Source organism: Psychrobacillus syltrankelensis (assembly GCF_055454035.1).
Genome location: NZ_CM144227.1, coordinates 2,980,629 through 3,095,971 on the forward strand (window position 1 = coordinate 2,980,629; position 115,343 = coordinate 3,095,971).

Consider the following 115,343-nt stretch of genomic DNA (forward strand, 5'->3'; position numbering starts at 1 on the left):
CACTCCTCGCTAGCAAAATAAATTTATCATTTATTCTATCACAAGTTAAACTAATATTGTGAAAAATAACAGATGCAATATATTAGATATTATGACTATTTTGTGAATAGTATATAACCCCAATAAATGCATATAATCCAGATGGAAATAATAATAGTGCCGGCTATCCAATTATTCTTTTTCAATTTCTCCGATTCTTCCGCTAATAAACGACACTCTAACAGTATATGGTCAGGTATCAGTTTTAAAATAATTGTAATAGCTAGAGGAATAAGAATAACATCATCTAAATAACCAAGAACAGGAATGAAATCAGGAATTAAGTCAATTGGACTGAATGCATATGCAACAACTAATATAGAAAGTAGTTTTATATAAAGAGGTAACATTGGATGTTTATATGCCTCAACTAATACAAAAACGTCTTGTTTTATCTTTTTTGCATGTGCTTTTATGTTTGCAATCACTTTATATTCTCCTTATATCATTATAAAAACAAGGTATCATATTGTTCGATTCTCATGCCATACTCCTTCTCAGAGAGCGACGGACAAACATATGCCTCAAGATAATCGAAAGAAAGAGGAGTTGCAAGTGATTCAATCACTCCCAACTCCTCAAAATAAGGCGATAATAGTGTAGTGGAGGTTTAGTACGAAACACTTAGGAAATGTGAAGGATTAAAGATTGTTTACTATTTTTCTTATTTGTTTCCTTTGATCGTATCGTATGCTTCCAATGCACGAAGTCTAGCCCGCGCGTGTTCAACTATTGGTAGTGGGTACTTTATCCCTAAACGTATATCCAATTTCTCTAACAGGCTATCAGGTGCTTCCCACGGTCGATGAATATAAGGTGCTGGAAAATTAGACAGTTCAGGAACCCAATGTCGAATATATCCTCCATTGGAGTCAAATTTTTCACTTTGAGTAATAGGATTAAATATACGAAAGTATGGAGCAGAATCAATTCCAGAGCCCGATACCCACTGCCACCCCATCGCATTATTCGCTACATCAAAATCAACGAGTGCTTTTTGAAACCACTCATATCCTTTTCTCCAGTCAATTAACAAATGTTTGCACAGAAAAGAGGCTGCCACCATACGAACTCGGTTATGCATATAACCAGTTTCCCAAAGTTCTCTCATCCCAGCGTCTACAAGAGGATAACCAGTAAGCCCTTTTGTCCACCGTTCAAAAGATTCGCAATCATTTTGCCAAGGAAATCGTTCAAAAATAGAACGGAGAGGTTTGTTAGCAAATGATGTAAAATGTATGAGTTGATGATAGGAGAACTCTCGCCATATGAGCTGTTTTCTAAAAGTGTGAATGCCTGGAATATCGTAATTCTCTAATGCATGAAAGATAGAACGAATACTAATATCCCCACACGCTAAATAGGGGGACATTGTAGAGGTAACCATTTTAATAGGAAAGTCTTTCATTTGATCGTAGTTAGATATATCTCCGCTAATAAATTGCTCCCACATTTTAATAGCTGTCAGTTCGCCTGGTTTCCAATATGATGTCAATTTATTATATCGAGGCATAGTATTAAGCAGACTTAGTTCTTCTACTTTTACTGTTTTTAAGGAATGATTATAAATTTCAAAATCATAAGGAGTGGGAGCGGGTAGATGAGCACTTACTTGCAAACTTTTTTTCCAAAAGGATGTGAATACTTTATATGGTTCCTGATTTTGATTGAGCATTTCCTTAGGAGAGTATAGTAGATGTCCGTTAAATGTGCGGACATGAATATTTTGGTCTTTCAATTTAGTTACAATTTCTTGATCTCTTCTCACTACAGAAGGCTCATATCGTTCATTAAAAAAAACAGCATCTGCCATGGTTTCATATATTAGACTTTGTATTATATCTAAAGTATTTCCTACACGAATTATGAGAGGAAACCGCTTTTGAAAGGAAATTAGCGAGTGATGGAGCCACCATAAAGAGGAATCACTCGCTTGATATTCTTTTTCTTCTTCTTTTGACCAAATGAAGACAGGGATAATAATTCCTTGTTGTGAAGCTTCCCATAGTGCAGGGTGATCATGTAAACGAAGGTCCTTTCTAAACCAAACGATAATTTTTTTCATATTAAAATGACTTCATCTCTTTCGTATTTTGAATGTCTTCTAATCTTAGGACACCATCGGTCATTTTATACACATTGTCACAATAATCGATTAGACGTATATCGTGCGTTACTACAATGGTAGTTGTATTATTATTTTTCGTTTCTTTTTTTAGAAGTTCCATTACTTCATATGCACGCTCTGAGTCTAAGGATGCAGTCGGTTCATCTGCAAGGATAATGGATGGCTTACTATACAAAGCTTTTGCAATTGCTACACGTTGACGTTCCCCACCTGAAAGATCCGCAGGATATTTATTGCGTAAGTCACTTATTCCTAGGTCTCCGTACAACCTTTCTAATTCTTTTTTATTCATATTATCTTTTTTGACATTGTCTAATAACCTCATATGTTTATCTACAGTTAGAAATGGGATTAAGTTGGAAGCTTGCAATATGAAGCCAATTTCTTTCAATCTAATTTTAGAGCGTTTTTTCTCATTTAATTCGGATAGGTTTTGTGCATTAATAATAATTTCTCCGTTGGATGGGTTTTGCAGTCCTCCTGCGATAGTTAGAAAAGTACTTTTACCTGAACCAGAGGGGCCAATTAAAGCATTATCTGAACGGGGATACTCGTTTAAACAAGCAGTTGCTCTCGTGAAAGAAGAAAAAGAAACATTAGAAAATCAGGATAAAGCAGTTTCACATGAACCATTTGAAGAGTTCAATGACTTTGTATTCCAGTTGCTTGAAAAAGGCGCCTATTGTGAGGAAATAGAACTGAATCTTATTTTACAACAAGGGTATCATCATTTTGGGTTGGATAAGTTTTTATCAGCAGTGGTAATACCATTTTTACATGAGGTAGGAAAACGATGGGAAAAAGGAGAATGGGACGAGTACCAAGAATCTGTCTCTAGTCAAGTAGTAAGGGATTTTTTAGTGCAAATTCGTCGTAATTATCAATATAGGGAAGAGGCACATTTAATTATGGGAGCCTGTCTCCCAGGTGAACATCATGAAATACCTATCCATATTTTATTACTACAGTTTATGATGAGGGGATGGAAAGGAATTCTAGTAGGAGCTTCTCCTGCTCCTGGTTCCATTGAAGCTTTGGTGAAAAAGATGCAACCTAAAATTGTATTATTGTCAGCTTCTACCACTTTACCTTTTGAAGCGGACCCAAATTTATTAATAAGGTTGGACCAGTTTGCGTCGGAAAACAGCGAGATAGATTTTTATATTGGTGGTGCTGGTTCACTTAAATACTTAAAAGGTAAAAGTTTAGAAGCAATCCATGTGGCCAATTCAATTAAGAAATATTAAATGAAAATAGAAAATAAAAAAACTACAGAACTGTGAGCATAATTTTTCAGCCCATTTCGTTTTTATTGAAAAATCAATGAGATTTGGTTAAAAATTGCAATGAATATGTATAATTTGTAATGAAGGAAGACAATAATATTACAAATGCTATCAACTCAACTATTGCATATTGCCATCGGATTATAATAAAAATAGGTATATGGAGGAATTATCCTGTCAAACATCGGAGTGCCAGGTTTAGTAGTTATTTTAGTTATCGCTTTAATTGTCTTTGGTCCTGCGAAACTACCTCAGTTAGGTAAAGCTGCCGGTGAAACTTTAAGAGAATTTAAAAAGTCAACTAAGGATATTGTGGAAGGTGTAACGGAAGAATTTAAAGCAGAAGATAAAGAAAATAAATAAAATAGCAACGATAAAAGTGGAATCCCTTAGCAATATAGAAACTTGCTAAGGGATTCTTATATTAAAAGGTTAATGGCAAGGCAGGTTGTGCACCCATTTGAGTAACAACAAATGCAGCTACTTCGGATGCATATAGGATACTCTCCTCCAAGGAATGTCCCTTACATACTCCTACAGCTAACGCCCCGTTAAATGCATCGCCAGCCCCAGTAGTATCTTTTACATCCACTCGATTTGGTTGTATACGGCCATGTTCATGCCTATTCATATAATACGCACCTTTTTCACCTAAAGTAACAACTACTGCTCCAACCCCTTTTTGTAGTAATAAGGAGCATGCTTGGTAAAGATCTGCATCGGTTTCGGTTTTCAGACTGGTTAATACTTCTAATTCTGTTTCATTTGGTGTTAATATGGAAACTTTATTTAATAAAGAATCGCTAATTTCTTGTGCAGGAGCAGGATTTAATATAATTGGTATACCTTTTTGTGAGGCAATATTAGCTGCAAGCTCTACGGCTGGCATAGGAATCTCCAGTTGTAAAAGTAAAGCATTACTCGCTTCTATTTTACCTCTCTCTGCTTGAATCTGTTCGGTTGTCACAAGAAAATTTGCTCCTGCAAATAGTACAATCGAATTTTCCCCTGAATCTGCTACTTGAATTATCGCTTGTCCAGTTAATCCAACTTTCTTGATAGCAACAGTATTAACTCCTTTACTTTGTAGGTTTTGCAAAACTTGTTCGCCGAAAGCATCTACTCCTACATTCCCTATAAAGTTAACCTCTGCACCTAATTGCCCTGCAGTTATTGCTTGATTTGCTCCTTTGCCCCCGAAAAACACCTCATGATTTATACTGTGTAATGTTTCCCCTGCTTTTACAATATGGGGAACTCGATACACAAGATCCATATTGATGCTTCCTACGACTGCTATAATCATGAATTGTTTTACTCCTTTCCATTACCTCTTGTTAAAAAAGCTTGGATTAATTGCCCTTTTGATAAAATACGAGACGGGAAATCAAGTAATTTTGCCATTTGAGCTATTAAAAGAGGACTAACCATACTTTTTTACCCGATTTGCTTGCTCATTATTTTAACGGCGTTCAGAAATTGCTCGAGGAACTTCTCTCTGTGAACCGTATGTAATACTTTCACATTTTGAGGAAGCCCAGTACGTTGAGAATAATCCACGACAGTTGTTCCAGCTGTAAGTCTTCCTTCTAGTTCTACTGCCACATAGCAGTCATCCCCTTCAAATAGCTCAGGTGTCAAAACGTAAGATACTGCGCATAAATCATGTAAACGAATCTGACCTTCAAAGTTAGGGGTATGGAAAGCTGTTTGCTTTGCTGTATGGATGTAAAAACGTAGCATTGTTGCAACCTTATGTGCAAATTCCGATCCTATTGCTTCAATTTCATCTAATTCTTCTATCGTAACGTAAGCTTTATGAGTGACATCAAGTCCACTCATTACTATAGGAATTCCGGAACGAAAGACAACATCTGCTGCATGAGGATCAACGTATACATTAAACTCTGCTGTTGGTGTCATATTTCCACCAACAGCGGCGCCGCCCATATAGGAAATGTACTTAATTTTCGATTTTACTTCTGGATGCGCTAATAGAAGTGCACCTACGTTTGTAAGTGGACCGGTTGCAATGAGAATTATTTGCTCATCACTAGATAATAGTGTTTCTTTCATCGCTTCAACTGCAGTTCGATTACTTAAATGGAGAGTAGGCTCAGGAAAGCGAACATTACCAAGTCCATTCTCACCGTGTACTTCATCTGCAATTTCGAGTTTGCGGAAAAATGGCTTATCTAAACCTCTAGCAACTTCGATATTTTTTTTCATATAACTAGTAAAAGCGAGCGCATTGTAAATCGTTTTTTCTTGCGTTTGGTTTCCTGGTTCTGTTGTGATTAACTTAATATCTAACTCTGGATGTGCAAAAGCAAGAGTTAGTGCCATTACGTCATCAATACCAGGATCACAATCAATAATTACAGGGATAGTCATTTCATTACACCTCATTTTATTTTTTTCGTACTTTCTCTAACGATTAAAGCAGGTTCAAAAACTACTCCTTCAGATGAATTGTTTTCGATTTCATTTAGGAGTATATCGATTGCTTTTCTTCCCATTTCATATGTATCTTGTCTAACAGTAGTTAGCTTTGGGATTAAAGCAGTTACTAAAGGAATATCATCAAAACCGACGATGGACAGTTGTTCAGGAATTTGGATTCCTAGTTCATGAGCAGCCTGATAAATACCACATGCCATTAGATCATTGCTGGCAAATATTGCAGTCACGGAGTTATGCTGTAGAAATTTCTTTGCTATTAGGTAAGCTTCCTCCATTTGAAAGTCACCAACTAAGATATATGACTTAGGAAGTTCTATAGAAGCTTCTGTTAAGGCCCGTTGAAATCCAGAAAGACGTTGTTGTGCATTTAAAATATCTAATGGTCCCGTCATACATGCAATTTTAGTGTGGCCTAAGTCAGTCAAATGCTTTCCAGCAATATACCCTCCTTTTTCGTTGTCTAAAAAAACACCGGAATTGTTACTTGCTTCCTCACCACGGTCAAATAATACATAGGGTATCTTTCCGCTGTCCAATTGATCTTTGCTAGTATGAGATAGCTGGTTCATACTTGAAAGTAAAATCCCATCAACTTGTTGTTCTTGCAACAATCGTAAATAGTTTTCTTCTTTTTTTGATTGATCATCTGAATTACAAATGATGAGGCTATAGTTCCTTTGATTTGCCTCATCTTCAGCACCTCTGCAAAGCTCTGGGAAAAAAGGATTGGAGATATTAGGGACGATTAACCCAAGCATATTGGAACGCTTTGTTACTAGACCACGTGCTAATTTATTGGGCTGGTAATTTAACTCTTCCATTACCTTTAACACTTTTTTACGTGTTTCTTTTGACATCCCTTCTGCTTTGTTATTGAATACCCTTGAAACAGTAGTAATTGAAACATCAGCTTCTCTCGCTATATCCTTAATCGTTATTTTCCCCATATATGTATCACCTATTCCTTTAGTTAGGAAAACGTTTTACGAAAACGTTTTCTCTAATTAGTACTTAGAATATTGTAGACTGTTTCCTTTGTCAATTAATTTTGCAAATGGAATAAAGTCTAATCAATTATTTAGCAAAAAAACACTATAATTAAAAGGGGAAATAAAACGAAAATAAGAGAGAGGATAGTGCAAAAGGAAGTAAATATGGTATGATTAAATTAGTAACTGGTACTAATAATAGGTATAGTATATCTCGAGAATAAATTGGAGGTTCATATGAAAGATTTAATTCAATTAAAAGATAAAAATATTGTCGTAATGGGTGTTGCAAATGAACGTAGCCTTGCATGGGGAGTGGCTAAATCACTGTTTGAAGTGGGAGCAAACGTCATTTTCACTTATCGTAAAGAACGTTCTTTAAGTAAAATTGAAAAAGCTTTAACTGATAATAACTTAGAGGCAAGATTAGTAGTTGAATGCGACGTTAATAGTGATGATAGTATCAAATCTGCATTTGAAACTATTGGAAAAGAAGTAGGGGCGATTCACGGAGTGGTTCACTCAGTTGCCTTTGCAAATGCAGAAGACTTAAAGAACGATTTTATTAATACTTCTAGAGAAGGCTATGCATTTGCTCAAGATACCAGTGCGTACTCACTTATTGCTGCAGCAAGAGAAGCAGCACCATTTATGACTGAAGGTGGCTCTATTGTTACAATGAGTTATTTAGGAGCGGAGCGCGTGTTGGAAGGATACAACGTAATGGGTATTGCAAAAGCATCATTAGAGGCTTCTGTTAAGTACTTAGCGTTAGACCTTGGGAAAAATAATATTCGTGTAAATGCTGTTTCTGCTGGAGCTGTTCGTACATTAGCGGCAAAAGGAATCTCTTCTTTTAACACTATTTTGCATAAGATTGAAGAAACATCTCCTTTAAAACGCAATGTTACAGCAGAAGAAGTTGGAGATATGACGGTTGCACTACTAAGTAATTTATCTAGAGGCGTAACAGGGGAAATCGTATACGTGGATTCTGGATATAATATTATGGGTTAACCTCAAAATGAGGAGAGTGCGTTATGACAACTAATAATGATTTTCAAAAAATACTTGCCAAGCCGGGACAACGCGCACTTGCAGCGGTAGGGATTGGGAACTTGGAACAATTGTCAAAGTTTACGGAAGCACAGATTATGGAGCTCCACGGTATTGGAAAAAACGGCATGAATCGGCTTCATATTGCTCTTGCAGAAAAAGGGTTGTCATTTGTGCATAAAAGTAAATAAATAAATGAGTTAATTTCATAAATAGCATTTAATTATTAAAACACGAACAATACTCAATTTATTGATTGGAGCGACAGGCGGCGACTCCAGCGGGATGAGTGAGACAGATGAGCCATTACAAACGACGCGGATGCGGCGGTAATGGCTCATCGCTCACCCCGCGGAAAGCGTCCGCCTATAGCGGAAATCATGCTGATTTATGAAGAGTATATTATACATATTCATACTTTTGACTTCAATATTGTTCGTTATTATGCTCTAAATTTGAATTATGAAATTGATTCTTATAAGTAAATAAATAAATAAATAAATAAACCGGATGAAGAGAGTGAATCTTCATCCGGTTTTTTCTATAGTCAGAAATGCTTTATTTTCATTTCAAAAGACTCAGCTAAATTGACAACTTTTTTAGAAACATCCGGAAGGCGTACGGATTTTATAGATAATAAAATTTCGGTGAATAGGGCTTTTAAAAAAATGTTTTTTCCTAGAGTCAAAGGGTATTAGTGAGTATAAGTTACGAATTTAGAGGAGGAGTAAGTTTGGATAATAAGGTGAATGAAAACAGTAAAAATAAACAATTGGAACAGTTTCGAGTAGATGACAAAGATAAAGCAATGACAACAAACCAAGGGCTAAAGGTTTCAGAAGATGAATTTTCCTTAAAGGCCGGTGAACGTGGTCCTACTTTATTAGAGGACTTTCATTTTCGTGAAAAAATGACTCATTTTGACCATGAACGAATTCCAGAGCGAATTGTACATGCAAGAGGGTATGGGGCGCATGGTGTTTTTGAATTATATGAATCAATGCAAGCCTATACTAAAGCTAAGTTCTTACAAACAGTGGGGTCGAAAACTCCTGTATTTGTAAGGTTTTCAACAGTAGCTGGTTCTCGAGGATCTGGAGAATTAGCTAGGGATGCTAGAGGTTTTGCGACTAAGTTCTATACAGAAGAAGGAAATTACGATTTAGTAGGAAATAATATTCCCGTTTTTTTCATTCAAGATGCTATAAAGTTTCCCGATTTAGTGCATGCCTTGAAACCTGAACCACATAATGAAATACCTCAAGCTGCAACAGCACATGATACTTTTTGGGATTTCATCGCAAACAATCAAGAAAGCGCACATATGATAATGTGGGCTATGTCCGACCGAGCAATCCCTCGAAGCTTTCGAATGATGGAAGGATTCGGAGTGCATACATTCCGATTTATTAATGAAGAAGGAAAATCTCATTTTGTAAAATTTCATTGGAAGCCGGTCTTGGGAGTGCATTCGGTCGTTTGGGATGAAGCGCAAAAATTAAACGGAAAGAATCCTGACTTCCATAGACAAGACCTTTATGAAGCCATTGAAAATGGGGATTATCCAGAGTTTGAATTAGGTGTTCAACTAATCGAGGAGAAAGATGAGTTTCAATTTGATTTTGACATTTTAGATCCAACGAAGTTATGGCCAGAGGAAGTAGTGCCGGTAAAAATTATCGGAAAAATGACATTGAACCGTAATGTAGATAATGTATTTGCGGAAACGGAACAAGTTGCTTTCCATCCAGGGCATGTTGTACCTGGAATCGACTTTACAAATGATCCTCTACTCCAAGGTAGACTGTTCTCCTATACAGACACACAATTAATCAGATTAGGAGGACCCAATTTTCATGAACTACCTATAAATAGACCTGTTTGTCCTTTCCATAACAATCAAAGAGATGGGTATGGTAGACAAACGATTAATGTAGGACAAGTAAGCTATCATAAAAACTCTCTTGCTGGTAATACTCCAACACCAGTAAGTGAGGCTGAAGGTGGTTATGCAAGCTACCAAGAAAAAATAGAAGGACGCAAAATTCGTGCTCGCAGTGAAAGTTTTAAAGATCATTTTTCTCAAGCAACATTATTTTGGAATAGTATGAGCGACCCCGAAAAAGAGCATATTGTGAATGCGTTCAGTTTCGAATTAGGAAAGTGCAAAGAAATATCTGTCCGCCAACAAGTATTAGAAATGTTTGCGAATGTTGACTTAGAATTAGCAAGCAGAGTAGCAGAAAACTTAGGTCTCGTAGTTCAGGGGAGTAACCAAACAACGAATACTAAATCCTCTCCAGCACTTAGTCAGCTTAATACAAACATGATGCATAATACACGTAAAATTGCAGTGTTGGTTGCTGATGGTTTTGACGGTGAACTTACAGCCATTTTAGATGATTTAAAAGCGAAAGGTACTCAGCCAGAAATTGTAAGTGATCATCAAGGAGTTATCGAAGGTGAGGATGGATCTAAGTTGCCGGTGGATCATACATTCTTAACTGCAGACTCAGTTTTATTTGATGCAGTATACATTGCAAGTGCTCAGGGTAATACACCCATGTACCAAAAAGAAGCATCCTACTTTATTAAAGAAGCATTTGCTCACTATAAACCAATTGCCTCTTCATTTAGCGGCGACCAATTAATAGGTGAACTCGGTCTAACTGAGAAAATTGGTGTTTTAACGGAGGAACCAGTAAACAGCTTTATTGATAGTTTTATTAAATTAATTGCTAAACACCGCTTCTGGGATCGTGTTATATAAACTGAAATGATTTCAAAAAGTTTTATTCATATAAATACACTTTACTAATTCTTTGGTATTTGCTATATTCTGATAAATGGATATTTTATAGGCTATGAAGAGGGAAGTAAAATAAGTTGTTTTTTTAAAAGAGAGCTTCGTTTGCTGAAAAGAAGCAAAAAACACTAGTTTAAAAATGGCCTCTGAGCTTCGTATTGAACGAATTATTTGACCAAAACCAAGTCGCCTATTACGATAAGTGGTGGCATCCGAATTTGGGTAGATGATCTCTAGTAAACTACGACAAGTATCGGCACTTGTTATAAACGCCGGAGTATTATGTTTTGATACTCACTAAGGTAAACAGCGAGAGTTGTTTATAAATTTAGGTGGTACCGCGAGTTTAACCTCGTCCTTTTTTAGGACGGGGTTTTTTGTTTTTTAACAAGGAATTAACCAATCTTTGAAGAAAAAAACCATAGACAAAAGGGGATGCTAAAAATGAGTATTTTTATTGGAGGGGCTTGGCCGTATGCGAATGGATCGTTACATTTAGGGCATATTGCTGCTTTATTGCCCGGTGATATATTGGCTCAATATTATCGTTTAAAAGGAGAAAAAGTGCTATACGTATCTGGAAGTGATTGCAACGGAACGCCTATATCTATTAGAGCAAACCAAGAAGGAGTCACAATTCGAGAAATCGCAAATCGTTACCATGAGGAATTTAAAGATTGTTTTACAAGACTTGGTTTCACTTTTAATTTATACACTCGAACTGATGGAGAATTTCATCATCATACTGTACAAAAAATATTCCTAACCTTGCTGGAGAATGGTCATATTTATAAAAAGGAAATTGATCAAATGTATTGCGAGTATGACAATCAATTTCTTCCGGATCGATACGTAGAGGGGACATGTCCGAATTGTCATCATCCTTCAAGAGGAGATCAGTGTGATAACTGTTCAACTATTCTAGATCCATTAGACTTAATTGAACCGAAATGCAAAATATGTGGAAATGAGCCAATAGTGAAAAAAACCGAGCATTTTTACTTTGCCCTAAGCGAATTTCAAAAGGAACTCGAATCTTATGTTAATAAAGCGAAAGTTGATCAAAACTGGAGAGAAAATGCACTGAATTTGTCTGAGAGGTATCTTCGTGAAGGTCTCATTGACCGTGCGGCATCAAGGGATTTGCCAAATGGCGTTAATATTCCTGTAAAAGGGTATGAAAACAAAAAGGTTTATGTTTGGATAGAAGCAGTTTCAGGCTATTATTCTGCAAGTAAGGAATGGGCAACAATTCACAATGAAAGTGAAGAAGAGTTTTGGAATGAAAATACGACTTCTTATTATGTGCATGGAAAAGATAATATTCCATTCCATACAATTATTTGGCCAGCAATTTTACTAGGGATTAAAAATCTATCGTTGCCTACACATATTGTTTCTAATGAGTATTTAACATTGGAGAAAAAGAAATTTTCTACGAGTAAAAATTGGGCAGTGTGGGTGCCGTACATTTTAGAGAAGTATCAACCAGACTCAATTAGATATTTTTTGACGACGAATGCACCGGAAAACCGGGATGCGGATTTTTCTTGGAGGGAATTTATTTTAAGTCATAATTCAGAGTTACTTGGAGCATATGGGAATTTCATTAATCGTACGTTAAAGTTTATTGAAAAGTATTATGGTGGAATTATTTCGAATGGAGTGATAAACAATGAAATAGAAGGAAAAGTGGAAAGTCTATATGACGTGGTTGGAGGACTAATTGAATCAGGACACTTTAAACAAGCGATAGATCAGGTCTTTGATTTTATACGATCTGCAAATAAATACTTTGATGCGGAGCAACCATGGAAACAAATTAACGAAGACAAAGATTCATGTGATAGTACTCTTCTTACATGTGTATTCATCATTGCAAATGTCTCCCAAATATTAGAACCGGTTCTTCCATTCTCAAGTGCAACAGTAAAAGAAATGTTAAATCTAGATGAATTTAGTTGGAAAGTAATCAAAAAGAAAAGCTACACATTGACGTTTGTCACCCCGTTATTTGAGCGGTTGGATACAAAAATGATTGTCGAGGAACTTACTTATTTAGAGAGTCAAGTGAATAATAATTAAGAGATCTTTTGTAAGCTTGAAGAATTTTTAAGTTCAAATTAAAAATGATGGGTATAGTAATGGTAATGTAGGGACTTATAGGGAGGGAGATCTATGGAGTACGTAATTATTGGTGGGGATGCAGCAGGAATGAGTGCAGCAATGGAAATTATTCGAAAGGATTCGACTGCAAAAATTACTACATTAGAAAAAGGGTATATATATTCTTACGGTCAATGTGGGTTACCGTATGTGGTGGGAAAGCACGTGCCGTCATCAACTGATGTTATTGCAAGAAGTGTTGAAATGTTTCGGAGTAAATATGGAATTAATGCAAAGACCGGATATGAGGTAACAAATATTGATGTAATAAATAAAACAGTTTCGGGAAACATTTTGCAAGAAGGAGATACATTTGAATTACAGTATAATCGACTGCTCATAGCTACGGGAGCTAGTCCAGTTATTCCTGACTGGGATGGAAGTAGGCTAACTGGAATTCATACAATCAAAACTATACCTAATACAGAAGCGATTATAGCTGACTTAGAGCATACACATCAGATAACGATCATTGGTGGAGGCTATATAGGTTTAGAAATGGCCGAGAACTTTGCAATCCTTGGAAAAAAAGTACGAATTATTCAGCGTGGAGATCAATTAGCAGGTATTTTTGATAAAGACATGGCGACTTTAATCTACAAAGAAGCTACCAACCATCATATAGAAGTAATTTTGAATGAAGAGGTAACATCGTTTTCAGGTGAGGATAGAGTAGAAGAAGTTCTAACGAACAAAGGGAGCTATCAAACGGATTTAGTGCTAATTGCAGTAGGTGTGAAACCAACGACAGAATTTTTAAAAGACACAGGAATTAGTACACTTCCAAATGGCGCAATTATTGTTAACACTCATTTAGAAACCAATGTGAAGGATGTTTATGCAGCAGGAGATTGTGCGACACACTTTCATCGAATCAAACAAAAAGATGATTACATTCCACTTGGTACTACGGCTAATAAGCAAGGACGATTGGCTGGATTCAATATGATGGGCATTGAGGAAGAATTCAAAGGGATTGTTGGGACTTCTATTATGAAATTTTTTAATTTAACCCTTGGAAAAACCGGACTTTCTGAAAAAGAACTAAATCAGTTAGGTATTCAGTACGAAACACATATACAACAGGCAACCGATATTGCGGGTTATTTCCCTGATAAGGAATTGATGCATATAAAATTACTCTATCGAAGAGATAATCAATTGCTGTTAGGAGGACAAATCATTGGAGGGAACGGAGTGGATAAACGAATAGATGTGTTAGCTACGGCACTTTTTCATCAAATGACCGTAACTGATCTCTTAGATTTAGATCTTGCCTATTCACCACCATACAATGGAGTTTGGGATCCTTTACAGCAATTGGCAAAACGAATGGGAAGAAAATAATCGAACAAATAGCTTGACGATTTTCTTTTTGTTGCATATACTAATCAAAAATCAGTAAGCGAAGAAAAGGATATGAATCATTTTATAATTTTCTTGTCAGAGAACAGGGTCAATGGCTGAGAGCCCTGAAGAAAAAGAGATGGTTTACCACCTTGGAGCTACTATGGGGAAAGCGTTGAATGTAATTATCCATAGTCGGGAAACCGTTATCTTGTATGAGCGCAATACATTTTTAGTATTGCAAAATTAGGGTGGAACCACGACCACACTCGTCCCTTTACCGGGATGGGTGTGGTCTTTTGTATTTAAAATAATATAGTTTAAGCGAAGAAAAGGATATGAATCATTTTCAATTTCTTGTCAGAGAACAGGGTCATTGGCTGGGAGCCCTGAAGAAAAACGAATGATTTACCACCTTGGAGCTATTATGGGGAAGGCGATACATGCTATTATCCATAGTCGGGAGAACCGTTATCTTGTATGAGCGCAACACACTTTTTGTGTTGCAAAATTAGGGTGGAACCACGACCACACTCGTCCCTTTACCAGGATGAGTGTGGTTTTTTGTATTAAAAATTAAATAATTTAAGCGAAGAAAAGGATATGAATCATTTTTTAATTTTCTTATCAGAGACCAGGGTCAATGGCTGAGAGCCCTGAAGAAAAAAAGATGATTTACCACCTTGGAGCTACTATGGGAAAAGCGATAAATGCAATTATCCATAGTCGGGAAACCGTTATCTTGTATGAGCGCAATACACTTTTTGTATTGTAAAATTAGGGTGGAACCACGACCACACTCGTCCCTTTACCGGGATGGGTGTGGTCTTTTTGTATTTAACAAAATTATAAACTGGAGGAATTACAATGTCACTTAAAGCAGAAGAAAGAGTAAGTCATCAGAAGTTAGGTCAGCAATTAGAATTATTTATGTCGATGGAAGAAGCGCCAGGAATGCCATTTTACTTGCCGAAAGGTATGGTGTTACGAAATGAGCTTGAAAATCTTTGGAGAATTAAGCATCAACGAGCAGGATATCAGGAAATTAAAACTCCGATCATGATGAGGCAAGAACTCTGGGAGAAGTCTGGACACTGGGATCATTACCATGAAAATATGTATTTTGCAGATGTGGATGAACAAAAATATGCGATTAAGCCGATGAATTGCCCGGGAGCAGTATTAATTTTTAACAGCAAAAGAAGAAGTTACAGAGAGTTACCTGTTCGATATGCGGAACTTGGTTTAGTTCATCGTCATGAATTATCGGGTTCATTAAATGGACTGTTACGGGTTCGAGCGTTTACTCAAGATGATGCACATCTATTTGTACGTGAGGAACAAATAGAAAGTGAAATAGACAAAGTGCTGGATCTAGTGGATGAATTTTATTCAGAATTTGGTTTTAGTTACAAAATAGAGCTATCTACTCGTCCTGAAGATTTTATGGGGGCAGTGGAAGTTTGGGACCAAGCAGAGCTAGCACTTGAATCATTATTAAAGAAAAAACAATTAGAATATCAAGTAAACGAAGGAGACGGGGCATTTTATGGTCCTAAAATTGATTTTCATATTTTAGATTCTCTTGGTCGAAGCTGGCAATGCGGAACAGTTCAGCTTGATTTTCAAATGCCTGAGAAGTTCCATTGTCAATACATTGACGAGGACAATCAACCCCGTCAACCAATTATGATTCACCGTGCAATTTATGGATCCATCGAACGTTTTATTGCTATTCTTTTGGAGCATTTCCAAGGAAGTTTTCCACTTTGGCTTGCACCTGTTCAAGTGAAGATCTTACCGATAGCGGACGCACATATTTCATATTGTGAAGAAGTGAAACGACGACTTGAACAAGAAGGGTACCGGGTTGAAATAGATGACCGAGTAGAGAAAATTGGTTTGAAAATACGCGAAGCAGCATTGCAAAAGCATCCGTATATGTTGATAATTGGGGACCAAGAAATGGAGCAAGGAATGGTCTCTGTGAGAAAGCATAAAGTAGGTAGCATTGGAGAAATGGATATCGATGAGTTGATTGGAAATTTAATAGGTGAGCAAAGAATTTAACGAATTACAAAGGAACCCTCTCCTACGAAGGAGTTTTCGTTATTCTTCACGAATAATACTGGTAGGAGGGATTTCATGAGGAAATGGTTTTTATTGATTTTAGGAGTTATTGTATTAGCCATTAATAGTTGGAGAATATATGATATGTTTCAACCGAAAGTGGGACCTATTGGGAATGGGAATATAGGTAATCATGTGTGGATATCCTTTATCACTGGTTTTATAGTTGGTTTTTGGGCAATTGCTCAATTTTTTATACTCCTTGTATATGAAAAGAAGAAAGAGAGTGTTAGGAATGATTACATTCAATAATTTTCCGCATATAGAGACAGAACGTTTTCTATTGCGTCCAATAGAAGTAAAAGATGCCGATGAGGTGTTCCATTACTTTTCGAAAGATGAAGTAACAAAATACTATGATTTGGATACATTTACTCATGTGGATGAAGCTATTCAATTAATTGAAAACTGGCAAAAGCGCTTTGCAAACAATGAAGGAATTCGCTGGGGAATTGCAACTAAGGATGAAAATAAAATAATCGGTAGCTGTGGTTATCACAATTGGGATAAGGAGCACTTCAAAGCAGAAATAGGATTTGAAGTAACACCAGAGTTTTGGCAACAAGGAGTTATGACCGAGGTTCTACCACATGTAATACAATATGGTTTTGAAGAAATAGGTCTCTTCCGAATTGAAGCACTTTATGACCCAGAAAACACAGCTTCTAAAAAGACGCTTGAAAAAGCTGGTTTTATCTATGAAGGTACTTTGAGGAAATCTTCCTTTGAAAAAGGACGTTTTTGTGACGCTGCGATCTGTTCTATTTTGAAAGATGAGTACAAAAAATATGAATGAACGTCTACCAAAGAGTGTTCATGCATTTACACAATTATTTGTAAAAGTGCTAAATAAACATTTACCTGAAAATATAATAGAAGGTATTTATATTTACGGATCGATTGCTTTAGGGGCTTTTAATGAACAGAAAAGCGACATCGACTTTATTGTTCTATTGAAGCGTGAACTCAGTGATCAAGAAGTGGTGGCTATTAAAGGAATCCATTCACAAATGAACAAGTATGAATTCGGAAATCGAATGGACGGAGTTTACGTTCAAGCAAGTCTAATAGGTAAAACAAATGAAGAGCAACCGATGTATCCATTTTGCTCAGATGGAAAAGTTAGTGTGGGGCATTGGGATGTGAATCATATTACATGGTGGGTTTTAAAACAGCATGGGATTAGGTTGCAAGGAACGACAATCGCAGAACTAAATATCACAACAAGTTGGGCAGATGTCTTGAAAACGTTGGAATATAATGTGAACAAATACTGGTTCCACAAGACTAAAAAAATGTATCTGTTTTTGTTCGATAGTATGATAGAATTCACAACTTGTACGATTAGTAGAATCATATGCTCGCTCGAACGACAAGATATATTTTCGAAAGATGAAGCAGTTAAGTTATGTTTGGGCACACTGCCAGAAAGATGGCATCTCCTCTTAAATGAAGGTGCACGAATTCGAATAGGAACAAATATGAAATCATTGTATAAAAGCAAAATAAAAAGAGCAAAAGATTGTAGAGATTTTATATTATTTACACATGAATTATATAAAGAAGACTTTTTAATGAGGAGTAAACTATGGAAATAAAATTATTAACGCCAGCCGACGCAAGTGCGTATTGGGAATTAAGATTAGAAGCACTACAGCTAAATCCAGAAGCATTTGGCTCAAGTTACGAGGAAGCAATACAAAGAACCAATCCCATTGAACAAGTGAAAAATAATTTTCTAACAGAAGGAAACTATACATTTGGAGCATTTGACCAACATAAGCTTATGGGAATGGTTACTTTAATCCAGGAGAGCTCCATAAAATTCAAGCACAGAGCGAATATTTATGCGATGTACGTAAGTCCAGAGATGCGAGGTAAAGGTGTTGGCAAAGCATTGATTACTGAAGCAATTAATAAAGCTGAAACAATAGAAGGAATTGAGAAACTTAATCTGACTGTTGTATCAACTAACGAACCAGCTAAGAAACTTTATACACAGTTAGGATTTAAAGTTTTTGGTGTGGAGGAAAAAGCATTAAAGGTGGAAGATACCTATTACGACGAGGATCTCATGGTGCTAATTTTTTAATGCAAAGGGAGGAAGATAGTGGAAGTAAAAAAGTCAGTTATTGGCTCGCATGCACATGACAAAAACGCAATTTATCATTCACCCATACGTTCAATACTCGATAAGTTCTCTCGTAATAAGGATGTTTCGCTGGTTTATGGAGAATCAATTGGGTTTGAAGATAAAAAAGTAATTCCGGTAGCTAAAATAAAATATTATGTTGGCGGTGGTGGAGGATATTCTGAGAGCAATGAGAAAGAATCAGCTGCCCAGGGAGAAGGAGCAGGAGGTTATTTTTCTGTTAAGCCAATTGGTGTTCTTGAAATTACGCCTGGAAAGGTTAAGTTTAAGCCTATTGTTCAATTGAATTTCCTTTTAACTCTTTTTACTATATTCACGTTTGGTCTTGTTTTACTATGGAAGAAAGTTCGCTAAAGAATTAATCCTTAGCGAATTTTCTTTGTTTTATAGTTTTAACAAACTTCCATAATAGAAGAGCACTAATGGCACCAACTGTATCAAGCATAACATCTTGAGCGGTAGCTGTACGCCCGCTTGTTAAGGATTGGTGAAATTCATCTGCAATAGCAAAGAGCATTGTTAGAATTGCTGCAGTTATAATCCGATATTTGAATCTAGGTAAAGCAGCATAAACTGCAAGAGCAATCACTCCAAAATATAAAAAATGCGTACCTTTTCGAATTAAAAACTCAACAAAGAGATAGTAACCACGCTCTTTAATAGATACTAGAATGCCCCAATATGGTATTTGAAGATAAGAAAGAAAAGATTCAAACGGCTTATTTGGCAACCACTTTTCCAATGTTGCTACAAGAGATTGCTGTTCCGCTGTTTGTCCTGATGATATGAATACAATTATAAGTAAAATTAGAAGAGGAATTATTTTTTTCATACCAAAACAGTATCATAAAAACAGGGAATTTTCATTCCTACAAACTAAATAAGGTTATGCTAAAATTAAATAAAAAGTAAGGGAGAAAAATACTATGCCTAAAATCAATACATTTCTAATGTTCGAAGGACAAGCTGAAGAAGCAATCAATTTTTACACATCGATTTTCAAGCATTCGGAGATTATTCGAATTGCACGCTATGGAGCTAGCGGCCCTGGAATTGAAGGGAAAGTATCACAAGCGGCATTCTCTATTAATGGACAAGAGTTTTTATGTACTGACAGTTTTGTCCAACATGCGTTCACATTCACACCTTCTATATCTTTATTTGTAGAATGTGATTCGGAAGAAGAAATTGATGACGCTTATGCAAAGCTATTAGAGGGCGGGCAGTCATTAATGCCAATTGACAAATATCCATTTAGCAAGAAATTTGGTTGGGTACAAGATAAGTTTGGTGTCTCATGGCAATTGAATCTTTCTAATTAATTGAAAATCGGATAATGAACGAGAAAAATCGAATGATGAATAACGCTGATTAGAACGCCAATAAAAAAAGTATCACCTAGGAGTAATTTTTAATACTCCTAAGTGATACTTTTTCGACTATTTAATAGGAATCCAAATTTCTGAATAATAATCTGGACTAGACGCGTTCCCATCGGAATACACTTCTAGCTCTGGTGTACCTGCATGCTCGTAAGGGTTAGATGGAAACCATTCAGAAAAAATTTGCTTCCAAGTGTTTTGCATGGCATCCGGCATTGGACCGTGCACTTCAAAAACTACCCATTTCGATGCTGGGATTTCCATTCCTGAAAAGTTTTCTGGTACATCACCATCATGAGCTGTTGCAATCCAATAATCAATCAAGCTGTTCTTTTGATAATTCTTGTCTGCAACACAAACTCCTAGCACACCTTTTACTCCACCATTGTTTAACTGAAACAGTGAATTATCCGTGCCGTCTGCATTTACTTCATCCCAAAATACAGGGATACCTTGCAAGTTCTCGCCTTTTTTACAGTCGTACGTTCTTTTTATTCCAACAACTTGAAAACTTTCCTCTTCTACAATTTTGTACTTCATCGGTTCGGCTCCTCTCAAGCTCACCTGGATCACCAGGCGGTTGTATGATTTTAATTTTCCTAATTTTTTTCGAGCTTCACTCGGCGTAATGCTATGTTGTTTTCGAAAAGCCTTTGTGAAAGCTTCGGGAGTATCGTAGCCATATTTATAGGAGAGATCGATTATTTTGTTGTCTGTATTCATTAATTCCTGTGCAGCTAAAGTTAATCGTCGTTGTCGGATATAATCTCCAACGGATATATTCGTTAAAATTGCAAACGTCCTTTGGAAATGAAATACTGAAGAATTTGCTTCTTTAGCAATTTGTTCCATTTTCAACTCATCAAGTAAATGAACTTCAATATAGTTAATTGCCTTCTGAATCGATTCCACCCATCCCATGGCCCTCACCCCTAATAAATATCATAAATTGTAACTAACAATGAATCCTGTCATTTTGTGCTAACTATGGACTGATTCAATTTTTAGTCGCAAGGTTTAAGAGAGAATTATATCCACAATTTCCCGAGGGCGAACTTCAAAAGAAAGAAGATCGTCAATATCCATCCATACTGGTTCGTATGTTCCGCGTTCGATTGAAGTGTGTGTATATTCTTCTCCAGTTCCTGTCCCAAAGTTTCCTCCTACAATATCTGCTAAGAAAAAATGTTGTGTACCATTTTGTTTTAATACTTTAAGCAGACGCTGAATTCGGACGATTACGCCGAGTTCTTCGTATGTTTCTCGTATAGCTGCTTGTTCCGGAGTTTCACCACTCTCTATGCCCCCACCCGGAAATACATAATAAGTCATATGTGGCTTGGTTCTTTTGATAAGCGCTACACGACCATTTTCAATTATGATAGTGGCTCCTCGGTTTCTCATGTTTAATTCCCCTCATATTTTCTTCTTTAATAGTAAAAGTATACCAAAAATTTATTATAAAGAGTGATTAAAATGTATGTTCTGATATTATTGTATAGTGATAAAAATTTCCAGTAGAAGATAAATAAAGGATATTTTCAGCGTTTGTCTAATACTATTAAAATAGAGATGTTGAAATGGGGGGTAAAATGGAAAAGAATGCAACTCTTGAAAATCGAATAGAGCACTTGGAAGAACGCGTTCGTTTGTTAGAAGAGCAATTATCCAAGAAGAACTCCATAGTTCAGAATCAAAAGCCAATTATACATTCGAAACAACAAGAGAAAACAACGATTGAATGGGATGTGCTCATCTTTCAGAAAATCCTGCCACCTTTATTTATAATTGTTTTTATTGTCGGTATCCTTTGGGCGTTCAAAGCTGCCTCTGATTACGGTATTTTAAATGCTCAAGTAAAAGTTGTACTTGGATATGTGGTAGGTTTTGCAATAATCGGATTAGGTTTATGGCAAATAAAACAAAGTCGAAAAAATTTAGGACAAATGCTATTAGGTGGCGCTATTCCTGTTTTTATGTTGACTACTTTTGCTATGCATCAGCTATATGCTATGGCTGGCCCTGAAATATCTTTTTTTCTAAACGTAGTTTGGATTTTATTAGGATTGTTTCTAACATATAAGTTCAAATCACAAGGGATTGGAATTGTTTCCACCGTTGGAGGAGTATTTGTCCCTTTTCTAATTAATAGTACTTCGCCAAATATTCCGTTGTTTTCACTTTATGAAGCATTACTATTCACTATTTTTTTGTTGATTGCACTTAAATATAGTTACAAAGCTTTATATTATGTCTCAGTTGTTTTCTTGCAAATAGCTATAGTAGTATTTGCTATTTTTACAAATGTGTCTGAAGCATTAAAGTGGCTAGTTGTATTACCGATATTAGTACAGCATTTAGCATTATTGGTTAGTTTTTTAAAGACAAAGCAGATGTTAAAAAATCAGGCATATATGCTTTTTTCTGTTATGATTTTTACTGCTATGTGGATTCGGATTGTTTTAACGGAAAACGAAGCATCCGTTTTAGTGGCAGCTATAGCGATTGTATATGGAGTATGCCTATATATGTACCGACAAGATTTGAAACGTGCGCCTATCTTTATAGCGAACGGATCATTAGCTTTGTTAATTCTAATGCAACTTCTCGTAGATGATTTATTATTTGAAGGAATAATTGGATTGAGTATAATATACTTGCTTGTATATAAAAAATTCACTCATAAGTTACACATAATTCTTTTTGGATTCACCTATTTTATTGGATTTTACTATGTGTTATTAATTTCCATTACAAGTTGGTTTTCATGGGAAATGTTGCACTGGATAGTGTTTATCGCTGCGACAGCATATGAGATTTATGTACTTAAGGCAATTAGTAAACAAAAAAAATATATTGTTTTTAATATTGGCGTCCCATATTTAGGAGTCTTATTATTATACTTTCTTCATATGATTGCGATTATTATATCTGGCGAATTAGGAAGTAATTTAGAACGTGTATTTACTAGTTCTTTATGGGTTGTTGTAGCCATTCTTTTTATGGTAGGGAGTAGACGATTATTATTGGAACAAGGTAAATATGTGGGAGTGGGTATTCTATTCTTCACATTAGCAAAGATAATATTGTTCGACATTCCATTTGTTTCAGTAGCCATTAAAGCGTTGTTATTCATTGTTCTTGGAATTGTAGGATTAATCGTGTCGCGTGCCTATTATAAAAAATAAAGACCTAATCTTAAGTAAATAAGCTAAAATAACGATAATGATGTTTATCATGATTCACCCGGCGGATTTCACGGATATTGTATTGTGATTACACAATTCGATATCAGGATCAATTACGCCGAGGCCTAATTGATTTTTGGAGGAGTTTGAATTGAAACAAGATATTTTTAAAGTAATTAGAACAATAGAAACTTTTACAAATGAAGCAATCATAAGATGGACAAAATCTTTTAATAAAAATATAGGATTGTCCCCAATACTTACTTTATCTGAACTTAAGAAAACAGGCCCTCAAAAATCTACAGTATTAGCAGCTAAATTAGGTTACACACCAGGTGCTATTACAAATATTTCAACTAAGCTTGTGAAAGAAAATTATGTAGAGCGAATATACAATGATGAGGATCGCCGTAATGTGTTACTTAAAATAACTCCAAAAGGAGAAGCACTACTGCAAGAGGCAATAGAAAAAGGTGATGAGCTTCACATTGAACTCTTTAGTGTATTAAGCGATGAAGAGTTGAATCAATTATTGTCCTTATATGAGAAAATACTTCAAAACCTAGAGGTAGAGGAGAAATAAAGGGTGCAATATGCCTGTCATACAACATAAAACCTATATGGAGGCACCAATTAATAAGTGTTTCAATCTTGCCAGAGATGTGGAAATTCATATTAAAACTTCAGAGAAAACAAACGAAAAAGCGGTTGCTGGTGTAGTAACAGGTCTTTTAAATTTATATGATACCATCACGTGGGAAGCAACTCATTTTGGTGTTAAACAAAGATTAACTGCGAAGATTACTGAAATGAATATACCATTTAGGTTTGTGGATGTGATGGTAAAGGGATCCTTTCATTCTTTTACGCATACACATGAATTTGTTGAATATGGGACTGGAACATTGATGATCGATAACTTTGAATATAAAGTTCCTTTTGCTCTTTTAGGTCGAATAGCGGATAAACTGTTTTTAGAAAAATATATGAGAAATTTTATCATTTTTAGAGCAAATGAGTTAAAAAGAATTGCAGAGCTAGGCAAATGAAGTTGAAAGGGGAACATCTACTTGCAGTTCATTTATTATTCAGGAAGACCAGATTCTAATATTCTTTCTGGAATTATGGAAATCCATAAGCATGTTTTTGAAGGGTCAGAACTAGTTTTAGAAGAATTAGATGAAAAGAAGAAATTACTCATCTTCGTAGCATTAGAAGAGGAGCGAGTTGTAGGTTTTAAAATTGGTCATGAATTTGCAGATGATACATTTTATAGCTGGCTTGGTGGCGTTCACTCTGATTTTCGCGGAAAAGGAATAGCTTCTGAGTTAATGAGACGACAGCATGCACTTGTGAAGTCATTTGGTTATAAGAAAATCCGTACAATTTCTAGAAATAATAGAAGGCAAATGCTCCTATTAAATATTAAATTTGGTTTTGATGTAATCGAAACATTCATAAGTACAAAAGGGACGCATAAGATTGTTTTGGAAAAAGAATTATAAATGAAAGAAGGGGCATTCCTGAAAATGGAATGCTCCTTTTAGTTATCGTCAACCATCATAGAGAAATAGAGGAATTACAGGACACTTATAGAAGATTATTAAGAGGATATAAAAAAACAAAATTCATAAGGGGGTCAATGAGTGGCTAAGTATGAGCAAAAGATGAAAGAGACGAATCAAGATGTAGTAGAATTTATCGAAAAAGTGGAAAGTCCTAAGAAACGAGAAGATGCTTACAAGCTTTTAGAGATTTTTGAAGAAACATCAGGTTATGAAGCGAAAATGTGGGGACCAAGTATCATTGGTTTTGGATCGTATCATTATAAATATGCGACCGGGCATGAAGGGGATGCACCTCTTGTCGGTTTCTCTCCAAGAAAAGCAAAGATTAGTCTTTATTTTGCACCTGGTGATACAGCACGTCAAGAAAGTCTAAAGCGATTTGGGAAGTATACTTCAGGGAAATCATGTATATACATTAATAAAATAGATGATATTGAAGTGGATATTTTGAAAGAAATGATTACACAATCTATTATGTTTTTACAAAATTTATATCCAGATAATTAAAACATTTTGGAAGTTAATGTATTTACTTTTGCTACTTAATATGAAATTAATGTATAATACTACAGTATAAATTAAAGTAGAAACTTTAACTGAAAGAGAGTGGGACTTTATGGGTCGTAAGTGGAATAATATTAAGGAAAAGAAAGCTTCCAAAGATGCAAATACTAGCCGTATATATGCAAAATTTGGACGTGAAATATATGTAGCTGCAAGACAAGGTGAACCGGATCCTACCTCTAACCAAGCTTTGAAGGTAGTATTAGAACGTGCGAAAACATACAGTGTGCCTAAGCATATTATTGATAAAGCAATTGAAAAAGCAAAAGGTGGATCGGAAGAAAGCTATGATGAGCTTCGTTATGAAGGTTTCGGTCCAAGTGGCTCTATGGTAATCGTGGACGCATTAACAAATAACGTAAACCGCACTGCATCTGACGTGCGTGCTGCATTTGGTAAAAATGGCGGCAACATGGGTGTTAGTGGTTCTGTTGCTTATATGTTCGATGCGACTGCTGTTATTGGTTTAGAAGGTAAAACGGCGGATGAAGTGTTAGAGATTCTTATGGAAGCGGATGTAGATGCTCGCGACATTTTAGAAGAAGAAGATTCCGTTATAGTGTACGCAGAACCAGATCAATTCCATGCAGTACAAGAGGCATTAAGAGCAGCTGGAGTTACAGAATTTACTGTAGCAGAGCTAACAATGCTTGCTCAAAATGACATTTCATTAGATGCGGATGCTCAAGCACAATTCGAAAAAATGATCGATGCGATTGAAGATTTAGAAGATGTTCAACAGGTCTACCACAACGTAGATTTAGGAGAATAATAGAAAAAAGGTTGTCTAATCAGTAGGAATTTTTACTGGGAGACAACCTTTTTTTATTTGTCCGTGATTTAAATTGAGGATTAGTTGAAAAAAATATTATATTACCAAAACCAATATAAGGGAAAAGTGGAACTGAAACCAATATAGAACGTCCAATTCGATAAAGGGGTGTGCATGGAATGAAAGATAAGTCTTTAATTTCTTATGTAATCATTTTTATGTTATGTGCATCGATTTTATTTCCAGTTAAAACACTAGCGTCATGGGCGTATGCATTTGTCGTTTGGGATGGTTATGTGTATGTCTTAACGGATGAAATTGTAAATGAGGTAGGAAAAGAAATTGGACATGTGACTAAGTATTCGGATTTGGAGGGGACTTATTCTGGTAACTTTTCAAATGTCTATCCGAAAGGAACAAAGTATTATTCAATAGTTGGAGTGAATACAGATGATGCAATTGCAATAAAAGATGAAACTGGTAAATATATTAAAGCAACAAGGAATGGAGAATACGCTAGTAATAAATACGACATTCTTCAAAACAGTACTACGATATTGTGGATTTTAATGATTATGTTGATTGCTATACTGGGAGTTTACTTCATTAATAAAAGGAGAAATTAATTTGGCAAACGAGTATCCGAAGCATTTTATTGCAGTTTCTGCTTTTATCACGAATGATAAAGGGGAAGTATTGTTAGTTAAAACACATTTGCGTTCCGATACATGGGAAGCACCAGGGGGACAGGTAGAAGTTGGTGAGCCTTTGGATAAAGCTGTGCGCCGGGAAATACTAGAGGAAACGGGAATTGTCATACGTCCACTAGGAATTACCGGTGTTTATTATAATGTAACGAAACATATTCTATCTGTTGTTTTCAAAGCAGAATACGTCAGCGGAGAATTGAATATTCAACCGGAAGAAATTAAAGAAGCTCAGTTTGTCAAAATGACGGAAGCCAATATTGAACAATTCATCACACGTCCACATATGAGATCACGTACATTAGATGCGATGAATTCAGTAAATTTTATACCTTATGAAACATGGGAAGTAAATCCATACAATTTACTTGGTAGATTGGAATGAAGGGATCTATATTAACTACAGCGCTTGTTACGATTACACATGATCCAATGGGGAAGAATATTAAACTTTTTAAAGAATTGCAACGAAGTTTTTTAGAAATATATGGAGATCTATTTATTACAATTAGTGAAGAATCATCTGAAGAACTAATAAATGAAGTCCGAAAAAGTAAATTTAAGTATAAAATAATTCCTAAAAATGGAGCAGCATATGCAAGAAGGGAAGCATTAAAATTCGCACTTACTGGGAAAAATCAACACTACCATTACTGTGACTTGGATAGGATATTAACTTGGGGGAAAAATTATATAACTGAGTTAGAAGAAGTAGTTGCAGATATACCAAATCATGATTATTTAATCATTGGTCGAACAGAAAGAGCGATGAATACTCACCCTATTGAATGGATTGAAACGGAAAAAATCACGAATAAAATTTTTTCATTAGAACTAGGAAAAGAAGTGGATGTAACTGCAGGTTCCTGTGCATTTTCGAGAGTGTGTGCTGAAGTTATTGACACGTTTTCTAAAGCAGAAATGACGGATGCTGAATGGGCAATGATTGCATATAGAATAGCAAAAAGACAAGTAACCTACAATGCTGTTGAAGGTTTAGAATATCAAGAAGAAATTAATGGGTTGAACCGAACAGTTAGTGAGACGGACAAGTGGTTTAGTAGACTGAAGCTTAGTTGTATTATAAGCGAAACTGCTATAAAGGTGGGGAAATGAAGACTTCGATCATTAATAATAAAACTGTGCCTTTTTTCATCCTTTTCATTCTGTTATTAACAGGATGTAGTGAACAGGAGAATAAGAATAAGAACAAGAACGATTTGACTAGAGTGGATGTTTATAAAGTAAATGCAGACGAAAAGTATGATGAAGAAGTGATTATCTCAGATAAATCAGCGGTGGATGTCTTAAGCAGGGTGTTTGAACAAATTGTTTGGGAACAAAATGTAAAAGCAGAAATGGCGAGAAGAGAAGACATAAAAGCAGTTTTGTTTATGGAAGTTGAAGAAAATATGACAAAACGAGTAGTGTACTATATATGGTTTGAACAAAATGGTACGGCGACAATAATTAATTACGATGAGAGTTCACTTGGAAAGCTAGATGAAAAGAATACTAACATATTAAAAAGTAAGCTCAACTTTGAATAGATAAATAGCAAGAAGCCTCGTCATTTTGCTGAGGAGGCTTCTTGTCTTAGTGTGCCGCTGATTTTTTTCTTCTATAGTTCCACTGTTTGTATTGGAAGCGCACAAAGCATCCGAAGCAAAACCCGAGAATTGCAATAAGTGCAGCTAGGCCAACCATAATTGTTGTGATATTAAATAGGAGAGGCCAATCTAATAAAAAACTAAAACTTGCAATGAATAAAAAGCCGACAGCTAGCCATTAATTGAATCTTAACTGAGCGTAATCTTCCTGGATATATTGATTTACAGGTTTAGAGAGGAATCGTTTTACTATAATTAAAATGGGATGAAACCCAGTTAATAAGCTTGAAAGATTTGCAATTAGTGGAATGAATAAAATCCACGCCGACTGTGTGCTTAAAGCAATAATTACAGACAATACAATGGCCCATTGATTTGCCATGACTAGAGGTTTTGGAATTGTTTTCATCTTAAAACCTACTTTTCTTATAGGATTAATAACATTGTATGCTTCTTTACCGAAATTGTAAATGGAAAAATAGCTTACTCCTCATATTTCCCGGGAAATTGACAAAAAAGGATAGAATATTACAAGTTTGATACTGGTGCCTGGCACCAGTAATATACTTGTAATAAAAGAAGCTATCCTAAAATGAAATAGGATAGCTTTTGGAGTTATTTCTTCTTTAAGTCGTTAATTTGTTTAGTAAGTGAGATAAATTTTTGGTCTAATTCAGTGTATTTAGGGTCATTTTTCTGAATGTAGCTGAGTAAACCTAAGACAGCTTGTTGTTCTGTTTCTAATTTCAGTAGATTTTTTTCTAGAGAAGATTCATCGTTTTTATGCATCCATTCTTTATAGCTCATTTCAACTTTTCGAATCGTTTTGTTTTCAAATATGAGTAGTTTATTTGTTAGTCTTTCTAAAAAGTAACGGTCGTGAGTGACTAGCAGGATGGTACCAGGATAGGTAGAGAGTGTTTTCTCTAATTGCTCTCTAGAAGTAAGATCCAAATGGTTTGTTGGCTCATCTAAAAGTAGAACATCCTTTTGATCAAGTATAAACTCCATTAGTTTTAATTTTACTCGTTCGCCCATACTCATTGTATGAATAGGACGAGACCAGTGATCCTTTGAGAAGCCTAGATTCATCATAAGTGTCTGAATTTGCCCTCGTGCTTCAAAATCAGAGGGTGCAAAAAACTCAAATGGGGTTTTCTCCTCTGGCAAATCGAATACCGTCTGACGTAGATAGCCAATATTCATGGCTTCCGATTTCCAAAGCTGTCCTTGTACAGTTTCTTCTCCTAATAACATGCGGAAAAATGTCGATTTACCACTTCCGTTAGAACCTATGATGCCAATCCGCTCTTGAGATTGTATTGTAAAGGTAGCGTTTTGAAATAAAAGTTTGTCCTCGAAGCTCTTGGAAATCTTTTTGGCTTCTAAAACACGCTTTCCCTTCTTCTTATTTCCTTCTATAGAAAAGATCACTTCTTTTTCTTCTTCAGGCTTATCTATTGTGTTTTTAGAAAGTTCCAGTTCTAATCGTTTCTTTTTGGAACGAATTTGAACATCCATTTTCTTTGCCTTGACACGGTAATACTCTTTATTAAATTCATGTTTAGTCGAATCTGCATGTGCTTTGGATGACCAGTTTTTAAGATCGGATATTTGTTTTTCTACTTGTTGTATTTTTGATTGTTGCCCGTCATAGAGTCTTTGTTGGGTTAATCTATTTTCTACCTTCCTTTGTCTGTAAGAAGTGTAATTGCCAGCATAGACCGTTAACTTTTTGTTTTCTAATTCCCAAATCCATTCAGCTACCTCATCTAAAAAATATCGGTCATGGGATACTAAAATAATTGTTCCTTGGTAGGAGTGTATTTGTTTTTTTAGGAAAGACAAGCTATCTTGATCTAAATGGTTAGTAGGTTCATCTAATAATAGAAGTTGAGCCTTTTCCGCAAATACACAAGACAATCTCCTCTTCATTTTCTCTCCACCACTTAATTGCGTATAATCTCGCCCTTGAGGAACAGACCATTTACTAAAGTACTTCCATTCATCGTCTGCATAATCAGTTTTATGAAATTGTTCATCTTCTTGTTTAAAGTAACTAATAGTCGGTTGAGCAAACCATTCAATTTGTCCCATCGTGGGGGCTTTCTCATTTGCAAGTATAGAAAGGAGGGAAGACTTACCTTCACCATTTCCTCCCACAAGACCAATAACTGCCCCGGTAACTATATCAGCTTTTATATTTTTTAAAATAACTTTGTCACCAAAAGTTATACAGATATCTACTAACTTTCCGTGTAGTGTCATAAAATCCTCTCCCTTTGGAGGAATAAAAAATCCCTCCGTTATTAAACGGAAGGATTAAATACTGACCATTAAATGAATACGCAAAAAACCACTACAAAGTGTATAAAATTGTAGGGAATAAAACATATTTAAATTGAAAAATGGGCAGACTAATCCTATTTCCGTATCGTAAAGTTTATTTTGTTACTGCGAAAATAGATCGCAGAAAAACTTTCACTGAAAAATAAGATTAAAACTTCATTGTCCACCCATCGTCCCTTCAAAATTGTTATCTGAATTATAACATATATTATTCTTTTTGTTACAAGTATATTACTGGTTCCTGGCACCAGTAATATACTTGTAACTTTCTTGTTAATACAAAGCCTGACTTACTGAGGAACTTTCCGTTTCATATATTTTCTCGTAAATAAAAAAAGGAGCTACCTTGTTTGGAAGGTAGCTCCTACTAAGCTTAGAATAATTTAGATTTAAGTCGTTACTTTTAAAACCGTTTTAATTTTTTGAATAACGCCACCTGAGCTGTATGTTAATACGCTGCGTTTATAGAAGGAAAGGCTGATTAAGAACATTAATACTACAGTTCCAACTAATATTAACATCGATAACATAGGTTCGAATGACGAAATGTCTGTTGCACCAATTCGAAGCGGCATTACCATCCCAGATGTGAATGGGATGTATGAGAATATTTTGATCAATATTGTATCAGGACTGTACATACCGGAAAGTAAAACATAAAATCCGAGAATTCCAAGCATCATCGCTGGCATCATTGCTTGGCTGGATTCTTCAACTTTCGAAACGAGTGAGCCAAGTAGTGCACCAATGATTAAGTAAAGCATAATGGTAAATAACAAAAACAAAACTACATATCCAATAAATCCATACGACAATTCATTGACAATATCCAAAACAGCATCCCATTTAGAGCCATTATTTATGGACATGAACAGTAAACTTTGAACAATCAAAAGTGTCGCAATTTGAGTCAATGCTAATAAAAATGTACCTGTCAGCTTTGCCAAGAAATGTGTAGAAGGTTTCACGCTTGCCAGTAATACTTCTAAAACACGAGATCCTTTTTCAGATGCAACATCCGTTGTAATCATGGATAAGAATGTCATAACAAACGAATAGATTAAAAATCCGACTAGGAAGGAAGCACCAATACCTGCAGCTTTTTCATCTTCACTTTTTCCACTTTCTGATTCCTTATTCAAGTTTTTCATGGAAATAACAGTCTGAGACTGAAGAATCTTCTCCGCTTGTTCAGCTGTTAAATTAAGTTGCTGAACTTCATAAAGCTTGCCAGCGTACTGAAGCTGTGATGATAAATTCTGTTGATCATTAAAAGTTAATGGCTTATAAGTAGCGATATCAGCTGCTAATGATTGATTTTCATCTCTCACAAAAATAGCTGCATCAAAATCACCGTCGATAACTTGTTTTTCTACTTCCGCAATCCCTTCAGAAGGGAAGGCAAACTCTATATCGCTACTCGATTTAAATAAGGCTTCGATATCTGCGTTCGTCTCGTTTAATAAAGCAATTTTCAATGGTTCATCTTGGAAAAATGCTTCTTTAATTTCAGTCCAAAACATTGCAACACTAATAACACCGACATATAAAATGATTGATATAATGAATGACTTTGCCTTGATTTTTTGTTTATATAATTGTTTGACGAGAAGCCAAAACTTAGACATTCGTACCACCAACCTTATCTTTGAAAATTTCATCTAGCGACAAATAATCTAAACTAAACTTCTCGATATACTTCCCATTTGCAACAAAGTCAAAAATAGATTGAGCATATGATTCATCCTTTAAAGTAAGGATATACTGATCTTTTCCAACGTGAATATCCTTTACTCCATCTAAATTTTGAAGCGTTTCTTTTGGGACATCAGTTCGAATGGTAAGTTTCGTTTTCCCATATTGTTTTTTCAAATCTAATAAACTACCAGAAAATAACGATACACCGCGTTTCAATAGGCAAAGATGGTCACAGAGCTCTTCTACATTATCCATTTGGTGGCTTGAGAATAAAATCGTTGTTCCCTTTTCCTTTAGCTCCAAAATAGCGTTTTTTAATAAATCCATATTTACAGGATCAAGCCCACTAAATGGTTCATCTAAAATAAGAAAATCCGGCTGGTGAATAAAACTTGCGATAAGTTGAACCTTTTGTTGATTACCTTTGGATAAAGTTTCCGCTTTCGATTTTCGCTTATCTTCTAATTCAAAACGATCAATCCAATAATCTACTTCTTTATGTAGATCCTTACGAAGTTTTCCTCTTAACTCTCCAAAAAAATAAAGTTGATCCTCCACTTTCATTGAGGGAAAAATACCACGTTCTTCTGGTAAATATCCTAAAATATTTCTATTAATAGAATTAATATTTTTCCCGTCCCATGTAATTGTGCCTGCAGTCGTTTCTTGAAGATCTAAAATCATACGAAACGTGGTGGTTTTACCTGCACCATTTTGCCCAATCAAACCGTAAATCTCACCTTTTTCAATTGTGACAGAGAGATTGTCAACGGCTACAAAATCTTGATATCTTTTTGTTACTTGATTAATAGATAACGTCATATGTAGACTCCATTCTTTTATTTTTTTATCTTCTAACTACTGTATACGTTTTTAGAGACAGAATGTTTCAGCTTTTTTTGTAACGTTTTCCATAATGAATCGTCAAATCCAATGAATGGGAAAAAAAGGAGCGAAAACAATGAAGAAAATTGGAATATTTACAGTAGCATTATTACTAATGGTAGGATTTGGTTTCTATCAGCCTTTTGCAAAAGCGCAAAGTGAGGAAGAAACAATGGTGATAGAAAAAGACACATCCAATTTTGTAAAAACTTCTGGAATAATAACTAATATTGTAAAGCAAGATGAAACAGTAACTCTTACAGTGGAGTCAGAAGATAAAGAACCACAGATCAGCATTTTAAAGCTGACGGATGAAACACTTGTTTTCAATAGCGGAACGTCAAAAGCATTAAAGAAAGAAACCTTTAAAAAAGGACAAAAAGTAGATGCGTATTACGGAAAGAATAAACCAATGATTATGATTTATCCGCCACAAATTTCACCAGAGTTAGTGATAGTAAATGACCCTGAAAAATTCGGTAACGTAAAAGTCAGCAAGTTCGATAATAAATTAGTTAGTTTGGATAATGAGTTAAAGCTAAACATCGGAAAAGAAACTACTATAGTAAATGAAAAAGGAGAGAAACTGGATCAAAAAGATATAACTGGCAAAGAGCTCGTTGTGTTTTATACATTTTCGACTAGAAGTATTCCAGCTCAAACGACACCAAGTAAAATTATAGCGATTGACTATTCTGATAGTGAAATGCAACAAGAAGACACAACAAATTACATGAAATTTTCAGGGATAATTAAAGAAATTGCAACAAAAGATGGAAAAGCCATCCTAACAGTAGATACAGAAGAAAAAGAGCCGCAAACTACCATCTTTACAATTACTGACGATACACTTCTATTCAATAGCGGGACGACAAAAACGGTGAAAAAAGACTCTTTCAAAAAAGGACAACGACTTGACGCATACTATGATAAAAACAAACCAATGATTTTAATCTACCCTGCGCAAATTACTCCAGAGTTGGTTGTTGTACAAGAGGAAGGAAAGTTAGGCTCTGTAAAAGTATCTAAGTTTGATGATGAATTTCTAAGTTTAGATAAAGAACTAAAGCTAAACATTGGCAAAGAAACACTTTTAGTAAATGAAAAAGGCGAGAAGATCAAACAAGAAGACTTAAATGGAAAAGAGCTAGTTGTATTTTATACAATAATGACTATGAGTATTCCAGCACAAACGCCACCAATAAAAATCGTAGCACTGAACTATCTTTCACCAGAAATGAAAGAAGTTTTAAATATTATTGAAAAGGATCATTTTATGCAGAATGGAACAAAAATGATTCCACTTCGTAAGGTTGCAGAACAACTAGGTTACGAAGTGAAGACAAATTCAAAACGATTTGGTACGACCCTATCGTTAGGAAATAGTACCATCAAAATTACACGCGGTAAAAAAACGTATAGTTACAATAAAAGCATACAACAATTTAAAGAAAAACCAGTACTAAAGAACAATAAACTCTATGTTTCAGAAGACATTTTAGAATTACTAAATCAACAATAAGAGAAAATCCCTTCCTTCTCACAAAAGAGAACGAAGGGATTTTTTTAGATTAGAGTTAATTAATAGCGTTTTAAAAAAAGTTAGAGCATAAAACACGAAAAACATTAAAGTAAAATAAGATGATTCCCGCTATCGGCGGACGCTTTCCGCGGGGTGAGCGATGAGCCATCACCGCCGCATTCGCGTCGTTTTGTGATGTCTCATCTGTCTCACTCATCCCGCCGGAGTCGCCGCCTGTCGCTCCAATCCATAAAATAACAAGCGCCATAAGATTACCGAAAAATAATACTCCGGTAATTATGTAATCAATGTTTCGTCCAAAGTGCATATCTTGAGGCACCTAAATGACACTTGCGCTTTTCTTAATATAAAAACCTCCATAAATAGAAAGTTGCATATGCTTCCCAACCTGACCAAGGTAAGGATAATTTTTGTATTTCATCCTTTGAAGGCTTTTTGTCAGAACCAGTCACGTACTTAATAGCATTATGCAGTCCTACGTCATCAATCGGAAATGCGGAAGGAAATCTTAAACAACGCATTAGCACATAATTGGCAGTCCAAGGACCAATGCCACGAATTTTCGTGAGCACTTTTTCTGCTTTTTTTGCATCATTCGTTTCAAGCAGCATTTCTTTTGTGAGTAATCCTATTTCAATTTGATTTGCGACATCTATTAAGTACTCACACTTCTTCACAGTCATTTTTAGGCCTACTAAATCCTCTACAGATAGCTTCGCGATTTCACTTGGTGTAGGGAACACCCAATACTGCTCACCCTCATACTCGATTGATCGGCCAAATGTTTCAACCAAACGTCTCTTCAACGTATACGCATACGTCAAATTGATTTGTTGACCAAGTATACCCCAAGCCATTGCTTCGAATAAATCTGGAATACCCATAATTCGTAGACCCTTAAAATTCAATACTGCTTGATGAAGGATGGCATCTTTTTTGGCCAGCTCATAAAAGTCTTTTATCTCTGTCTTCAAATCAAACCATTCGATAATGTATTGAACAACTTTTCCACGTGCTTGTTTACTTATAGGTTTTGTATTTCCTAAAAACTTAATACAGATCGATTGTTCGTCTTGCTCGAAAATCTCTACAAGAGCTGTATATTCATCCAGAGGAATCGCTTTTCTAACTTTATTCTCCTTAATATGAAAAAGACATTCATTCGTGGATCTGGACAAATATTGAAGGTTTTGGTTAAAACTAAACTCGGACGATGTATTTAGGATGATTTGCTCATCTTTTTCTTCCCATAACATACTGAGACACCTCTTTCTAAACCTATTATAATTGTAAAGAATTTCGTTATCTTGCTATTATGTCATGAAAATCAGCTTTTCTATCTAAATAAAAGTATACTAAAAAAGGAGGTGATTTCTTGAAAAATGAGAAAATATATGAGGGATATTGGCAAGCAATTATAGAAAATAACTCAGATTATGACAATGTATTTTATTATGCTGTAACATCAACTGGAATATTTTGTCGACCTTCTTGTAAATCTAGACCACCAAAAAAAGACAATGTTCGTATTTATATGGAAGCTAAAGTAGCTATAGAAAATGGATTTCGTCCATGCAAACGTTGTAAGCCAAATGGATTGCGCTTACCTGATGAGGAATGGGTCATCCAAATTACGGAGTATATAGAAGAACATTACGAGGATCAATTAACTCTAGATATCCTTGCAGACATTTGTCATGGAAGTCCATTCCACTTGCAAAGAACATTTAAAAAAATTACAGGTATTTCTCCAGTAGAATACATTCAAAAAATTAGAATAACAAAAGCGAAAGAATTGCTAGAAACAACAAGCAAATCAATTGTAGAGATAGGTTCTATGGTTGGAATAAATAATACTTCCTATTTCATCACGCTTTTTAAAAAGATAACAGGAGATACACCAAACCAATATAGAAAAAAGGAGATTTAAACGAATGAATAAAATATATTGGACGCATTTCATTCATAATGAATGGCTATTATATATGGCGGCAACAGCAAACGGGCTTTGTTATGTAGGTTCGCCTAATAAACCGTATGAAGAGATGGAAACTTGGCTGACGAAGCGTTTTCCAAAATACGAGTTAGAAGAAAATCCCAAAGCTTTAGAACTTTATACAATTGAAATAAAAGAGTATTTAGATGGTGAACGAAGTGAATTTACATTGCCTGTAGAATTAAAGGGAACCGCATTTCAATTAGCCATTTGGGATGCATTAACTAAAATTCCTTATGGTGAAAAGAAATCTTACTCTCAAATTGCTGAATTCATCAATAACCCTGCAGCCATTCGAGCGGTAGGAGCAGCAATAGGCGCAAATCCAGTACTCATTACAATCCCCTGTCACCGAGTAGTAGCAAAAAACGGTTCGTTAACAGGTTACCGTGGTGGATTAGAAATGAAAGAAAAACTACTCACATTGGAAATAGGAGAACAATAAATTGATAACTAGGCAAATAAACGAAGAATACCCTATGAACTTATTATTACTCGCTGATCCTTCCGAAAACATTGTGAAGGAGTATTTAAAACGTGGAGAGTGCCATATCTTTGAAAAAGATGATAAAACAATCGGAGTCTATGTCCTACTTCCGACTAGACCTGAAACTGTGGAACTCGTAAATATTGCGGTTGCAGAGCAGTATCAAGCAAAAGGAATTGGAAAGGCCCTCGTGTTGGATGCAATTGAGCAGGCAAAACGTCACGGATATAAAATTATCGAAGTAGGGACAGGCAATTCAAGCGTAGGACAGTTGGCTCTATATCAAAAATGCGGATTTCGTATTATTGGTGTGGATAAAGATTTTTTCAGCATTCATTATGAAGATAAAATTGTGGAAAATGGAATCGAGTGTGTGGATATGATACGACTTGCACAGCAATTATAGAAACGATGTTGCGTTTAAAGGCGTCGGGATCTTATTGAGGATTATTCTTTCAATATAAATGAGCTGCCAAATTAGGCAGCTCTGTTTTAGTTTGTATTTAATATTTCTAGCATTCTTCTAAGCTCAGTAGCTGGAATTTGTCCAGGAGCGGATGCTTCGATTCCAGAACCAAATGTTGCAGCAGAGCCAAAAACTTGTCCCGATACTCTACTAATTACCCCGGTGGCAGCCATCGACATCGTAATAATTGGTCGATCCGCATACAGTGAATTCATTGTATAAGTTGCATCTAATAACGTGAGCACATCAATGGGGGATTTAGGCATTACAGCTATTTTCGGTATATGCGCACCTAGTTCCTGCATTCTTCTGAGTCTCCAAATAATTTCCTCTTTTACTGGTGTTTTTTCGAAATCATGATTAGACATAATGATAAACACGTTATTAGCCAATGCTGCTTCTACAATTTCGTTCACATTTGAAGAAAATAACTCCACATCTATTAAGTCGATTTCGTTTGTTTTCACAACTTCTTCGAGAAGCTGCTTATAGAAAGCATCCGTGATTATTTTATTTCCACCTTCACGATGACTTCTAAAAGTAAACAATAGTGGGGTTGGAAATAATGCATTACGAATAACTGAAAGAGTATTTTTGACTGTCTCAATATTTTCAATTTCTTCTAGCAAATCTGCACGCCACTCGACAATATCTGGACTCACTTGCTTTATTGTTTTAATTTCTATTAGAAGTTGTTCTATGTTTTTCCCCATAATAGGGACAATGATCTTCGGTATGTCTTTACCGATATGAATATCACGAATAGAAACAATTTTCATAAAACTACTCCCATCCAACTGTGTTTTACGTTATATTAACATACAAAGATAAAAAGGAGTGAAATAATATGAATTTTCAGCGTTATGTAAATGCAGTAGACTTTGAGCAAGTAGCAAGACCTTTTTTAGAAAAAAACGAAGACAAATTTAGTTTGTTTTTAGGGGTACTTCAAGCTATTAAAGATGGGAAATACGAAAATCCACTTATGGCAACAATCGAAGAAAATGGTGAGTTGTTAGCCCTATTCCAAATGACTCCGCCTCATCCACTTAATATTATTTTTGTAAATGAAGAGAGAATGGCAGCAAGCATTGATTTGTGTATTACTGAGTTAATCAAACAGTCTATAAACATTGAATCTATCATCAGTGTAAAAGAATGGGCATATAAATTCGCGGAAAAATGGAAGGAGAAAACAGGGCAAGGTTTTTCCATATCAATGGATCAAGGTTTATACCGTTTAGATCAAGTGGAAGATTCTTTAGAAATGAGCCCTGGATCATGGCGTTACGCAACGGAAGAAGACGCATTGCTCATTGAAAAATGGTATAGCTTATTTGAAGAGGATACTGGACTTCCGAAAACAGCATCAGTTGAAATTAAAAAGAGAGTAAAAATGATGCTGGACGCAAAAGAAGCATTTCTATGGGAAAACGAAGGACAAATTGTATCCATGATGAAAAAATCAAGACCATCAGCAAATGGTGTTACTGTTTCACTTGTATTCACACCAAAGGAACAACGGAAAAAAGGATATGCCCGCACAATGGTAGCTGCAGGTAGTTTAGAACTCTTAAAGGAATTTCAATTTTGTGTCCTCTACACAGATATGCTAAATCCAACTTCTAACAAAATCTATCAAGAAATTGGCTATCATAAACTGATAGATTCCGTACATTTGAAAATTGAAAAATAAAATAATAAATAGGGGGAACTCTTTTGCAAATGTTGTTCCGTTATAACTGGATGGTTAGGGAAGATTGGTATCGATGGTGTGAAGAAGTAAGTGAAGAAGACCTTCTTTTAGATAGAACAGGTGGTGTAGGCGGGATATTGCATACTCTATTTCACATTGTGGATGTCGAGTGGAGTTGGATCCGGCTTCTTCAAGGGAAATCAGATTTTCAAGAGACCTTTAATGATTACAACAGTTTGGAAAAAGTGAGAGCGTTGGACACTAAATTTAAAATAGAAGTAGAGCAATTTGTTCATAATTGGGAAGAAAGTATGGATAATCTTATACTTCAAGATACAATGCCAGATGGAAGTATTGTAACAGACACATGGGGCGAGATTATGCGTCATGTGATTGCCCATGAAATCCATCATATTGGACAATTATCCATATGGGCTAGGGAAATAGGGCAAAGACCTGTCTCAGCAAATCTCATTGGTAGAGGTCTTGCTTCTAAGTAAATAATGAAAAAATTACTCTAAAAAATAATAGAAGCCTTACCAGCATGTTTGCTGGTAAGGTTTTTTGAATTTAATAAAAACGTAGTGCAAATGAATTTTTATAATGTTACATTAAATCTATCAGAGTATTTCGTTAGGCGAATAAAAAAAAAGTGGGGTAATATAATGAAATTTGAAATTATGCGTCATCGGTTATTAGATGGATTAAATGATGTAATGAAAGCGATTAGCTCGAAAACCACTATTCCAATTTTGACAGGAATTAAATTAGAAGTTACGGAAGATGGATTACGACTGACTGGAAGCGATTCAGATATTACTATTCAATCATTTATTAAGGCTGAAGAAGATGGCGATCAAGTGATTCGAGTTATTGAAGAAGGGTCAATTGTAGTTCCAGCGCGTATGTTTAATGAAATTGTACGTAAATTACCAACAAGTGATGTAGAGATAGAAGTAAAGCAGAATTATCATACATATATTCATTCTGGTAAGTCGGAGTTTCATATAATTGGTCTAGACCCTTCTGATTATCCAATGTTACCAGAGATTCAGGATGATCGTCAGTTTACTATGCCAGCGGATTTACTAAAATCTATTGTTCGTGAAACCGTATTTGCAGTTTCACCTTCTGAAAATCGTCCAGTATTAACAGGTGTCCATTGGCAAGTGAAAAATACCGAGCTAGTTTGTATAGCAACGGATAGTCACCGCCTTGCACGCCGTAAAGTAACTTTGGACCAACTATCAGAAGGAGAATATAATGTAGTTATACCTGGAAAGAGCCTTACCGAGTTAAGTAAAATCATTGGTGACACATCCGAGCTTGTTCATATCGCGATGACAAGTCAACAAGTGTTATTTAAAACAAGGAGTGTATTGTTATTCTCTCGTCTACTGGAAGGGAATTACCCAGATACATCTCGTTTAATACCAACTGAATTCAAAACGATTGTTACGATGAATGGTAAAGCTTTATTTCAAGCAATTGACCGAGCTTCTTTATTGGCACGGGAAGAGCGCAATAACATTGTTCGACTATCCACACTAGAAGGTAATATTGTAGAGATTTCATCAAGCTCACCTGAAATTGGGGAAGTAGAAGAAGAAATTCAATCAATTTCGGTTGAAGGCGAAGTGATAAAAATTTCGTTTAGTGCAAAATATATGATGGATGCATTAAAAGCATTAGAGGGACATGATGTAATCGTCCAATTTACAGGACCAATGCATCCATTTATAATAAATTCTATTCTTGATGACGCCATCTTGCAACTAATTGTACCGGTGCGCACTTATTAACTATTAAACCTTAAAAAGTCCCTTTGTTAAGACAGTTTTTTAACTTCTTTGCAAAGGGATTTTTCTGTTCTTTATTTTGAGAGAAAGGAATAAGGAGGAATATCAAGATTGAATGTTGAAAACGTGGGTAGCTGCAAATTTAAACTTGGAGAGGGAGTGTTCAATTGAATCTTCAAATTTACGTTGATTGGGGAGGACATAAAGTTAGTCTCATTTGGCATCCTTTCAAAAAGATAACCCAAAGTGAAATAGTAACCTCTGTTCATAGTTATTGTTTTTACCAAGATAAGGTTTTATTAGTTCAAGTAAAAGAAAGAGGATTTAACATTCCAGGTGGACATATTGAGGTAGGTGAGTCTCCAGAAGAGGCATTACATAGGGAGGTTTATGAAGAAGGATATGTAAAAGGGAAACTAAAATATATTGGTGCTATTGAAGTCAATCACAGTAATAATCCTTACTTCGTTCAAAACGGCCCGTATCCTTTGATAGGTTATCAATTATTTTATCGAATGGACATTGAAGAATGTCATCCGTTTCTTAGAGAAAATGAAACAGTATCACGCATTTGGGTCGAACCTGAAGAAGTTCCTTATGTGTTGAGTGATCATGAGCTATCTTTGCTCATTTTAGAAGTGGCTATAACGATGAAAGTAGAAGCTAAGTCTAAGATTTCACTGCATATACAAAAATAGTTTATAGATTACAAGATTCTAACATAACTTCAGAATTCCATGAGAAACTCGCCTAAAACAAAAATAACTCCACGTATAATTACGAGGAGTTATTTTAATTTAAGCCTTTTTTATAACAGTAATTTTCCCGTTGTCAGAAGAGAGTCGGATAGTGTTCGACCCGTTACCAAACACGGTACGAGAATTCTTTTCTCCAAATACACTTACTCTGCCATGATCAGTTTTAGTATGAATGGATACGTCTGTTGGATCGTTTTCTGTCTCTACTAAAATGCTGCCATTATCCGTTTCTAACTGGATCATGCGGTCGAGACTCGATGTTAGAAGCGAAATTCGCCCGTTATCGGTTTTCCCGATAATATCACCATTTACATTTTCCATCATAATACGTCCGTTATCCGTTTCTGTAATAATCTGCTCAGCATCCACATTACGCAATTCAATTCTGCCATTATCTGTCTGGGTGGAAAGTTTATCCGTTTGCACCTTATCAATTTCAATGCGTCCATTGTCTGTTTCTACTTCTAAAACAGTAGCTGCAAATTCCTTTAAGCCGATGCTTCCGTTATCGGAAGTGGCTTTAATTGCTTTACCAAGCATTTTTTCTGCACGAATGCGGCCATTATCGGTTTTCATGATGATTGTTGCATATAACTTTTTAGGAAGTGATACATTTACTCGGAGTTCTTTAATAAAGAACAAGAAATTAAATAACTGGAATTTCTTTGTTTTTAATTGAATCGATAATGTATCGTTGATAACATTAGCAGTGAAATCTAGTTTGTCGTGATCCCCAATTAATTCCACAGTCGTATCATCTGTTTCTGATGGGAAAACGTATAGTGAGCCGTGATCTATGTTCATTACTACATTGGAAAAAGTAGGGTTAGGAATTTTAATTACTTTATTATTTGTCATTATTTTCTCAGGAATATGATTTTCCAAAAGCTCTTGTGCGATTTCTTTCGGAGAACCAAGAGAAGCAGCAATATCGCTATCTGCTTTTCCATCCTCACGACCATTTGTAAAATACTCTTTTATGTCAGAAAGAATATCATTGCGTTCATCTGCAGGAAGACCAGCTAGCGCAAGCTCCAGTTCACTTATAAATTGTTGTTCAGTCATTTTTTACACCCTCTTCGATTAGATTATTCACACCGTTTGTGAATTTTTTCCATTCATTTAACTGTTCATGTAAATAAGTTCTGCCCAGTTCGGTAAGTTTGTAATATTTACGCGGGGGGCCTTCCGATGATTCTTGTAAATAGGTTGTAAAGTATCCTTCCTTAGTTAAGCGTCTCAATAATGGGTAAACAGATCCTTCTGAAATTGATATTTGGTCGGATATTTTTTGTACAAGCTCATAACCATAACGATCTTGTTTATCCAATAACACAAGTACGCAAAGATTCAATACGCCTTTCTTAAATTGAATGTTCAATTGTCTTTCACTCCTTCCACTACTATTTAATAACCAGTACCTTTGATAGTAATATATCATACGGTATTATTCTATGCAAGGTACTGAATAAAATATTCTAAATAAGTTATAATCGAAGTAACGAAAGGATGACGACGGATGAACCCTTTTACTGAAAAAACGATTGAAATAATAAAATCCATTCCTTCGGGAAAAGTCATGACATACGGGCAAATTGCAAAGGTTGCAGGTAGTCCAAGGGGCGCAAGACAAGTAGTACGCATCCTTCATACAATGAGTGCAAAACACAAGCTACCATGGCATCGTGTCATCAATATTAAAGGAGAGATCGCTATTCCAGATGAAGAATCTGCCTTTTCTCAAAGAGCTATGCTAGAAGCGGAAGGTGTATGTTTTCGTTCTAATGGCCTGGTGGATTTAAAAAAATCAAGATATGTAGCCGAAATTAATGATGTAGATATAATCTAATGAATGAAGTGAGGAAAAGAAAATGTTTAAATGGCAAGGTGCAGCAGGTATTAGTATAAATGAAAAACAAGAGGTGCTAATGGTTCTTCAAGCAGCTCCAGGAGAAGATAAGCAATGGACCGTTCCATCAGGGACAATGGAAGATGGGGAAACGTTTGAAGAATGCTGCGTAAGAGAATTTTGGGAAGAAACTGGCTACAAGGTTCGGATTATTGAAAAAGTACAAAGTAAGAGTGGAGTCATTAGTGAACATGGAATTTCTTATCATGTTGAATACTTTTTAGTTGAAATAGTGAGTGGGGAGATAACCATCCAAGATCCAGATCAGTTTATCCACGAAATCGCTTGGAAATCGTTAGAAGAAATTGCAAAGCTCCCTTTGGCTTATCCAGAAGATATCCACATAATCGAACAAGTTTTAAAAAACTAGAAGGGAGTTAATCCTTCTAGTTTTTTGTATAAATAAGAATTGCGTCTCTTAAAAACTCTGCTGCACCAGTTTGGATTTTGTCATAGTAAGCAGTAAAGCGTTCATCATCCACATACATTTGGGCAACTCCAGCATGGGCTTCCTTCGTATACTTTTCCCAATAAAAGCTTAACCATTGTCGGTGCAAATCTGCTGTTTTTTGTGCAAGTTCTCCAGCTGAATCGCCAATTGCCATTGCGGCTTTCAAATTCTCTGCAATTTTCTCAGCTAGGATCGAAAGTTCTTCGTGCTGGGCTTCGGTCATACCTTTTACTTTTGCATTCGATTTATTTACAACTTCCTCGCCATATTTTTCTCGAATTTCTTTCCCGTACTTTTTCTCATTTTCATCCACTAGCTTTTGTTTAAATCCTTCAAATTTCTCTTTATCCGACATTATAATCTTCCTTTCTGTTAGTTGAATGGATTTATCGACATTTTCGATCAACAAATCTAATTGTGCTCTCTTTTCAAGGAGTTTTTCTCGATGTTCCTTTAATGCAGTTGCACCGTCGAACGTTTCAGAAGTCATTATTTCTTTGATGCTATCCAAATTTACCCCAAGCTCACGGTAAAAAAGAATTTGCTGCAGTCGATCTACTTCTGTAGAACCATAAATGCGGTAGCCAGATGAATTGATGCGTAAAGGTTTAAGCAATCCAATTTCATCATAATACCGAAGTGTCCGTGTACTTATTCCCGCCAATTGACCAAGCTTTTGCACTGTATATTCCAAGAAATCACCTCCTAATAATTACAGTCTAGACCTTTACGCTACGTTAAGGTCAAGTGAATAATTAGAATTTGTTCAAATTGTTTTGTTTCATTATAATAAAAGAATAAGAAGTGAGTTTTATCCATAATAGTAAAAGAAATCATGCTACAGTTAGAGTAACTAGGCAAGGAAAAACGTAAAAGTTTCACTTCTTCATTCGCTCCAGAATGGATTGCCACCGTATTAGATAAGAATACGTAAAGGGGAGAATAACATGACAACTATTGGTTTTGTTAGACATGGTGTGACAGCTTGGAATAAAGAAGGAAGAGCGCAAGGGACAACAGATGTACCACTCGATGAGGAAGGTATCGAAATGGCAGAAAGGGTTGCCGATAGAATTGAACAGGAAGAATGGGACATCATTTATACTAGCCCTTTGATTCGTGCAAAGAGAACTGCAGAGATTATTGCTGAAAAACAACCTGAAATTGATTTTGTTGTAGACAAGCGCCTTGGGGAAATTGGTGGAGGTATAATTGAAGGTACTACAGAGGCAGAGCGAGTTGCAAAATGGGGTTTTGCTTGGAGAAAAATGGAGTTGGGATTTGAGCCGGAAGAGGTTATTATTGCTCGCGGCATGTCTTTCATAGAAGATGTAAAGCAGGCGCATCCCGGTAAACGAGTGTTAGTTGTTAGTCATGGAGGCTTTATTGGACGGATCATTAATGTCCTTGTACCAAATAGTGAGTTTGTATTTGATATAGGAAATACTTCACTGACAGTGATAGAATTACAAGACAATAAAAATATATGCCACTTATTCAACTGTATGAAGCATTTAGAAACGAGGGAAGTATAATGCAGAAAGATTCCAATTATTACATACATCATCTAGGTTTAGAAGCCCACCCAGAAGGTGGGTATTATAAAAGCACATATAATTCCGACCAATCAATGGCAGCACTTGGTACGACTCGAAAGCTATATACGAGTATTTATTTTCTATTAGGAGCAGGAGATGTATCGCACTTTCATCGACTAAAATCAGATGAATTGTGGTATTTTCACGGCGGAAGCTCTTTACTAGTACATATTATTGATGAAGAAGGAAATTATTTCGAACATAAACTAGGGCTTGATTTGGAGAATGGAGAAACACCTCAAGTATTGGTACCGAAAAACTCAATTTTTGGTTCATCTGTTATTAAAGATGGATTATTTTCACTTGTTGGTTGTATGGTAGCCCCAGGTTTTGATTTTGAAGACTTTGAACTGTTTACGCAAAGTGAGTTATTGGAAAAGTATCCTCAACATGAACAAATTATTCGTAAAATGGCGTATGAACAATTGCCAAAATAAAATTAGCGACCTTGGCTGGCTCAAGGTCGCTTTTAATATATAAAATGGATGAAGTTAAATTAAAGGGATAATGGTTACACTAATAGAAATACAAAAATAAAGCAACGTCATTTATTTGGAGGTTCTTTTATGATTAAAAAAGTGATTTTATTCCTTATGTTATTTTTAGCAATCGCAATTACTATGCTATTTATAGATAATAAAGAAAAGAAAGAAGAAATAAATAAGAGTCTAACGCCAACACTAAAGGAGCCTTCGGAAGTAGAATCTCTCGTTTCGCTCATTTTTGAGTCTTCGAAAATAGGGCAAGTAATGGATGTTCCATTTATTGTAGGTGAGACGGATGTTCAAGAAGTACATGAACAATGGGGAAGTCCGGAGGAAAAAAGCGTAATTTCCACAACTATTTATGAAGACTATTTATCCAAAAATGTGACTGTGGGTCATCGATCCAATACTGTTTTTGATATTCGCTCCTCCGCACCAGCTATCCAGCAAATACATTTAGAGGATATTGAAAGAATAAAGGGGGAAGCAGATGAGATTCGCAGTTATCAAGATGAAAAGGTGGACCAAACGATTCTGATTTATGAAGTTTCTCCCACTTATCAACTGAAATGGATTTTACCGAAAGCAACAGAAAGTGAACCGAACCCGACGGTTGATCATATATCGGTTTTTATGAATATTGAAGAAGAAACTCCGACTCTTTCAGACATGAGTTTAGAAGAAAAGATTGGGCAAATGATTTTTGCTGGAATAGACGGAACATCTTTAACGAAAGAGTCGAAGCAATTAATTTCAGTGAATAAAGTAGGTGGGCTCATTTTTTATCAAAATAACTTAAAAGATGAGAGGCAAACTGTTTCTTTATTAAACGCAATCAAAACCGAAAGTGAAAAGGAAAAACATCCACTATTTTTAGGGGTTGATCAAGAAGGTGGCAGAATATCAAGACTACCTGGATTAAATAAGTTACCTACAAACCAAGAAATTGGGAAACTAAATAATCCAACTCTTTCATATAGTATAGGTTCTCTTTTAGGAAAAGAGATGAATGCATTCGGTTTTAATCTCGACTTTGCTCCAGTACTTGATGTAAATAGCAATCCAAAAAATCCGGTTATTGGAGATCGTTCTTTTGGTAATAACGCAGAGATCGTAAGTAAGCTTGGTATTCAGACGATGAAAGGTATTCAAAGTGAGAGTGTTGTTTCCGTTGTGAAGCATTTTCCGGGCCATGGGGATACTTCCGTGGATTCTCATTTAGAACTTCCAATTATTCAAAAAAGTATCAAAGACTTAAATGCCCTGGAATTGATTCCATTTAAAAAAGCAATTAAGGATGGAGCAGATGTTGTCATGGTTGCTCATATTCTTTTACCAAAGATTGATCCAAAATTTCCATCTTCTATGTCTCATTCCATTATTACAGGGATATTGAGAGAACAACTTCAATTCGATGGGGTAGTGATGACAGACGATATGACCATGAATGCTATATTAGGTCATTATGAAATTGGGCAAGCTGCCGTGGATGCAGTGAAAGCTGGGAACGATATTGTGTTAGTGGCGCATGATTATCCAAAAGTGAAAAGAGCCATTGATGCGATTAAACAAGCAGTTCATAATGGAGAGATTTCTGAAGAAAGAATAAATACGAGTGTAAGCCGGATTCTAATGTTGAAAGAAAAATATAAGCTAAACAACGAACGTGTTCAAGCCCTAGACATTAAAGGGTTAAACCATTCGATAGAACAAATTATAGGGAAATAATATAAGAAAAGGACTTCCAGGTTTAATGGAAGTCCTTTTTTAAGAGAACATATATGAAGTTGACTGCTAGGTATACTATAGGTGTAGATGGACTTAAGATGATTTATTATACACAAATCCAGTAATAGGATGCCCCATGTTTCGTACAAAGCACCCTGTAAATAGTGAAGAACAGATGCAGTTAAAGTTCGCTTCCGGTTTTCTTAAGAGATAAGTATATGCATCATCGTCCTGGGAACCAGTATTCATAGTACTTTAAAGAATTAAATAATACCGCCGATTTCCGTTGCAGATGGACGCGTTCCGCGGGGTGAGCGATTAGCCATCACCGACGCTAACTCGTTCGTTTGTGATGGCTAATCTGTCTCACTCATCCCGCTAGAGTCCACCTTTCACTACAATCCATTAAGTGAGTATTGCCTAAGTTAGTGAAGCTTTTGCTTAAAGGACGCTTACGCTTTTCTTAAATACCATTTTTTCGTAAGCTAACATACAGAGATCCGTTCGTTTGAATCTGAGCGTAATAAACCTCATCCACCGAATCAACGCCTTGTTTCCGAAGTTTTTTCATCACCCACTCTTCAGTCAATTCTAGTTCTTCCAAGTTTTTGTAAACAATTACCCCATCTGAAATAATTTCAGAAGGCATATAGGTTGGAAGTGATACATCTGCTTTTACGTCTTGTTTGGTTGCTTCTTGTTGCGCTACTTTTTTAAAGACACTTAATTTCCCATTCGTTTCGAGCACTGCATAATGAACGTCTTGAATGGAGAAAATAGATTGTTCTCTAAGCATCAATAATACATCATCCATATGTAGGCGTGCTTTTTTTATGGATTTAACGGAGATTTCTCCATCCTTAATAACAATTGTAGGATTATCATCGACAAGAGTACGTGCTTTTGGCGATTTCAAAGTAATGTAACTCATAGCTAAAGTAAGGATTGCCCACCAGATTAGGGCAATATAACCGTCAATAAAAGGAGTTTCCTTTTGGGCTGCAATTTCGGAAGCAATTGAACCAATCGTAATACCTGTAATATAATGGAAAAAAGTTAATTGGCTAAGTTGTTTTTTCCCTAATATCCTAGCAAGTAAAAGTAGGGTTGTGAAAGAAACTGTTGTTCGAATAATCATTTCCCAAAAGTGAATATCAAATAAATCTTTCATTTATCTAAACTCCTTTTTATATTAAAGTTCTTCAATATAGTCTTTCCAAAAGAGTTCGAACTATCCTTTTTTACTTCCGGGTTATATTAACTTTTGCGTTATAATGAATCCATTAACAAAATTCAGCAATTGAAAGAGCGTGAAGAAAAAATATGTCAACATTGAATGATTCTCAGAAAATAGGCAATCCTGTTTACCCAATCATGTTTGCTATTGGCGTCTGCCATTTATTTAATGATTCATTGCAATCGGTGATTCCTGCAATGTTTCCTGTTTTGGAAAAAGAAATTGGATTAACATTTACCCAATTAGGATTAATTTCATTTATGTTAAATATTGTTGCATCAGTCTTACAACCAGTTGTTGGATTTATTAGTGATAAGAAACCTATGCCGTATGCACTTCCTCTTGGAATGATCAGTTCTTTTGTCGGAATGGCAGGACTCGCGTTTGCTCCCCAATATTGGATTATACTTGTGTCGGTTATATTCTTAGGATTTGGCTCAGCTATATTTCATCCGGAAGGCTCACGTGTTTCATATATGGCAGCAGGTTCTAAAAGAGGACTTTCACAATCTATCTACCAAGTAGGTGGGAATTCTGGACAAGCACTAGCTCCTCTGATTAGTGCATTTATTCTAGTTCCATTAGGTCAAAAAGGTGCAGCACTTTTTTTAATAGTAGCAGCTGCGGCAATATTTATACTATCTAAAATTTCGATATGGTATAAGAAACAATTGGAAGAAGAAAAGCTTACAAAAAAGAAAAAAACACTGTTTTCTTCTTTGCCACCTCTTTCTAAAAAGCAGGTGGGAGTTGCCTTAACACTTCTAATGATTATTATTTTCGCAAGATCCTTCTACGTAACGAATATGACTAACTTTTATATTTTTCACTTGATGAAACACTACAATTTAACAATTAAAGAAGGGCAGTTATTAATCTTTATTTTTCTAGCTTTGGGAGCAGTAGGTACTTTCTTTGGAGGACCGATGGCGGATCGTTTAGGTAGGAGAAATGTCATTTTACTATCCATGGCGGTACCAATTCCTTTATGTTTAATATTGCCGTATGTTCCAATATGGGCGGTTGTATTATTACTAGTTATGATCGGTTTCTTCCTCATGCTCAGTTTTTCGGTCACAGTTGTTTACGCCCAAGAGCTTGTACCGAGTAAAATTGGCACTATGGCAGGATTAACGGTAGGACTTGCATTCGGGATGGGAGCGATAGGAGCAGTTGTAATTGGAATTTTAATGGATCATGTTGGAGTTTATACGACGATGATTGTTGTTTCTACGCTGCCACTTATCGGACTAGTAGCAATTGCATTACCAAAGGATAGGAAAATTAGTGCTAATAATTAATAAAAGAAAGTGGCTGTTCACTTTTGTTAGATTTTAAGTTGCCTTCCACAATAAATGTGGAAAGCAACTTTTTTTAATGATAAGAAACTAAGAAAGTATATAAATTCGGTATCATGAACACAGTAATCATGGACCTTTGTACAAGGATTCCGCTCCAACCGAACGCATTCGGCTCCTAGGATACTGCGGGGTCTTCGATGAATAAGCTTATATACGAGTAGGGGAGTATTTTTTCTCTAATTAACCAAACCAAACGCATCATGTCCTCACAAATTCCAAGTGGGCGACGGACAAACCTTCGCCACAAGATGACCGAAAATAAGGAGTTGGAGGAGACGTAGTCACTTCCAATTCCTCAAAATCCACCGGTAATAGTGTAGCTAATATTTCGTCCAAAGCACTCAGGAATTAGTGATCACAAGATGCATGCACTTAAAAGGCGCTTGCGTTTTTCTTATTTACTGACACGTTATCATTCTATTCCAATTTTTTTGCACTTTACGAAAATCATTTTAAGCAAACATCATCATAATACTTGCTTTTCGAAGGAAATACGCAAAACATGAACAAAAGAATGGTAATACCCAACATTAGAAAAGAACCAATGATGACAACAAATTGAATGGAAATAAGTTGTGCCGATATGCCAAATATTATGGTAATACTAATGATTAAAAAAGCTTCAAATAATCCATATATACTTCCTATTCTCCCCATCAACTCAACTGGAAAATTGTTTTGATAGAACGTATGGAAACCTGTATTTGCAAAAGCAAGAGAAAAGGCAAGGATAAAAAATCCTATAGCGGCTATTGAAAATGTAGTTGAATAGGCGTAAATAATATAGCCAATAGAAACAAATAACGAGCCACCCCCAATTAGTAGGGAAGTTGCTAATTTGTTTACAATCATTGCATTCACAAGAGCCCCTACAATAATACCTGCCCCTGCTATACTTACAAGGAATCCATACTCTCCATCAGATAAAAAAAGCACTGCTTTAGCAAATGCAGCTTCTTGAGAATCGATAGCTGTTGCAATTACCATTGTGCAGCTAAATAAAACGTAAATGACCATAATATAAACGTGTTGACGACTAAAGTTTAAAACAACTCTCCAATCATTTTTGACTAAATTCCAAGAAATATAGGTAAAAGATGATTCGAGGATATTCCCCTTTTCAAGATTTGGCATAAACAAAGTTATTATTCCGGATAATAGTAGAGCTATTGCATTAATGTAAATTGCTAAGATTGGTGTACCTAATAAAAACAATATACCCGCTATTGCTGGACCAATTAGGAAAGCCCCAGAGTCTATTAAGCTTCGTAAGGAATTAAAACGTTTTCTTTGTTGAATTGGTATTAACTTTGTTATATAGACAATGGAAGCAGGTTCAAACATTGATCTCGCCATATTTATTATAAAAACGATTGCATATATAATCCAAATTGATGAAACAAATGGTAATACTGCTATAAAAGCCGCCCGAAAAAGGTCAAGGCCAACCATAAGGTTACGTTTATTTATGCGATCAATTACGCTGCCGGTCCATGTATTCGTAAATAATGTAGCTAAGGGTTTAACGATATAAAGCCCTGCGACTGCAAGTGGAGAATTGGTCATATCTAATACAATTAAATTGAGTGCTATTAAATATACCCATGCGCCAAAGTTGGAAAATCCTATGCCAAATAATAGAATTGATGGATACTTCCAGGATAATAATATTTTTTTCATTTTGTTCTCCTTTCTTTTTAAAAAAGTGCAAATAAAAAAATCTCACCCCCAAGACTATTGTCTTGGGGACGAGATTTAGAAAGTCGTCGTGGTACCACCCCAGTTTATTAATATGTCACCATATTAATCTCATTCGGTACAGCATCTTAATTTAATCTTCGGCGTAATTGTATGTTTGTACAATTAATTCCGTGTAAAAAGATATGCGAATACCTTAGCTCTATAACGGGAGCTCCCGTTACACTATCCCCTAAGGCTAGGTTCCAATGTAATGCTCAGAGGCTTGGTTCAATAAAAAATTCATGCTCCTTTTCACCAACTGGAGCTCTCTGCAATGGAATTTATGTATTTACTCTTCTCTTCATGGCATCTAAATTTTTCTAATAGTAGCATGTTTAGGGTGATTATGTAAATATTAAATTGAAATACAAAGTATATGAAATTACATCAATTTTCAATAAATTTCGTCTGATATATTGCATTCTGCTGCTATACATAGTATCATCAGTTCTGATATATTGCATGCTGAATAAATGACAGAAATCATTTGAAGCATTCATCTAAGAGGAAATATAGCAGAAATTAAAAATGATTGTTTATCATTATAGGAGGCAAAATAAATGGATTCAAAATTGTCATTCTCCAGTTATCTCGTTATTGGAGTAATGTTATTTGCATTGTTTTTTGGAGCAGGGAATCTAATTTTTCCGGCAAGCTTAGGGCAAAACGCAGGGACAAATGTATGGCCAGCAGTTATTGGGTTTTTGGCAACTGGAATAGGATTACCTTTCTTAGGTACACTAGCAATGGGCTTTTCAGGAAGTAAAAATTTACAAGAGTTATCTAGTAGAGTACATCCAATATTCGCTGTAATTTTTACTACTGTATTATACTTAACAATTGGACCGTTTTTTGCATTACCACGGACAGGTGCAGTTTCTTTTGAAGTGGGTATACTGCCATTTATGAGTCCCGATCATGCGAAGATTGGTTTACTTATTTTTACGATAATATTCTTTGGAGTTACACTTTTATTTTCACTTAATCCGTCAAAAATTGTGGATAATGTTGGGAAATATTTATCGCCTGGAATAATTATTGGGTTATTCATTTTATTATTATTTGTTTTCATTAAACCAATGGGTGGGTTTGAAGCACCTCATGGTAGTTATGTAGACAATGCATTTATGACTGGATTTACAGAAGGCTACAATACAATGGATGCTTTAGCCTCTTTAGTATTCGGAATAATCGTTATCACTGCGGTTCGTTCAATGGGAATCACCTCGACTAAAGGAATTATTGCCGCAACTGCGAAGTCTGGTGGGATTGCCATCTTCTTTTTAGGTGTTATTTATGCAGGTATTGCTTATTTAGGAGCAACAAGTACAGAACTTTTTGGGATATTTGCTAATGGAGGCCCTGTTCTGAGTAGTGCTTCTGAGCATTATTTTGGATCTTTCGGAGCTATACTTTTATCAATTATTATATTCTTAGCTTGTTTGACTACTAGTATTGGTTTGACGACGGCGTGTGGAGAGTATTTTCATACGTTAATGCCAAAAGTTAGTTATAAAGCTTTCGTCATTTTCTTTAGCATCTTTACTTGTATTATTGCTAACTTCGGTTTATCGAATATTATTAAGTATTCTATACCAATGTTAATGCTGCTTTATCCATTAGCGATTGTGTTAATCTTGCTGACGTTTCTTTCACCATTATTTAACCATGCTAGAATTGTATATGTCAGTGTAATGTTTGTCACATTTTTAATCAGTGTGATTGATGGTTTGAAAGCTTTATGTGGTTCTCTCAAAATCGACTATTTTGGATGGATGAATCCCGTTGTATCTCTTTATGAAAACTATTTACCATTTTACAGTGTCGGTCTTGGATGGTTAATTCCTTTCTTAGTTGTAATTCTAATTACAGGTGTTATTGGAAAAATGCAAAAAAGATAAAACAAGTGTTGATTAATTAGAAATATCCATAAAATACTAGGAGCTCAGTCGTTTTTTGGGTTGCTTCGGACTAAAACGATTACTGTTCACCATTACCGAGATTTGTGAACGCGGAGGGATGCGACTTTGTTGCATCTCTCCGCGTTTTTTAACAAAAAATAAGCCCTTGATTAATCGTCAAGGGCTCAGGTTGTAGACAAAGTCATTTTTGATTGGTATCTCTTCAGACTGTCTTGAAAGCGCTTGTCAGTCGAGGCGCGCCAGCACGAGGCGGAAGCGAATAGAACTAAAGTTCATGAGCTTACAACGAAGTGCCAAGCAAGCGTTTTTGTTTGCGACGAGCTGTGCGCAGGAGCAACGAAGAATGCGAGCGTTTGTCAACAGTCTGAGCCCTTGATTAATCGTCAAGGGCTTATTTTCATTAAAACTCTTCAATTGTATAAATCCAATTTGCTCGCATTGTTTCTGCTACTTTCTGAGAATCTTTTTCTCTTAAGAGTTGAATGATTTCTGCATGCTGCTTAATAGAGTATTCTCTTAAAACAATCTTTTCATAATAGAATAATCTTCGCACATGTGCTTGAAGCATCTCTACCATAGAAAGTATGTATGGATTATTTGCAATGTCCACAATAATTTGATGGAACTCTTCATCCACCTTTAATGCAGTGGTAAATTCCTTCGCATATAGTGCGTCTGCAAACTCTTTGTTTTTTTCTTCCAACAATTCAATTGTGGCGTCATCCATATTTTGAATAGATAGCTCCGCTGCAAGCGCTTGCAATACTGCTAACGGTGGAAGTAGATTGTTAATATCTTGTGTTTCTACAGCTGTCACTTGAGTGGCTCTTCCAGGTTGCATTGTTACAAAACCTTGCGACTCTAGAAGTTGCAATGACTCGCGAATTGGTGTTCTACTTACCCCTAGAGCCTGTGCAAGTTCTATATCGTTGAGTTTTTCTTCAGGTTGAAGTGTACCGTCGATTATCCACTGTTGTAACTGATTGAAAGCATGGAGTTTTGCGGTAGTTCGAACAGGTTTTGTATGGTTCACTGGTATAGGCATATGAATACCCTCCCTCAATTACTTAATAGTTTAATATTATTATACAATATACTGTATTTTTTAGTGTATAATTTTTTAATTTTCAAGAATTTTTGTTGTAATTGACCTTATATCTATTACAGATTCTTCCGCTATTATATCTTGAAGCATGACTTCTTTAAAATAAGAAACGCTTTTTTCAAGTGGAATACGAAGAATTTTCTTTAGTGCACTTTCATACATTTTTAAAAATTCTATATCCGTGTTTCCTCGTTGTAGCTCTGCAAAAGCCTCATATACTTGATCCAACTTGTCGGCAAGTTCTAACAACCTACCTTCAATAGTTTCATCTTTTCCTTCTTTCATTCGATCAAAAAAGATCGGTTGGAACTCTGTTGGAATTTCGTCTAAAATAAACTTTTCCATCATTTTTTCTTCCACATGTGAAAGCATTTGTTTCAATTCAGGGGAAGCGTGTTTCACTGGTGTTTTAATGTCACCGATGAATATCTCTGCAAAGTCATGGTTAATCGTTTTTTCGTAAAGAGACTTCCAGTCAACAGTTGCACCATTGCTCTCTTCGATTGTAGCAAAAAACATCGCATATTGCGAAACCTTCCAAGAATGAGCAGCTACATTATGCTCCTCGAATTTAAAACGTCCAGGACAACGTATGATTCTTTCTAAATCGTTCATGCTCATAAAAAACTTATGAATACCCATTAACAAACACTCCTTTGTATTTATAATACTTTAATTACAGGAAATAATGTAATAAAAGCATTACTGTATGTTGGCGAAAAAATAAGGTATTATGAATTAAAAATGAAGGTAGGAAAAAATGTGATGGACTTACATTCAATATTAAAGAAATTACAGTGGAAACAAATAGGAGAACCCGTATTAATATTAAATGCTCCAAAGTCTTATGAAGAAATTACTATTGCTTTCGGAGGAAGAGTTGACAGAGAAATTGTAGAGGGAAACTATAAATTTATTCAAGTATTTGGGACATCGATTTATGAAATTTCAACGCTTTCTAAATTAGTTATAAATACTTTAGAAGGAGATGGTCTTTTGTGGTTATGCTATCCAAAAAAATCATCAAAACTATACAAAGGGTCCGATTGCAGCAGAGACGAGGTTGCTAAAATACTTGCAAATGAAGGATTTGAACCTGTCCGAAATATCGCAATTGATGATGACTGGTCGGCATTGCGTTTTCGTAGAGTAGAAAATATTAAAAAGATGGTAAGAAAATTTGCGCATACAGAAGTAGGAAAAGAGCGAACAAATGATTAATGATGCATTAGAGCAATTACAATTCGTTTCAGATACAATTATAGAATTGTTTCAACAAGTAGAGGAAGAACTTTTACATAAACGTCCAATTGCGAACAAAATGAGTGTATGGGAGGTTTGTGTTCATCTCTCCCAAATACCAGGGGCAGATTTGCGTATTCAAAAAGAATATTCGAAAGAGCAAATGACGGAGTACTATCAAACGCATATGCCGGACACGATGGAGAATGTCCATGCACACTTCTTAGAAGGAATGCACGAACTTATCTTATACTATAATGACCTTTCTAAAGAAGAATTAGAACGACAATTTAAGACTTATTGGGGTAGTGAATATAGTGAGGCAGAATGGTTTGTTCAAATCGTCAATCACTTAGTACATCACCGTTCACAGCTATATCAGTATTTATTGTTCTTAAATCGAGACGTACAAATTGTTTTATTTCGTTGAATTCTGGGAATCCTTAAAATAACAAGGAGGAATTCAAATGGTGAAATATGATAAATTAAAAGATACATTACTAAAGCGTTTAGATGAACTAGAAATAAGTATGGAGAATGATGAGGAATTTGAAACAACAGAGTTGTCCAATTACGATAATCATCCTGCAGATAATGCAACCGACTTAATGGATAAACATACACGACTAGCATTACGAAAGCACTCCGAAGATGAGATACAAGATATAAAGGAAGCACTGTTAGCAATGAAGGAAGGAACATATGGTATATGCACCGAATGTTCAAAAGAAATTCCTTTAGAAAGATTAGAAGCTATTCCTTCTACAACTACTTGTGTCGAGCACGCACAACAAGAGGTAAATGAGGATATACGACCTGTTGAAGAATCACTGTTAAATTCTACGACTGATCAACCAGTGGAAAACGAAGACCCGAGAATTCGGGACTTTGAGAACAGTTTTGAAATTTTAGAAGAAGTCGGTTCTTCCGATACACCTTCTGATAAGCAGTAACTTGCATGCCCCCAATACAAGAGTTTGTATTGGGGCATATTCTTTTTCAGTGGCAACTGTTACACTGGGGAAAAGGGGGACTTCATATGACTGCTATTGTTTTGTTTGACGGGGAATGTAACTTTTGCGATGCAAGTGTTCAATTTATTATTGCAAGAGATCCAGCAGGGTACTTTCACTTTGCTGCGCTGCAAAGTGACATTGGGAAAGAACTCAAAAAAAATCACCGAATAAATGAAAAACTGGATGGTGTTATAGTAATTGAAAACAATACAGTATATGATTCCTCCGATGCTGCGCTTTTTATTTGTAAGCATTTAAAAGGAATGTGGAAAATTTTTTACATTTTTAAAATCATACCAAGGTCAATACGAGAAGTAATGTATAAAATATTCGCTAAAAATCGTTATAGATGGTTTGGAAAAAAAGATAGTTGTATGATTCCATCACCAGAAATCCGAAACCGATTTTTGTGAGATTGAAGCAATTTGTGGTACGTTTATGAATGAGAATTATTTTCATTCTAAGGAAAGCAATGAGGTGAAAGGTGTATGGAGAAGGAATTATACGATGTAATAATAATAGGCGGTGGTCCTACAGGATTATTTGCCTCTTTTTATGCGGGATTACGTGACTTAAAAGTGAAAATAATAGATAGTCTACCACAACTTGGTGGTCAGTTAATGGAGCTATATCCAGATAAATATATATATGACATTGGAGGCATTCCAAAGATTTTAGCTCGAGATTTGATAGCAAATTTGGAAGAGCAAGCCGCATATAGTAATCCGACAATTTGTTTAGAAGAGACAGCAAATACACTTGAAAAATCATCAGAGCATTTTACATTAACAACTGATAAAGGCGTTCATTATTCCAAAACAATTTTACTTACTTCAGGAATTGGTGCGTTTCAACCCCGCAAACTAAACGTTCCAGGATCAGCGGATTATGAAGGGAAAAACTTGCATTACAAAGTAAAGGACATAAACCATTTCAAAGATTCTAATGTGCTGGTCCTTGGTGGAGGTGACTCTGCACTGGATTGGTCCTTAATGTTAGAAGATGTTGCGGAAAACGTCACTATTTGTCACCGAAAAGAACAGTTTACAGCACATGAGATGACCGTCCAGCAACTTCGTAATTCGAATGTTCAAGTGAAAACTCCTTTCGGTATAAAGGAGTTAGTTGGAAACGGAGAAAGTGTTCATGAAGTAGTAATCGTAGCGAAAGATAAATCGGAACAAAGAATTCCGGTAGATCATGTCATCGTCAATTATGGAAATGTTGCGTCGCTCGGGCCTTTAAAAGATTGGGGGCTAGAAATGCAAAAAAATTCTGTTGTTGTCAATGAAAAAATGGAAACGAATATAGAAGGTATATATGCTGCAGGAGATGTATGCACACACGCTGGGAAAGTTAAGCTCATTGCCGTTGGATTTGGTGAAGTACCAATTGCGATTAGTCATATTAAGACATTCATTGATCCAAAATCACGGGTGCAACCACTCCATAGTACGAGTATTTTTGAATAATGAAAACTAAAAAATCCCATGTCACAATGAAGTGGCATGGGATTTAGTCTTATTTAAAGAACGCTTTGTCAATATTATATTTTGCTTTAAGAGTGTTAATTGCATAAGTTTCATAAATTTCACGATCCATTGCTTCTTCTACGATACTAACGCTAATTTTGTACACTTCTTCACGATGCTTAATCATTGGAGAAACATTGTCTTCAAAGTGTTTTTTAATACGTTGTCTGATTTTACGTGCTTTCCCTACGAATAATAGCTCATCATTTTTATTATAAAACATAAAGATGCCGCCTTTATCACGAGGAATTTGATGGAAATCGATAAATCCATAAATAGATGGAATTTCAATTTCTCCTTCTTTTAGTACTTGTTCGCGCTGGGTAATTGTTACGTTTGGTTTTGGTAATTCGATTTTAATCAATTCGCTCACGTCCTCTTATTGTCTATCCTTTAGTCTACCATAATCGGATAGTAATATCTATTCGCAAAGTAATTCATTGTAAGCAGGATTCCACAACTAAAGTATAGAAATATACTATATAACTTAACTGGAGGGATTTTCTTGATTAGAAAGCTAGAAGATTTTTTAACGAACTGGAAAAGCGAAAGTGATTCTACACTAAAGATCTTAAATACATTAACAGACGACTCTTTGCACCAAAAAGTATATGAAGAAGGTAGAACGCTAGGACAAATTGCGTGGCATATAGTTGTGACCATCGATGAAATGCTAGGAAAAACAGGTCTAAAATTCACTGCAACACCGCATGATGCAGCTCTACCTAAAACAGCAAAAGAAATTGCAGAAGCATATAAAAAATCTAGTGATGCTATGGTCCAAGCGATTAAAGACCAGTGGACAGATGAAACGCTACTAGAAGAAAAAGATATGTATGGGCAAATGTGGCCAATTGCATTAGTACTCCAAGTATTAACATTCCATCAGACACATCATAGAGGGCAGCTTACAATACTAATGCGCCAAGCGGGTCTTGAAGTTCCAGGTATGTATGGTCCATCTAAAGAAGAATGGTTAGCTTTTTCTGGGGAAGCACCTGAATAATTATCCATTGACTATTTAGAATTATGTATGTATTTTTATTAATAAAGTTATTTTGATGGAGGAAAAGACGAATGAGCAAAATTCGAATTGGTATTGTAGGATACGGAAATCTAGGGCGTGGTGTTCAATTTGCAATAAAGCAAAACCCAGATATGGAGCTAGTAGCAGTATTCACAAGACGTGACCCATCTACAGTTCAAGTAAATGATGCTTCGGTTGGTGTGTATTTAGTAGAAGATGCAAAAGATTTCAAAGATAAAGTAGATGTTATGATTTTATGTGGTGGTTCTGCAACAGATTTGCCAGAACAAACACCGCAACTTGCACAAGACTTCCATACAGTAGACAGCTTTGATACACATGCATTAATTCCAGAGTTCTTTGAAAAAGTAGACAAATCAGCGAAAGCTTCAGACAAAGTAAGTATTATTTCTGTTGGATGGGATCCAGGGTTATTTTCATTAAATAGATTGCTTGGGGAAGTTGTTCTTCCGGAAGGGAATACCTATACATTTTGGGGAGACGGCTTAAGCCAAGGACATTCAGATGCAATACGCCGAATTGAAGGTGTAAAAAATGCGGTTCAATATACACTTCCTGTAAAAGAAGCTGTAAACCGTGTGCGTAACGGCGAACAGCCTTCCCTTTCTACGAGAGAAAAGCATACGAGAGATTGCTATGTTGTACTAGAGGCTGGCACGAACAAAGAGCAAGTAGAACAACAAATCGTTTCAATGCCTAATTACTTTGCTGACTACGATACGACTGTGCATTTTATTTCGGAAGATGAACTGAAAAAAGACCATAGTGGAATGCCTCATGGTGGTTTTGTCATTCGAAGTGGAGTAAGTGGTGCGAATGAACAACAATTAATGGAATTTTCATTAAAACTTGATAGCAATCCAAACTTCACTTCAAGTGTATTAGTTGCATATGCAAGAGCAGCTTACAAACTTGGCCAATCTGGTCAAAGTGGTGCAAAAACAGTTTATGATATTCCTTTAGGTTTATTATCACCTAAATCAGAAGCACAACTAAGAGCAGAATTACTATAAAAATAAAACCGGTGCCTCTTTTATCAGAGTACCGGTTTTTGTATAGGGGAGAAGAATGTGAAGATATACGATTTGCATTGTGATGTGCTGTATAAACTAGCAATGTCCGAAAACCCAATTCCTTTTGAAGATTCTCCTTTGCTACAGGCAAACAAAAAAGCATTAGAAGCTGGTGAAGTAGCTCTTCAGGTATTTGCGGTGTTTGTTTCAGAAGGGTTTCCAAAAGAGAAACAATTTATGGAGGCAATCCGTCAAATTGAATTTTTTCATACAGAGATTGTTGGAAAAAATGATAATGTAGTTGCAATTTACAAGTGGGAGCAACTACAACTGCTACAAGAAGGACAAATTGGAGCAGTGTTATCCCTAGAAGGTCTTGACATGATTGACGGAGATATACAAAAGTTAAAGTTATTATTGTCCCACGGAGTAAAATTAGTTGGACTTACATGGAATGGTGCGAACGAGGTTGCGGATGGTGCATTTGAGAATTCGGGAACAGGATTAACCTCCTTTGGAGAAGAGGTTATAGCTTTATTAAACGAACAAAATATTATTATCGACGTATCGCATTTGAGTGAAAAATCATTTTGGGATGTATTACCGAAAGCAAAGTGGCTCATGGCAAGTCACTCAAATGCTCGAGCAATATGTGATTCGGCAAGAAATTTAACGGATAATCAATTAAAAGCATTAGTTAATAGAAACTCACCAATTCATGTTGTATACTATCCACAGTTTATTAACAATTCTAAAAAACCAGTAGAAATGCAAGACTTAGTGGAGCATGTGGATCATATTGCTTCTCTTGGAGGTAAACATTTGGTAGGATTGGGTTCAGACTTCGATGGAATAGGCGAATTTGTTTTTGGGCTTGAAGATGCTTCCAAAACTCAAAATTTAGTAAAGCAGTTATTAAAAAGTTATTCTACTAAAGAAGTAGAAGGATTTACATCCAAAAACTTTGGGAGATTTGTCAATCAGATTAGCAAGGAGGAATAATATTGAGTAGTTTGCCCGACTGGTTTTTTGCAGTAGCGATTGCAGTAGTCATTTGTTTCATCCTTGTTGCAGAGTGGTTGACGCGAAGAGGGTAAAGAGTATGGTATACTAGACAAATGAAAAACCAAGAGAAAGAGGAATTACATGTTAACATTTGAAGAAAAAGAAGCCATTATCCAAGAATTTGCGGAACTAACTCGAAGAGAAGTATCGATGAAACGAGTAAATTACCATTATGAAGATAGCTTATACGAAAAAACAACGGTCATTTATCATCTTCATCCAAATGGGAATGGGTTTGTATATGTAGGAGATCTTCCACAATATGAAGCAGCCGATGATAAAGGACTATTGAATATTCGTGAAGCTTCGGCAGAAGAATTAAGAACAATAATTAAAGACTCTATTGCTTATTTATCTACTGAGGAAGAAAAGTTATTAGATGAAGAAGTAGAAGAAGAATGGAAAAACAAAGAAGATTCCAAGCTAACGTTATTACAAGAAGATACACTTTGGAATATTTATCATGGCTATAACTTGGAAGAAAGTTTTGGTTCTTATGACGAAGCAAAATCTTATCTTTTAGAAGAAGGCTTCCGCCTAGTTGGGAAGAAGTAAGGAGGTCTTCATATGAAAGGGAAGTATACTGTTTTCATCATTCTAGCGATTATTTTCGTCGCAATTGGAGCTACCTTTTATTTAGTTATGCAATTTTTTGAAGACAACCCGACCCAACCTCAACCGATTGGTTATAGTACAGGCATAATTGTTGAAATGAATGACAGCAGTATTTTAGTTGTCAGTGATTTATCGGGAGAGGAAGCGAGAAAGCTTACTGTCGAAGAAGCAACGAATACTGGTAAAGATGCGACATGGTTTTCATTGACGATGGATCAGCGAAATCAGTTAAAGTTGTATGATAAAGTGAAAGTTGGGTATGAAGCACTGAATGAATCATTTCCAGCGCAAGGATCTGCCAAAACAGTTGAGAAGTTAAATGAATAATAAGATGACCGATGTAACGCGAGGATATATTCTCCGTACATCGGTTTTTTTATATTCAAGGTGCACGAGATTTGTTAATTGTTGCACTGTTGATAAGAGTAGAAAAGCATGTTACTCTTTTGCAGTGTGTAGTTTTTTGGATGAAAGTAGGTTTGTAATGACAAAAGATCAACGAAAGAAATTATTTGTATTAATGATAAATATGTTTATTGCAGTAGCAAGCTTTGGGATTATCATTCCCATACTGCCCTCTTATTTAAAATCGATTGGACAGGGTGGAACTGCTGCCGGACTTATGATTGCCATTTTTGCAGGTGCACAACTTTTTATGTCTCCAATCGCGGGAAAATGGGCAGATCAATATGGAAGAAGAATTATGATCATTGCAGGTTTAAGTGGTTTAGCATTATCTATGTTTGTTTTTTATCTGTCGGATTCGGTCGGTATTTTGTATGTATCACGTGTTATCGGTGGAGTAGGAGCAGCGTTATTAATCCCAGCAATTTTTGCATATGTTGCGGATATTACAACGATGGATCAACGTGCAAAAGGGAATAGCTTCATTTCAGCTTCTATGTCACTCGGTATTGTAATTGGTCCTGGGATTGGTGGATTCTTGGCAGATTTCGGTTTGAAAATGCCGCTCCTTATCTCAGCAATTGTCGGTGTTGCAGCAGTTATATTTTCTTTGTTTGTTCTGAAGGAAAGCAAACCTGAAATTGGTGCAGCTGAAAACAAACCAGAGCCTATGGTGAAAGAGATTGTTCAATCGTTTAAAAAGCCCTATTTTATCCCACTTGTCATAACACTTGTGATGAGTTTTGGTTTAATGGCATATGAATCGGTTCTTGGACTTTTTGTAGACAACGAGTTTGGTGCTTCTCCTCGAGACATTGCATGGATGGTAACCGCGACTGGCATTGTCAGTGTAATTGTTCAGTTGTTTGCTGTCGATAAGATCGTACGCCGCTTTGGCGAGGCAAACGTATTGAAAATATTCTTAGGTATCACTGCTTTAGGATTTTTTCTGTCCATCGTGGCCTCAAGTTATGCGTTTTTCTTCGTAATCACAATGATTATTTTCCTTTCTACTTCTATTTTACGTCCAGTCCTAACCACGTTAATCTCGAAGTTAGCAGGTCAAGAGCAAGGCTTTGCAATGGGTATGAATAATGCGTATATGAGTATTGGAAATGTATTGGGTCCATTACTTGCAGGGTTATTATACGATGTGCATATTATTTATCCATTTGTATTAGGATTGATTGTGTTACTTATAACGATGATTGGATCGATTTTATGGAAGGGTACAAAGAAGTTAGTAGTCTAATAAATGCTGTTCCGTAGAGTTAATTGCGGAGCAGTTTTTTTAGTAACAAGATTGCTCCCGATGGAACTAAAAAGTATAACGGAATTTGCGATTCGTGTGGATGAGTCGGAAAAGTTGAAAGCACTTTTCGGTAAGTTGGAATATTAGTTATTTTAGTTGGAAACCTCTTTATTTGACCTAGAAATTGATTCAAGTTATAATTATCTCAAATTCGAGATAATTATAAAAGGAGTTTTAATATGAAGCATGTTTTTTATAAAGGGACAGATTCGACGCGACCAACATTATTGCTTTTACACGGTACAGGTGGAAATGAGCATGATTTAGTAGGTTTGGGTAAAGAAATAGACGACTCGGCAAATATTTTAAGTGTTCGTGGAAATGTATTAGAAAATGGAATGCCTCGTTTTTTTAAACGCTTAGCTGAAGGTGTATTTGATATGGAGGATTTGATGTTCCGAACAGAGGAATTAAAAAAATTCATTGATGAAGCAGCTAAAAACTATGAGTTTGAGCGTGATAATGTTGTGGCTGTTGGATATTCAAATGGTGCCAATATCGCGGCAAATCTATTGTTTGAATATGAAAGTGTATTAAAAGGTGCAATTTTACACCATCCAATGGTACCAAGACGTGGTGTGGAATTACCTTCGCTTTTAGGAACTCCTGTATTCATAGGAGCGGGAAAAAACGATTTTATGTGCCCGGCTAAGGAATCCGAGGATTTACGTGACATGCTACAAGGTGCAGGAGCAGAAGTAGAGTTGTTTTGGCATGCCTATGGTCACCAGTTAACGCAAGATGAGGTGCAAGCAGCGAAGGACTGGTACCAAACTAAATTTTAATCGCAAAAATAGGAGAATCGGTCGAATAGGACAAATAATCGGTCGAATATAGCTCAAAATCGGTTGAATCAAACAAATAATCGGTCGAATGAAAGATAACAGCCAAGCAGAAAATCTTTTCTGCTTGGCTGTTATCTTTCTTAATGCCATTTACTCGCTTTATATGTGCCTTTTCTAAAGGGCATCCACCAATTCCATTTACCAAGAAGCTTCATTAAGCTTGGTACCAACAATAAACGAATAATCGATGCATCGATGGCAATAGCAATTGCTATGCCGACCCCAATTTGCTTAACTGGCATCACGTCCGTAAATGCAAAGGCACCTGTGATAACAATCATAATGAGTGCTGCGGAAGTAATAATTTTACTAGTGGATGTAAGTCCATCAATCGTAGCAGTTGTGTTATCAAGACTTTTCGAATACTCTTCTTGAATACGAGAAATTAAAAACACTTCGTAGTCCATACTTAATCCGAACACTAAACTAAATACAATTACCGGAATTATTAGTGCAATCGATGTTGCCTCTATTCCAAGATGTCCGTATTGGAAAATGTAAACAAGTATTCCAAAAGTGGAGGAGAGCCCGATTACATTCATAATAATCGCCTTTAAAGGGATTAAAATGGAACGGAAAGCAACCATTAAAATGACAAAAGTAGATCCTAAAATGATCGCTAGCAGTACTCCTACTTTATTAAATATTTCATCGAAAATTTCTTGATTAAATTTTGGACGACCACCTAGCATTGTATCTACGCCTAAATCTTTTTCAGACCATTCGCGAGCCCAATCTTGTGCCTCGGTAGAAGAGCCGTTCAATTTAAGAGTTACTGGGATTAATAATTTATCTTTTTGAACAAATGTATCGAGCAAAGGAGTTAACTTCCCTTTTATTTCTGGAATTTGCATGCTTTGCTCCCATTGTTCTACAGTGGGAATTTTACTTGCAGTATAGATGGAATTAATGGAATCTACATCTTTATCAGCCAGCAGTTGTTCTTCTAATTTCTTCATTTCTTTCAGACCTTCTGTATTCTCCCAACCATCTTTACGTTCTGCAATCATATAGATAGTTGACTTCTCACCTAAACCAAACTCCTTATCTATTAATTCAAAAGCTTGTCGAGAATCAAAAGATAGTGGCAATGAATTGGCGCTTGGAATAGCTAATTTCATATCTTTGACTGGAATAATACCAACCCCCAATACAATTAGCGCGACAAGTATTAAAGGTACAGGGTGTTTCATTACATATGAAGCAAAGCTCCGCCATCTAGAAGAAGCTCCTGGTTTCACACGTATTAATGTCCATTTATTAATACGATCTTTAAGTAAAAGTAGTATCGCTGGTAGCAATGTGATAGATGCTAAAACAGCCATCAATACGACAAGCATACCGCCTAGTGCAATGTTTTGGAATATTTCTACTTTCATTACAAGCATCGCACCTAATCCAATAAATACACAAACCGCTGAGAAAATAATGGAGCGACCGGCAGTCAAAATCGCTGTTTGTACCGCCTCTTGCGCCGAATTGTTTATTCGCTCCTCTTTGTATCGATTGATTAGTAATAAGGCAAAATCGATGCTGAGTGCTAACCCTAACATTGGAATAATATTCATGACGAATATGGATAAATCCATCGTACCACTAAACAAAGTCATCATTCCAAAAGTGGTTACAACTGTAATAACACCAACTACAAGCGGTATAAACGCAGCAACTACACTTCCAAATGCGAGTAAGAGTACAATGATAGCAATTGGTAAACCGATTGCCTCTGCGTTTACCAAGTCTTTTTGGCTAGCACTATTAATATCTTTATTAATCGCAGCTCCGCCTGTTAATGTAACTCCTTTTTCGCCACTGATTGCCTCTCGTAAAGTATCCACTACTCTTGGTAAATCATTTGTATCGCTATTAAAATGGAGCATAGCATAAGCGACATGATCCTTGTAAAGAGAGGAGTCATCCAAGGGGGATTTAATGGATTCTGCAATATGTAGTCCTTCAATATTTGCTAAAGTCTTTTTTATTGTTTCATCGGTTGTGTGATCGAACACTACAAACATTGTCTCGGCAGGTAGGTCAAACGTATCTGTCAATTCCTCCATGACTTGCTGATGTTCTCCGTCTGTTTTAAATCCATCACCTTGTAATAAACCAGGCAACCGAATTGCAAAAATATCTAAAATAATAAATAGTATTAACCAAGCAATCAGTATTGCTTTATAGTAACGTGTTACTATATTAGATAAAAAAAGCATACATTTCCTCCTAACACATATCTATCACTTATTGTACTGGAAAGAAGGGAGAACATGCTAATATAATGTTAAAATGATAGAATCCATAAAAGGGAGGAATAAAAAATGAAAATTGCTCCACCGAAATTACCTAATTCTCTAACGGATTTAAATATAGGTGATGCGCTTCTAGAAGATAATTATATTTCAGGAGGAATTGTGACATCTTTCAATTTAGACGAAGTGCTAGAGGATAAAATTATTTTTGATCAAATTCACTTTCAACATATTTCGATGGAAGGCACTCAATTTCACCAAGTAGAATTTATTGATTGTTTATTTGAAAAATGTGATTTATCTAATGTCGACTTTGGGGACGCCGTGTTCCACCGGGTTGAAATAAGAAACTCAAAATTATTAGGTTCAAATATTTCACAATGTAGACTTACTGAGGTAAAAATTGAAGACTCAGTTGCAAATTACACGAGTATTAGTTTTTCTAAACTCAAAAAAGTCGCTTTTAAACGAACTACGCTAAATCGTGCTGATTTTATTGAAGCGTCATTTGATAAAGTAAGTTTTGAAAAATGTGAATTGGATGGAGCTAATTTTACGGAGACATCTTTAGAAAATATTGATTTAAGCTCTAATACATATGAGCAACTTACGGTTTCCATGGAGAAGCTTACAGATTGTACAGTATCTACCGAACAAGCAATTGGGTTTGCAAAATCATTAGGACTAATCGTAAAATAATAAAACCCCTTGTCCAAAAGACAAGGGGATCTCTTTTAAAAAATTAAACTAAGAACTCTGTAAATGACAGCTGCCAACATTGCAGAAATCGGTAGTGTTATGACCCAAGTAAGGACAATTTTTTTTGCTACTCCCCATTTTACACCTTTCACACGTTGAGCTGCTCCAACTCCCATAATAGCAGAAGAGATAACATGTGTTGTGGAAACTGGTAAATGAATCGTAGTTGCCCCGAAAATAATCATAGCAGATGATAAATCAGCTGCTGCTCCGTTGATTGGACGAATTTTCATGATTTTTCCACCAACAGTTTTAATGATTTTATAACCACCAATAGAAGTTCCTAGCCCCATTGCAGTTGCGGCTGCTAGACGCACCCACATCTGAATATCATCAGATGTTTGTAATTCTGCAGCAATTAAAGCCATAGTGATAATTCCCATTGCTTTTTGAGCATCATTTGTACCATGTGTAAAAGATTGTAGTGCTGCTGTTCCAATTTGGACCGTGCGGAATCCTTTATTGGTTCCATATAAGCTCCTGTTTTTAAAGATTACTTTAAATAAAGACATCATTAGAAACCCAACTACAATCGCAATAAATGGAGAAACAATTAACGCTTCTAAAATTTTAACAAATCCAGTGTAGTTTAGTATCGCAAAACCAGCTGCAGAAATCGCAGCACCGGCAATAGAGCCAATTAGTGCATGAGATGAACTAGATGGAATTCCGTAATACCACGTAACTAAGTTCCAGATAATAGCTGAAAGAAGCGCAGCAAGTATAACTAGTGATCCGTTTTGTAAAGCAAATGGATCTACAATATCTTTCGTTATCGTTTTGGCAACCCCTGTAAAAGTAAGGGCTCCAATAAAGTTCATCGTTGCAGCCATCAGAATAGCTACTCTTGGCTTTAAAGCTCTCGTTGAAACAGATGTTGCAATTGCGTTAGCTGTATCATGAAATCCATTGATAAAGTCAAAACCTAATGCGCAAATAACAACAAGAATGGTGAGAAAGAGTACATAATCCATATAAACGCTCTCCTACGCATTACGCATGATAATTGTTTCAAGCGTATTAGCTACGTTTTGACAAAAATCTGCGATATCTTCTAATTGTTCATATATATCTTTAAATTGGATAATTCGAATAGGATCTTTTTCTTTTAAGAATAATTGTTTAATCGATGAGCGTAATACTTCGTCACATTTTCGTTCGTAATCTTTAATAAGAATAGAATGTTCATGCATTTGAAGTAATTTTTTATGAGCAAGGAGCTCCATAGCTTTTACGATTTCATCTGTACTTTTAACAATGTAACCTAAAAAAGTACGCATAGAATCATCGATTTCAATAAGAGAGAACATTTCTAAATGGGCAGTGAAGTTATCAATTCCATCTAAAATATCGTCCATTGTAATAGCTAATTGCAAAATGTCCTCACGTTCAATTGGAGTCATAAAGGATTTATTAAGCATAACAATTAAATCATGAATTAAAGTATCTCCCGCTGTCTCGTAATTTTTTAAATGTACACTAATTTCCTTTAAGTCTGAAAAAGTGTTAATACGAAAATCGTCTGCATAATGAGCAGCTTCTTGTACATTTTTGGCAATTTTTAATAACGAGGAAAAAAATGGATCTGGTTTTCTTGAACTAATCATAAAAGCCTCCTGGACTTTAAGAATTTTTTGTAGTCGTTTAATCTCAAATATCATAACAAAAAAATTGCAAAATCTACACACTTTTTACTTAAAGATTGCGAAATTTACAATCCTGTAACATTACTCCCTAAAATAAGGTTACAATTATGTCATGAAAACGTTTTTATTTCTCATTATTCTTTTTATTAAAATAATTGTCGAATATAAAAGAATACAATTTAGAAGTAATAAATATTTTTTAGTAAAAAAGTAAAAATATGAAACTTTCTGAAATTGCTATCGTATATATTATTTAGATGGATAGTAACCAAGAAAGGAGTGGTAAAAATCGAACAATTCTTTTTATACGGTTTAATAATTGTAGGACTTATCACGATTTTATATGTATTATTTGCGGATGCAATTGATGGGATGGATGCAGGCGTTTTTAACCCAACGGTGATTTTATCATTTATTTTATTCGTATGTGCAACAGGTTTTATATTATTAAAACTTACCGAGTGGAGTAATACGGTTATTATCGTCACTGCATTTATTGTTTCTTGTATTTTATCGTTCTTGTTATACTTTTTTGTTTTGTTACCGTTGTCATCTGCAGAAGTTTCAACTGCATATACAGACCAATCTTTGCAAGGTTCGGTGGGGAAAGTTATTGTTCCAATTCCTAAAGATGGATTTGGAGAAATTGTTATTGAAACGGTGAACGGGTTGATATCAAAACGAGCTGCTGAATATGACAATGAAGAAATTGATTATGGTAAAAAAGTGTTAGTCATTGATGTAGCAGGTGGAACATTTCTTGTAAAAGAATATGAACCATTGAAATAATAATTAGGGGGAATTAGGTTGATGGAAAATTTAAGTCTTTTAATCGTTATTGGAATTGTTGTGTTCGTAATAGTAATAATGCTTGCAGTGTACGTTACAAAGTATCGAACAGTTGGACCAGATGAAGCGTTGATTGTAACAGGAAGTTATTTAGGGTCGAAAAATGTACATACAGACGACTCTGGAAATCGCATTAAAATAATTCGTGGTGGAGGTACATTTGTATACCCAGTATTTCAACAAGCGCAACCACTTAGCTTATTATCTAGTAAATTAGAAGTTACAACGCCAGAAGTATACACGGAGCAAGGAGTTCCAGTTATGGCTGATGGTACGGCGATTATTAAAATAGGCGGTTCTATTTCTGAAATTGCAACAGCCGCTGAACAATTTTTAGGGAAAACAAAAGCGGATCGTGAAAATGAAGCAAAGGAAGTACTAGAAGGTCACTTGCGTTCCATATTAGGATCTATGACAGTAGAAGAAATTTATAAAAATCGTGACAAGTTTTCTCAAGAAGTACAACGTGTTGCTTCACAAGACTTAGCAAAAATGGGACTAATCATCGTTTCTTTTACAATTAAAGATGTTCGAGATAAAAATGGCTATTTAGACTCTTTAGGGAAACCAAGAATTGCTCAAGTGAAACGAGACGCAGACATTGCGACGGCTGAAGCAGAAAAAGAAACACGTATTAAACGTGCGGAAGCCTCAAAGGATGCGCAACGAGCTGAGATAGAACGAGCTACAGAAATTGCGGAAGCGGAAAAAGAAAATCAATTAAAAGTAGCAGAATATCGTCGTGAACAAGATATGGCAAAAGCTCGTGCCGACCAAGCATATGAGTTAGAAACTGCACGATCGAAACAAGAAGTAACAGAACAAGAAATGCAAATTCAAATCATTGAACGTCAGAAACAAATTGAATTGGAAGAAAAAGAGATATTGCGTCGTGAAAAACAATATGATTCCGAAGTAAAGAAAAAAGCAGATGCTGATCGGTATGCGATTGAACAAAATGCAGCAGCAGCAAAGTCTCGTGAAATTGCAGAAGCGGATGCAGAAAAATATCGAATCGAAGCAAAAGCAAAAGCAGATGCTGAAAAAGTACGTTTAGACGGACTTGCAAAAGCTGATTCCCAACGAGCACAAGGGGAATCAGAAGCAGATGTTATTCGCTTAAAAGGTCTTGCGGAAGCAGAAGCAAAACGTAAAATTGCAGAGGCATTTGAAATGTACGGTCAAGCAGCAGTGCTAGACATGATTGTTCACATGCTACCTGAATATGCGAAGCAAATCGCAAGTCCGCTTTCAAACATCGACAAAATTACAGTAGTAGATACAGGAAGTGGAGAAGGTGGAGGAGCAAACAAGATTACCTCTTATGCAACTAACTTAATGTCTACTCTTCAAGAAACATTAAAAGCATCTTCCGGAATTGACGTAAAGGAAATGCTGGAGAACTATGCTGGAAAAGGAAATATTCGTCCGAGCATTGAACAACTAACGCAAGAAGTAAAGAGTGCGAACCTTAAACAACCAACAGAACAATTGGATAACAGTAAAGCAGAAGAAGTGAAAGTATAATAATAGGTTAGAATAGAGTCGAAACGCTGCATTATGCGTTTCGGCTCTATTTTTTAAATTAAAGATTAGAAAGTATATGGTCAAATATAAAAAAGCGGCTCCAGCGCAAGCTGAACCTAAAAAAATGATAGAATCCATTACTAAAGAAGGCTGAAGCGGACTATACTGCATCTTCGACCGTTTTTAAAATAATAGGAAGGCATTATACTCTCATTATCCAAACCTTCAACATATTTTTAAGAGCGAGACGGACAAACATCCGCCACAACATTACTGAAAAAAGTGAATCGTGAAGTGACTGTTTTTCACGATCCACAAAAATTCCAAAGGTAAAAGTGTAGTTGATGTTAAGTACTTTAGAAATAGTAAGGAAAAGATGCACTTAAAGGTCGCGGCGTTTTTCTTATAAGAATTTATTATCCATTTCCTATGTATTGTACTAGTGTAAAAATTCCGACTACTTGTTATAATAAAATATACTGCTAATTCGTCATTTTTCTACAAAATATTCCAATGGAGGTATAGTATGAGTGAACTAGAATCTCAATCTTACAGTAATTATGATCAAAATGGTTATCCTGTGCTTCGTTTAGGATATGCAGACGTTGTTTTGCTTGGGAGATGGGATGGTTTGTCGAATGCCCTTTTTACATTGTATAAAAACAGAACTTTTTGGGTGAAATACGATATGGGAGATAATAATGAAACGATTGAAGCCTATACACTTCTTAACGGAATAGTAGAAATGGAATATGAGGGAAACAGACGTGTAATAGAAATTGGTGAAACAATCGATGCGTCCCAATATGAAAATATCATTTCGTTTTATGGTGAAACAGAAGCCGATATCCTTATAAAAATGAACTCTGAAAAGTTTGAACAGGGTTTTTTCGAAACAAAACTTCTTCAAAAAGAAGCGGATGCAATTGAAGCAATTGATGGCTATACATATATGCATTGCAACCGTATTAAAGATTATTCCTTAGAAGTTTGGAACTATCTAAAGTTACCAGTAGAAAGTCTGAGTAGACTTAGATGGGGTGCTTATTTTCATGATATAGGAAAGCGGGACATACCAATTGAAATATTAAATAAGTCCGGGAAGTTAACTACAGAGGAATGGGAAATCATGAAATCCCATACGACGTTAGGTGCCGATATTATGCGAAAGCATTCTATAAAATGGTTGAAAGATAGTGCCTTTATTGTGGAACAACATCATGAAAGGCATGACGGTAAGGGATATCCTTATGGGCTTAAAGGGGATGAAATCACATTAGAAGCTTCCATCGTTTCAGTTGTGGACGCTTTTGATGCAATGACAACCGATAGAGTATATAAGAAGGCATTATCTATAAAAGAAGCTGTAAAAGAAATTGAACTAGGGAAAGGTACTCAGTTTAATCCTATCGTTGTAGATGCTTTTATCGAAATATTAAAGCATAAACAAAATGAATGGAAATAATCGTTGGAATTTTCTCTTGAGTTTACAAAATATGAATGGAAAATCGTCAAGAGCCATAAAATATGAAGGCAGTAATAAATTCAAACCATAAGAAAGATTTTATAAAGTCGCTTTAATTGTAGAACTACATCACGGACGATATGATAGAAAAGAATATCCACATGGTTTAGTGGGGAAGAAATACATTAAAAGTTGGTATGTTGTTTAATCCAGCTAGGGTAGTTTTGAAAAAGTTGAACGAAAGAAACAACGAGTGGAAATAAAAAGGAGTGGAGAAAAATGTCTTTTCGTATTGAGCATGATTCTATGGGGGAAATTAAAGTTCCGCAGGATAGCCTTTGGGGAGCACAAACACAAAGATCGAAAGAAAACTTTAAAATCGGTAATGAAAAAATGCCGATTGGTGTAGTTTATGGATTGGCCCTTTTAAAAAAATCAGCAGCAATAGTAAGTCATTCTCTTGGCAACTTATCCGAAGGAAAAAAAGATGCAATCGCCGCAGCGGCTGACGAAATTCTAACTGGTAAATTAGATGAACATTTTCCGTTAGTTGTATGGCAAACGGGTAGTGGTACACAATCGAATATGAATGTGAATGAAGTTATCGCCCATCGTGGTAACCAACTCCTTGAAGAAAAAGGCATTGAAGAACGACTTCATCCGAATGATGATGTAAATAAATCACAAAGCTCGAATGATACATTCCCAACAGCGTTACATATAGCAGGAGTACTTGCGGTAGAACAAAAACTTATACCCGCAATTGATGTTTTGAAAGAAACGCTTGGGAAGAAATCAGAGCAATTCATGGATATCGTGAAAATTGGTCGTACACACTTACAAGATGCAACACCTCTTTCACTTGGACAAGAATTCAGTGGATGGCATAGAATGCTAGAAAAGTCATCGAAAATGATTTTGCAAAGTGTGCAAGATATGAAAGAGTTAGCTATTGGGGGAACCGCAGTGGGGACAGGTCTAAACGCCCCAAATGGTTTCGGCGATTTAGTTGCAGCTGAAATTTCCAAAGCTTTAGGAATAGAATTCACTTCTGCAAAAAATAAGTTCCATTCCTTAACAAGCTATGATGATGTTGTATATGTGCATGGTGCTGTGAAGGCGCTTGCGGCAGATTTAATGAAAATCGCAAATGATGTTCGCATGCTTGCAAGTGGACCACGTTCAGGTATTGGTGAAATTTCTATTCCTGAAAATGAACCAGGAAGTTCCATTATGCCTGGTAAAGTAAACCCAACACAAAGCGAAGCAATGACAATGGTTGTTGCACAAGTAATGGGGAATGACACTACCATTAGTTTTGCAGCAAGCCAAGGGAATTACCAACTGAATGTTTTCAAACCGGTAATCATTCATAATTTCCTCCAGTCTGTCGGATTAATTAGTGATGCAATTATTAGCTTTAACAATAACTGTGCGATTGGAATTGAGCCTAATTTGGAAACAATTCAACATCATGTGAACAATTCACTTATGCTGGTAACCGCATTAAATCCTTATATTGGTTATGAAAATGCAGCGAAAATTGCAAAATATGCACATAAAAATGGTTCAACATTAAAAGAAGCAGCGATAGAACTTAATTTACTAACAGCTGAAAAATTTGATGAAATCGTAAGACCTGAAAAAATGATCTAATCTGAAGAGGAAGTTTATAAAATGAAAAAGTTTTTATTTCTATTGTTTAGTGCTTTATTAGTGCTTTCTGCTTGTGGTCAAAAAGGTTCTCAAGAAAAACAAGAAGACCACGAAAATCATAGCGCTCATTTAGCTAATGGTGATTTACAAGAAACAACTGCATCCGCTGACGTTTTGCCTGCATTTTTAGACAATCAATCCGAAGATATGAAAATTGTTTACCAAGCAGCGGCAAAAGCAAATGTTGTGTTAAAATGGATGCCTTGCTACTGTGGTTGTGGAGATAGTGCAGGTCATGTGAGCAACTTTAACTGCTTCGTGCATGAGATAAAAGAAGGCGGAGAAGTTGTTTGGGATGATCACGGAACTCGCTGCACTACATGTTTAGAGACTGCTGTAATGTCTATTCAAATGATACAAGAAGGAAAATCATTAATAGAAATTCGTAATGCTATCGATGAAGCTTATAGTGATGGCTATGCTAATCCAACTGATACACCAATGCCTGCATAAAAATTAAAAAAAGTTCCTTTTCATTTTAAAATGAAAAGGAGCTTTTTTTACAAAGCAAGGAAAAACATTTTCCGAAAGATTACCGCTACTTAAAGAATTAACTTTACGTCCCAGTAATGCAGTCCAAAGCACACCGAGAATAGAGAAAAGGATGCTTCCCAGGGATCAAGTGTTAAGCCGCTTCCATCCGTCCAGAGTATTAATTAGCTTGCTAATCCCCTTGGAATTTCTGCCTTCCGCTTCAATTAACTAAAGGTAAACTTTTATGTATGGATATGCCGGTGAAAAATAGGAGGCTTACATCAAATAAAGAATTGAAATAACTCCCGAAATTGTATCTTCGGGAGTTTCTTGTATGAGTAAGAAAGCATCTTTTCTTTCATTATCCAAAAAAGATTTTAAACCTCTTCCTAAAGTTGTAGGAGAGCGACGGACAGACGAAATCCATAAGATTACCGAAAAGAGAGGCAGGTCGTGACATCAGTCACGACCTGCCTCTTTCATAGGCTTTCGGTAATGATATAGTTCAAGTCTATCCAAAGCCCTCCGGAAACGATTGAAAATAGGTTTAAAGGACGCTTGTGCTTTTCTTATGGTTAGATTCCTCTGTAATTTGTAGAAGTGCTTGGATTAAATACTCGATGTCCTCCTCCGTTGTACTTGGTCCAAAAGAAATACGGAAGAACTGTCTTGCTTCATCTATATCATATCCCATTGCCAAAATTGCTTTAGTACCAGATGCACTATTTACGTCACAAGCGCTCCCGGTGGAAATATAAATTCCTAATTCGTTTAGCTTCAGCATAACAAGCTGACCTTCCATTCCTAAAATACGCATTCCGCAAACGCTGGGGAATTGAAGTTGCGATGGTGCCTCGACAAATGTGCAATTTGTTCCTCTAAATGCTTCTTGCATACGTTTACGAAATGTCCAATGACGATCAGTTATTTGTTCTCCTTGGGATTGTTGTAGAGCAACTGCAAAAGCTGCTAGTGCTGGTGTATCAATAGTTCCACCTCTTAAGCTTTTCTCATGAGTCAGACCAGGAAATAGCGGTTGAACGGGGCAACGAGGATTTATATAAATGGCCCCACATCCCTTAGGTCCTCCAATTTTATGTGCAGAAAAAGTCATTGCATCTACAATGTTTGAAAAGGTATCTAAAGGTAATTTACCAAAAGATTGGACGCAGTCGACATGTAAACGGATTCCTTTCTGCTTAGCAAACTGGGCAATTTCTTCAATCGGTTGTATGGACCCAATTTCAGAATTAACATGCTGTATCGAAAATAAAATAGTATCCTCTGATATGGCTTCTTTTAGTGCTGTTAATGAAACAATTCCTTCTTCGGTAAGTGGTAGTTTTGTGACTTTGAATCCTTCTATTTCCAGACTATTGATTGCAGCATGAACAGATGTATGCTCAGCCATCGTTGTAATAATATGTTTACCTTTGCCACGACTAGCTAATGCTCTTGCGATGCTCATAATAGCAATTATATTGCCTTCAGTTCCGCTCCCGGTAAAATACACGCCATCTGGATTAATATTTACATATTGGGCAATCTTTTGACGTGATTGTTCTACTAATAAAGCCGCCTTGTTTCCTGCGTCATGTGGACTAGAAGGATTAGCTGCAAAATCGGTAGCGACCTTTATATAAGTAGCAAGAGCTTTTTCTGTCATAGGCATAGAAGCGGCATAGTCTAAATATTTCATTCCACGTTCCCCCATTTTATTTTACTTTTTTACATTAGTGGTTTTATTACTATAAATCTCTTGTCATAAGTATAGTTTTGTGTAAAGATAGGTGTCAAGACAACTGTAAAGAAGGCGGAAGGATGAAAGTTACCACGGACGTTATCATAATTGGTAGCGGAGTCGCGGCTTTACAAGCTGCAAAGTTTATTGGCAGACAAATGACTGTTCATATTCTTACTAAAACTGAAATTACAAGTAGTAGCTCCTATTATGCGCAAGGCGGTATCGCGGTAGTTATGGATGAGAATGATCATATTGAAACACATATTCAAGACACATTGGATGCTGGTGTACACCATCATTACCAAGAAGTAGTTGATTCTCTTGTAAAAGATGGCAAGGAAAGCGTTCATGCATTGATAAAAGAAGGACTTCCAATTGATCGAAACATAGACGGTACTATTAAACTTGGTATGGAGGGTGCCCATAGCAATCATCGAATCGTTCATAGTGGAGGAGATGCAAGTGGGAGGGTATTAGTGAATCATTTGCTATTACAGCTTCCTTCAAAAGTAACTATACACGAATATGAACTGGCATATGATTTAATTGTCAACATAGAAGGTCGCTGTATAGGGGTAAAAACAAAAGGCATAAATGGACAAATAAAAACTTATTTTGCTTCACATATTGTTATCGCTTCTGGTGGAGCTGGTGCTTTGTATCCAATTACCTCCAACAGACCGAGCAATTTCGGAGATGGGATAGCACTTGCATATCGTGCAGGAGCTGCAGTTGCGGATATGGAATTTTTACAATTTCACCCTAGTCTATTATTTGTTAACGGGGAAGCGAAAGGGCTAGTTTCTGAAGCTGTTAGAGGAGAAGGAGGGATATTTGTCGATGAACAACATCATCCGATTATGCACGGTCTACATCCTTTAGCAGATTTAGCTCCACGACATATAACAGCTTACGAAATGTATAAAAGACGAGCGATGGGAAAACAGGTATTCCTTGATATTTCATCAATCGATCATTTTGAGTTAAAGTTTCCTACGATAACAGCTTTATGCCGTGAACATAGTATTTCACTTCACAAAGGCTATATTCCAATTGCACCAGGAAGTCACTTTTTAATGGGTGGAGTCGTGGCGGATAGTTACGGAAGAACTTCTATCCCAGGGCTATATGCAGTAGGAGAAGTAGCATGTACCGGTGTCCACGGAGCAAATAGGCTAGCAAGTAATTCATTATTAGAATGTATTACTTTTGGTAAAAACATGGCATCTTACATTTGTGAACAAGGTCCAATAAAGTATTCAGCAAAAGTATTAACCAATACAGAACTACTTGCTAATAAATTGCCTTATGCAAAAAAGCAGCAATTGCAAGAAGATATGATGGCTTATGCAGGAATAGTAAGAGATGGAGAGACTTTGAGTTTGCTAGCACAGAAGCTTACATTTGTGGATCAGACACTACATCAAAGCTTAGATTCAATGACAATAGATGAAACAGAATTATACTTTATGCATATTGTTGCTTCACTTATTGCTCGTTCTGCATCCATGAGGACAGAGTCTAGAGGAGCACATATAAGAACAGATTTTAAAGAAACAAAGCAGGAATGGGCAAACCGTTGGATATTGATACAGCGGGGAAAAGTATATATAAGGGGCGAGCTACATGAACCACATCAAACTGGAGTCTATGCTTAAGCAATTTTATATAGAAGATATTGGAGATGGAGATCTTTCTAGTGAAAGAATATTTCCGCATGAAGAGAAAGGGACATTTACCTTTTACGCAAAAGAAGAAGGCATCTTTTGTGGTGAGGACGTTATTAAATATGGTTTTAAAGTATTGGATGAAAAGACGAATGTTACATTATTGAAAAAAGACGGTGAAATAGTAAAAAAAGGAGAATCATTAGCGAAAATAGAAGGACGTTTGCATACTCTACTTTCAGGAGAGCGAGTTATTCTCAATTTAATACAACGCATGAGCGGTATTGCTACGGCAGCAGCTAATGCAGTAAAAGAAACTCTAGGAACATCTGCACGCATTTGTGATACACGTAAAACAACTCCAGGACTTCGTATGCTTGAAAAATATGCAGTTCGAACTGGCGGTGCCTTTAATCATCGAAATGGGTTATATGACGCAATTATGTTAAAAGATAATCATATCTCCTTTGCAGGTAGCATTAAAGAAGCGGTTGCAAAAGCTCGTGCTTCGATTGGTCATACTGTGAAAATTGAAGTAGAAATTGAATCGAAGGAACAGTTAATCGAAGCGATTGAGTCTGGAGCAGATATTGTTATGTTTGATAACCGTACACCAGAAGAAATTAAAGAATGGCTTTCTCTCGTACCTTCCCATATTGCAACGGAAGCATCTGGAGGGATTACACTTACTAATATTCGGGCATATGCGGAAACGGGAGTTCAATGGATTTCACTTGGGGCATTAACACATACCGTAAAAGCGTTGGATATTAGTGCGCTTGTTGAATTGAAAGGAGTAGATTGAAATGATAACTGATTTATTTCAAACAAATTCGATGCTTCCAGATGAATATCGCCATTTATTGCGTGAAGAGATGGAGCAGCGAGTATATGATATAAAGCGTAGTCTAGGTTCTAAGCTATTTATTCCTGGTCATCATTATCAAAAGGATGAAGTTATTCAATTTGCTGATGTTACCGGAGATTCTTTGCAGCTTGCTCAAATTGCAGCTGCTAATCGTAAAGCAGAGCACATCGTTTTTTGTGGCGTGCATTTCATGGCTGAAACTGCGGATATGCTGACAACTACGGAACAAAAGGTTTATTTACCAGATATGCGAGCGGGTTGTTCAATGGCTGACATGGCAAATATTTATCAAACCGAAGAAGCTTGGGCTGAACTTCAAGCGATTTTTGGTGACACAATTATTCCATTGACGTATGTAAATTCCACAGCTGCAATTAAAGCTTTTACAGGGCACTACGGCGGTGCGTGTGTGACCTCTTCCAACGCTAAACAAATGGTGAAATGGGCATTTACACAAAAGGAACGATTATTATTTTTACCTGACCAACATTTAGGACGTAACACTGCCTATGATCTCGGTGTTCCTTTAGAGCAAATGGCTGTATGGAATCCCATTAAGAATGAACTAGAATATAAAGGGAACCTATCAGAAGTAAAGGTTATTTTATGGAAAGGCCATTGTTCAGTCCATGAAGGCTTTACAGTAGAAAATGTTCGTCAAATTCGAGAGACAAAGCCGCATATGAATATTATTGTTCATCCAGAATGTAGTCGTGAAGTGGTAGCTGCATCGGATGATAGTGGATCGACGAAATATATTATTGATGTTATTCAAAATGCTCCAGCCGGCTCTGCTTGGGCAATTGGAACAGAGATGAATTTAGTTAAGCGAATTATTGCTAAGCATCCAGATAAAGAAATTATTTCAGTAAATCCGAATATGTGCCCGTGTATGACCATGAATCGAATCGACTTACCACATCTATTATGGGCATTGGATATGATCGTTCAAGGTGAGCGTGGTAACATTATTAAGGTTGAAGAACAAACTGCTATAGAAGCTCGTTTATCCCTTCAACGAATGCTTGACCGAGCATAACAAAAAAATGACCTCGAATGTCGAGGTCATTTTATATATGCATTACTAACTAACAAATCTTGAATAACATCTGTTGGAATTTCAAACGTAAGAACGCCCATATATCCTGGAGCCACTTCATATTTATCGAAAGAAATAGTTAGTTTATGATCGGCTGTAATGGAGAAGGTTTGATCAGGACGAATTGCCTCAAATGATTCAAATTCAGCTTCACTCCCAACCCAGTAGATAATATTTTCATCTGCCTTCATTTGCTTAATCATTTCTCCTTTGATATAGGTAGAAATGGCTTCTATATATTGATCATTTTTAAATAAACTTGGTAACGTAATTAGAATTTCATTTTTCTTATCAATCGTATCGGTACGCATCGTGGTTGAAGATGAGCCTACCGTGTTCACATTATAACGGCTAATTGATAGAATATCATCTGTATCTGTCACTATTTCATACGTAGAAGCTACTCCTAGATGGCCTCCACCTTCTGCCTCTAAATCTTTCATATCTTTTTGAAAGCTTTCATACAGAGCTTCGTTTTCTGCAATGTATTTTTCATTTAACGTTTTTTCTAGTTCTTTATTTTCGAGTCCAGTTACACCTGGTGTTTTTAACTCTGCATTATAAGTGTCTTTAGCAACTTTAATTTCTTGTAAAGTTACAACCTGAACAATCGAACCAAGGACTGGGACAGTGGAAAGGGATTGGGCTAATGCAGGACTTATGTTCACGCTTGTAATAAATAACGATGCCGCTGCTACTAAGCCAATTCCCCATTGTTTGTATGGATTAGTCTTCTGTTGCATTTTTTTTGCTTTTCTAATGGAGTCATGTACTACTTGTGACAACTCTTCTGGAATTTGAATTTCATCATATTGTTTTTTAGAATCATCTAACTTACTCATAATTTCACCTTCTCTTCCATATTTGATCGTAATTTTCTTAGTGCAGCGTATAGTCTTGTTTTAATCGTATTCGTGTTTTCACCAAGGGTTGTTGCGATGACCTCAATTTTCATATCTTCAAAAAAACGAAGTATAATAATCGTTTTATAAACTGCAGGTAACTGGTCAATTGCTTCATACAAATCGATATCAGGAATTTCATTTTCATGCGCTGGGAGATGAAAATCCAAAACATTATCTTCTACAACAATTACTCGTTTATTTTTATGAATAAAGTCAATCGACGTGTTAATTAGAATTCGGTAAAACCATGTTTTTAAATAGTGAATTTCCTCAAGTGAATCAATGGAGCGCAGGGCCTTCATAATACTTTCCTGAATAATATCTAGTGCAGAATCCTTGTTCTTTACATAGCTAAATGCTAAGCGGTAATGTGCATGTTGATTTTCTACTATATAGTTTTCAACTAGTTGAAATTTTTCTTTTTTCGTCATGACATAGTTATACTCCTTTTTTCCGTATCGCGATTACGTATCAATCATTAGACGGGCGACTGTTGCAGAAAGTTTGATTAAATTGAAAAACTTTTTTTCTTAAAGATTAAGAAAGTATATGGATTTTCCTCCTATGAACCCAGTGTTCATAGTACTTTAAAGAATAAAATAATGCCGTGGATTTCCGTTTCAGGTGGACGTTTTACGTGGGGTGAGCGTTATTCCATCACCGCCGCTACGCGTTCGTTGTGATGGATTATCTGTCTTCGAGGAACGAAGACTAAGAGCGCCACATCGTGTGGCAACGCCTTCGTGACCAACATCCTGTTGGCCTCCGTCTGGAGTCGCCACCTTTCACTTCAATCCATTATGTGAATATTACCTAAGTAAGAGATATTTTTGCTCTTTAAAAAGTTGGTAATAGATTAAATGTATATATTTAATTATGCAATTATCCTATACATACTAGTTGATTGGAGCGTAGCGAAAACAAGATTTTGCACCATGCAAATAAGAAAGACGCGTCGCATAGTTTGGTACTTTCATTTGCTAATTCATATGGCAAGCGGAACTAGAGAAAAAATAGATAGTATCTAAAGGGAAAAAAGTGAAGTGCTTCCGAAATAGTATCTTCGGAAGCTTTTAAACGAGTAGGAAAGTATTTTTTCTCTAATTATCCAAACGAAACGCATTATGTCCGCACATATTACAAGAGGGCGACGGACAAACATCGGCCACAAGATTACCGAAAAAAGTGGATGGCGAAGTGATGCAGTTACTTCTCCATCCACAAAAATTCAAACGGTAATAGTGTAGGCAATGTTACGTCCAAAGCACTCTAGAAATAGTGAAGCCATGATACACTAAAAGGAACCTTGCAATTTTCTTAAGAAAATCTTCATTATTATCCTTCCTAAATGTTAAGAAACAATCGGTACACTGTGTAAAGAGCAATACGGAAGGAGAAAATAAATGATACAAGTACAAAACGTCAATCATACATTTCTAATAGGGAAAAAAGGGAAGGAAAAGAAAGTTCCTGTATTAAAAGGCTTGTCTTTTGAAGTAGAGAAAGGTGAAATCGTTGCGATTGTAGGGAAAAGTGGCTCTGGTAAATCTACTTTACTACATACAATAGCGGGTTTTATGAGCCCGGAAAATGGCTCCATCACTGTTAATGGACAGGAAACAGCCACCTTGAATGAAACAGAGAGAGCACATTTTAGATTAAACAATTTCGGCTTCATCTTTCAAAACTTCCAATTGATGCCTGGATTAACTGCATTCGAAAACGTGGAATTACCATTGAAATTAAAAGGAATGGCTTCTAAAAAAAGAAAATTGAGTGTAAAGCAACTAATGAAAAAAGTAGGACTAGAGGAAGTATCCGACCATTATCCGAATGAGCTATCAGGTGGACAACAACAGCGAGTTAGTATTGCTCGTGCGCTTATTACGAATCCTCCAATCTTATTTGCAGATGAACCCACTGGGAGCTTAGATTCAGAAACGGAACAAGATATTTTATTACTAATCCAAGACCTTAATCAAACACTAGGTGTCACATTTGTTATGATTACCCACGATGAGGAAGTGGCTAGCATTGCACATCGCAAATTTAGAATGCGTGATGGCGAACTAGTGAAGGGGGATACAACATATGTTATTTAAAGATCAAGTCGACTTTGTACGTCAACATATTAAGAAGAATAGACTACGTGTATTTATGACGGTTCTTGCTGCAACAATGGGTTGCGCATTTTTAATCGTACTTGCGTCCATTGGGTTTGGTATACAAGATACAATGCGAAAAGAAATATTAGAGGATCAAGCGATTACAGAAGTAGAAGTATATCAAAATGAAGGTGAATCACTCGATATTCCTAAAATTAGAGCAATAGATCATGTGCATGCAATCGTACAAAGAACTCGTATGGATGCACTTGCAATTTCTCAAATAAAAGATCGTACCATAGAAACAAATATGCAACTCACGAATTTTGAGGAAGAAAAAAAGTCCAATCTTAAATTATCAGAAGGAAGAATGCCTACTAAAGCAAATGAAATAGTTGTAGGGTATCAGTTTGCGCAGAATTTATTAACAGATGCTGAGCGTAAAGAAATGGAGCAAAGCCAAAGTACGGAAGAAACATCCGTGCCAAAGGGAGGCTTCAAGGATTCCTTAATCGGTAAAATAATTACAATGGCAATTAAGCCATATGATGCAGAAGAAGCGTTTCCGGAGAAATGGAATTTTACAATTGTAGGGATAACTGAAAAACCGGCAAAGGATTGGATAGTCGATACAAATGTTTTATTGGATGAATCTTGGAGAGATCAGTTTCAAGATGTGTATGTATCTAATATAGGAGCAGAAAACACGGATTTATTTTATACGCAAACAAAGATTTATACGTCTAGCTTAGAGCACGTGAAATCAGTGACAGAAGAGTTAAAGAATATGGGCTATAGCGTCTATTCTGTTTCAGAACAATTAGAGCAACTAGATGTCTTTTTTATGGCATTTAAAATTGGGTTAATATTTGTAGGAACAATCGCTGTTTTAATTTCATCGATTGGTATATTTAATACAATGACGATGGCTGTAACTGAACGTACAAGAGAAATAGGTGTTATGAAAGCAATAGGGGCTAGTCCTAAACTGATTCAGCGCTTATTCTTAATGGAAAGCGCATGGATCGGTATTATTGGTACCGTGCTTGCAGTTATCATTTCATATGCTGTAAGTTTACTAGCGAACTGGATATTACCGATGGTTGTTGGAGCAGCGCTAGGTGAGGACAAGTTCCAAGATTTATCTATAAAATTCTCTTTAATACCTTGGCAGCTTGTAGCAATCGCATCTGTCATTAGTATCGGAGTGGCAATGGTGTCTGGATGGAGACCAGCACGAAAAGCAACGAAAATCGATGTCATTCAAGCATTGAGACAAGAACTATAAGACAAAGGTCGTCCCGCAATTGGAGACGGCCTTTTATTTTGCAATTGTATAGTAAGCAATGAAGAGAACAAATACGACTACTGCGTTTAAGAGATTATATTTCGTTTTTGAAATTTTTTGATCGAATTTGTCGTATTTATTTATGACAGAAATTCCTAAGTAGGTTATAAAAATTGCTAGAATTATTGCGAAAATCGGAGGCATTGCGTATAATCTGGCATTGATAAAATGAACTAAGATAATAGCGATAGCCATCGCTGCACCATATGCTACTTTTTTCAATGTTGGTTGTTTCAATATGTTCATCTCCTGTCATTGTTATTTAGATGAGACCCACCTGATAAAAAATGCTTGTTTCTCACATGAACAATATTGCAAGAAACAGGCACTTGTGTCATCATAAATATTCTTTTAGTTCATTCTCCAAAAATGGATTTGCGTTTAGCATCTGCTTAAACTGTTTATAGCTTTCCAGTTGTTCAGCACTCGCCTTTTTCCCGTTCTTGTAAGCACGTATCAAAATGTTCTTCGGCGTATTTTCCATGTCGATAAACTCCACTAGCTGTGCTTCGTAACCGACCATATTTAGAATTTCAGCTCGAATAGAATCAGTTGCAAGTGCTGCAAAACGTTCTTTAATAAGTCCATGCTTCAACATGATGTCAAGCCCAGGTGCGTTTAGTTGGGTATTTAGTTCGTGCTGACAGCAAGGAACGCTTAATATTACACTTGCTCCCCATTTGACGGCGCGTGCAAGAGCCATATCTGTCGCCACGTCGCAAGCGTGAAGCGTAACAACCATGTCCACCGCTGTTTCTTCGTTGTAATCATTAATATCTCCTACTAAAAATTCAAGCTTATCATAGCCTAAATCTTTTGCAATCACCGCACATTCCTCTATAACTTCTTTTTTCAAATCAAGGCCGGTTACACGAATATCGAATCCCTTTTCGATTTTTAAATAATGATAAAGTGCAAATGTTAAATATGATTTCCCAGACCCGAAATCGAGGATTCGAACAGGTTTACCTTTTGGTAAGTGAGCAAGTGCATCGTCAATAAACTCCACAAAACGATTGATTTGCTTAAATTTATCATACTTTTGCTTTTTAACTTTACCTTCTGCTGTTTGTACACCTAAACGAATAAGAAAGGGATAGGGTGTGTCCTCGTCTAAAAGATAGTTCTTTTTCCGATTATGAGATAAATTCACTGTTTTCGAAGAAGCAGTTTTCTCCGATTTCCACATAACTTTGTTTTTCTTGGAAAGCTGGACTTGTACTTTTTCTGTTATGAAATCTGCATGTATTTGACGGAATTGTTCGAAGAGGTTTTCCAATGACTCTGCAAAGTTTTCTATTGGGATATTTTCATGTTTTAAAATACGTTCGTATTGATATTCTATTTGGATATGATACATATTTTTTATTTCAATCGGTTTTAGTTTTACTCGCTTTATTTCATTAGATTTTGCACGTGGTTGACTAATGGTTGCAGCAATCAACTGCTTATTTAAAGTTTGTTCGATCATATATTCTTTCATTTCTTGAAATTCCATTAAAATTCGCCTTCTTTTTCGTAAGATACATGGGATTAGTGTATCACAACAACAAGATTCTAGGTTAGTTGGAAAAACGCAAAATTTTAGTTGGGAAATACAATAAATGGAGTCTATTTCCCCTCAACATAAGTTAATGTTTTTCTTGCCCAACCAAATAATATTGTAAGTATCGGACAAAGTAAGCAGAAAAAGGCGAATGGCAAATAGTCAATCGTTGATACTGCAAGTATTTTCGTGATAAATATTCCGCAGACACTCCATGGTACTAAGGGATTGACGACTGTACCAGCATCTTCCATCACGCGCGCTAAGTTTTTGTTTGTTAACCCAACTTTTTGAAATTGTGCTTGAAATGTTTCCCCAGTCAATAAAATCGATAAATACTGTTCGCCTATTAATGTGTTCACGCCTATTGCAGTAAATGCGGCTGCAGTAATGACAGACCCTACACTTTTTAACAAGCTCTCCACTTTCAACAGAAGACTTTGCACGATACCAAGTGTGAATAAAAGTCCACCCATGCTTAAAGCAAGTATTACAAGTGATATGGTGAACATCATGCTATTCATACCACCACGTGTAAGCAGCGAATCAACTACTTCAATTCCTGTATGAGATGTATAACCGCTAAATAATATGTTTAACACTTCTCCCAAGGAAAAATGGTGATGGAAATAAGAAACGATTATACCGGCAATTGAAGTTAAAGCAAGAGCAATAATAGCGGGTACTTTTTTAAATGAAAGTAAGACAAGTAAAGCAAGTGGTAGTAAGGCGTACCAATGGATCAACCCGGTTTTCAGGAGTCCTTCTTGAAAGGTATTTATTTGGTCAATATTTTGTATTTCATTATTTGGTGACAAAATACCGTATCCAACAAGCGAAATGAAGAATGCGGGGATTGTAGTCCAACCCATATTACGAATGTGTTCAAATAAATCTACATGTACGATAGCTGATGCAAGGTTTGTCGTATCCGATAATGGTGACATTTTATCGCCGAAAAAAGCACCTGAAACAATAGCTCCAGCAGTAATAGCTAAAGAAACATCCATAGCGCTTGCCATGCCAACAAATGCAACCCCAACTGTTGCGACCGTTGTTAAGGAACTTCCGATTGATAAACCAATAATACATGTCACAACAAATGCTATAGCATAGAAAAAGTGAGGAGAGATAAACTGGAACCCTAAGTATATAAGCGTTGGAATTGTTCCACTCATCATCCAGCTACTAATTAAAATTCCAATAAAGAAAAAAATGAAAATTGCTCCAAGCCCAGCACTCGAGCCTTCAACCAGACCTTCTTCTAATTTTTTGTAAGGTACTTTTTTACATAGACCATACGTGATAAGTAGTAAGATTGCTAGCAAAATAGGCATATGTGGAACAGCATCAAATTTGATAATACAAACTGCCATTATGGTAATAATCGATATAATTAGCAATACTGCCTCCATAAATGAAGGAGTTATCGTCGATCGAATTCGAAACATAGTATATCCTCCTAGGTTATTATTAAACTTTCACTTTCGTAATTCAACGCTTCGAAGCACTAAAGTAATTAGGATTTTACCATGTACCAGAGATCTGTCAATTGGTAGAGGAAAAGTCTATTTCATCTGAATTTTGTGATAGAATAAAAGGAAATGTACTACATTCAAAAGGCGGAGCTTGTTTGTGTCGAAACAAAAAACAGAAGGATGATATGCAATCGACACATTTCCCGGGAAATTGTCAAAAAAGAGGTGGCAGTTCTTCATCGTCACCTCTTTTTGTTTCAGGAAAGATCCTACATAATATGAAAAGAGGTAAATCATGTATTTAGATCATATTGTTCATCATGTAACTAAAACACCAAAAGAGGTAGCGGGGGATTGGTGTGAAAAAAGATTCCACGCAGTAGTTGGAGGTCAGCATACTCACTGGGGTACATATAATGCTCTTCTATATACAAAAAATAGCTATATTGAATGGTTGGCATTAGAGCATGAAGAAGTTGCAGCCAAATCCAATCACCCATTAATCGATTTATTCCTACATGATTTGAAAACAGGGCCGGGTTTTGGGACAATATGTATCAGGACTTCATCAATTGACGAACTATGCTTGAAACTCGAAGAAAAAGGTATAGAAACATCGGGAATTTTACATGCTGAAAGAAAATTGACAAGTGGCTTAGTGCGTAAGTGGAAAATGCTTTTTGTAAAAGAGGTAGTAAGTGAAGCACTTCCAACTCCATTCTTTATAGAGTGGGAAGAAAGTGATAAAGAGCGCTATAATTTACTTCAAAAAGAGGGTACTATCGATGAGAGTAATCTGAAATTGTCCATAAATGCTTGTGAGTTTCATGTAGTAAATCCAAGGGAAGTAATGGACAAGTGGAAAAATATCTTTGATTTAAATGAACAGGATAATCAGACATTACTTTTATCTAATACGAAATTAGTATTCAAAAAGTTAGAAAACGGTACGAAAGAACGGCTTGGAAGTATTCATATTAGTGGATCTGATATTAAAGAAGCTATTATATATGAACAAGCAACTTATCGTTTTTGTTAAGAGGGGGAAGCATTTTGGATGAATTAATAGAAAAGGCAATCGTTGTAGCGGTCAATTTGCAGCATGATGAGCATTTTGACTATGGATTAGAGGAATTACACAATTTAGCAGAAGCTTTAAATGTAGAAGTTGTTGGGGAAGTTACCCAAAATTTAAATAGAGTCACCTCATCCCATTATGTGGGAACTGGGAAAGTTGAAGAAATTAAAAACTTCTATGAGGAAGCAGGTGCAAACCTCATCATATTTAATGACGAGTTATCTCCATCTCAAATTCGAAATTTAGAAAGAGATTTGGATTGCAAGGTAATTGACCGAACGATGCTAATTTTAGATATTTTCGCACGACGAGCTAAATCGAACGAAGCCCAAATGCAAGTAGAGCTAGCACAACTTCAATACATGTTGCCTAGATTAGTCGGTCTTCGTGCTTCACTGGGTCGACAAGGAGGAGGAACAGGTGGAGGATTCAAAAACCGTGGTGCTGGTGAAACAAAATTAGAGCTAGATAGACGTAAAATTGAAGACCAAATTGCAAAACTAAAACGTGAACTCGAACATGTAAAAGATCAACGAGAAACACAACGAAAGCAACGGAAGAAAAATGCTATTCCGGTAGTTTCTTTGGTCGGATATACGAACGCTGGTAAGTCAACCATTATGAATCAGTTTCTCAATAAAGTAGGGCAATTAGAATCGAAGCAAGTATTTGAAAAGGACATGCTTTTCGCAACACTTGAAACTTCTGTTAGACAAATAAAATTATCCGATCAAAAAGAGTTTTTATTAACTGACACGGTTGGATTCGTTAGCAAACTTCCACATCATCTAGTAAAAGCTTTCCGCTCAACTTTAGAAGAAGCACGTGATGCAAATTTACTTCTACATGTTGTGGATGTATCGAACGACGAACATCGCTACATGATGGACATAACAAATGAAACACTACTCGCTGTTGGAGTAGAAGATGTTCCTACTGTTTTTGTATACAATAAATCAGATCTTGCAGAAATGAAGTATCCACATGTTGCAGGAAAAAATATTTGGATTTCTGCGAAAGAAGGTACAGGACTAGATGAACTACTAGAAATCATTAAAAAGCATATTTTTTCCGATTACTTACAATGCTCCATGCTCGTACCTTTTGGTAGAGGCGATATAGTGTCCTATTTAAATGAGTACGCTTCAGTGAAATCAACTTCGTATGAAGAAGAGGGTACGCTTGTTAAAGTAGAATTGAAAAAGGCTGATTATGATCGATTTCAAGAATTTATATTTGTTCAATAACTAATAATGGCTATTCAAACAGTAGGATGAGTACTTCCGACTATTTGGATAGTCTTTTATTAATTGTGGAGCTTTAATCGTTAAATGAAGACTAAGCATCGAGCGAGAGCGTTTAGCTGATATACGAGAGCACTCAGTAGTCGAACGAGAGCGTGTAGCCGATATACGAGAGCACAGTCGCTGAACGAGAGAGTTTAGACGTAATACGAGAGCAGCATGTCGTCAAAAGAGAGCAACAAGTAGTCGGGCGAGAGCACGTAACCCTAAAGCGAGAGTATACAAATTTAAAACAAAGTAAAAGCTGCTTCACACAATATGCGGAGCAGCTTTTACTCGTTAAACTTCCTGAAACTGTATATTATGCAATCTAGCGAAAATGCCATCTTGCGCAACTAATTCATTATAAGTTCCGTCTTCTGCGATTCCATCTTCTGTGACTACTATTACACGATCTGCATCACGTATAGTTGCTAAACGGTGAGCTATAATAAGTGTTGTCCGATTTTCTGCAAGCTCCATTAAGGATTGTTGAATGATCTTTTCTGTTTCGGTATCGAGAGCTGAAGTAGCCTCGTCCAAAATTAATATCGGTGGATTTTTCAAGAACATGCGAGCGATTGCTAAACGCTGCTTTTGTCCGCCAGATAATTTAAGTCCGCGTTCACCAATTTGAGTATCGTATCCATCTGGAAGTGATGCTATAAAACCTTCTAAGTGCGCTTTTTTCGCTGCATCTTGAATTTCTTCTTCGGAAGCATCCTTTTTACCATATGCAATATTCTCACGAACAGTACCTGTAAATAAAAACACATCTTGCTGCACTATCCCAATTTGAGAAAGTAATGACTCCATTGTCACATCTCTTATATTTAATCCGTCAATCGTTATAGCACCTGTATTTACATCATAAAAACGAGGGATGAGTGAGCAGATAGTCGTTTTCCCGGCTCCTGATGGACCTACAAATGCAACTGTTTCACCAGCTTTTACTAATAAGTTAATATCCTCTAAGACAGACTTGTGATTATCATATCTAAAGCTAACATTCTCGAATTCAATATTTCCATTTAAGTGAGATACATTTAGAGCATTTGGGCTATCTTGTATCTCAGGATCCTGCTCCATGAGTTCCAAAAATCGTTTAAATCCTGCCATCCCTTTAGGATATAACTCAAGAAGTGCTGTTATTTTATCAACCGGCTTTATTAACACATTAACATAGAGAATAAAACTCACAAGCTCTCCTGTTGATAGTTTTCCTTTAACTGTAAACCATGCTCCCACTACAAGTACGACCAATGTCACAAGGCGAGTCATCATATAAATGCTCGAATGTGTTCCTGCCATTACCTTATAAGCTACTAGCTTGGCAATACGGAATTGTCCATTATCTTTTTGAAAGCGAGCAATTTCAAATTTTTCGTTTGTAAATGATTGCACAACGCGTACTCCAGAAACACTATCTTCGACTCGGGCATTAACGTCTGCAATTTTACCATACATGTTTTTCCATGCTTTATTCATCATAATGTTTCCATATGTTGCAACAAACGCTAAGAACGGCACCATTATAATTGCAATAAGTGCGAGCTCCGGATTGATATGGAACATAATAGCAAAAGCACCGATGAGTGTCATAATGGCGATGAATAAATCCTCTGGACCATGGTGAGCAAGTTCGCCAATATCAAATAAGTCATTCGTAATTCTACTCATAATATGACCGGTTTTCGTATTATCAAAAAACCGAAACGATTGTCGTTGTACATGATTGAATAATTGCTGCCTCATGTCTGTTTCGATATTAATGCCTAGTTTATGACCTAAATAACTTACAACATAGTTGAGAAAAGTACTTAACATATAAATTAGCAATAGCAAAATACTTATCTTTACAATCATATTCCAATCACCAGTAGGTAATAATTTATCGATAAACCATTGAACTGCAACAGGAAACGCAAGCTCTAAAATAGCAACGAATACAGCACTACTAAAATCGATGATGAATAATCGTTTATGTGGAATATAAAATGAAAAAAACTTTTTTAACACAAAATCTACTCCTTTCCTGTGTCATAACGACTATTATACCGAAAAACTTCAAAAGTCGAAATATATCAAATTTTTTTCCTTGGTGAATATTTCGAAATAGAATGTTTTTTGACTTTGGAAAAAGGGAAAGATATAATATGTTACATTTAGAAAAGAGGTAGGATCATGGCTACAAAAAAAGAAATAGTCCAATCGGTGCCGCAAAAAGGATTCTTCGGACACCCGAAAGGCTTAATGTCTCTATTTTTCACTGAGTTTTGGGAGCGTTTTTCTTATTATGGAATGCGCGCAATTCTTATTTATTATATGTACTATGAAGTGACACAAGGTGGATTAGGTATTGATAAAACCACTGCCAATTCAATCATGGCTGTATATGGATCACTTGTTTATATGTCTGGAATAATTGGTGGCTGGATAGCAGATAGATTGTTCGGAACTACTAAAACAGTATTTTTCGGTGGTCTCCTAATAATGTTTGGACATATCGTTTTGTCATTTCCTGGTGGGATGACTCCGTTATTTATTTCGATGGCTTTAATCATTATTGGATCTGGACTGTTAAAACCTAATATTTCAAGTATTATTGGAGATTTGTATTCGGAAAACGATGTTCGTCGTGATTCTGGTTTTAGTATTTTTTATATGGGTATTAATGCTGGGGCTTTTATTGCTCCTTTAATCGTAGGAACGATTGGTCTCGAGTACAATTTCCATTTAGGATTTGGGATTGCTGCTGTTGGTATGGCTATTGGATTAATTGTCTTCTTACTAACGAAGAAAAAGTATCTTGGTTTAGCAGGATCGTATGTACCAAACCCAATGTCGAAAGAAGAACGAAAAAAAGTGCTTACACGAATTGGTGCAACAATCATTTTGGTACTAATAGTTGGATTCATTTTAGTTCAACAAGGTATTATGGACATTGATGTTTTTACAATGACGGTTTCTATTTTAGGTATTGTTATTCCAACGCTCTATTTTATCGTCATGTATAGAAGTGGCAAAACTTCTGCAGATGAAAAGTCAAGATTACTTGCTTATATCCCTTTGTTTGTTGCGGCAATGATGTTTTGGGCTATTCAAGAGCAAGGATCCAATATTTTAGCTTTATATGCAGATGAACGAGTGAACTTAATGATTGGTTCATTTAAAATTTCACCTGCTTGGTTTCAATCGTTGAATCCTTTATTTATTATTGCATTAGCTCCAGTCTTTGCATGGTTATGGATAAAGCTGGGGAATAGACAACCCTCGACGCCTAGAAAATTTGCTTATGGATTATTCTTTGCAGGTTTGTCATTTATCGTCATGATTATTCCTGCATATTTAAATGGAACTGAAACGCTTGTTAATCCGTTTTGGCTTGTGTTGAGTTTCTTCTTAGTTGTTCTTGGTGAATTACTTCTTTCACCAGTTGGCTTATCAGCAACAACTAAGCTTGCTCCTGGCGCTTTCGCGGCACAGACTATGAGTTTATGGTTCTTAACGAATGCATCTGCCCAAGCGATTAATGCTCAAGTGGTAAAACTATATACGCCTGAAAATGAGATTGTGTATTTCGGAGTAATCGGTGCTATAGCGATTGTTCTAGGATTATTATTGTACTTTCTAACTCCGCTTATCCAAAAATACATGCGTGGAGTACGTTAATAGATTATAAATGAAACTTTTCTCAAACCTTCCTCGTAAAGTTATTATCTGATAAGAAGGGATGATAAACGAGATGAAGAAATGGAACACACTATTAGCTGTTGCAACATTAGCATTAGGTTTAGCAGCTTGTAATGAGGCTGCTGATCCGGTAAAAAATACAAATGTAACCGAGACAAGTAAGTTAACACTTAAAGAAGTATACGATAAGTCACTAAAAGCATCGGAAGAACTAAAGAGTGTGAAGGCAAAAATAGATATGAATCAAACGATGCAATTGCCTGCTCAAGATATGAATATTAATGTTAGTTCAATTATGGACATGGATTATAGATTGGATCCTATGCAAATTCACCAAACAGGAACTACCAGCATGCAATCGGATGACAAAAGCTTGGAAGCCCAAGATATTGAGATAGAAAGCTATATCACGAAAGATGCTTTCTACATGTATGAAGCCCAATCGGGTCAATGGATGAAGTTTCCTAAAGAAATGATGGATCAAATGATGAAAACTACTGATCAATCTAATCCAACGAAACAATTGCAAATAATTAAAAGCTATTTAGATGATTTTACATTCGAACAAGACAAGGATAATTATATTCTTACATTACAAGCCTCTGGAGAAAAATTTACAGAGCTAGTAAAAAAAGAAATGGAAGAAGCTCTTAAAAGTATCGACGAAGAAGTAAATATGGATATGACCATTAACTCAATAAATTACTTAATTCACATCGATAAAAATTCATTCCAAACAAATAAAGTGGATGTATTTTTTGATATGGATATGACCATTAATGGAGAAAAAAGAAATATTAAACAAAACGTTAAATCCGATTTCTCCAACTTTAATGAAGTGAATGAAATTGTTATTCCGAAAGAAGTTATTGATAGTGCAGTAGCAATTTAAATAAAAAGACTGCTTGCACTTGTTGTTTCCAACAAGCGCAAGCAGTTTTTTGTTTGGAAAATGCTAATCGGTCAGAAATGAGGTTTATCCAGACAGAAAACTGCTGACCGGTCAGAAAAAAATTATCCGGACAGAAAATCTGCTATCCGGTCACAAATAAATTTATCTGGTCAGAAAATCTGCCATCCGGTCACAAATAAGTTTATCCGGACAGAAAAGCTGTTATCCGGTCTCAAATAAAATTATCCGGACAGAAAATCTGCTATCCGGTCACAAATAAATTTATCCGGACAAAAAAGCTGTTATCCGGTCAAGAATAACTTGATCTGGTTAAAATAAGTCATACTCACTATTCGGTCAGAGTATGTATGTAGTTTGTTTCAGAAGCATATATATCATCAATTGAAAATCATTTTCATTTAACCGTTGACTTGTGTACCCTAGATGCTATAATAAAACTTGTGAGTAAATGATAATGATTTTCACTATCATTATTTTACCAATAGAATGATGAGGATAGTTATGAAAAAAAGATATCTTGTAATTGCACTAGTAGCACTTTCTTTCTTATCTCTTTTTGTTGGTGTTACGAGAATTTCACCAATGGATTTGTTAGATTTTACTTCGCAAAAGACGCAAATATTTTTGATTAGCCGTGTACCGAGACTAATTGCCATAATACTTGCAGGAGCAGGGATGAGTATTGCAGGTTTAATCATGCAGAGTCTCAGTAGAAATAAATTTGTATCTCCAACCACAGCAGGTACGCTTGATGCTACAAGGTTGGGAATTTTAATCTCGATGATCGTATTTACAAATGCGACATATATGCAGAAGCTTACTTTTGCTTTCATTTTTGCTTTAGCAGGTACACTGCTATTTATGCAAATACTTAATCGAATAAAATTTAAAGATGCTATCTTTATTCCACTTGTTGGTCTAATGTTCGGAAATATATTGTCTTCTATTACAACGTTTTTTGCATACAAATCAAACATTATACAAAATATTACTGTCTGGCTCCAAGGGGACTTTTCCTTGATCCTAAAAGGTAGATATGAACTTCTTTACATAAGTGTACCTGTACTAATTATTGCCTACTTTTATGCTAATCGTTTTACTGTTGCAGGGATGGGCGAGGATTTTGCGAAAAACCTCGGTTTATCTTACAACAGAGTGCTAAATTTAGGGTTAGTATTAGTTGCTTTAATCTCGACTACTGTTGTTTTAACAGTGGGAATGATCCCTTTCTTAGGTTTAATCATCCCAAATATTGTTTCTATATTTAAAGGGGATCATCTAGAAAAAACACTTCCACATACTGCATTGCTCGGAGTCATTTTCTTGCTAATATGTGACATTTTAGGTAGGGTAATAATTTTTCCTTATGAAATTCCGATTAGCATGACAGTTGGTGTGATCGGAAGCGCAATCTTCCTATTCTTACTGTTTAGGGGGAAAGCATATGCGAAATAGAACGAAGATGATTTTATTACTAGTAGTGGCAGCAATCTTCATAGCACTTTATTTATTTCAAGGACTAAATGGAAGTTATGATTATGCATTGCCACGGCGTGCAATAAAAGTATTAGCGATGTCACTTACTGGTGTAGCGATTGCCTATTCGACAGTGATTTTTCAAACAATTACACATAATCGTATTTTGACGCCAAGTGTTATGGGACTCGATTCGCTATATATGTTGGTACAAACATTTATTTATTATTTTTTTGGTTCCATGTCGATTTTAGTCATTAACAAAAATTATAATTTCTTCATTTCTGTTATTGCGATGATTATATTTGCACTATTGCTTTATCGTTTTCTGTTTAATGCCGGTAAACGACCTATTTATTTCTTGCTTCTTGTAGGGATTATTATTGGTACATTTTTGGGAAGTATTACAACTTTTCTTCAAGTACTTATTGATCCAAATGAGTTTACGAGTTTACAAAATAAAATGTTTGCAAGCTTTAACAATGTAAATGCGGATTTAGTATGGCTTGCGATGGTCATTATTGTTCTATCCATCCTATATGGCTGGCGCAGCATTCGAGAATTAGATGTGCTGTCATTAGGACGAGATAACGCCCTTAACCTCGGTGTGGATTACGATAAAATAGTCAAAAATATGCTTGTATTGTCAGCAGTTTTAATCGCTACTTCGACAGCACTGGTTGGGCCAATCACATTCTTTGGTTTAATTGTTGCAAACTTATCTTATCAATTCTTTAACACATACAAGCATTCGGTGCTAATCACCGGTGCTAGTTTAATGAGTTTAGTTGCATTAATTGGTGGACAGTGGATTGTTGAGAGGATATTTACGTTCGATACAACTTTGAGCGTAATAATTAACTTTCTCGGTGGGATTTACTTCATCTATTTATTATTAAAGGAGAGTCGAGCTACGTCATGATCCAAGTAAAAGAGGTAACTAAGTATTTTGCTAAAAAGCCAGTTGTGGACAATGTTAGTGTAAATATTCAGTCCGGAAAAATAACTTCGTTTATAGGACCAAATGGTGCTGGGAAATCTACACTATTGTCGATGGTGAGTCGTTTATTGGATGCAGACACGGGTGAGGTTTTACTAGATAAATCAGATGTACGAAGATGGAATTCCAACGACTTTTCAAAACGCGTTTCCATCCTGAAACAATCTAATTATATGAATGTACGTTTAACTATTCGTGAGTTAGTATCGTTTGGGCGTTTTCCTTATTCCAAAGGACGATTAAATGCAGACGATATTAAAATGGTTGACCAAGCAATTGAGTATATGAATTTAGCCGATTTAGAAGATAACTATTTAGATGAGCTTTCTGGTGGTCAACGTCAACGTGCTTTCATCGCAATGGTTATTGCCCAAGACACGGAATTTATTTTATTAGACGAACCATTAAATAACTTAGACATGAAGCACTCGGTTCAAATTATGAAAATTCTTCGCAAGCTTGTAAAAGATCTTGGTAAAACAGTTGTAATTGTATTGCATGATATTAACTTTGCATCTGTATACTCGGATTATATCGTTGCCTTGAAAGACGGACGGGTGATCAAAGATGGTCCAACACATGAAATCATAAATTCAGATGCGTTAAAAGAGATTTATGATATGGATATACCAATCCAAGAAATGAATAGCTGCCGTATTTGTGTATATTTTAATTCATAAGGAAAAAGGAGAATTTATTCAATGAAAAACTGGAAATTATTAGCCGTAATTAGTGCATTGCTAGTATTATTAGCTGCATGTGGTTCAAAAAATGAAGCAACAGAAGATAACTCAAAAGCAAACGAGGAATCTAAAACAGAAGAAGCATCTATTTTTCCGTTAACTATTGCACAACCAGAAGGATATAAAGAAGTAACGCTTGATGCACAACCTAAAACAGTTGTTGTATTTGACTATGGATTTCTAGATACATTAGATGCACTAGGAGTGGACGTAGCTTCAGTATCACAAAGTAGCCTACCGAAATACTTAAGTAAATATGCTGATGAAACTACTTACAAAAACGCTGGTGCTCTAAAAGAGCCAGATTTTGAAGCAATCAGTGCGATGAAACCGGATGTGATTTTCATTTCTGGACGTCAAGCAGACGCATATGAAGAATTAAGTAAAATTGCTCCAACTGTTTTTGTTGGTTTAAACACTGCTGACTATGTAAATTCATTTAAAACAAACACAGAATTGGCTGGTAAAATATTCGGTAAAGAAGCAGAAGCAACTGCCGCTTTAGAAAAAATTGATGCAAAACTTATGGAAGTAAAAGATAAAACATCTAATTTAGATGAAAAAGCTTTAGTTGTCCTTGCATCAGAAGGCGAATTAAGTGCTTATGGCCCTGGCTCACGTTTCGGTGTAATCCATGATGCATACGGTGTCAAAGCGGTTGATGAAAATCTAGAAGTTTCTACACATGGTCAAAGCGTTTCATATGAATACGTTTTGGAGAAAAACCCAGACATTCTTTTTGTAGTTGACCGCGATGCAGTAGTAACTGAAGGTGAATCGGCTACAAAAGCAGCAATTGAAAATGATATTGTTGGTAAAACAAACGCTGCTAAAAACGGCAAAATTTATTACTTAGATCCAGAAGTTTGGTACTTGTCAGGTGGCGGTATTGAATCTGAGAATGCAAAAATTGATGCTGTACTAGAAGCTTTAAAATAATGATGAAATGAAAATCCAGGAGGAGCAAATTCTCGTGGATTTTTGCTTTATTGGGGGAATTGATCAATCTTTTGCTTTAATCGATCAATCGAGCAGCAACATCGATCAATCAGATGGACATCCTTTTTCATTGTACATAATGCATATCTAGCTTATACTTTTTGTAAGAAAAGGAGGGGATTATATGAAAAAATGGTTTTATCCACTAGGATTTGTGACGTTATTAGGTTTTACTGCGTTCTTTTTAACGTTTACTAAGGATGAGGTAGTTTCATTTGATCATAAAATGTCTGAATTACTAATAGGCAATCGATTTATCATTCCATTTCATTATTTAGGGGAAACCGCATTTGTAATTATTATAATGCTAATATTATTTGCATATTTATGGATCCGCTCGAAAAACTACCGTGGCATGCTGTTTGGTTTGTTTACGGTTGGTGTAGGAAATGTTCTCAATCAATTATTAAAAAAATGGGTACACCGAGCTCGACCAGATGTTCCTCATCAATTAGAGAGCTTTAGTTTCCCATCTGGACATGCGATGGTCGGACTATTATATGTATTCACCGTTGCGTATTTCCTAACAGAATATCAATCAGATAAAAAAACCCGTATACTTATTTGGATTGGGGCTATACTCCTTACAATGATGATTGGTTTATCTCGAATTGCTGAATCCCGCCATTTTGCATCAGATGTGTTTGCCGGATGGATGGTAGGGTATACATGGTTCGTAATTGTTGCATTATGGTATGAATACCGTAAAAAGAGCGTTCCAAAGATTAATTTGTAAAATCCTTTCCTTTTCAGGAGGGGATTTTTTAAAGGGGTGATATTCTCAATGTTCGAGTTACCAGATCAGTTAGTGAAAATTGGCATGAGAAGAATAGAAGGGTTTCCTGTAGAAGGTTTCGTCAAAGGAAAAGGCCCCAAGAATCCTGCAATTATGTTAATAGGAGAAGCTCCGGGAGAAAATGAGGCTATACAAGGAATACCTTTCATCGGCAGAGCAGGAGATGAGTTAGAAAAATCACTTAAAAGTGTTAATCTTACAAGAGATGACGTTTATATGACGAGTGCTGTGAGAAGTAGACCATACATGTGGAAAGAGAAAAAAATGAGAAATGGTGAGGTTATAGAAAGAAAGTATAATCGACCACCAACACAGCAAGAAATCATTGCACATGCGCCATTACTAGATTATGAAATCAAAAATATTGCACCACTAGTCATTGTGACATTAGGAAATGTTGGATTACAGCGTTTACTTGGCAAAGAAGCGAAAGTATCTAATTTGCATGGACAAGTCCTTGAACACGCTGTAAGACATTTAAGTTCACTTGAGGGTAATGAGTATATATGGTCGGATGAAAAGTATATTATCATTCCGACCTATCACCCAGCTGCAGTTTTTTATCGTCCTTCCAACAGAGATTTTATAGAGGATGATTGGAGCGAAATTGGTAAGTACATCAGTTCAATGAAATACTAGAAATAAAACACATCCCTTACTAGAGGAATGGATGAAGAGAAATGAATGGAAAGCACCTAGCCGTAATTAGCGAGTTGGATATGTATTGTTACAATATTAATAGTCAGTAAGCAAAATAATAAAGAAAAGACAGTCAGCTAGTTAACTGCACTGCCTTCTTTATATTGAGAAATAATAGTCCCAGCTATATTCATCCCAACAGGGACGAGTTCAAAATTTGGGAAATTCCCAAATAGATTAGTGATAAATGCTTCTTCCGTTCCTTTTTGAACTAAAGACAGGAGAGTAGGGCCAGCTCCGCTTATGCAAGTTCCAAATGCTCCAGCTTTTTTAGCTGCGCTTATGATTTCCCTGCTTTCTGGAATTAGGTCTAGACGATATGGTTCATGAAATAAATCCTGCTCCATATAAGTTCCCACTTGTTTGAATGATTGAGTAAGAAATGCTGCCGTTAATAAGTTTGCCGTAGCGCTTGCCTGTGCAGCTATCTTACGCGTATAGCTATCGGGTAGAGCGCTTCTAGCTTTTTCTGTTTTTAATTCAAAGTTTGGTATGAACAATACAAAAGCTGCGTCAATATTAGAAGTATGAAATACGTGGATCTCACCATTTTCTGCACTAGATGAAATAGTAAATCCTCCGAAAATTGAAGCAGCAGCATTGTCAGGATGTCCCTCCATTACAGTCGCAACTTTCAATTTATCATGTGATGTGAGCTGAAGATCAAGTACCTGGTTAGCAACTTCTATTCCTGCAACAATAGCAGATGCACTACTTCCCATTCCGCGAGCGAGTGGAATTTCACTTTTCACTTTTAAATGGCAAGAGGGTAATACTAGGGCGTGAATTTGGGCTGTTTTTTGGGCAGCTTGGACAATTAAATGCTCTTCTGGATTTTGAATTACAGGTAAATTATCTGATAAATTATCGATTTTCCACTCCGTAGCAATCTCCACTTCGACATCTAAATATTTATCCAAAGCGATTCCGATTGAGTCAAAACCAGGGCCTAAGTTAGCGGTACTTGCTGGTATGGAAATTGTCCATTTTTTACTCATAGTAATCCCTCGATATATCGACGAATTTCTTCCTCATCATTTTTTAAAGATATTAAATCTACAGTTGAAACTTGCATAGCGGTATCTGGATCTTTTAAGCCGTTGCCAGTGAAGATTGTTACTACTTTGCTTCCTGCAGGAATTTTTCCGTTTTTTACAGATTTAATAACTCCTGCAAGTGATGCTGCGGAACCAGGTTCAACAAACACGCCTTCACGACTAGCGATTAGCTGATATGCGTTTAATATTTCTTCGTCTGTAACAGAGTCAATAATTCCACTAGATTCGTCACGAGCAGCTTCTGCTAGAGACCAACTTGCTGGATTTCCAATTCGAATTGCTGTTGCAATTGTTTCTGGACTTGCAATCGGTGTACCTTGTACGATGGCCGCCGAACCTTCAGCTTCAAACCCAAACATTTTCGGTAGACCTGATTTTTTTACTTCATTATATTCTTTGAATCCTTTCCAATAAGCACTAATATTTCCTGCGTTACCGACTGGAATACATAAAATATCAGGAGAAGAACCTAGAGCATCTACAATTTCAAATGCAGCTGTTTTTTGCCCTTCTAAACGGTATGGATTGACCGAGTTAACTAATGCAACAGGTGTTATTTCACTGATTTTCCGAACGATTTGCAGAGCATCGTCAAAGTTTCCATCAATCTCAATGATTTTAGATCCGTACATGCATGCTTGTGCTAATTTACCAAGAGCAACTTTTCCTTTTGGTATTACTACGATGGATTTTATGCCTGCTCGAGCAGCGTAAGCCGCAGCAGCAGCTGATGTGTTTCCTGTAGAAGCACAAATAACACATTCGCTTCCTTCCTCGATTGCTTTAGCTACAGCAAATACCATCCCACGATCTTTAAATGAGCCTGTCGGATTTGCCCCTTCCACTTTTCCATAAAGTTCGATTCCTAGTTCTTTTGACAAGTTATCTAGTTTAATAAGAGGCGTATTTCCCTCGAGTAATGATAATTTAGGTGTTTTATCTGTTACAGGTAAAAATTCTTTATATTCTTCAATTAAACCTTGCCAAGCCATGATGTTATTCCGCCTCTCTGTTCTTCTTAAATAAACATATGTATTTCTATAAAGGACATTCTACCTTAATAAAATATAAAAAACAAGATTAAGTTTCTTATTGATAGTTTACTATTCGATGGGTATACTAATCATGTAAAGATATAACATTACAGATGTAAAGACAGGAGAAATATATGAGTAAAAAGAGCTCTTTATCAAAGAATAAATTATTAGGAATTGCAGGACTTGCATGGATGTTTGATGCAATGGACGTAGGAATCCTATCTTTCGTTATTGCAGCACTGGCTGCAGAATGGGGTCTGACTCCTGGACAAATGGGATGGATCGGAAGCGTTAACTCTATTGGGATGGCAGTAGGTGCATTAGTTTTTGGTGTTTTTGCCGATAAAGTAGGTCGTAAAAAGATTTTTATGATGACCTTATTGCTGTTTTCTATTGCAGGAGGATTATCAGCTCTAACAACTACATTGGCAGCATTTTTAATTTTACGATTCTTCGTTGGAATGGGACTTGGTGGGGAGCTACCTGTCGCGTCTACACTTGTATCTGAAAGTGTCGAAGCAAAAGAAAGAGGCAGAGTAGTTGTATTATTAGAAAGCTTTTGGGCTGCAGGCTGGCTAGTATCAGCACTAATTGCTTACTTTATTATTCCAGGCTACGGTTGGAGAATTGCTTTACTAATTACTGCATTACCAGCATTCTACGCTATCTATTTACGTCTTAAGCTACCAGATTCTCCTCGTTTTAGGGAGAAGAAAACAGACTCTAGAACGATTATGCAAAACATGAAAGAAGTTTGGTCTAAGAAATATGCGAAACGGACTTTAATGCTTTGGATTGTTTGGTTTACTGTCGTGTTTTCTTATTATGGTATGTTTTTGTGGCTTCCGAGTGTGATGGTGATGAAAGGATTTACACTGATTAAGAGTTTTGAATACGTATTAATCATGACACTTGCTCAATTGCCTGGTTATTTCTCTGCTGCATGGTTAATAGAGAAAATGGGCCGCAAGTTTGTATTGGTTACTTATTTACTTGGAACTGCAGCTAGTGCGTTTGTATTTGGTTCTGCTGAAACTACTGCTGCATTAATTGTTTCAGGTATGTTCCTGTCATTCTTTAACCTGGGGGCTTGGGGAGCTTTATATGCGTATTCCCCGGAACAGTATCCAACAGTCATCCGTGCAACAGGCTCTGGAATGGCTGCTTCAATTGGCCGTGTAGGAGGAATTTTAGGACCTCTATTAGTTGGCTCACTTGTAACATCCGGATATGAGATCAGTTGGATTTTCGGTATATTCTGTATAGCAATAGTAATTGGAGTACTATCCGTTCTATTCCTTGGCACTGAAACAAAACAAGTTGAATTAGAATAGTTTATAAACCCGTTCTCTATTAGAGCGGGTTTTATTTTGTTTGGAAGTTAAAACATAGTAAAATGAAGAAATAGTAACGCAAGGGGAGTGGGGAGTTGGGGGAATTAAGACATAAAAGAATTCTAATCATTGGGTCGAGTGGTGCAGGGAAATCAACATTATCAACAAAGCTAGCAGAAAAGTGGAAATTACCGCTAGTCCATTTAGATGCACTATTTTGGAACGCTGGTTGGGTTCCAACTCCGAAGCCAGAATTTAGAAAAAAAGTTCAAGAGGAATTAGAAGAAGACGAATGGATTATTGATGGTAATTTTGACTCTACTTTAGAATTAAGAGCGAAGTATGCAGATTTAATCATCTTCTTAGATTTTCCAAGAATTCTATGTACGTATCGAGTATTAAAAAGAGCGTGGATTTATCGGGGAACAACTCGTCCTGATATGGCTCCAGGGTGTGAAGAAAAAATAGACATAGAATTTGCCCAATGGGTTTGGCGTTTTCCAAGGGATGTGCGTCCTAGTATTTTAAATGTATTGAGAGATGCAAATAATGTGGATATATGTATATTACGTAATCCAAAAGGCGTAAAAGCCTTTCTAGAAACTGCCCCATCTAAATAAGTATTTCTCGCAAAATGGGCAGGCAAACTTTGAAGCGAAGAAAATGAGGTTTTTAAATGAAATCAATAGATCCAACATTTTTTCATCAACCAACATTAGAGTTAGCAAGTAATTTAATAGGGAAATATATCGTTCATGAGCATGATAGAGGGCTTCTAATAGGGAAAATTGTAGAAACAGAAGCATATATGGGTGCGGAAGACAGAGCTGCGCATAGCTTCGGAAACAGAAGAACGAAACGAACCGAAGTAATGTTTGGAGAACCTGGACTTATCTATACCTATCAAATGCATACACATACACTTATAAACGTAGTGGCAGGAGTGGAAGGTATTCCTAATGCCATATTAATACGAGCAGTAGAGCCAATGGAAGGCTTAGACCTAATGAAAGAATTCCGTAACAATTTACCAATGAAGCAATGGACAAACGGACCAGGTAAGTTAACAAAAGCGCTAGGAATTACGATGGAGTACTACGGGAAGAAGTGGACGGAAAAGCCTCTGTATATAACAGAAGGAGAAGAAGTTGGTTTTATTTCTACAGGACCTAGAATAGGTATAGAAAATAGTGGAGAAGCAGTGCACTACCCGTATAGATTTTGGGAAACGGACAATCCATTTGTCTCAAAAATGAGATAGGACAGCGTATAATGCTATGGGTAAAGTTAGCGAAATTCACAAAAAAAACGACCGGCCAAACTATATTGGTCGGTCGTTACTATTATATTATATTAATTTCCCCATATAAAACTCATCCACAAATTGACCATTAATGATTAGAGCATTTTTTCGGTCTCCTTCAATATCGAAACCAAGCTTTTTATAAAGCTTTTGTGCATTAGTATTTTCTTTAATGACAGAAAGCTCAAGTTTTGATATTCCTACTTCTTTTGCCCATTTTTCACCTTGCAACATAAGAGAAGAAGCAATCCCTTTTTGAGCGAACTCTTGTTTTACACCAATGACTACAGAGGCTCGGTGTAAAGCACGTGGAGCAGGACCACCAGTAAATAATACATAGCCAGCAAACTGACCATTCATAATGGCGAAAAGTAAAATTGAATTAGACGTATTTTTCCAATTGGTCATATCTTTACGCATACTTTGAACAGTCATTTGTATGTCTGATTTTCCATACAACATAAAGTCTGTTTCTGAGAAGATGGATTCCTGTAAGCGAATGAATGAACGTGCATCTTCTAATTCTGCTTCTCGAATAATAAGGATATCCTGTTGGTTGTTTTCGTCCATTAGTCTTTCTTCTGTCTCTAAAACGTTACTATGAAAAAGAACGGACTTCCCTATTTCTACAGATTTTACGGAATATCCATTATCTGTCCATGCAAAATAATGTAATGCAGGTGGCTTTGTTTTTTTCCACCAACTGCTACTTAAATAAGCTGCATTCGGCAGTATTTGGCCAATGATTGCCTCAATTTCATTATATGTTAATGTAATTTCTTTTTTTGTTGATTGTTTGAAAAAGTTGGCAAGTGGTATATATTTGCTCTCAAAAAGTTTGGCCATAATTTCACTCTTTTCTTTATTTACAAAGATTATAGTATAATTATAGCATCAAGTACTAAAAGATTGCACTACTAAAAGCTTATTTTTACGTTAAATAATTCCTATACTTATAAAGTATTACTTCAAAGGAAGAAAGAGATTAACATTAAGCTTCCACTAATTCTAATTTTAAAGCAGGTCCGAAAAATTCATAATGAATTTGTTCATTTGCAAAACCGAGTTCAAGTAAATGATTGATCATTGCTTCCATAAACCCAACTGGTCCACATACGTAAACATCGCCATCTTTACGTGTATGCTCTTTTAGTAAATCTTTTGTAATAAACCCATCACCACTATCGGAGTAAAGCGCCACATACTTGGCATCATCCATTGTTTCCATTAAAGCTTTAATATCTTTATCAAACGGATGAAGGTTTTCATTGCGGGCACTATAGATAAAAGATACTGGACGATTTGGTTGGTTTTTCGCAATTGTTTCGAACATGCTCATCATAGGTGTAATACCGACTCCACCACTAACAAAAGTTACAGATGTTGTTTTTTCAGAGTCTAAAACGAATTCACCGGCTGGAGCAGTTAATTCAACTATGTCCCCAATGTTTACGTTATTGTGTAAGTGAACGGAAACTTTTCCTTCTGGATTATTTTCGTCTTCTTTTTTCACGGAAATGCGGAATGTTTCAGAATCTGCCGCTTGTGATAAGCTATATTGTCTGTTCATCAAATACTTTTCACCAGGTATGTTTACACGGATAGTAATGAATTGGCCAGGTTCATAAGTAGGTAATACTTTTCCATCTTTAGGTTTTAAGTAGAATGAAGTAATATTGTCACTTTCTTTTACTTTATCTACTACAATAAAGTCTTTAAAAAATCTCCAACCGCCTTCTTTCGATTCAGTTGCTACATACATTTCTTCCTCGATGCCGATAAACGCATCCGCGATTACTCCATATGCTTCTGCCCACGCATTAATAATGTCGTCTGTTGCTGCATCCCCTAATACTTCTTTGATTGCGCCAAGTAGATGTTCACCTACAATTGGATAATGTTCAGGTTTAATACCTAAGCTTACATGTTTAGTTGCAATTTGTTTTACAGCTGGAATAATCGCTGCTAAGTTATCTATGTGCACCGCAGCTGCATACACAGCGTTTGCTAAAGCGGTTTGTTGACGGCCTTTTGCTTGGTTTGCATGATTGAAAATATTTAAAAGCTCTGGGTGTGCTTTAAATAAATTTTTATAAAACGCTGTAGTTATTGCAACTCCGTGAACTTCTAATACAGGTGCAGTTGATTTTACGATATCGATTGTTTTTTGAGATAGCATATTAATTACACGTCCTTTTCTTTTCCTCGTTGCTTTCAAAAACAACAATACTCCTGCATGTCTCTTAAAGCAATATTTAAAATACATCTTTAAAAACCTTTAATAAATCGGACACATTTCTTTCACGACTTTGTCATAATCGTTATAATGAGAATGAAGAATGGCGGTGGCAGCATGAGATTGACTATGTATACGGATTTCTCGTTAAGGGTGTTAATATACCTCGGGACAAAAGAAAAAAACGAGCTTTCAACGATTCAATCCATTTCAGAAGCATATAGTATTTCGAAAAATCATTTGATGAAAGTAACTCACGAATTAGGGAAACTCGGATATATTGAGACGATACGAGGAAGAGGTGGCGGGATACGTTTAGCGATGGAGCCAACAGCCATTAATATAGGTCAAGTTGTAAGAAAAACAGAAGACGACTTCCACTTAGTAGAATGTTTTGATTGCAGTACTAATTCTTGTGTAATTACGCCTGCTTGTAGCTTAAAGGGTGCTCTCCAGTTAGCTTTAAAGGCGTATTTAAATGTACTAGATGAATATACGCTTGCAGACTTTTTACATCAAAAATCCCAATTAGCAAATTTACTTTTCAATCAGCAGAGATAAGTATGATAAAATAGGTTCGGAAATTGTTTTTTTAGGAGGACTATTCATGGAAAAAGTATTAGTTTTTGGTCATAAAAACCCAGACACAGACACGATTACATCAGCAATTGTTTATGCGTATTTAAAAAATGCAATCGGCTTAGAAGCGGAAGCAGTGCGTTTAGGTGAATTAAATAATGAAACAAAATTTGCTTTAGAAAAATTCGGATTTGAAGCCCCAAGATTGGTTGGAAATGTCTCGACTGAAGCGAAGAAAGTAATTTTAGTCGATCACAATGAAAAGCAACAAAGCGCAGATGGTATCGAAGAAGTACAAGTAACCGAAGTAATTGACCATCACCGAATCGCAAACTTTGAAACAGCGGAGCCTTTATACTATCGTGCAGAGCCTGTTGGATGCACAGCTACTATTTTAAATAAAATATTTAAAGAAAAAGGCGTAGAAATCCCCGCAAATATTGCAGGCTTAATGCTTTCTGCAATTGTTTCAGATTCTTTATTATTTAAATCTCCAACCTGTACAGAAGAAGACATTACCGCTGCGCGTGAGCTTGAAAAAATTGCGGGTGTAAACGCGGAAGAATATGGACTTGCTATGCTAAAAGCAGGAGCTGATCTAAGTGATAAAAGCTTAGAAGACCTTCTATCTCTAGATGCAAAAGAATTTGGAATGGGTGATTACAAAGTAGTCATCGCACAAGTAAACGCAGTAGATGTAAACGACGTAATGGGTCGCCAAGAGGAACTAGAAGAACTAATTAATCGTGAAATTCAAGAAAAAGAGTTAGATCTATTCTTCTTCGTCGTAACTGACATTCTAAACAATGACTCAGTAGCACTAGCACTAGGAAAAGTAGCGTTAAAAGCAGAAGCTGCATTTAATGTGAAATTCGACAACAATACCGCGCTATTAAAAGGCGTAGTATCTCGTAAAAAACAAGTAGTCCCAGCACTAACCGAAGCATTAGCTTAATAAAATTTAAAAGGCTATCTCTTGTGTTACAAATTATTTGTAGCTATCTAGAGATAGCCTTTTTTTTTTTAGAAAATCCCGGAGTATCTCAGAAAATCTCGGAGTATCTCAGAAAACCTCAGAGTATCTCAGAAAATCCCGAAGTATCTCAGATAATCCCAGAGTATCTCAGAAAATCTCATAGTATCTCAGAAAATCCCGTAGTATCTCAGAAAATCTCAGAGTATATCAGAAAATCTCAAAGTATCTCAGAAAATCCCGAAGTATCTCAGAAAATCCCGAAGTATCTCAGATAATCCCAGAGTATCTCAGAAAATCTCAGAGTATCTCAGAAAACGATTAATATTTTTAATAAGCATTTAAATTGTTGAACACAGCGGAAATCTTTACAATGAAATAGAGGTGATTTTGATGAAAATTGAAGTGTGGTCGGATTTTGTATGTCCTTTTTGTTATATAGGAAAAAGAAGATTGGAAGAAGCTTTGGCGCAAACGGGTTTCGCGAGCCAAGCTGAGGTTGAATTTAAAAGTTTTGAACTTGATCCAAATACGCCGAAAATGTCCGATAAGAGTATGTATGAAGTGCTCGCAGAAAAATACGGTTCCACTGTGGAAGCAGCTAAACAAATGACAGATAACGTAGTAGCGCAAGCGAAAACAGTTGGGTTAGAGTACAATTTCGATGTCATAAAACCGGCCAATACGTTGGATGCCCATCGTCTAGTAAAGTGGGCAACTGCGCAAGGAAAAGCAACAGAGGCAAATGAGTTAATGTTACACTCTTATTTCATAGAAGCAAAAGAAATTGGAAAGCTTGATGTCCTTTTAGATTTAATAGAGTCAATAGGCTTATCTAGAGAAGAAGCGGAGAAAGTTTTGAATTCTAATGCGTATTTAGAAGAAGTTCGTTTAGATATTGCTCGAGCTGGGCAAATTGGTGTTCGTGGAGTTCCATTCTTTGTTTTAAATGATAAATATGCCATTTCTGGTGCACAACCTACCGAAACATTCGTTGGCGCATTGAATAAAATTGCGGATGAGGAAGGAATCTCACCAAAACTACAAATCATTGGAGAAGAAGCTAATCTTTGCACTGATGATACATGTGATATTTGATAAAATAGTAAGCCAGCTAGGAGAAGTCCTAACTGGCTTTTTTTATGTTCTTCTTTCAAATGAATGAAATCTAGTACCTTGGAAAGTCAAAACACCAAGATCATCTTCGGCAAGCATTCCGTATTCGTGTCCACTAAGTTTAAATTCAGTGCGATCGCCACTTTCAAATTGAAATGTTACGTAATAGGAAGTAGATGCAGCAGTATCTCCAGCTCCACCACTAGTTTTCGAACGCTTTGTTACGACTTGTGCTGGTACAGAAAGCTTAGGAGAATTATTGTTGCTATTCCATTCGGTTAATCCCTTTACAATTGCGAAGAGAATAAGTCCAACTATTAAGATGAAAAATAATCCAAAAAAGATAGGAATACCTCCAAAGATAAATCCGAAATTATCCACATAAATCCTCCTTACAAAAAACTGTTTTTATCTTATACGCAAAAGATTGAATAAAGTTTCGTTTATAGATAGACACTAGTAAAAAAAGGAGGAAATACGATGACAGATAAAATATTACCTAGTGAATCCCAATCCTATTGGCGTGCATCAAACGATTTTCCAGTGTTTCCAAAATTAAGTGAAGATATAGATACAGATGTCGTCATTATAGGTGCGGGCCTTACCGGAATTACGGCAGCGTATTTGCTAAGCACTAGTGGACGAAAAGTGATTGTAGTTGAAGGAAGTAGAATATTAGAGGGAACAACGGGGTTCACAACTGCAAAAGTGACAGCGCAGCATGGTACCATTTACCAACAGTTGATAACTACTTTCGGAGAAGTAAGTGCACGATTATATTATGAAGCAAATACATCCGCCAAAAACTTCATTGAAAAAACTGCCAGGGAATTAGAAATCGATTGTGATTTTGAAAGGGTAGATGCTTTTTTATATGCGGATACAGAAGACGGTGTGGATATAATTAATAAAGAAATGAACGCATACAAAAAACTTGGAATAGAAGGAGCGACTCTCACAAAAGACACCGGACTTCCATATACAGTGAAAGAATCACTCAAGCTAGAAAACCAAGGACAATTTCATCCCTTAAAATATGCAACGGGATTAGTGAAAAAAGCAATGGAAAATGGTGTCCAGTTTTACGAGCAATCCCGAGCTAAATCGATTCATTCCACTAATCTTGTTGAAATGGTGGATGGAAATGAAATACATGCGAATAAGATACTCGTGTGTAGCCATTTTCCTTTTAATGATGAAGACGGGCTTTACTTTACTCGAATGTATGCCGAGAGATCGTATGCCCTTGCTTCCCTTGTGGATGGAAATTATCCAAAAGGAATATATATTAACGTGGAAAAGCCGACAAGATCCATTCGAACTGCGTTAGGTACAGATGGAAAAAGGTATTTGCTTATAGGTGGGGAAGGGCATATTACAGGTAGATTCCAAGGTGATATGACGACAAACTACGATGCGCTGGCTGCATTTGGTCGAGAGCAATTCAAAGTAAAGCAATATGAATATCGTTGGTCAGCACAGGATTTAGTTACACTAGATCAGCTACCTTACGTAGGTTCTATGACACCTGGGTTGCAAGATGTATTAGTTGCAACGGGCTATGCAAAATGGGGAATGACGAATAGTACCGTCGCGGCAAAAATCATGGCTGATAACGTCCTAGGAAAAGAAAATCGATTCGCAGACCTTTATAGTCCAATACGTTCAAAAATGAAAAAAGAAGATTTGACTAGCTTTGCGAAAATAAATGCAAGCGTCGCAAAAGAGCTCATCAAAGGAAAAACTGAAAAAATTGACGTACTTTTTAAAGACTTAGAGCTTGGCAAGGGAGATATTGTAAAGCTGGACGGCAAAAAAGTTGGAGCTTTTAAAGATGCAACAGGAAAAGTATATTTAGTAAAACCAGTATGTACGCATCTAGGTTGCGACGTTGTATTCAACGCGGCCGAATCCTCATGGGACTGCCCATGTCACGGATCTCGGTATACGTTTACTGGTGAAGTGTTGGAAGGCCCTGCGTATGAGCCGTTAGAGAAAATAGAATTGTCGGAATAAATGAGGCTCCTTATCCAAAAGTGGATGAGGAGCTTTTGTTCTGGAATATTGTTCTGTGAGCAGGTTGATTACCGCTCCAATTAATACTTCTAATTCGCCCTACCATCTTGCATACAAAAAACAAACGTGCGGAATAAACACTGCACGTTTGTTTTAAGATGATATTATATTTGTCTCGCTTAATGCACGTTTTTGTAAATCTAAAATAAGTGGATCCGCAGATGTCTCTAATAAATTTGCTTGTTTTTGCTGCAAATCAATTCGCATCTTTTCCGTTTCTAGTAAAAAGTTATCATATTTGAGTTTTTCTAGCTCGATTTCATCTTTTACAATTTGCGCTCTCACTTTTTGGGACTTTCTTAAATGAGTTGTCCATATGGCAGTAAGTGGTATTGAAAAAACCATTACAACTGCTACAAACCCAATTCCAAGTCCAATCAATTCTTCCATTAATATCCCTCCAAGCCTATTTTCTTTAGTATATACGAAAAGAGATAGAAATAGTTTCAAAAAGAGGGATTATTCTAATCTTTAAAAGATTAGTTGGAATTAATCGAAGGATGTTGGAAAAAACGTTGGTTTAGTTGGAAATGTACTTCAAATGTAAAAAAGCTATCCTGAAAAAATCAGGATAGCTTTACGAGAATTTTAGATTATTGAGCTGGGTTTAATTCAAGTTCAACAGAAATTTTGATGTCTTCGCCGACAAGAACACCGCCGGTTTCAAGTGCTTGGTTCCAAACTAAGCCAAATTCTTTACGATTTAATTTTGTTTCAGCAGAGAATGCTACCACTTCTTGGCCCCAAGGATTTGTACCTTTACCGCCGTATTCTACTTCGAAAGTTACAGGTTTTGTTACGTCTTTAATTGTCATATCACCGGTTACATCGTATTCACCGTCGTCTGTTTTTTTAATGTCAGTTGCAACAAATTTAATGCTTGGGAATTTTTCTGTATCAAAGAAGTCCCCTGAACGTAAGTGGTTGTCGCGATCTTCGTTGTTTGTGTTAAGTGATTTTACATCGATATCAAAGCTAATAGTTGCCCCGTTTAAGTCTTCAGCGTTACCATCTAAATCAGCAGTAAAGTTTGTGAAAGAACCTTTTACTTTTGAAACCATCATGTGTTTTACAGAAAAATCAATACTAGAGTGAGCAGCGTCAAGGTTAAATTTTGTCATTTTTAATTTTCCTCCTAAAATAAGTTTTGTTTTTAAAAGTATAAAACATATTAATCTTGAAATCAAGATGTTTTACTTCAAAATAAATAAAAATCTATTCATTTATTAGTACCCTTTTTTATAAAGTAAAAACTTATACTTACTTTATGTAACTAACTGTACATTTATACTATACTTACGTCAAGTAATTAAATTACTTTAGTTTTACAAAACAATTTAAAGGGAATATAATAGAACGAAATAGAGGTGAAACAAATGAAAGAAATGTTATTATGCCCACGTTTAGCAAAGGCAATGGAATTGATCGGAAAAAGATGGACAGCATTAATTATTTATCAATTAATGGACGGAGCAAAACGATTTAATGAAATTGAGTCGTCTCTACCTATAAGTGGTCGATTACTTTCCGAACGTTTAAAAGAGCTTGAAAAAGAAGGTATAGTAGATAGAAACGTTTTTTCAGAAGTCCCAGTGCGAGTGGAATACAATTTGACAGACAAGGGACATGCGCTAAAAGATGTAGTTGGTGGAATTGAATCTTGGTCTAAAGAATGGTTGTAACAATTTAGCTTGATAAATTAGGTGCGAGAACGCATACTATGTAAGGGTCTCTTCTATAATTAGGGAGAGGGATCCGAATCATGTTTTATTGAATATCACTTATCCGTGCAAGCACAATGTCCTGCTTGAAGTAGGTTAGTTGGTAGTTATCAGCTAACTTTAAAT

General features: G+C 36.0%; 119 protein-coding genes, 2 pseudogenes and 5 other annotated features. Of the genes and pseudogenes, 80 read left to right on the forward strand and 41 right to left on the reverse strand.

Annotated elements, in window-relative coordinates:
• Nucleotides 1-95: 95 nt before the first annotated feature.
• The 3 genes and pseudogenes from ACTSKG_RS14535 to ACTSKG_RS14545 form a co-directional block, all read right to left on the reverse strand.
• The gene (locus ACTSKG_RS14535) at nt 96-467 is read right to left on the reverse strand and encodes a YkvA family protein (RefSeq protein WP_464755281.1); all 372 of its coding nucleotides are present in this window, start codon (nt 465-467) and stop codon (nt 96-98) included.
• Between the two features lie 236 nt (nt 468-703).
• The gene (locus tag ACTSKG_RS14540; protein WP_464755282.1) at nt 704-2,104 is read right to left on the reverse strand and encodes a cryptochrome/photolyase family protein; all 1,401 of its coding nucleotides are present in this window, start codon (nt 2,102-2,104) and stop codon (nt 704-706) included.
• Nucleotide 2,105: 1 nt separating this feature from the next.
• Nucleotides 2,106-2,699, reverse strand: a pseudogene (locus ACTSKG_RS14545) (ABC transporter ATP-binding protein); the annotation flags it as partial.
• A 925-nt stretch (nt 2,700-3,624) separates the two neighbouring features.
• Between ACTSKG_RS14545 and ACTSKG_RS14550 the strand changes: the two are divergent.
• Nucleotides 3,625-3,816 carry a twin-arginine translocase TatA/TatE family subunit gene (locus ACTSKG_RS14550; protein WP_464758043.1) on the forward strand — a complete coding sequence of 64 codons (192 nt, stop codon included), beginning with the start codon at nt 3,625-3,627 and terminating at the stop codon, nt 3,814-3,816.
• 61 nt (nt 3,817-3,877) lie between these two features.
• On the opposite strand, the gene rbsK is transcribed toward ACTSKG_RS14550, so the two are convergent.
• From rbsK to ACTSKG_RS14565, 3 genes are all read right to left on the reverse strand, one after another.
• Nucleotides 3,878-4,759 (reverse strand): ribokinase, encoded by an 882-nt coding sequence (gene rbsK / locus ACTSKG_RS14555; protein WP_464755283.1) that lies wholly within the window; start codon nt 4,757-4,759, stop codon nt 3,878-3,880.
• A 131-nt stretch (nt 4,760-4,890) separates the two neighbouring features.
• Nucleotides 4,891-5,847 carry a nucleoside hydrolase gene (locus ACTSKG_RS14560; RefSeq protein ID WP_464755284.1) on the reverse strand — a complete coding sequence of 319 codons (957 nt, stop codon included), beginning with the start codon at nt 5,845-5,847 and terminating at the stop codon, nt 4,891-4,893.
• A gap of 11 nt (nt 5,848-5,858) precedes the next feature.
• Nucleotides 5,859-6,863 (reverse strand): LacI family DNA-binding transcriptional regulator, encoded by a 1,005-nt coding sequence (locus ACTSKG_RS14565; protein WP_464755285.1) that lies wholly within the window; start codon nt 6,861-6,863, stop codon nt 5,859-5,861.
• Between the two features lie 279 nt (nt 6,864-7,142).
• On the opposite strand from ACTSKG_RS14565, the gene fabI reads away from it, so the two are divergent.
• The 11 genes from fabI to ACTSKG_RS14620 all read left to right on the forward strand — a co-directional run bounded on the left by fabI (nt 7,143) and on the right by ACTSKG_RS14620 (nt 18,916).
• Nucleotides 7,143-7,922, forward strand: coding sequence for an enoyl-ACP reductase FabI (fabI, locus tag ACTSKG_RS14570; protein WP_464755286.1), 780 nt, complete (start codon nt 7,143-7,145; stop codon nt 7,920-7,922).
• A 23-nt stretch (nt 7,923-7,945) separates the two neighbouring features.
• The gene (locus ACTSKG_RS14575; protein ID WP_464755287.1) at nt 7,946-8,152 is read left to right on the forward strand and encodes a helix-hairpin-helix domain-containing protein; all 207 of its coding nucleotides are present in this window, start codon (nt 7,946-7,948) and stop codon (nt 8,150-8,152) included.
• Nucleotides 8,153-8,694: 542 nt separating this feature from the next.
• Complete coding sequence (locus tag ACTSKG_RS14580) at nt 8,695-10,731, forward strand: catalase (RefSeq protein WP_464755288.1); 2,037 nt, start codon at nt 8,695-8,697, stop codon at nt 10,729-10,731.
• 85 nt (nt 10,732-10,816) lie between these two features.
• Nucleotides 10,817-11,130: a binding site (T-box leader), on the forward strand.
• Between the two features lie 39 nt (nt 11,131-11,169).
• A complete protein-coding gene (gene metG, locus ACTSKG_RS14585; RefSeq protein ID WP_464758044.1) occupies nt 11,170-12,852 on the forward strand; it encodes a methionine--tRNA ligase in 1,683 nt (560 codons plus the stop codon).
• Nucleotides 12,853-12,945: 93 nt separating this feature from the next.
• Complete coding sequence (locus ACTSKG_RS14590) at nt 12,946-14,280, forward strand: FAD-dependent oxidoreductase (RefSeq protein WP_464755289.1); 1,335 nt, start codon at nt 12,946-12,948, stop codon at nt 14,278-14,280.
• 52 nt (nt 14,281-14,332) lie between these two features.
• Nucleotides 14,333-14,560: a binding site (T-box leader), on the forward strand.
• A gap of 38 nt (nt 14,561-14,598) precedes the next feature.
• Nucleotides 14,599-14,825, forward strand: a binding site (T-box leader).
• Nucleotides 14,826-14,863: 38 nt separating this feature from the next.
• Nucleotides 14,864-15,091: a binding site (T-box leader), on the forward strand.
• Nucleotides 15,092-15,147: 56 nt separating this feature from the next.
• Entirely contained in the window at nt 15,148-16,350 is a 1,203-nt protein-coding gene (thrS, locus tag ACTSKG_RS14595; protein WP_464755290.1) for a threonine--tRNA ligase, read from the forward strand.
• Nucleotides 16,351-16,425: 75 nt separating this feature from the next.
• On the forward strand, nt 16,426-16,662 hold the full coding sequence (locus tag ACTSKG_RS14600) for a hypothetical protein (protein WP_464755291.1): 237 nt from the start codon (nt 16,426-16,428) through the stop codon (nt 16,660-16,662).
• Nucleotides 16,646-17,206: a GNAT family N-acetyltransferase gene (locus tag ACTSKG_RS14605; RefSeq protein ID WP_464755292.1), complete on the forward strand. Its 561-nt coding sequence runs from the start codon at nt 16,646-16,648 to the stop codon at nt 17,204-17,206. Before ACTSKG_RS14600 ends, ACTSKG_RS14605 begins: the two co-directional genes overlap by 17 nt.
• The gene (locus ACTSKG_RS14610; RefSeq protein ID WP_464755293.1) at nt 17,199-18,008 is read left to right on the forward strand and encodes a nucleotidyltransferase domain-containing protein; all 810 of its coding nucleotides are present in this window, start codon (nt 17,199-17,201) and stop codon (nt 18,006-18,008) included. The genes ACTSKG_RS14605 and ACTSKG_RS14610 overlap by 8 nt, the downstream gene beginning before the upstream one ends.
• Nucleotides 17,999-18,502, forward strand: coding sequence for a GNAT family N-acetyltransferase (locus ACTSKG_RS14615; protein ID WP_464755294.1), 504 nt, complete (start codon nt 17,999-18,001; stop codon nt 18,500-18,502). The genes ACTSKG_RS14610 and ACTSKG_RS14615 overlap by 10 nt, the downstream gene beginning before the upstream one ends.
• Nucleotides 18,503-18,520: 18 nt before the next feature.
• A complete protein-coding gene (locus ACTSKG_RS14620; RefSeq protein ID WP_464755295.1) occupies nt 18,521-18,916 on the forward strand; it encodes a spore germination protein GerW family protein in 396 nt (131 codons plus the stop codon).
• 4 nt (nt 18,917-18,920) lie between these two features.
• Here ACTSKG_RS14620 and ACTSKG_RS14625 read toward each other — a convergent pair whose 3' ends face one another.
• Entirely contained in the window at nt 18,921-19,394 is a 474-nt protein-coding gene (locus ACTSKG_RS14625; protein ID WP_464755296.1) for a VanZ family protein, read from the reverse strand.
• A gap of 94 nt (nt 19,395-19,488) precedes the next feature.
• Here ACTSKG_RS14625 and ACTSKG_RS14630 point away from each other — a divergent pair, with 94 nt between their 5' ends.
• On the forward strand, nt 19,489-19,884 hold the full coding sequence (locus tag ACTSKG_RS14630; RefSeq protein ID WP_464755297.1) for a VOC family protein: 396 nt from the start codon (nt 19,489-19,491) through the stop codon (nt 19,882-19,884).
• 117 nt (nt 19,885-20,001) lie between these two features.
• Here the strand turns inward: ACTSKG_RS14630 and ACTSKG_RS14635 are convergent, their stop codons facing one another.
• A complete protein-coding gene (locus tag ACTSKG_RS14635) occupies nt 20,002-20,865 on the reverse strand; it encodes an AraC family transcriptional regulator (protein WP_464755298.1) in 864 nt (287 codons plus the stop codon).
• A gap of 96 nt (nt 20,866-20,961) precedes the next feature.
• Nucleotides 20,962-21,348 (reverse strand): NUDIX hydrolase, encoded by a 387-nt coding sequence (locus ACTSKG_RS14640; protein ID WP_464755299.1) that lies wholly within the window; start codon nt 21,346-21,348, stop codon nt 20,962-20,964.
• A 188-nt stretch (nt 21,349-21,536) separates the two neighbouring features.
• Between ACTSKG_RS14640 and ACTSKG_RS14645 the strand changes: the two genes are divergently transcribed.
• The 10 genes from ACTSKG_RS14645 (at nt 21,537) to ACTSKG_RS14690 (ending at nt 28,293) form a co-directional block, all read left to right on the forward strand.
• On the forward strand, nt 21,537-23,132 hold the full coding sequence (locus tag ACTSKG_RS14645) for a DUF2339 domain-containing protein (protein ID WP_464755300.1): 1,596 nt from the start codon (nt 21,537-21,539) through the stop codon (nt 23,130-23,132).
• A gap of 151 nt (nt 23,133-23,283) precedes the next feature.
• Complete coding sequence (locus ACTSKG_RS14650) at nt 23,284-23,715, forward strand: MarR family winged helix-turn-helix transcriptional regulator (RefSeq protein ID WP_464755301.1); 432 nt, start codon at nt 23,284-23,286, stop codon at nt 23,713-23,715.
• Between the two features lie 10 nt (nt 23,716-23,725).
• The gene (locus tag ACTSKG_RS14655; RefSeq protein ID WP_464755302.1) at nt 23,726-24,181 is read left to right on the forward strand and encodes an SRPBCC family protein; all 456 of its coding nucleotides are present in this window, start codon (nt 23,726-23,728) and stop codon (nt 24,179-24,181) included.
• 21 nt (nt 24,182-24,202) lie between these two features.
• Nucleotides 24,203-24,637, forward strand: coding sequence for a GNAT family N-acetyltransferase (locus ACTSKG_RS14660; RefSeq protein WP_464755303.1), 435 nt, complete (start codon nt 24,203-24,205; stop codon nt 24,635-24,637).
• 162 nt (nt 24,638-24,799) lie between these two features.
• Nucleotides 24,800-25,207: a DUF1801 domain-containing protein gene (locus tag ACTSKG_RS14665; protein ID WP_464758045.1), complete on the forward strand. Its 408-nt coding sequence runs from the start codon at nt 24,800-24,802 to the stop codon at nt 25,205-25,207.
• Nucleotides 25,208-25,316: 109 nt separating this feature from the next.
• On the forward strand, nt 25,317-26,036 hold the full coding sequence (locus ACTSKG_RS14670) for a YebC/PmpR family DNA-binding transcriptional regulator (protein ID WP_464755304.1): 720 nt from the start codon (nt 25,317-25,319) through the stop codon (nt 26,034-26,036).
• Nucleotides 26,037-26,215: 179 nt separating this feature from the next.
• Nucleotides 26,216-26,662, forward strand: a complete 447-nt coding sequence (locus ACTSKG_RS14675) for a hypothetical protein (RefSeq protein ID WP_464755305.1) — start codon at nt 26,216-26,218, stop codon at nt 26,660-26,662.
• Between the two features lies 1 nt (nt 26,663).
• Nucleotides 26,664-27,128 (forward strand): NUDIX hydrolase, encoded by a 465-nt coding sequence (locus ACTSKG_RS14680; protein WP_464755306.1) that lies wholly within the window; start codon nt 26,664-26,666, stop codon nt 27,126-27,128.
• Nucleotides 27,125-27,859, forward strand: coding sequence for a hypothetical protein (locus ACTSKG_RS14685; protein WP_464755307.1), 735 nt, complete (start codon nt 27,125-27,127; stop codon nt 27,857-27,859). Before ACTSKG_RS14680 ends, ACTSKG_RS14685 begins: the two co-directional genes overlap by 4 nt.
• The gene (locus ACTSKG_RS14690) at nt 27,856-28,293 is read left to right on the forward strand and encodes a hypothetical protein (RefSeq protein WP_464755308.1); all 438 of its coding nucleotides are present in this window, start codon (nt 27,856-27,858) and stop codon (nt 28,291-28,293) included. The genes ACTSKG_RS14685 and ACTSKG_RS14690 overlap by 4 nt, the downstream gene beginning before the upstream one ends.
• 46 nt (nt 28,294-28,339) lie before the next feature.
• Here ACTSKG_RS14690 and ACTSKG_RS14695 read toward each other — a convergent pair.
• The 4 genes and pseudogenes from ACTSKG_RS14695 to ACTSKG_RS14710 all read right to left on the reverse strand — a co-directional run bounded on the left by ACTSKG_RS14695 (nt 28,340) and on the right by ACTSKG_RS14710 (nt 33,222).
• Nucleotides 28,340-28,762 (reverse strand): annotated as a pseudogene (locus ACTSKG_RS14695) (DUF4395 domain-containing protein).
• 206 nt (nt 28,763-28,968) lie between these two features.
• Nucleotides 28,969-30,621, reverse strand: coding sequence for a ribosomal protection-like ABC-F family protein (gene abc-f / locus ACTSKG_RS14700; RefSeq protein ID WP_464755309.1), 1,653 nt, complete (start codon nt 30,619-30,621; stop codon nt 28,969-28,971).
• A 470-nt stretch (nt 30,622-31,091) separates the two neighbouring features.
• Nucleotides 31,092-32,330: an ABC transporter permease gene (locus ACTSKG_RS14705; protein WP_464755310.1), complete on the reverse strand. Its 1,239-nt coding sequence runs from the start codon at nt 32,328-32,330 to the stop codon at nt 31,092-31,094.
• Nucleotides 32,323-33,222 (reverse strand): ABC transporter ATP-binding protein, encoded by a 900-nt coding sequence (locus tag ACTSKG_RS14710; protein ID WP_464755311.1) that lies wholly within the window; start codon nt 33,220-33,222, stop codon nt 32,323-32,325. Before ACTSKG_RS14710 ends, ACTSKG_RS14705 begins: the two co-directional genes overlap by 8 nt.
• A gap of 139 nt (nt 33,223-33,361) precedes the next feature.
• Between ACTSKG_RS14710 and ACTSKG_RS14715 the strand changes: the two genes are divergently transcribed.
• On the forward strand, nt 33,362-34,807 hold the full coding sequence (locus ACTSKG_RS14715; RefSeq protein ID WP_464755312.1) for a stalk domain-containing protein: 1,446 nt from the start codon (nt 33,362-33,364) through the stop codon (nt 34,805-34,807).
• A gap of 70 nt (nt 34,808-34,877) precedes the next feature.
• Here ACTSKG_RS14715 and ACTSKG_RS14720 read toward each other — a convergent pair whose 3' ends face one another.
• On the reverse strand, nt 34,878-35,135 hold the full coding sequence (locus tag ACTSKG_RS14720; protein ID WP_464755313.1) for a hypothetical protein: 258 nt from the start codon (nt 35,133-35,135) through the stop codon (nt 34,878-34,880).
• Between the two features lie 34 nt (nt 35,136-35,169).
• Nucleotides 35,170-36,084 carry a DNA-3-methyladenine glycosylase 2 gene (locus ACTSKG_RS14725; RefSeq protein WP_464755314.1) on the reverse strand — a complete coding sequence of 305 codons (915 nt, stop codon included), beginning with the start codon at nt 36,082-36,084 and terminating at the stop codon, nt 35,170-35,172.
• Between the two features lie 119 nt (nt 36,085-36,203).
• Here ACTSKG_RS14725 and ACTSKG_RS14730 point away from each other — a divergent pair, with 119 nt between their 5' ends.
• From ACTSKG_RS14730 to ACTSKG_RS14740, 3 genes are read left to right on the forward strand one after another with little or no spacing between them, the layout of a single operon-like run.
• Entirely contained in the window at nt 36,204-36,758 is a 555-nt protein-coding gene (locus tag ACTSKG_RS14730) for a bifunctional transcriptional activator/DNA repair enzyme AdaA (RefSeq protein WP_464755315.1), read from the forward strand.
• Between the two features lie 4 nt (nt 36,759-36,762).
• Complete coding sequence (locus ACTSKG_RS14735) at nt 36,763-37,269, forward strand: methylated-DNA--[protein]-cysteine S-methyltransferase (RefSeq protein WP_464755316.1); 507 nt, start codon at nt 36,763-36,765, stop codon at nt 37,267-37,269.
• Nucleotides 37,270-37,303: 34 nt separating this feature from the next.
• On the forward strand, nt 37,304-37,717 hold the full coding sequence (locus tag ACTSKG_RS14740) for a GNAT family N-acetyltransferase (protein WP_464758046.1): 414 nt from the start codon (nt 37,304-37,306) through the stop codon (nt 37,715-37,717).
• Nucleotides 37,718-37,803: 86 nt separating this feature from the next.
• On the opposite strand, the gene aroD is transcribed toward ACTSKG_RS14740, so the two are convergent.
• Entirely contained in the window at nt 37,804-38,556 is a 753-nt protein-coding gene (gene aroD, locus ACTSKG_RS14745; RefSeq protein WP_464755317.1) for a type I 3-dehydroquinate dehydratase, read from the reverse strand.
• A gap of 68 nt (nt 38,557-38,624) precedes the next feature.
• Between aroD and ACTSKG_RS14750 the strand changes: the two genes are divergently transcribed.
• The 4 genes from ACTSKG_RS14750 to ACTSKG_RS14765 all read left to right on the forward strand — a co-directional run bounded on the left by ACTSKG_RS14750 (nt 38,625) and on the right by ACTSKG_RS14765 (nt 41,970).
• Nucleotides 38,625-39,473 (forward strand): GNAT family N-acetyltransferase, encoded by an 849-nt coding sequence (locus ACTSKG_RS14750; protein ID WP_464755318.1) that lies wholly within the window; start codon nt 38,625-38,627, stop codon nt 39,471-39,473.
• 23 nt (nt 39,474-39,496) lie between these two features.
• A complete protein-coding gene (locus tag ACTSKG_RS14755) occupies nt 39,497-39,973 on the forward strand; it encodes a DinB family protein (protein WP_464755319.1) in 477 nt (158 codons plus the stop codon).
• 165 nt (nt 39,974-40,138) lie between these two features.
• Entirely contained in the window at nt 40,139-41,275 is a 1,137-nt protein-coding gene (gene dnaN / locus ACTSKG_RS14760; protein WP_464755320.1) for a DNA polymerase III subunit beta, read from the forward strand.
• 164 nt (nt 41,276-41,439) lie between these two features.
• Complete coding sequence (locus tag ACTSKG_RS14765; protein WP_464755321.1) at nt 41,440-41,970, forward strand: NUDIX hydrolase; 531 nt, start codon at nt 41,440-41,442, stop codon at nt 41,968-41,970.
• A gap of 99 nt (nt 41,971-42,069) precedes the next feature.
• Here the strand turns inward: ACTSKG_RS14765 and ACTSKG_RS14770 are convergent, their stop codons facing one another.
• Both ACTSKG_RS14770 and ACTSKG_RS14775 read right to left on the reverse strand, forming a co-directional pair.
• Nucleotides 42,070-43,095, reverse strand: coding sequence for a DUF4097 family beta strand repeat-containing protein (locus tag ACTSKG_RS14770; protein ID WP_464755322.1), 1,026 nt, complete (start codon nt 43,093-43,095; stop codon nt 42,070-42,072).
• The gene (locus tag ACTSKG_RS14775) at nt 43,088-43,411 is read right to left on the reverse strand and encodes a PadR family transcriptional regulator (protein WP_464755323.1); all 324 of its coding nucleotides are present in this window, start codon (nt 43,409-43,411) and stop codon (nt 43,088-43,090) included. Before ACTSKG_RS14775 ends, ACTSKG_RS14770 begins: the two co-directional genes overlap by 8 nt.
• A gap of 138 nt (nt 43,412-43,549) precedes the next feature.
• Here ACTSKG_RS14775 and ACTSKG_RS14780 point away from each other — a divergent pair, with 138 nt between their 5' ends.
• Nucleotides 43,550-43,879, forward strand: coding sequence for an MGMT family protein (locus ACTSKG_RS14780; protein WP_464755324.1), 330 nt, complete (start codon nt 43,550-43,552; stop codon nt 43,877-43,879).
• A 22-nt stretch (nt 43,880-43,901) separates the two neighbouring features.
• Nucleotides 43,902-44,309, forward strand: a complete 408-nt coding sequence (locus ACTSKG_RS14785) for an NUDIX hydrolase (RefSeq protein ID WP_464755325.1) — start codon at nt 43,902-43,904, stop codon at nt 44,307-44,309.
• 16 nt (nt 44,310-44,325) lie between these two features.
• Here the strand turns inward: ACTSKG_RS14785 and ACTSKG_RS14790 are convergent, their stop codons facing one another.
• Nucleotides 44,326-45,084 carry a MerR family transcriptional regulator gene (locus tag ACTSKG_RS14790; RefSeq protein WP_464755326.1) on the reverse strand — a complete coding sequence of 253 codons (759 nt, stop codon included), beginning with the start codon at nt 45,082-45,084 and terminating at the stop codon, nt 44,326-44,328.
• 253 nt (nt 45,085-45,337) lie between these two features.
• On the opposite strand from ACTSKG_RS14790, the gene ACTSKG_RS14795 reads away from it, so the two are divergent.
• The 3 genes from ACTSKG_RS14795 (at nt 45,338) to nagZ (ending at nt 48,201) form a co-directional block, all read left to right on the forward strand.
• On the forward strand, nt 45,338-45,925 hold the full coding sequence (locus tag ACTSKG_RS14795) for a histidine phosphatase family protein (protein ID WP_464755327.1): 588 nt from the start codon (nt 45,338-45,340) through the stop codon (nt 45,923-45,925).
• On the forward strand, nt 45,925-46,425 hold the full coding sequence (locus tag ACTSKG_RS14800) for a cupin domain-containing protein (protein WP_464755328.1): 501 nt from the start codon (nt 45,925-45,927) through the stop codon (nt 46,423-46,425). Before ACTSKG_RS14795 ends, ACTSKG_RS14800 begins: the two co-directional genes overlap by 1 nt.
• A gap of 129 nt (nt 46,426-46,554) precedes the next feature.
• The gene (gene nagZ / locus ACTSKG_RS14805; RefSeq protein ID WP_464755329.1) at nt 46,555-48,201 is read left to right on the forward strand and encodes a beta-N-acetylhexosaminidase; all 1,647 of its coding nucleotides are present in this window, start codon (nt 46,555-46,557) and stop codon (nt 48,199-48,201) included.
• A 463-nt stretch (nt 48,202-48,664) separates the two neighbouring features.
• On the opposite strand, the gene ACTSKG_RS14810 is transcribed toward nagZ, so the two are convergent.
• Nucleotides 48,665-49,372 carry a DUF421 domain-containing protein gene (locus ACTSKG_RS14810; RefSeq protein WP_464755330.1) on the reverse strand — a complete coding sequence of 236 codons (708 nt, stop codon included), beginning with the start codon at nt 49,370-49,372 and terminating at the stop codon, nt 48,665-48,667.
• Nucleotides 49,373-49,524: 152 nt separating this feature from the next.
• On the opposite strand from ACTSKG_RS14810, the gene ACTSKG_RS14815 reads away from it, so the two are divergent.
• Nucleotides 49,525-50,739, forward strand: a complete 1,215-nt coding sequence (locus tag ACTSKG_RS14815) for an MFS transporter (RefSeq protein WP_464755331.1) — start codon at nt 49,525-49,527, stop codon at nt 50,737-50,739.
• A 507-nt stretch (nt 50,740-51,246) separates the two neighbouring features.
• Here the strand turns inward: ACTSKG_RS14815 and ACTSKG_RS14820 are convergent.
• Nucleotides 51,247-52,479, reverse strand: a complete 1,233-nt coding sequence (locus ACTSKG_RS14820) for an MFS transporter (RefSeq protein WP_464755332.1) — start codon at nt 52,477-52,479, stop codon at nt 51,247-51,249.
• 61 nt (nt 52,480-52,540) lie between these two features.
• Nucleotides 52,541-52,853, reverse strand: a binding site (T-box leader).
• A gap of 246 nt (nt 52,854-53,099) precedes the next feature.
• Between ACTSKG_RS14820 and brnQ the strand changes: the two genes are divergently transcribed.
• A complete protein-coding gene (brnQ, locus tag ACTSKG_RS14825; protein ID WP_464755333.1) occupies nt 53,100-54,440 on the forward strand; it encodes a branched-chain amino acid transport system II carrier protein in 1,341 nt (446 codons plus the stop codon).
• A 421-nt stretch (nt 54,441-54,861) separates the two neighbouring features.
• Here the strand turns inward: brnQ and ACTSKG_RS14830 are convergent, their stop codons facing one another.
• Nucleotides 54,862-55,506, reverse strand: a complete 645-nt coding sequence (locus ACTSKG_RS14830) for a GntR family transcriptional regulator (protein ID WP_464755334.1) — start codon at nt 55,504-55,506, stop codon at nt 54,862-54,864.
• Between the two features lie 75 nt (nt 55,507-55,581).
• Nucleotides 55,582-56,208, reverse strand: a complete 627-nt coding sequence (locus tag ACTSKG_RS14835) for a YfbR-like 5'-deoxynucleotidase (RefSeq protein WP_464755335.1) — start codon at nt 56,206-56,208, stop codon at nt 55,582-55,584.
• A gap of 123 nt (nt 56,209-56,331) precedes the next feature.
• On the opposite strand from ACTSKG_RS14835, the gene ACTSKG_RS14840 reads away from it, so the two are divergent.
• From ACTSKG_RS14840 to ACTSKG_RS14860, 5 genes are all read left to right on the forward strand, one after another.
• Nucleotides 56,332-56,787, forward strand: coding sequence for a DUF3052 domain-containing protein (locus ACTSKG_RS14840; RefSeq protein WP_464755336.1), 456 nt, complete (start codon nt 56,332-56,334; stop codon nt 56,785-56,787).
• Entirely contained in the window at nt 56,780-57,238 is a 459-nt protein-coding gene (locus ACTSKG_RS14845) for a DinB family protein (protein ID WP_464755337.1), read from the forward strand. The genes ACTSKG_RS14840 and ACTSKG_RS14845 overlap by 8 nt, the downstream gene beginning before the upstream one ends.
• Before the next feature lie 37 nt (nt 57,239-57,275).
• Entirely contained in the window at nt 57,276-57,761 is a 486-nt protein-coding gene (locus tag ACTSKG_RS14850; RefSeq protein WP_464755338.1) for a TraR/DksA C4-type zinc finger protein, read from the forward strand.
• 86 nt (nt 57,762-57,847) lie between these two features.
• On the forward strand, nt 57,848-58,237 hold the full coding sequence (locus ACTSKG_RS14855; RefSeq protein ID WP_464755339.1) for a thiol-disulfide oxidoreductase DCC family protein: 390 nt from the start codon (nt 57,848-57,850) through the stop codon (nt 58,235-58,237).
• A 75-nt stretch (nt 58,238-58,312) separates the two neighbouring features.
• Nucleotides 58,313-59,296 (forward strand): NAD(P)/FAD-dependent oxidoreductase, encoded by a 984-nt coding sequence (locus ACTSKG_RS14860; RefSeq protein ID WP_464755340.1) that lies wholly within the window; start codon nt 58,313-58,315, stop codon nt 59,294-59,296.
• A gap of 49 nt (nt 59,297-59,345) precedes the next feature.
• On the opposite strand, the gene ACTSKG_RS14865 is transcribed toward ACTSKG_RS14860, so the two are convergent.
• Nucleotides 59,346-59,720 carry a nucleotide excision repair endonuclease gene (locus ACTSKG_RS14865; RefSeq protein WP_464755341.1) on the reverse strand — a complete coding sequence of 125 codons (375 nt, stop codon included), beginning with the start codon at nt 59,718-59,720 and terminating at the stop codon, nt 59,346-59,348.
• 141 nt (nt 59,721-59,861) lie between these two features.
• Between ACTSKG_RS14865 and ACTSKG_RS14870 the strand changes: the two genes are divergently transcribed.
• From ACTSKG_RS14870 to ACTSKG_RS14905, 8 genes are all read left to right on the forward strand, one after another.
• Nucleotides 59,862-60,362 carry a DinB family protein gene (locus tag ACTSKG_RS14870; protein ID WP_464755342.1) on the forward strand — a complete coding sequence of 167 codons (501 nt, stop codon included), beginning with the start codon at nt 59,862-59,864 and terminating at the stop codon, nt 60,360-60,362.
• Between the two features lie 71 nt (nt 60,363-60,433).
• Nucleotides 60,434-61,417, forward strand: a complete 984-nt coding sequence (locus tag ACTSKG_RS14875; RefSeq protein WP_464755343.1) for a diaminopimelate dehydrogenase — start codon at nt 60,434-60,436, stop codon at nt 61,415-61,417.
• Nucleotides 61,418-61,474: 57 nt separating this feature from the next.
• A complete protein-coding gene (locus ACTSKG_RS14880; protein WP_464755344.1) occupies nt 61,475-62,419 on the forward strand; it encodes a dipeptidase in 945 nt (314 codons plus the stop codon).
• A gap of 144 nt (nt 62,420-62,563) precedes the next feature.
• Nucleotides 62,564-63,037, forward strand: a complete 474-nt coding sequence (locus ACTSKG_RS14885) for a hypothetical protein (RefSeq protein ID WP_464755345.1) — start codon at nt 62,564-62,566, stop codon at nt 63,035-63,037.
• Between the two features lie 12 nt (nt 63,038-63,049).
• Nucleotides 63,050-63,424, forward strand: a complete 375-nt coding sequence (locus tag ACTSKG_RS14890; protein WP_464755346.1) for a YobA family protein — start codon at nt 63,050-63,052, stop codon at nt 63,422-63,424.
• A gap of 157 nt (nt 63,425-63,581) precedes the next feature.
• Nucleotides 63,582-64,754: an MFS transporter gene (locus ACTSKG_RS14895; protein ID WP_464755347.1), complete on the forward strand. Its 1,173-nt coding sequence runs from the start codon at nt 63,582-63,584 to the stop codon at nt 64,752-64,754.
• Between the two features lie 3 nt (nt 64,755-64,757).
• Nucleotides 64,758-64,901: a hypothetical protein gene (locus ACTSKG_RS14900; protein ID WP_464755348.1), complete on the forward strand. Its 144-nt coding sequence runs from the start codon at nt 64,758-64,760 to the stop codon at nt 64,899-64,901.
• 92 nt (nt 64,902-64,993) lie between these two features.
• The gene (locus tag ACTSKG_RS14905; protein WP_464755349.1) at nt 64,994-65,599 is read left to right on the forward strand and encodes an alpha/beta hydrolase; all 606 of its coding nucleotides are present in this window, start codon (nt 64,994-64,996) and stop codon (nt 65,597-65,599) included.
• 140 nt (nt 65,600-65,739) lie between these two features.
• Here the strand turns inward: ACTSKG_RS14905 and ACTSKG_RS14910 are convergent, their stop codons facing one another.
• A complete protein-coding gene (locus tag ACTSKG_RS14910) occupies nt 65,740-67,872 on the reverse strand; it encodes an MMPL family transporter (protein WP_464755350.1) in 2,133 nt (710 codons plus the stop codon).
• A 105-nt stretch (nt 67,873-67,977) separates the two neighbouring features.
• Between ACTSKG_RS14910 and ACTSKG_RS14915 the strand changes: the two genes are divergently transcribed.
• Nucleotides 67,978-68,607 carry a pentapeptide repeat-containing protein gene (locus ACTSKG_RS14915; protein ID WP_464755351.1) on the forward strand — a complete coding sequence of 210 codons (630 nt, stop codon included), beginning with the start codon at nt 67,978-67,980 and terminating at the stop codon, nt 68,605-68,607.
• Nucleotides 68,608-68,642: 35 nt separating this feature from the next.
• On the opposite strand, the gene ACTSKG_RS14920 is transcribed toward ACTSKG_RS14915, so the two are convergent.
• Together ACTSKG_RS14920 and ACTSKG_RS14925 are read right to left on the reverse strand one after the other, a co-directional pair.
• Nucleotides 68,643-69,641 (reverse strand): anion permease, encoded by a 999-nt coding sequence (locus tag ACTSKG_RS14920; RefSeq protein ID WP_464755352.1) that lies wholly within the window; start codon nt 69,639-69,641, stop codon nt 68,643-68,645.
• Nucleotides 69,642-69,653: 12 nt separating this feature from the next.
• Nucleotides 69,654-70,274: a DUF47 domain-containing protein gene (locus tag ACTSKG_RS14925; RefSeq protein WP_464755353.1), complete on the reverse strand. Its 621-nt coding sequence runs from the start codon at nt 70,272-70,274 to the stop codon at nt 69,654-69,656.
• A gap of 318 nt (nt 70,275-70,592) precedes the next feature.
• Here ACTSKG_RS14925 and ACTSKG_RS14930 point away from each other — a divergent pair, with 318 nt between their 5' ends.
• The 5 genes from ACTSKG_RS14930 to ACTSKG_RS14950 all read left to right on the forward strand — a co-directional run bounded on the left by ACTSKG_RS14930 (nt 70,593) and on the right by ACTSKG_RS14950 (nt 76,323).
• Complete coding sequence (locus ACTSKG_RS14930; protein WP_464755354.1) at nt 70,593-71,102, forward strand: hypothetical protein; 510 nt, start codon at nt 70,593-70,595, stop codon at nt 71,100-71,102.
• 21 nt (nt 71,103-71,123) lie between these two features.
• Nucleotides 71,124-72,689, forward strand: coding sequence for a flotillin family protein (locus tag ACTSKG_RS14935; RefSeq protein WP_464755355.1), 1,566 nt, complete (start codon nt 71,124-71,126; stop codon nt 72,687-72,689).
• Between the two features lie 526 nt (nt 72,690-73,215).
• On the forward strand, nt 73,216-74,154 hold the full coding sequence (locus ACTSKG_RS14940) for an HD-GYP domain-containing protein (protein WP_464755356.1): 939 nt from the start codon (nt 73,216-73,218) through the stop codon (nt 74,152-74,154).
• Between the two features lie 279 nt (nt 74,155-74,433).
• Nucleotides 74,434-75,810, forward strand: a complete 1,377-nt coding sequence (gene fumC / locus ACTSKG_RS14945) for a class II fumarate hydratase (RefSeq protein WP_464755357.1) — start codon at nt 74,434-74,436, stop codon at nt 75,808-75,810.
• A 21-nt stretch (nt 75,811-75,831) separates the two neighbouring features.
• Nucleotides 75,832-76,323: a PCYCGC motif-containing (lipo)protein gene (locus tag ACTSKG_RS14950; RefSeq protein WP_464755358.1), complete on the forward strand. Its 492-nt coding sequence runs from the start codon at nt 75,832-75,834 to the stop codon at nt 76,321-76,323.
• A gap of 568 nt (nt 76,324-76,891) precedes the next feature.
• On the opposite strand, the gene ACTSKG_RS14955 is transcribed toward ACTSKG_RS14950, so the two are convergent.
• A complete protein-coding gene (locus ACTSKG_RS14955) occupies nt 76,892-78,043 on the reverse strand; it encodes a cysteine desulfurase family protein (protein ID WP_464755359.1) in 1,152 nt (383 codons plus the stop codon).
• A 122-nt stretch (nt 78,044-78,165) separates the two neighbouring features.
• Here ACTSKG_RS14955 and nadB point away from each other — a divergent pair, with 122 nt between their 5' ends.
• Genes nadB through nadA form a run of 3 tightly spaced genes read left to right on the forward strand, consistent with a single transcriptional unit; the run spans nt 78,166 to nt 81,662 of the window.
• Entirely contained in the window at nt 78,166-79,746 is a 1,581-nt protein-coding gene (nadB, locus tag ACTSKG_RS14960; protein WP_464755360.1) for an L-aspartate oxidase, read from the forward strand.
• Entirely contained in the window at nt 79,715-80,560 is an 846-nt protein-coding gene (gene nadC / locus ACTSKG_RS14965; RefSeq protein ID WP_464755361.1) for a carboxylating nicotinate-nucleotide diphosphorylase, read from the forward strand. Before nadB ends, nadC begins: the two co-directional genes overlap by 32 nt.
• The gene (gene nadA / locus ACTSKG_RS14970; protein ID WP_464758047.1) at nt 80,556-81,662 is read left to right on the forward strand and encodes a quinolinate synthase NadA; all 1,107 of its coding nucleotides are present in this window, start codon (nt 80,556-80,558) and stop codon (nt 81,660-81,662) included. The genes nadC and nadA overlap by 5 nt, the downstream gene beginning before the upstream one ends.
• 26 nt (nt 81,663-81,688) lie before the next feature.
• Here nadA and rsiV read toward each other — a convergent pair whose 3' ends face one another.
• Nucleotides 81,689-82,564 (reverse strand): anti-sigma-V factor RsiV, encoded by an 876-nt coding sequence (gene rsiV / locus ACTSKG_RS14975; RefSeq protein WP_464755362.1) that lies wholly within the window; start codon nt 82,562-82,564, stop codon nt 81,689-81,691.
• Nucleotides 82,561-83,058 (reverse strand): sigma-70 family RNA polymerase sigma factor, encoded by a 498-nt coding sequence (locus ACTSKG_RS14980; RefSeq protein ID WP_464755363.1) that lies wholly within the window; start codon nt 83,056-83,058, stop codon nt 82,561-82,563. Before ACTSKG_RS14980 ends, rsiV begins: the two co-directional genes overlap by 4 nt.
• A 972-nt stretch (nt 83,059-84,030) precedes the next feature.
• On the opposite strand from ACTSKG_RS14980, the gene ACTSKG_RS14985 reads away from it, so the two are divergent.
• Together ACTSKG_RS14985 and ACTSKG_RS14990 are read left to right on the forward strand one after the other, a co-directional pair.
• On the forward strand, nt 84,031-84,729 hold the full coding sequence (locus tag ACTSKG_RS14985) for an ABC transporter ATP-binding protein (RefSeq protein ID WP_464755364.1): 699 nt from the start codon (nt 84,031-84,033) through the stop codon (nt 84,727-84,729).
• Nucleotides 84,719-86,020, forward strand: coding sequence for an ABC transporter permease (locus ACTSKG_RS14990; protein ID WP_464755365.1), 1,302 nt, complete (start codon nt 84,719-84,721; stop codon nt 86,018-86,020). Before ACTSKG_RS14985 ends, ACTSKG_RS14990 begins: the two co-directional genes overlap by 11 nt.
• A gap of 33 nt (nt 86,021-86,053) precedes the next feature.
• Here ACTSKG_RS14990 and ACTSKG_RS14995 read toward each other — a convergent pair whose 3' ends face one another.
• The 3 genes from ACTSKG_RS14995 to nhaC all read right to left on the reverse strand — a co-directional run bounded on the left by ACTSKG_RS14995 (nt 86,054) and on the right by nhaC (nt 89,077).
• Complete coding sequence (locus ACTSKG_RS14995) at nt 86,054-86,317, reverse strand: hypothetical protein (protein ID WP_464755366.1); 264 nt, start codon at nt 86,315-86,317, stop codon at nt 86,054-86,056.
• 100 nt (nt 86,318-86,417) lie between these two features.
• The gene (locus tag ACTSKG_RS15000; RefSeq protein WP_464755367.1) at nt 86,418-87,578 is read right to left on the reverse strand and encodes a class I SAM-dependent methyltransferase; all 1,161 of its coding nucleotides are present in this window, start codon (nt 87,576-87,578) and stop codon (nt 86,418-86,420) included.
• Between the two features lie 113 nt (nt 87,579-87,691).
• The gene (gene nhaC, locus ACTSKG_RS15005) at nt 87,692-89,077 is read right to left on the reverse strand and encodes a Na+/H+ antiporter NhaC (RefSeq protein ID WP_464755368.1); all 1,386 of its coding nucleotides are present in this window, start codon (nt 89,075-89,077) and stop codon (nt 87,692-87,694) included.
• 322 nt (nt 89,078-89,399) lie between these two features.
• Between nhaC and ACTSKG_RS15010 the strand changes: the two genes are divergently transcribed.
• Nucleotides 89,400-90,143 (forward strand): VOC family protein, encoded by a 744-nt coding sequence (locus tag ACTSKG_RS15010; protein WP_464755369.1) that lies wholly within the window; start codon nt 89,400-89,402, stop codon nt 90,141-90,143.
• 14 nt (nt 90,144-90,157) lie between these two features.
• Entirely contained in the window at nt 90,158-91,429 is a 1,272-nt protein-coding gene (hflX, locus tag ACTSKG_RS15015; RefSeq protein ID WP_464755370.1) for a GTPase HflX, read from the forward strand.
• A gap of 336 nt (nt 91,430-91,765) precedes the next feature.
• On the opposite strand, the gene ACTSKG_RS15020 is transcribed toward hflX, so the two are convergent.
• A complete protein-coding gene (locus ACTSKG_RS15020; protein ID WP_464755371.1) occupies nt 91,766-93,484 on the reverse strand; it encodes an ABC transporter ATP-binding protein in 1,719 nt (572 codons plus the stop codon).
• 165 nt (nt 93,485-93,649) lie between these two features.
• Here ACTSKG_RS15020 and ACTSKG_RS15025 point away from each other — a divergent pair, with 165 nt between their 5' ends.
• The 8 genes from ACTSKG_RS15025 (at nt 93,650) to ACTSKG_RS15060 (ending at nt 101,724) form a co-directional block, all read left to right on the forward strand.
• Nucleotides 93,650-95,137: a peptide MFS transporter gene (locus tag ACTSKG_RS15025; RefSeq protein ID WP_464755372.1), complete on the forward strand. Its 1,488-nt coding sequence runs from the start codon at nt 93,650-93,652 to the stop codon at nt 95,135-95,137.
• Between the two features lie 73 nt (nt 95,138-95,210).
• On the forward strand, nt 95,211-96,050 hold the full coding sequence (locus tag ACTSKG_RS15030) for a DUF6612 family protein (RefSeq protein WP_464755373.1): 840 nt from the start codon (nt 95,211-95,213) through the stop codon (nt 96,048-96,050).
• 522 nt (nt 96,051-96,572) lie between these two features.
• On the forward strand, nt 96,573-97,526 hold the full coding sequence (locus tag ACTSKG_RS15035) for an ABC transporter permease (protein ID WP_464755374.1): 954 nt from the start codon (nt 96,573-96,575) through the stop codon (nt 97,524-97,526).
• Nucleotides 97,516-98,469, forward strand: coding sequence for an iron chelate uptake ABC transporter family permease subunit (locus ACTSKG_RS15040; protein ID WP_464755375.1), 954 nt, complete (start codon nt 97,516-97,518; stop codon nt 98,467-98,469). Before ACTSKG_RS15035 ends, ACTSKG_RS15040 begins: the two co-directional genes overlap by 11 nt.
• Nucleotides 98,466-99,227, forward strand: coding sequence for an iron ABC transporter ATP-binding protein (locus ACTSKG_RS15045; RefSeq protein ID WP_464755376.1), 762 nt, complete (start codon nt 98,466-98,468; stop codon nt 99,225-99,227). The genes ACTSKG_RS15040 and ACTSKG_RS15045 overlap by 4 nt, the downstream gene beginning before the upstream one ends.
• A 21-nt stretch (nt 99,228-99,248) precedes the next feature.
• On the forward strand, nt 99,249-100,229 hold the full coding sequence (locus ACTSKG_RS15050) for a siderophore ABC transporter substrate-binding protein (RefSeq protein ID WP_464755377.1): 981 nt from the start codon (nt 99,249-99,251) through the stop codon (nt 100,227-100,229).
• Nucleotides 100,230-100,413: 184 nt separating this feature from the next.
• Complete coding sequence (locus ACTSKG_RS15055) at nt 100,414-101,025, forward strand: phosphatase PAP2 family protein (protein WP_464755378.1); 612 nt, start codon at nt 100,414-100,416, stop codon at nt 101,023-101,025.
• Nucleotides 101,026-101,073: 48 nt separating this feature from the next.
• Entirely contained in the window at nt 101,074-101,724 is a 651-nt protein-coding gene (locus ACTSKG_RS15060; protein ID WP_464755379.1) for a uracil-DNA glycosylase, read from the forward strand.
• Nucleotides 101,725-101,861: 137 nt separating this feature from the next.
• Here the strand turns inward: ACTSKG_RS15060 and thrB are convergent, their stop codons facing one another.
• Together thrB and thrC are read right to left on the reverse strand one after the other, a co-directional pair.
• Nucleotides 101,862-102,782, reverse strand: a complete 921-nt coding sequence (thrB, locus tag ACTSKG_RS15065; protein ID WP_464755380.1) for a homoserine kinase — start codon at nt 102,780-102,782, stop codon at nt 101,862-101,864.
• Nucleotides 102,779-103,834: a threonine synthase gene (gene thrC, locus ACTSKG_RS15070; protein WP_464755381.1), complete on the reverse strand. Its 1,056-nt coding sequence runs from the start codon at nt 103,832-103,834 to the stop codon at nt 102,779-102,781. The genes thrB and thrC overlap by 4 nt, the downstream gene beginning before the upstream one ends.
• 176 nt (nt 103,835-104,010) lie before the next feature.
• On the opposite strand from thrC, the gene ACTSKG_RS15075 reads away from it, so the two are divergent.
• The 3 genes from ACTSKG_RS15075 to ACTSKG_RS15085 all read left to right on the forward strand — a co-directional run bounded on the left by ACTSKG_RS15075 (nt 104,011) and on the right by ACTSKG_RS15085 (nt 106,474).
• Nucleotides 104,011-105,213: an MFS transporter gene (locus ACTSKG_RS15075; protein WP_464755382.1), complete on the forward strand. Its 1,203-nt coding sequence runs from the start codon at nt 104,011-104,013 to the stop codon at nt 105,211-105,213.
• Between the two features lie 95 nt (nt 105,214-105,308).
• The gene (locus ACTSKG_RS15080) at nt 105,309-105,833 is read left to right on the forward strand and encodes a DNA topology modulation protein (protein WP_464755383.1); all 525 of its coding nucleotides are present in this window, start codon (nt 105,309-105,311) and stop codon (nt 105,831-105,833) included.
• 56 nt (nt 105,834-105,889) lie between these two features.
• Nucleotides 105,890-106,474: a DNA-3-methyladenine glycosylase gene (locus tag ACTSKG_RS15085; protein ID WP_464755384.1), complete on the forward strand. Its 585-nt coding sequence runs from the start codon at nt 105,890-105,892 to the stop codon at nt 106,472-106,474.
• Nucleotides 106,475-106,561: 87 nt separating this feature from the next.
• Here the strand turns inward: ACTSKG_RS15085 and ACTSKG_RS15090 are convergent, their stop codons facing one another.
• Entirely contained in the window at nt 106,562-107,362 is an 801-nt protein-coding gene (locus ACTSKG_RS15090; protein WP_464755385.1) for an N-acetyltransferase family protein, read from the reverse strand.
• A 145-nt stretch (nt 107,363-107,507) separates the two neighbouring features.
• Nucleotides 107,508-108,695, reverse strand: coding sequence for an NO-inducible flavohemoprotein (gene hmpA / locus ACTSKG_RS15095; RefSeq protein ID WP_464758048.1), 1,188 nt, complete (start codon nt 108,693-108,695; stop codon nt 107,508-107,510).
• 174 nt (nt 108,696-108,869) lie between these two features.
• Between hmpA and ACTSKG_RS15100 the strand changes: the two genes are divergently transcribed.
• The 3 genes from ACTSKG_RS15100 (at nt 108,870) to ACTSKG_RS15110 (ending at nt 111,402) form a co-directional block, all read left to right on the forward strand.
• Entirely contained in the window at nt 108,870-109,313 is a 444-nt protein-coding gene (locus ACTSKG_RS15100) for an Rrf2 family transcriptional regulator (RefSeq protein ID WP_464755386.1), read from the forward strand.
• A gap of 46 nt (nt 109,314-109,359) precedes the next feature.
• A complete protein-coding gene (locus ACTSKG_RS15105) occupies nt 109,360-110,286 on the forward strand; it encodes a manganese-dependent inorganic pyrophosphatase (RefSeq protein ID WP_464755387.1) in 927 nt (308 codons plus the stop codon).
• A gap of 411 nt (nt 110,287-110,697) precedes the next feature.
• Entirely contained in the window at nt 110,698-111,402 is a 705-nt protein-coding gene (locus ACTSKG_RS15110) for a DsbA family oxidoreductase (RefSeq protein ID WP_464755388.1), read from the forward strand.
• Between the two features lie 42 nt (nt 111,403-111,444).
• Here ACTSKG_RS15110 and ACTSKG_RS15115 read toward each other — a convergent pair whose 3' ends face one another.
• Nucleotides 111,445-111,801: a DUF2500 domain-containing protein gene (locus tag ACTSKG_RS15115; protein WP_464755389.1), complete on the reverse strand. Its 357-nt coding sequence runs from the start codon at nt 111,799-111,801 to the stop codon at nt 111,445-111,447.
• 99 nt (nt 111,802-111,900) lie between these two features.
• Between ACTSKG_RS15115 and ACTSKG_RS15120 the strand changes: the two genes are divergently transcribed.
• The gene (locus tag ACTSKG_RS15120; RefSeq protein ID WP_464755390.1) at nt 111,901-113,436 is read left to right on the forward strand and encodes an FAD-dependent oxidoreductase; all 1,536 of its coding nucleotides are present in this window, start codon (nt 111,901-111,903) and stop codon (nt 113,434-113,436) included.
• 153 nt (nt 113,437-113,589) lie between these two features.
• Here the strand turns inward: ACTSKG_RS15120 and ACTSKG_RS15125 are convergent, their stop codons facing one another.
• Together ACTSKG_RS15125 and ACTSKG_RS15130 are read right to left on the reverse strand one after the other, a co-directional pair.
• On the reverse strand, nt 113,590-113,886 hold the full coding sequence (locus ACTSKG_RS15125) for a hypothetical protein (protein WP_464755391.1): 297 nt from the start codon (nt 113,884-113,886) through the stop codon (nt 113,590-113,592).
• 203 nt (nt 113,887-114,089) lie between these two features.
• A complete protein-coding gene (locus ACTSKG_RS15130) occupies nt 114,090-114,617 on the reverse strand; it encodes a YceI family protein (RefSeq protein WP_464755392.1) in 528 nt (175 codons plus the stop codon).
• 255 nt (nt 114,618-114,872) lie between these two features.
• Here ACTSKG_RS15130 and ACTSKG_RS15135 point away from each other — a divergent pair, with 255 nt between their 5' ends.
• Nucleotides 114,873-115,178, forward strand: coding sequence for a winged helix-turn-helix transcriptional regulator (locus ACTSKG_RS15135; RefSeq protein ID WP_151701427.1), 306 nt, complete (start codon nt 114,873-114,875; stop codon nt 115,176-115,178).
• Nucleotides 115,179-115,343 lie beyond the last annotated feature (165 nt).

Coding starts and splice junctions, on each gene's coding strand:
- ACTSKG_RS14885 (WP_464755345.1), top strand. CDS start 62,564: ATGTTAACATTTGAAGAAAAAGAAGCCATTATCCAAGAATTTGCGGAA.
- ACTSKG_RS14540 (WP_464755282.1), bottom strand. CDS start 2,104: ATGAAAAAAATTATCGTTTGGTTTAGAAAGGACCTTCGTTTACATGAT.
- ACTSKG_RS14835 (WP_464755335.1), bottom strand. CDS start 56,208: ATGGGTATTCATAAGTTTTTTATGAGCATGAACGATTTAGAAAGAATC.
- thrC (WP_464755381.1), bottom strand. CDS start 103,834: ATGGCTTGGCAAGGTTTAATTGAAGAATATAAAGAATTTTTACCTGTA.
- ACTSKG_RS14600 (WP_464755291.1), top strand. CDS start 16,426: ATGAGGAAATGGTTTTTATTGATTTTAGGAGTTATTGTATTAGCCATT.
- hmpA (WP_464758048.1), bottom strand. CDS start 108,695: ATGCTATCTCAAAAAACAATCGATATCGTAAAATCAACTGCACCTGTA.
- ACTSKG_RS14740 (WP_464758046.1), top strand. CDS start 37,304: ATGAACTTATTATTACTCGCTGATCCTTCCGAAAACATTGTGAAGGAG.
- ACTSKG_RS15075 (WP_464755382.1), top strand. CDS start 104,011: ATGAGTAAAAAGAGCTCTTTATCAAAGAATAAATTATTAGGAATTGCA.
- ACTSKG_RS14950 (WP_464755358.1), top strand. CDS start 75,832: ATGAAAAAGTTTTTATTTCTATTGTTTAGTGCTTTATTAGTGCTTTCT.
- ACTSKG_RS14635 (WP_464755298.1), bottom strand. CDS start 20,865: ATGGGATGGGTGGAATCGATTCAGAAGGCAATTAACTATATTGAAGTT.
- ACTSKG_RS14990 (WP_464755365.1), top strand. CDS start 84,719: ATGTTATTTAAAGATCAAGTCGACTTTGTACGTCAACATATTAAGAAG.
- ACTSKG_RS14985 (WP_464755364.1), top strand. CDS start 84,031: ATGATACAAGTACAAAACGTCAATCATACATTTCTAATAGGGAAAAAA.
- ACTSKG_RS14750 (WP_464755318.1), top strand. CDS start 38,625: ATGAATTTTCAGCGTTATGTAAATGCAGTAGACTTTGAGCAAGTAGCA.
- ACTSKG_RS14575 (WP_464755287.1), top strand. CDS start 7,946: ATGACAACTAATAATGATTTTCAAAAAATACTTGCCAAGCCGGGACAA.
- ACTSKG_RS14910 (WP_464755350.1), bottom strand. CDS start 67,872: ATGCTTTTTTTATCTAATATAGTAACACGTTACTATAAAGCAATACTG.
- ACTSKG_RS15030 (WP_464755373.1), top strand. CDS start 95,211: ATGAAGAAATGGAACACACTATTAGCTGTTGCAACATTAGCATTAGGT.
- ACTSKG_RS14705 (WP_464755310.1), bottom strand. CDS start 32,330: ATGTCTAAGTTTTGGCTTCTCGTCAAACAATTATATAAACAAAAAATC.
- ACTSKG_RS14720 (WP_464755313.1), bottom strand. CDS start 35,135: ATGCACTTTGGACGAAACATTGATTACATAATTACCGGAGTATTATTT.
- ACTSKG_RS15040 (WP_464755375.1), top strand. CDS start 97,516: ATGCGAAATAGAACGAAGATGATTTTATTACTAGTAGTGGCAGCAATC.
- ACTSKG_RS14610 (WP_464755293.1), top strand. CDS start 17,199: ATGAATGAACGTCTACCAAAGAGTGTTCATGCATTTACACAATTATTT.
- ACTSKG_RS14770 (WP_464755322.1), bottom strand. CDS start 43,095: ATGACTGAACAACAATTTATAAGTGAACTGGAGCTTGCGCTAGCTGGT.
- ACTSKG_RS14925 (WP_464755353.1), bottom strand. CDS start 70,274: ATGATTAGTTCAAGAAAACCAGATCCATTTTTTTCCTCGTTATTAAAA.
- thrB (WP_464755380.1), bottom strand. CDS start 102,782: ATGAGTAAAAAATGGACAATTTCCATACCAGCAAGTACCGCTAACTTA.
- ACTSKG_RS15000 (WP_464755367.1), bottom strand. CDS start 87,578: ATGGAATTTCAAGAAATGAAAGAATATATGATCGAACAAACTTTAAAT.
- ACTSKG_RS15010 (WP_464755369.1), top strand. CDS start 89,400: ATGTATTTAGATCATATTGTTCATCATGTAACTAAAACACCAAAAGAG.
- rsiV (WP_464755362.1), bottom strand. CDS start 82,564: ATGAGTAAGTTAGATGATTCTAAAAAACAATATGATGAAATTCAAATT.
- ACTSKG_RS14670 (WP_464755304.1), top strand. CDS start 25,317: ATGGGTCGTAAGTGGAATAATATTAAGGAAAAGAAAGCTTCCAAAGAT.
- aroD (WP_464755317.1), bottom strand. CDS start 38,556: ATGAAAATTGTTTCTATTCGTGATATTCATATCGGTAAAGACATACCG.
- nadB (WP_464755360.1), top strand. CDS start 78,166: ATGAAAGTTACCACGGACGTTATCATAATTGGTAGCGGAGTCGCGGCT.
- ACTSKG_RS15105 (WP_464755387.1), top strand. CDS start 109,360: ATGGAAAAAGTATTAGTTTTTGGTCATAAAAACCCAGACACAGACACG.
- ACTSKG_RS14855 (WP_464755339.1), top strand. CDS start 57,848: ATGACTGCTATTGTTTTGTTTGACGGGGAATGTAACTTTTGCGATGCA.
- ACTSKG_RS14630 (WP_464755297.1), top strand. CDS start 19,489: ATGCCTAAAATCAATACATTTCTAATGTTCGAAGGACAAGCTGAAGAA.
- ACTSKG_RS14890 (WP_464755346.1), top strand. CDS start 63,050: ATGAAAGGGAAGTATACTGTTTTCATCATTCTAGCGATTATTTTCGTC.
- ACTSKG_RS15055 (WP_464755378.1), top strand. CDS start 100,414: ATGAAAAAATGGTTTTATCCACTAGGATTTGTGACGTTATTAGGTTTT.
- ACTSKG_RS14860 (WP_464755340.1), top strand. CDS start 58,313: ATGGAGAAGGAATTATACGATGTAATAATAATAGGCGGTGGTCCTACA.
- ACTSKG_RS14955 (WP_464755359.1), bottom strand. CDS start 78,043: ATGAAATATTTAGACTATGCCGCTTCTATGCCTATGACAGAAAAAGCT.
- nadC (WP_464755361.1), top strand. CDS start 79,715: ATGAACCACATCAAACTGGAGTCTATGCTTAAGCAATTTTATATAGAA.
- ACTSKG_RS14815 (WP_464755331.1), top strand. CDS start 49,525: ATGTCAACATTGAATGATTCTCAGAAAATAGGCAATCCTGTTTACCCA.
- ACTSKG_RS14905 (WP_464755349.1), top strand. CDS start 64,994: ATGAAGCATGTTTTTTATAAAGGGACAGATTCGACGCGACCAACATTA.
- ACTSKG_RS14735 (WP_464755316.1), top strand. CDS start 36,763: ATGAATAAAATATATTGGACGCATTTCATTCATAATGAATGGCTATTA.
- ACTSKG_RS14800 (WP_464755328.1), top strand. CDS start 45,925: ATGCAGAAAGATTCCAATTATTACATACATCATCTAGGTTTAGAAGCC.
- ACTSKG_RS14565 (WP_464755285.1), bottom strand. CDS start 6,863: ATGGGGAAAATAACGATTAAGGATATAGCGAGAGAAGCTGATGTTTCA.
- ACTSKG_RS14645 (WP_464755300.1), top strand. CDS start 21,537: ATGGAAAAGAATGCAACTCTTGAAAATCGAATAGAGCACTTGGAAGAA.
- ACTSKG_RS15045 (WP_464755376.1), top strand. CDS start 98,466: ATGATCCAAGTAAAAGAGGTAACTAAGTATTTTGCTAAAAAGCCAGTT.
- nhaC (WP_464755368.1), bottom strand. CDS start 89,077: ATGTTTCGAATTCGATCGACGATAACTCCTTCATTTATGGAGGCAGTA.
- ACTSKG_RS15110 (WP_464755388.1), top strand. CDS start 110,698: ATGAAAATTGAAGTGTGGTCGGATTTTGTATGTCCTTTTTGTTATATA.
- ACTSKG_RS14710 (WP_464755311.1), bottom strand. CDS start 33,222: ATGACGTTATCTATTAATCAAGTAACAAAAAGATATCAAGATTTTGTA.
- fabI (WP_464755286.1), top strand. CDS start 7,143: ATGAAAGATTTAATTCAATTAAAAGATAAAAATATTGTCGTAATGGGT.
- ACTSKG_RS15035 (WP_464755374.1), top strand. CDS start 96,573: ATGAAAAAAAGATATCTTGTAATTGCACTAGTAGCACTTTCTTTCTTA.
- ACTSKG_RS14915 (WP_464755351.1), top strand. CDS start 67,978: ATGAAAATTGCTCCACCGAAATTACCTAATTCTCTAACGGATTTAAAT.
- ACTSKG_RS14820 (WP_464755332.1), bottom strand. CDS start 52,479: ATGAAAAAAATATTATTATCCTGGAAGTATCCATCAATTCTATTATTT.
- ACTSKG_RS14615 (WP_464755294.1), top strand. CDS start 17,999: ATGGAAATAAAATTATTAACGCCAGCCGACGCAAGTGCGTATTGGGAA.
- ACTSKG_RS14640 (WP_464755299.1), bottom strand. CDS start 21,348: ATGAGAAACCGAGGAGCCACTATCATAATTGAAAATGGTCGTGTAGCG.
- ACTSKG_RS14845 (WP_464755337.1), top strand. CDS start 56,780: ATGATTAATGATGCATTAGAGCAATTACAATTCGTTTCAGATACAATT.
- brnQ (WP_464755333.1), top strand. CDS start 53,100: ATGGATTCAAAATTGTCATTCTCCAGTTATCTCGTTATTGGAGTAATG.
- ACTSKG_RS15130 (WP_464755392.1), bottom strand. CDS start 114,617: ATGACAAAATTTAACCTTGACGCTGCTCACTCTAGTATTGATTTTTCT.
- ACTSKG_RS14780 (WP_464755324.1), top strand. CDS start 43,550: ATGAACCCTTTTACTGAAAAAACGATTGAAATAATAAAATCCATTCCT.
- ACTSKG_RS15125 (WP_464755391.1), bottom strand. CDS start 113,886: ATGGAAGAATTGATTGGACTTGGAATTGGGTTTGTAGCAGTTGTAATG.
- ACTSKG_RS14935 (WP_464755355.1), top strand. CDS start 71,124: ATGGAAAATTTAAGTCTTTTAATCGTTATTGGAATTGTTGTGTTCGTA.
- ACTSKG_RS15120 (WP_464755390.1), top strand. CDS start 111,901: ATGACAGATAAAATATTACCTAGTGAATCCCAATCCTATTGGCGTGCA.
- ACTSKG_RS14900 (WP_464755348.1), top strand. CDS start 64,758: ATGCTGTTCCGTAGAGTTAATTGCGGAGCAGTTTTTTTAGTAACAAGA.
- ACTSKG_RS14795 (WP_464755327.1), top strand. CDS start 45,338: ATGACAACTATTGGTTTTGTTAGACATGGTGTGACAGCTTGGAATAAA.
- ACTSKG_RS14840 (WP_464755336.1), top strand. CDS start 56,332: ATGGACTTACATTCAATATTAAAGAAATTACAGTGGAAACAAATAGGA.
- ACTSKG_RS14725 (WP_464755314.1), bottom strand. CDS start 36,084: ATGTTATGGGAAGAAAAAGATGAGCAAATCATCCTAAATACATCGTCC.
- ACTSKG_RS14830 (WP_464755334.1), bottom strand. CDS start 55,506: ATGCCTATACCAGTGAACCATACAAAACCTGTTCGAACTACCGCAAAA.
- ACTSKG_RS14685 (WP_464755307.1), top strand. CDS start 27,125: ATGAAGGGATCTATATTAACTACAGCGCTTGTTACGATTACACATGAT.
- ACTSKG_RS14665 (WP_464758045.1), top strand. CDS start 24,800: ATGAAAGAGACGAATCAAGATGTAGTAGAATTTATCGAAAAAGTGGAA.
- ACTSKG_RS15050 (WP_464755377.1), top strand. CDS start 99,249: ATGAAAAACTGGAAATTATTAGCCGTAATTAGTGCATTGCTAGTATTA.
- abc-f (WP_464755309.1), bottom strand. CDS start 30,621: ATGACACTACACGGAAAGTTAGTAGATATCTGTATAACTTTTGGTGAC.
- ACTSKG_RS14940 (WP_464755356.1), top strand. CDS start 73,216: ATGAGTGAACTAGAATCTCAATCTTACAGTAATTATGATCAAAATGGT.
- ACTSKG_RS14560 (WP_464755284.1), bottom strand. CDS start 5,847: ATGACTATCCCTGTAATTATTGATTGTGATCCTGGTATTGATGACGTA.
- ACTSKG_RS15025 (WP_464755372.1), top strand. CDS start 93,650: ATGGCTACAAAAAAAGAAATAGTCCAATCGGTGCCGCAAAAAGGATTC.
- ACTSKG_RS14850 (WP_464755338.1), top strand. CDS start 57,276: ATGGTGAAATATGATAAATTAAAAGATACATTACTAAAGCGTTTAGAT.
- ACTSKG_RS14675 (WP_464755305.1), top strand. CDS start 26,216: ATGAAAGATAAGTCTTTAATTTCTTATGTAATCATTTTTATGTTATGT.
- dnaN (WP_464755320.1), top strand. CDS start 40,139: ATGAAATTTGAAATTATGCGTCATCGGTTATTAGATGGATTAAATGAT.
- ACTSKG_RS15090 (WP_464755385.1), bottom strand. CDS start 107,362: ATGGCCAAACTTTTTGAGAGCAAATATATACCACTTGCCAACTTTTTC.
- ACTSKG_RS14875 (WP_464755343.1), top strand. CDS start 60,434: ATGAGCAAAATTCGAATTGGTATTGTAGGATACGGAAATCTAGGGCGT.
- ACTSKG_RS15100 (WP_464755386.1), top strand. CDS start 108,870: ATGAGATTGACTATGTATACGGATTTCTCGTTAAGGGTGTTAATATAC.
- ACTSKG_RS14810 (WP_464755330.1), bottom strand. CDS start 49,372: ATGAAAGATTTATTTGATATTCACTTTTGGGAAATGATTATTCGAACA.
- ACTSKG_RS14920 (WP_464755352.1), bottom strand. CDS start 69,641: ATGGATTATGTACTCTTTCTCACCATTCTTGTTGTTATTTGCGCATTA.
- ACTSKG_RS15085 (WP_464755384.1), top strand. CDS start 105,890: ATGAAATCAATAGATCCAACATTTTTTCATCAACCAACATTAGAGTTA.
- thrS (WP_464755290.1), top strand. CDS start 15,148: ATGTCACTTAAAGCAGAAGAAAGAGTAAGTCATCAGAAGTTAGGTCAG.
- ACTSKG_RS15060 (WP_464755379.1), top strand. CDS start 101,074: ATGTTCGAGTTACCAGATCAGTTAGTGAAAATTGGCATGAGAAGAATA.
- ACTSKG_RS14895 (WP_464755347.1), top strand. CDS start 63,582: ATGACAAAAGATCAACGAAAGAAATTATTTGTATTAATGATAAATATG.
- rbsK (WP_464755283.1), bottom strand. CDS start 4,759: ATGATTATAGCAGTCGTAGGAAGCATCAATATGGATCTTGTGTATCGA.
- ACTSKG_RS15135 (WP_151701427.1), top strand. CDS start 114,873: ATGAAAGAAATGTTATTATGCCCACGTTTAGCAAAGGCAATGGAATTG.
- nagZ (WP_464755329.1), top strand. CDS start 46,555: ATGATTAAAAAAGTGATTTTATTCCTTATGTTATTTTTAGCAATCGCA.
- ACTSKG_RS14690 (WP_464755308.1), top strand. CDS start 27,856: ATGAAGACTTCGATCATTAATAATAAAACTGTGCCTTTTTTCATCCTT.
- ACTSKG_RS14785 (WP_464755325.1), top strand. CDS start 43,902: ATGTTTAAATGGCAAGGTGCAGCAGGTATTAGTATAAATGAAAAACAA.
- ACTSKG_RS14605 (WP_464755292.1), top strand. CDS start 16,646: ATGATTACATTCAATAATTTTCCGCATATAGAGACAGAACGTTTTCTA.
- fumC (WP_464755357.1), top strand. CDS start 74,434: ATGTCTTTTCGTATTGAGCATGATTCTATGGGGGAAATTAAAGTTCCG.
- ACTSKG_RS14625 (WP_464755296.1), bottom strand. CDS start 19,394: ATGAAAAAAATAATTCCTCTTCTAATTTTACTTATAATTGTATTCATA.
- ACTSKG_RS14590 (WP_464755289.1), top strand. CDS start 12,946: ATGGAGTACGTAATTATTGGTGGGGATGCAGCAGGAATGAGTGCAGCA.
- ACTSKG_RS14715 (WP_464755312.1), top strand. CDS start 33,362: ATGAAGAAAATTGGAATATTTACAGTAGCATTATTACTAATGGTAGGA.
- ACTSKG_RS14655 (WP_464755302.1), top strand. CDS start 23,726: ATGCCTGTCATACAACATAAAACCTATATGGAGGCACCAATTAATAAG.
- ACTSKG_RS14980 (WP_464755363.1), bottom strand. CDS start 83,058: ATGACGAAAAAAGAAAAATTTCAACTAGTTGAAAACTATATAGTAGAA.